At 45.8% G+C, this 115,343-nt stretch carries 96 protein-coding genes and 2 riboswitches (2 of these 98 cut by a window edge); of the genes, 20 read left to right on the top strand and 76 right to left on the bottom strand.

Annotated elements, in window-relative coordinates:
• The 31 genes from ACM1ND_RS04965 to ACM1ND_RS04815 form a co-directional block, all read right to left on the bottom strand.
• Positions 1–1,148: the 5' portion of an IucA/IucC family protein gene (locus ACM1ND_RS04965; protein WP_418027149.1), read on the bottom strand. The gene continues 775 nt to the left of window position 1, outside the view; only the first 1,148 of its 1,923 coding nucleotides appear in the window; it begins with the start codon at positions 1,146–1,148; the stop codon falls past the left edge of the window.
• Positions 1,108–2,361: a type III PLP-dependent enzyme gene (locus ACM1ND_RS04960; RefSeq protein WP_418027147.1), complete on the bottom strand. Its 1,254-nt coding sequence runs from the start codon at positions 2,359–2,361 to the stop codon at positions 1,108–1,110. The genes ACM1ND_RS04965 and ACM1ND_RS04960 overlap by 41 nt, the downstream gene beginning before the upstream one ends.
• Entirely contained in the window at positions 2,358–3,134 is a 777-nt protein-coding gene (locus ACM1ND_RS04955; protein WP_340959983.1) for an HpcH/HpaI aldolase family protein, read from the bottom strand. Before ACM1ND_RS04955 ends, ACM1ND_RS04960 begins: the two co-directional genes overlap by 4 nt.
• Positions 3,131–4,915, bottom strand: coding sequence for an IucA/IucC family protein (locus ACM1ND_RS04950; protein ID WP_418027144.1), 1,785 nt, complete (start codon positions 4,913–4,915; stop codon positions 3,131–3,133). The genes ACM1ND_RS04955 and ACM1ND_RS04950 overlap by 4 nt, the downstream gene beginning before the upstream one ends.
• Positions 4,903–6,618, bottom strand: a complete 1,716-nt coding sequence (locus ACM1ND_RS04945) for an IucA/IucC family protein (protein ID WP_418027998.1) — start codon at positions 6,616–6,618, stop codon at positions 4,903–4,905. Before ACM1ND_RS04945 ends, ACM1ND_RS04950 begins: the two co-directional genes overlap by 13 nt.
• Before the next feature lie 319 nt (positions 6,619–6,937).
• A complete protein-coding gene (locus ACM1ND_RS04940; RefSeq protein WP_023987178.1) occupies positions 6,938–7,963 on the bottom strand; it encodes an ATP-grasp domain-containing protein in 1,026 nt (341 codons plus the stop codon).
• A gap of 332 nt (positions 7,964–8,295) precedes the next feature.
• Positions 8,296–9,078 (bottom strand): IucA/IucC family C-terminal-domain containing protein, encoded by a 783-nt coding sequence (locus tag ACM1ND_RS04935; RefSeq protein WP_053324715.1) that lies wholly within the window; start codon positions 9,076–9,078, stop codon positions 8,296–8,298.
• Positions 9,047–9,868 (bottom strand): ABC transporter ATP-binding protein, encoded by an 822-nt coding sequence (locus ACM1ND_RS04930; RefSeq protein ID WP_023987175.1) that lies wholly within the window; start codon positions 9,866–9,868, stop codon positions 9,047–9,049. The genes ACM1ND_RS04935 and ACM1ND_RS04930 overlap by 32 nt, the downstream gene beginning before the upstream one ends.
• 13 nt (positions 9,869–9,881) lie before the next feature.
• Complete coding sequence (locus ACM1ND_RS04925; RefSeq protein WP_076265221.1) at positions 9,882–10,925, bottom strand: FecCD family ABC transporter permease; 1,044 nt, start codon at positions 10,923–10,925, stop codon at positions 9,882–9,884.
• Positions 10,922–11,935, bottom strand: coding sequence for a FecCD family ABC transporter permease (locus ACM1ND_RS04920; protein WP_023987173.1), 1,014 nt, complete (start codon positions 11,933–11,935; stop codon positions 10,922–10,924). Before ACM1ND_RS04920 ends, ACM1ND_RS04925 begins: the two co-directional genes overlap by 4 nt.
• A 92-nt stretch (positions 11,936–12,027) precedes the next feature.
• Positions 12,028–13,029: an ABC transporter substrate-binding protein gene (locus ACM1ND_RS04915; RefSeq protein ID WP_028542061.1), complete on the bottom strand. Its 1,002-nt coding sequence runs from the start codon at positions 13,027–13,029 to the stop codon at positions 12,028–12,030.
• Between the two features lie 281 nt (positions 13,030–13,310).
• Positions 13,311–13,799 (bottom strand): RTX toxin, encoded by a 489-nt coding sequence (locus ACM1ND_RS04910; RefSeq protein ID WP_069081283.1) that lies wholly within the window; start codon positions 13,797–13,799, stop codon positions 13,311–13,313.
• A gap of 136 nt (positions 13,800–13,935) precedes the next feature.
• Positions 13,936–17,988 (bottom strand): S-layer homology domain-containing protein, encoded by a 4,053-nt coding sequence (locus tag ACM1ND_RS04905; protein WP_418027141.1) that lies wholly within the window; start codon positions 17,986–17,988, stop codon positions 13,936–13,938.
• A gap of 63 nt (positions 17,989–18,051) precedes the next feature.
• A complete protein-coding gene (locus tag ACM1ND_RS04900) occupies positions 18,052–20,970 on the bottom strand; it encodes an S-layer homology domain-containing protein (protein WP_418027139.1) in 2,919 nt (972 codons plus the stop codon).
• A gap of 195 nt (positions 20,971–21,165) precedes the next feature.
• Positions 21,166–22,683, bottom strand: coding sequence for a glycoside hydrolase family 30 protein (locus ACM1ND_RS04895; protein WP_071559237.1), 1,518 nt, complete (start codon positions 22,681–22,683; stop codon positions 21,166–21,168).
• A gap of 175 nt (positions 22,684–22,858) precedes the next feature.
• Positions 22,859–25,588 carry a glycoside hydrolase family 3 C-terminal domain-containing protein gene (locus tag ACM1ND_RS04890; protein ID WP_418027137.1) on the bottom strand — a complete coding sequence of 910 codons (2,730 nt, stop codon included), beginning with the start codon at positions 25,586–25,588 and terminating at the stop codon, positions 22,859–22,861.
• 512 nt (positions 25,589–26,100) lie between these two features.
• On the bottom strand, positions 26,101–27,084 hold the full coding sequence (locus tag ACM1ND_RS04885) for a Gfo/Idh/MocA family protein (RefSeq protein ID WP_075153793.1): 984 nt from the start codon (positions 27,082–27,084) through the stop codon (positions 26,101–26,103).
• 194 nt (positions 27,085–27,278) lie between these two features.
• A complete protein-coding gene (locus ACM1ND_RS04880) occupies positions 27,279–27,773 on the bottom strand; it encodes a GNAT family N-acetyltransferase (RefSeq protein ID WP_071559240.1) in 495 nt (164 codons plus the stop codon).
• 230 nt (positions 27,774–28,003) lie between these two features.
• Complete coding sequence (locus tag ACM1ND_RS04875) at positions 28,004–32,971, bottom strand: DUF4132 domain-containing protein (RefSeq protein ID WP_418027135.1); 4,968 nt, start codon at positions 32,969–32,971, stop codon at positions 28,004–28,006.
• A gap of 15 nt (positions 32,972–32,986) precedes the next feature.
• Positions 32,987–33,406, bottom strand: coding sequence for a hypothetical protein (locus ACM1ND_RS04870; protein WP_023987163.1), 420 nt, complete (start codon positions 33,404–33,406; stop codon positions 32,987–32,989).
• 467 nt (positions 33,407–33,873) lie between these two features.
• Positions 33,874–34,731, bottom strand: coding sequence for a MetQ/NlpA family ABC transporter substrate-binding protein (locus ACM1ND_RS04865; RefSeq protein ID WP_071559242.1), 858 nt, complete (start codon positions 34,729–34,731; stop codon positions 33,874–33,876).
• A 276-nt stretch (positions 34,732–35,007) separates the two neighbouring features.
• Positions 35,008–35,679: a methionine ABC transporter permease gene (locus ACM1ND_RS04860; RefSeq protein WP_071559243.1), complete on the bottom strand. Its 672-nt coding sequence runs from the start codon at positions 35,677–35,679 to the stop codon at positions 35,008–35,010.
• Positions 35,672–36,397 (bottom strand): methionine ABC transporter ATP-binding protein, encoded by a 726-nt coding sequence (locus tag ACM1ND_RS04855; protein ID WP_069081291.1) that lies wholly within the window; start codon positions 36,395–36,397, stop codon positions 35,672–35,674. The genes ACM1ND_RS04860 and ACM1ND_RS04855 overlap by 8 nt, the downstream gene beginning before the upstream one ends.
• Positions 36,398–36,536: 139 nt before the next feature.
• A complete protein-coding gene (locus ACM1ND_RS04850; RefSeq protein ID WP_418027132.1) occupies positions 36,537–37,328 on the bottom strand; it encodes an energy-coupling factor transporter transmembrane component T family protein in 792 nt (263 codons plus the stop codon).
• Positions 37,303–38,766, bottom strand: coding sequence for an ABC transporter ATP-binding protein (locus ACM1ND_RS04845; RefSeq protein ID WP_076160093.1), 1,464 nt, complete (start codon positions 38,764–38,766; stop codon positions 37,303–37,305). Before ACM1ND_RS04845 ends, ACM1ND_RS04850 begins: the two co-directional genes overlap by 26 nt.
• A complete protein-coding gene (locus ACM1ND_RS04840) occupies positions 38,766–39,362 on the bottom strand; it encodes an ECF transporter S component (RefSeq protein WP_209941031.1) in 597 nt (198 codons plus the stop codon). Before ACM1ND_RS04840 ends, ACM1ND_RS04845 begins: the two co-directional genes overlap by 1 nt.
• Before the next feature lie 249 nt (positions 39,363–39,611).
• Positions 39,612–39,723: riboswitch (TPP riboswitch) on the bottom strand.
• A gap of 43 nt (positions 39,724–39,766) precedes the next feature.
• Positions 39,767–40,564, bottom strand: coding sequence for a TatD family hydrolase (locus ACM1ND_RS04835; RefSeq protein WP_418027130.1), 798 nt, complete (start codon positions 40,562–40,564; stop codon positions 39,767–39,769).
• Between the two features lie 20 nt (positions 40,565–40,584).
• Entirely contained in the window at positions 40,585–43,194 is a 2,610-nt protein-coding gene (locus ACM1ND_RS04830; protein ID WP_418027128.1) for a polynucleotide kinase-phosphatase, read from the bottom strand.
• On the bottom strand, positions 43,191–44,654 hold the full coding sequence (locus tag ACM1ND_RS04825) for a 3' terminal RNA ribose 2'-O-methyltransferase Hen1 (RefSeq protein ID WP_418027126.1): 1,464 nt from the start codon (positions 44,652–44,654) through the stop codon (positions 43,191–43,193). The genes ACM1ND_RS04830 and ACM1ND_RS04825 overlap by 4 nt, the downstream gene beginning before the upstream one ends.
• A gap of 21 nt (positions 44,655–44,675) precedes the next feature.
• Positions 44,676–45,494, bottom strand: a complete 819-nt coding sequence (locus ACM1ND_RS04820; protein WP_418027124.1) for a nucleotidyltransferase domain-containing protein — start codon at positions 45,492–45,494, stop codon at positions 44,676–44,678.
• 19 nt (positions 45,495–45,513) lie between these two features.
• On the bottom strand, positions 45,514–47,079 hold the full coding sequence (locus tag ACM1ND_RS04815; protein ID WP_338533274.1) for a limonene hydroxylase: 1,566 nt from the start codon (positions 47,077–47,079) through the stop codon (positions 45,514–45,516).
• A gap of 199 nt (positions 47,080–47,278) precedes the next feature.
• Here ACM1ND_RS04815 and ACM1ND_RS04810 point away from each other — a divergent pair, with 199 nt between their 5' ends.
• Both ACM1ND_RS04810 and ACM1ND_RS04805 read left to right on the top strand, forming a co-directional pair.
• Positions 47,279–48,604 carry a helix-turn-helix transcriptional regulator gene (locus ACM1ND_RS04810; protein ID WP_418027122.1) on the top strand — a complete coding sequence of 442 codons (1,326 nt, stop codon included), beginning with the start codon at positions 47,279–47,281 and terminating at the stop codon, positions 48,602–48,604.
• Positions 48,579–49,379, top strand: a complete 801-nt coding sequence (locus ACM1ND_RS04805) for a WYL domain-containing protein (protein ID WP_418027120.1) — start codon at positions 48,579–48,581, stop codon at positions 49,377–49,379. Before ACM1ND_RS04810 ends, ACM1ND_RS04805 begins: the two co-directional genes overlap by 26 nt.
• Positions 49,380–49,535: 156 nt before the next feature.
• Here ACM1ND_RS04805 and ACM1ND_RS04800 read toward each other — a convergent pair whose 3' ends face one another.
• Positions 49,536–50,513: an aldo/keto reductase gene (locus tag ACM1ND_RS04800; protein WP_068938582.1), complete on the bottom strand. Its 978-nt coding sequence runs from the start codon at positions 50,511–50,513 to the stop codon at positions 49,536–49,538.
• Between the two features lie 132 nt (positions 50,514–50,645).
• Positions 50,646–51,569 (bottom strand): cysteine synthase A, encoded by a 924-nt coding sequence (cysK, locus tag ACM1ND_RS04795; protein ID WP_023987148.1) that lies wholly within the window; start codon positions 51,567–51,569, stop codon positions 50,646–50,648.
• Positions 51,570–51,786: 217 nt separating this feature from the next.
• On the opposite strand from cysK, the gene ACM1ND_RS04790 reads away from it, so the two are divergent.
• Together ACM1ND_RS04790 and ACM1ND_RS04785 are read left to right on the top strand one after the other, a co-directional pair.
• Entirely contained in the window at positions 51,787–52,995 is a 1,209-nt protein-coding gene (locus ACM1ND_RS04790) for an MFS transporter (RefSeq protein WP_418027118.1), read from the top strand.
• 129 nt (positions 52,996–53,124) lie between these two features.
• A complete protein-coding gene (locus ACM1ND_RS04785; RefSeq protein WP_193217092.1) occupies positions 53,125–53,610 on the top strand; it encodes a DUF1036 domain-containing protein in 486 nt (161 codons plus the stop codon).
• 120 nt (positions 53,611–53,730) lie between these two features.
• Here ACM1ND_RS04785 and ACM1ND_RS04780 read toward each other — a convergent pair whose 3' ends face one another.
• The 3 genes from ACM1ND_RS04780 to ACM1ND_RS04770 form a co-directional block, all read right to left on the bottom strand.
• Positions 53,731–54,729, bottom strand: coding sequence for a glycosyltransferase (locus tag ACM1ND_RS04780; RefSeq protein ID WP_023987146.1), 999 nt, complete (start codon positions 54,727–54,729; stop codon positions 53,731–53,733).
• A gap of 54 nt (positions 54,730–54,783) precedes the next feature.
• Entirely contained in the window at positions 54,784–55,779 is a 996-nt protein-coding gene (locus ACM1ND_RS04775) for an aminoglycoside phosphotransferase family protein (RefSeq protein WP_076265205.1), read from the bottom strand.
• A gap of 179 nt (positions 55,780–55,958) precedes the next feature.
• Positions 55,959–56,651 carry a pectate lyase gene (locus tag ACM1ND_RS04770; protein WP_023987144.1) on the bottom strand — a complete coding sequence of 231 codons (693 nt, stop codon included), beginning with the start codon at positions 56,649–56,651 and terminating at the stop codon, positions 55,959–55,961.
• A 555-nt stretch (positions 56,652–57,206) separates the two neighbouring features.
• Here ACM1ND_RS04770 and ACM1ND_RS04765 point away from each other — a divergent pair.
• The gene (locus ACM1ND_RS04765) at positions 57,207–57,779 is read left to right on the top strand and encodes a shikimate kinase (protein ID WP_023987143.1); all 573 of its coding nucleotides are present in this window, start codon (positions 57,207–57,209) and stop codon (positions 57,777–57,779) included.
• Between the two features lie 103 nt (positions 57,780–57,882).
• Here the strand turns inward: ACM1ND_RS04765 and aroD are convergent, their stop codons facing one another.
• From aroD to ACM1ND_RS04750, 3 genes are all read right to left on the bottom strand, one after another.
• Positions 57,883–58,647 (bottom strand): type I 3-dehydroquinate dehydratase, encoded by a 765-nt coding sequence (aroD, locus tag ACM1ND_RS04760; RefSeq protein WP_023987142.1) that lies wholly within the window; start codon positions 58,645–58,647, stop codon positions 57,883–57,885.
• Positions 58,648–58,750: 103 nt separating this feature from the next.
• Entirely contained in the window at positions 58,751–60,013 is a 1,263-nt protein-coding gene (locus tag ACM1ND_RS04755; RefSeq protein ID WP_080751598.1) for an MFS transporter, read from the bottom strand.
• A gap of 130 nt (positions 60,014–60,143) precedes the next feature.
• Entirely contained in the window at positions 60,144–61,055 is a 912-nt protein-coding gene (locus ACM1ND_RS04750; RefSeq protein WP_023987140.1) for a LysR family transcriptional regulator, read from the bottom strand.
• A 216-nt stretch (positions 61,056–61,271) separates the two neighbouring features.
• On the opposite strand from ACM1ND_RS04750, the gene ACM1ND_RS04745 reads away from it, so the two are divergent.
• Positions 61,272–62,462: an MFS transporter gene (locus ACM1ND_RS04745; RefSeq protein WP_076160067.1), complete on the top strand. Its 1,191-nt coding sequence runs from the start codon at positions 61,272–61,274 to the stop codon at positions 62,460–62,462.
• Positions 62,463–62,491: 29 nt separating this feature from the next.
• A complete protein-coding gene (locus tag ACM1ND_RS04740) occupies positions 62,492–63,382 on the top strand; it encodes a shikimate dehydrogenase (protein ID WP_023987138.1) in 891 nt (296 codons plus the stop codon).
• Positions 63,383–63,498: 116 nt separating this feature from the next.
• Here ACM1ND_RS04740 and ACM1ND_RS04735 read toward each other — a convergent pair whose 3' ends face one another.
• The 15 genes from ACM1ND_RS04735 to ACM1ND_RS04665 all read right to left on the bottom strand — a co-directional run bounded on the left by ACM1ND_RS04735 (position 63,499) and on the right by ACM1ND_RS04665 (position 77,780).
• Entirely contained in the window at positions 63,499–64,725 is a 1,227-nt protein-coding gene (locus ACM1ND_RS04735) for an RtcB family protein (RefSeq protein ID WP_023987137.1), read from the bottom strand.
• A 211-nt stretch (positions 64,726–64,936) separates the two neighbouring features.
• A complete protein-coding gene (locus ACM1ND_RS04730) occupies positions 64,937–66,370 on the bottom strand; it encodes a purple acid phosphatase family protein (protein WP_076295782.1) in 1,434 nt (477 codons plus the stop codon).
• Between the two features lie 255 nt (positions 66,371–66,625).
• Entirely contained in the window at positions 66,626–67,834 is a 1,209-nt protein-coding gene (locus tag ACM1ND_RS04725; protein WP_023987135.1) for a M20 family metallopeptidase, read from the bottom strand.
• 64 nt (positions 67,835–67,898) lie between these two features.
• Positions 67,899–68,786 (bottom strand): MetQ/NlpA family ABC transporter substrate-binding protein, encoded by an 888-nt coding sequence (locus tag ACM1ND_RS04720; RefSeq protein ID WP_023987134.1) that lies wholly within the window; start codon positions 68,784–68,786, stop codon positions 67,899–67,901.
• 43 nt (positions 68,787–68,829) lie between these two features.
• Positions 68,830–69,492, bottom strand: coding sequence for a methionine ABC transporter permease (locus ACM1ND_RS04715; protein WP_023987133.1), 663 nt, complete (start codon positions 69,490–69,492; stop codon positions 68,830–68,832).
• Complete coding sequence (locus ACM1ND_RS04710) at positions 69,482–70,507, bottom strand: methionine ABC transporter ATP-binding protein (protein ID WP_310169076.1); 1,026 nt, start codon at positions 70,505–70,507, stop codon at positions 69,482–69,484. The genes ACM1ND_RS04715 and ACM1ND_RS04710 overlap by 11 nt, the downstream gene beginning before the upstream one ends.
• Positions 70,508–70,831: 324 nt before the next feature.
• Positions 70,832–71,833 (bottom strand): Gfo/Idh/MocA family protein, encoded by a 1,002-nt coding sequence (locus ACM1ND_RS04705; RefSeq protein ID WP_418027113.1) that lies wholly within the window; start codon positions 71,831–71,833, stop codon positions 70,832–70,834.
• A gap of 197 nt (positions 71,834–72,030) precedes the next feature.
• Complete coding sequence (locus tag ACM1ND_RS04700; RefSeq protein ID WP_013308920.1) at positions 72,031–72,672, bottom strand: deoxynucleoside kinase; 642 nt, start codon at positions 72,670–72,672, stop codon at positions 72,031–72,033.
• Positions 72,672–73,292 (bottom strand): deoxynucleoside kinase, encoded by a 621-nt coding sequence (locus tag ACM1ND_RS04695; protein ID WP_023987130.1) that lies wholly within the window; start codon positions 73,290–73,292, stop codon positions 72,672–72,674. The genes ACM1ND_RS04700 and ACM1ND_RS04695 overlap by 1 nt, the downstream gene beginning before the upstream one ends.
• Positions 73,293–73,438: 146 nt before the next feature.
• Positions 73,439–74,038, bottom strand: a complete 600-nt coding sequence (locus tag ACM1ND_RS04690) for a response regulator transcription factor (protein ID WP_013308918.1) — start codon at positions 74,036–74,038, stop codon at positions 73,439–73,441.
• On the bottom strand, positions 74,035–75,168 hold the full coding sequence (locus ACM1ND_RS04685) for a sensor histidine kinase (RefSeq protein ID WP_023987129.1): 1,134 nt from the start codon (positions 75,166–75,168) through the stop codon (positions 74,035–74,037). Before ACM1ND_RS04685 ends, ACM1ND_RS04690 begins: the two co-directional genes overlap by 4 nt.
• A 119-nt stretch (positions 75,169–75,287) precedes the next feature.
• Positions 75,288–75,410 (bottom strand): hypothetical protein, encoded by a 123-nt coding sequence (locus ACM1ND_RS04680; protein WP_256026584.1) that lies wholly within the window; start codon positions 75,408–75,410, stop codon positions 75,288–75,290.
• A 3-nt stretch (positions 75,411–75,413) separates the two neighbouring features.
• Positions 75,414–75,911 carry a hypothetical protein gene (locus tag ACM1ND_RS04675; RefSeq protein ID WP_028542035.1) on the bottom strand — a complete coding sequence of 166 codons (498 nt, stop codon included), beginning with the start codon at positions 75,909–75,911 and terminating at the stop codon, positions 75,414–75,416.
• Complete coding sequence (locus ACM1ND_RS04670) at positions 75,889–76,434, bottom strand: PadR family transcriptional regulator (RefSeq protein WP_068938576.1); 546 nt, start codon at positions 76,432–76,434, stop codon at positions 75,889–75,891. The genes ACM1ND_RS04675 and ACM1ND_RS04670 overlap by 23 nt, the downstream gene beginning before the upstream one ends.
• 284 nt (positions 76,435–76,718) lie before the next feature.
• A complete protein-coding gene (locus tag ACM1ND_RS04665; RefSeq protein WP_023987126.1) occupies positions 76,719–77,780 on the bottom strand; it encodes a fatty acid desaturase in 1,062 nt (353 codons plus the stop codon).
• Between the two features lie 213 nt (positions 77,781–77,993).
• Positions 77,994–78,078: riboswitch (ZMP/ZTP riboswitch) on the top strand.
• A gap of 110 nt (positions 78,079–78,188) precedes the next feature.
• Between ACM1ND_RS04665 and ACM1ND_RS04660 the strand changes: the two genes are divergently transcribed.
• Both ACM1ND_RS04660 and ACM1ND_RS04655 read left to right on the top strand, forming a co-directional pair.
• On the top strand, positions 78,189–79,055 hold the full coding sequence (locus ACM1ND_RS04660; RefSeq protein WP_023987125.1) for a bifunctional 5,10-methylenetetrahydrofolate dehydrogenase/5,10-methenyltetrahydrofolate cyclohydrolase: 867 nt from the start codon (positions 78,189–78,191) through the stop codon (positions 79,053–79,055).
• Positions 79,052–79,687 carry a cyclodeaminase/cyclohydrolase family protein gene (locus ACM1ND_RS04655; protein WP_075153780.1) on the top strand — a complete coding sequence of 212 codons (636 nt, stop codon included), beginning with the start codon at positions 79,052–79,054 and terminating at the stop codon, positions 79,685–79,687. The genes ACM1ND_RS04660 and ACM1ND_RS04655 overlap by 4 nt, the downstream gene beginning before the upstream one ends.
• A 218-nt stretch (positions 79,688–79,905) precedes the next feature.
• Here ACM1ND_RS04655 and ACM1ND_RS04650 read toward each other — a convergent pair whose 3' ends face one another.
• Both ACM1ND_RS04650 and ACM1ND_RS04645 read right to left on the bottom strand, forming a co-directional pair.
• Positions 79,906–80,898 carry an ABC transporter substrate-binding protein gene (locus ACM1ND_RS04650; protein WP_418027110.1) on the bottom strand — a complete coding sequence of 331 codons (993 nt, stop codon included), beginning with the start codon at positions 80,896–80,898 and terminating at the stop codon, positions 79,906–79,908.
• A 192-nt stretch (positions 80,899–81,090) separates the two neighbouring features.
• On the bottom strand, positions 81,091–81,483 hold the full coding sequence (locus ACM1ND_RS04645) for a winged helix-turn-helix transcriptional regulator (RefSeq protein ID WP_023987122.1): 393 nt from the start codon (positions 81,481–81,483) through the stop codon (positions 81,091–81,093).
• Between the two features lie 143 nt (positions 81,484–81,626).
• On the opposite strand from ACM1ND_RS04645, the gene ACM1ND_RS04640 reads away from it, so the two are divergent.
• Positions 81,627–82,301, top strand: coding sequence for an NAD(P)H-dependent oxidoreductase (locus tag ACM1ND_RS04640; protein WP_023987121.1), 675 nt, complete (start codon positions 81,627–81,629; stop codon positions 82,299–82,301).
• 107 nt (positions 82,302–82,408) lie between these two features.
• On the opposite strand, the gene ACM1ND_RS04635 is transcribed toward ACM1ND_RS04640, so the two are convergent.
• The 4 genes from ACM1ND_RS04635 to ACM1ND_RS04620 form a co-directional block, all read right to left on the bottom strand.
• Positions 82,409–85,321 carry an S-layer homology domain-containing protein gene (locus ACM1ND_RS04635; RefSeq protein WP_418027109.1) on the bottom strand — a complete coding sequence of 971 codons (2,913 nt, stop codon included), beginning with the start codon at positions 85,319–85,321 and terminating at the stop codon, positions 82,409–82,411.
• Between the two features lie 381 nt (positions 85,322–85,702).
• Positions 85,703–86,425, bottom strand: coding sequence for a hypothetical protein (locus ACM1ND_RS04630; RefSeq protein ID WP_254349076.1), 723 nt, complete (start codon positions 86,423–86,425; stop codon positions 85,703–85,705).
• Between the two features lie 299 nt (positions 86,426–86,724).
• Positions 86,725–87,660: a hypothetical protein gene (locus ACM1ND_RS04625; protein WP_254349075.1), complete on the bottom strand. Its 936-nt coding sequence runs from the start codon at positions 87,658–87,660 to the stop codon at positions 86,725–86,727.
• A gap of 390 nt (positions 87,661–88,050) precedes the next feature.
• Positions 88,051–88,467 carry a MerR family transcriptional regulator gene (locus ACM1ND_RS04620; RefSeq protein WP_023987117.1) on the bottom strand — a complete coding sequence of 139 codons (417 nt, stop codon included), beginning with the start codon at positions 88,465–88,467 and terminating at the stop codon, positions 88,051–88,053.
• A 395-nt stretch (positions 88,468–88,862) separates the two neighbouring features.
• On the opposite strand from ACM1ND_RS04620, the gene ACM1ND_RS04615 reads away from it, so the two are divergent.
• Together ACM1ND_RS04615 and ACM1ND_RS04610 are read left to right on the top strand one after the other, a co-directional pair.
• Complete coding sequence (locus ACM1ND_RS04615) at positions 88,863–89,903, top strand: NAD(P)-dependent alcohol dehydrogenase (RefSeq protein ID WP_023987116.1); 1,041 nt, start codon at positions 88,863–88,865, stop codon at positions 89,901–89,903.
• Positions 89,904–90,096: 193 nt separating this feature from the next.
• The gene (locus ACM1ND_RS04610) at positions 90,097–90,360 is read left to right on the top strand and encodes a DUF3953 domain-containing protein (RefSeq protein ID WP_075153776.1); all 264 of its coding nucleotides are present in this window, start codon (positions 90,097–90,099) and stop codon (positions 90,358–90,360) included.
• A 125-nt stretch (positions 90,361–90,485) separates the two neighbouring features.
• On the opposite strand, the gene ACM1ND_RS04605 is transcribed toward ACM1ND_RS04610, so the two are convergent.
• The 3 genes from ACM1ND_RS04605 to ACM1ND_RS04595 form a co-directional block, all read right to left on the bottom strand.
• Positions 90,486–91,865 (bottom strand): amino acid permease, encoded by a 1,380-nt coding sequence (locus ACM1ND_RS04605; protein WP_053324682.1) that lies wholly within the window; start codon positions 91,863–91,865, stop codon positions 90,486–90,488.
• Between the two features lie 516 nt (positions 91,866–92,381).
• Positions 92,382–92,828 (bottom strand): GNAT family N-acetyltransferase, encoded by a 447-nt coding sequence (locus ACM1ND_RS04600; protein WP_028542025.1) that lies wholly within the window; start codon positions 92,826–92,828, stop codon positions 92,382–92,384.
• Between the two features lie 50 nt (positions 92,829–92,878).
• Positions 92,879–93,346, bottom strand: coding sequence for a MarR family winged helix-turn-helix transcriptional regulator (locus tag ACM1ND_RS04595; RefSeq protein WP_075153775.1), 468 nt, complete (start codon positions 93,344–93,346; stop codon positions 92,879–92,881).
• Positions 93,347–93,543: 197 nt separating this feature from the next.
• Between ACM1ND_RS04595 and ACM1ND_RS04590 the strand changes: the two genes are divergently transcribed.
• The 6 genes from ACM1ND_RS04590 to ACM1ND_RS04565 all read left to right on the top strand — a co-directional run bounded on the left by ACM1ND_RS04590 (position 93,544) and on the right by ACM1ND_RS04565 (position 98,901).
• Positions 93,544–94,419 carry an SDR family NAD(P)-dependent oxidoreductase gene (locus ACM1ND_RS04590; protein WP_254349074.1) on the top strand — a complete coding sequence of 292 codons (876 nt, stop codon included), beginning with the start codon at positions 93,544–93,546 and terminating at the stop codon, positions 94,417–94,419.
• 165 nt (positions 94,420–94,584) lie between these two features.
• Positions 94,585–95,265: a hypothetical protein gene (locus ACM1ND_RS04585; protein WP_418027108.1), complete on the top strand. Its 681-nt coding sequence runs from the start codon at positions 94,585–94,587 to the stop codon at positions 95,263–95,265.
• Entirely contained in the window at positions 95,262–96,677 is a 1,416-nt protein-coding gene (locus ACM1ND_RS04580) for a phage baseplate assembly protein V (protein ID WP_075153772.1), read from the top strand. The genes ACM1ND_RS04585 and ACM1ND_RS04580 overlap by 4 nt, the downstream gene beginning before the upstream one ends.
• 12 nt (positions 96,678–96,689) lie before the next feature.
• On the top strand, positions 96,690–97,952 hold the full coding sequence (locus ACM1ND_RS04575; protein ID WP_075153771.1) for a pentapeptide repeat-containing protein: 1,263 nt from the start codon (positions 96,690–96,692) through the stop codon (positions 97,950–97,952).
• Complete coding sequence (locus ACM1ND_RS04570) at positions 97,949–98,479, top strand: hypothetical protein (RefSeq protein WP_418027107.1); 531 nt, start codon at positions 97,949–97,951, stop codon at positions 98,477–98,479. The genes ACM1ND_RS04575 and ACM1ND_RS04570 overlap by 4 nt, the downstream gene beginning before the upstream one ends.
• 5 nt (positions 98,480–98,484) lie before the next feature.
• On the top strand, positions 98,485–98,901 hold the full coding sequence (locus tag ACM1ND_RS04565) for a DUF4280 domain-containing protein (protein ID WP_013308879.1): 417 nt from the start codon (positions 98,485–98,487) through the stop codon (positions 98,899–98,901).
• A 104-nt stretch (positions 98,902–99,005) separates the two neighbouring features.
• Here the strand turns inward: ACM1ND_RS04565 and ACM1ND_RS04560 are convergent, their stop codons facing one another.
• A complete protein-coding gene (locus ACM1ND_RS04560) occupies positions 99,006–100,484 on the bottom strand; it encodes a protein adenylyltransferase SelO (protein WP_076295789.1) in 1,479 nt (492 codons plus the stop codon).
• Between the two features lie 107 nt (positions 100,485–100,591).
• Entirely contained in the window at positions 100,592–101,038 is a 447-nt protein-coding gene (locus ACM1ND_RS04555) for a VOC family protein (RefSeq protein ID WP_028542017.1), read from the bottom strand.
• A 120-nt stretch (positions 101,039–101,158) separates the two neighbouring features.
• Here ACM1ND_RS04555 and ACM1ND_RS04550 point away from each other — a divergent pair, with 120 nt between their 5' ends.
• A complete protein-coding gene (locus ACM1ND_RS04550; protein WP_028542016.1) occupies positions 101,159–102,094 on the top strand; it encodes a helix-turn-helix transcriptional regulator in 936 nt (311 codons plus the stop codon).
• A 131-nt stretch (positions 102,095–102,225) separates the two neighbouring features.
• Here ACM1ND_RS04550 and ACM1ND_RS04545 read toward each other — a convergent pair whose 3' ends face one another.
• From ACM1ND_RS04545 to ACM1ND_RS04535, 3 genes are all read right to left on the bottom strand, one after another.
• A complete protein-coding gene (locus tag ACM1ND_RS04545; protein WP_226887842.1) occupies positions 102,226–102,597 on the bottom strand; it encodes a hypothetical protein in 372 nt (123 codons plus the stop codon).
• 159 nt (positions 102,598–102,756) lie between these two features.
• Positions 102,757–104,931, bottom strand: a complete 2,175-nt coding sequence (gene gnpA / locus ACM1ND_RS04540) for a 1,3-beta-galactosyl-N-acetylhexosamine phosphorylase (protein ID WP_418027106.1) — start codon at positions 104,929–104,931, stop codon at positions 102,757–102,759.
• A gap of 12 nt (positions 104,932–104,943) precedes the next feature.
• Complete coding sequence (locus ACM1ND_RS04535) at positions 104,944–105,963, bottom strand: glycoside hydrolase family 88/105 protein (RefSeq protein WP_076160019.1); 1,020 nt, start codon at positions 105,961–105,963, stop codon at positions 104,944–104,946.
• A gap of 301 nt (positions 105,964–106,264) precedes the next feature.
• On the opposite strand from ACM1ND_RS04535, the gene ACM1ND_RS04530 reads away from it, so the two are divergent.
• Positions 106,265–107,221: an AraC family transcriptional regulator gene (locus tag ACM1ND_RS04530; protein WP_331280960.1), complete on the top strand. Its 957-nt coding sequence runs from the start codon at positions 106,265–106,267 to the stop codon at positions 107,219–107,221.
• Between the two features lie 2 nt (positions 107,222–107,223).
• Here the strand turns inward: ACM1ND_RS04530 and ACM1ND_RS04525 are convergent, their stop codons facing one another.
• The 8 genes from ACM1ND_RS04525 to ACM1ND_RS04490 form a co-directional block, all read right to left on the bottom strand.
• A complete protein-coding gene (locus ACM1ND_RS04525) occupies positions 107,224–108,303 on the bottom strand; it encodes an amidohydrolase family protein (protein ID WP_418027105.1) in 1,080 nt (359 codons plus the stop codon).
• A 136-nt stretch (positions 108,304–108,439) separates the two neighbouring features.
• Complete coding sequence (locus tag ACM1ND_RS04520) at positions 108,440–109,027, bottom strand: TetR/AcrR family transcriptional regulator (RefSeq protein ID WP_418027104.1); 588 nt, start codon at positions 109,025–109,027, stop codon at positions 108,440–108,442.
• Positions 109,028–109,318: 291 nt separating this feature from the next.
• Positions 109,319–109,888: a hypothetical protein gene (locus tag ACM1ND_RS04515; protein ID WP_418027103.1), complete on the bottom strand. Its 570-nt coding sequence runs from the start codon at positions 109,886–109,888 to the stop codon at positions 109,319–109,321.
• Between the two features lie 63 nt (positions 109,889–109,951).
• Positions 109,952–110,944 carry a tRNA dihydrouridine synthase gene (locus ACM1ND_RS04510; protein WP_418027102.1) on the bottom strand — a complete coding sequence of 331 codons (993 nt, stop codon included), beginning with the start codon at positions 110,942–110,944 and terminating at the stop codon, positions 109,952–109,954.
• Between the two features lie 360 nt (positions 110,945–111,304).
• Complete coding sequence (locus ACM1ND_RS04505; RefSeq protein ID WP_418027101.1) at positions 111,305–111,601, bottom strand: N-6 DNA methylase; 297 nt, start codon at positions 111,599–111,601, stop codon at positions 111,305–111,307.
• Between the two features lie 13 nt (positions 111,602–111,614).
• A complete protein-coding gene (rlmD, locus tag ACM1ND_RS04500) occupies positions 111,615–113,318 on the bottom strand; it encodes a 23S rRNA (uracil(1939)-C(5))-methyltransferase RlmD (RefSeq protein ID WP_418027100.1) in 1,704 nt (567 codons plus the stop codon).
• 233 nt (positions 113,319–113,551) lie between these two features.
• Positions 113,552–114,433, bottom strand: a complete 882-nt coding sequence (locus ACM1ND_RS04495) for a diacylglycerol kinase (protein WP_013308843.1) — start codon at positions 114,431–114,433, stop codon at positions 113,552–113,554.
• A gap of 173 nt (positions 114,434–114,606) precedes the next feature.
• Positions 114,607–115,343: the 3' portion of a sirohydrochlorin chelatase gene (locus ACM1ND_RS04490; RefSeq protein WP_076159981.1), read on the bottom strand. Its footprint extends 52 nt past the window's final position; the window shows 737 of its 789 coding nt (coding positions 53–789); the start codon falls outside the window, past its right edge; its stop codon occupies positions 114,607–114,609.

The raw sequence follows: 115,343 nt of genomic DNA, 5'->3' as shown, positions 1-115,343 counted from the left end.
AGCCACACTTTACCTGTAAGCGATTCATCGCAGGCCACCGCCTGTCGTAACATCTTCTCCCCAGCCAGACCATTCAGCAGCTTCACTACCGGGAGATAGCGGGCGGCCCCGAGAGATAACACACTGACCGGAAGCTTGAGCATCTGTGTGGATTCTTCCATCGGGGCCATCGAGCGCAGGGACGATGTCGCCTGAACCTCTCCCAATTCAATATCCAGTACAACGATGGTACCGTCCCCGATCTCTCCGTTGAAACGTGGCAAGATGATATGTTCCATCTGCCATGGATGTACTGGCATGGGCATGTATTCTTGCAGATTCAGGCCCTTCCGGGCCAATTCTGCTTCCAGCCTGCTCCGCTGTTCTTCATCCAGTACATCCAGTGTGGACAATCCTTCCTTACATCCCTGTTGTACGGCATCCCAACGCACCGCCACCCATCGCAGCGGGATCTCCTTCCTGAATTCCGCTGCATACCGGGTCACATCCGCTTCTGTGAACCCCACCTTGGCCTTGGAGGTGGGGTGAAATGGACGATCTCGCAGCGCTGCAACCTGCTCTCCCTTGATAAACCAATCGTAGGCATTGAACGGAACTTGTTCTCTCAGACGTTGTACCTGCTGGAGTCCCAGTGCCAATTGCTCGGTGGCTATTTTCACGCCTGCGAAGAATTCCGCAACCCCGGGATGCGCGTATGCTTCATCCGAAAGCGTCATCCGAAGCACAGCCTGTCCTACGACTGCTGGAGATTCAAGAAGCTTCCAGCCTCCATCCGGTGTCTCTCCATAGACGGGTGAACCTTGTACCCATTGATATCCCTGCCTTTTGCCTGCTTTCACCAGAAACAAAATCCCTTTCTGATGCAGCATAAGCTGTCCACTATGTCTACCTGCCCCATTCTCATCCTGCTTATCCTTACCTGCGACATTGCCGTCGGTTCTGTTCCCCGTTCCCCATCTGCTCTGCGAAGGACCTCCATTACCATCCCCCAGAAACATTCGGCGGAACGGTTCTGGTGAAGTAGAGAGTTCAATGAACGGATGCCCTTCCAGCGGAAGCAATTGCTCGGCCAGAAATGCATTGATCAGATCCTCCATAATCCGGCGCTCAGCGTCTTGCAGACTGGCACGCTTCATCACTGTTGACATGGTTATTGTCCTCCGTCAAATAATGGAATGCCGGGTGCGGATGACCCAGAAAATCATGATGCGAGATGGTCCAGCAATAGGCTCCCGACTTCTCGAATACAACAATATCGCCTACCCGCAGCCGCTCTACTTCCGCATCTGAATGCATACGATCCTTGGGTGTACACAGTTCTCCGACCACGTGAACTTTGTTGTCCCGTACCTCTGGTCTTGCAAACGAATGCCCCCAACGGTCCGTAGACATAATGTGAAACGGATGGTTGTGTCCCCATGATGCGGGCAAACGATTATGATGTGTACCTCCTCTTAACACGGCAAAATGCTGACCATGCGATGTTTTGATATCCGTAACCTCTGCCGCATAATAACCGTGGTCAGCGACAAGCATGCGACCCGGCTCAAAATACAACTGTATGCCGCGTGAAGCAAGGCGCCCTCTGGCCTCACTTCGCTCAATCAGGGATGTGAACAGGGACCAGTCGAACCCGGGGCTACCATCATATGTGACACCAAACCCGCCTCCGGCGTTAATTACTTCAAGATGCAGGTCATATGCCTGCTGCCACATCTCCACCTTTTGCAAATACATCTCGGTCATCTCGGCATGCAGTCTTGCGTCTACATTGTTCGATAACGAGTGAAAATGAAATCCGCATAAACGCACCAAACCCGCGCCTTCCTCACGAATGACCCGGACTGCTTCCTCCACGCTCTCCTCATCCATGCCGAATGGACTCGGACCACCGCCCATTACAATCCGGGTCCGTGGCAATGTGCTGCTTCTCAGATTGATCCGCAGCAGAATGCGGACTTCCTCTCCTCTCCTTGTAGCAATGGCGATGACACGCCGCAGTTCCAGCAGGCTCTCCACATGAATGAAACTCACCTGATGCTCGATAGCCTGCTTCAACTCATTCTCCTTTTTCCCTGGACCGCCAAACAGGATTGGAACCTCGCTACTTACGCTCCTCACCTTGAGCAACTCGCCAATGGAAGCTACCTCGAACCCGTGAACCCAGGGCAGCAAAGCCTCAATAATTCGGGAATCCGGATTGGCCTTTATGGCATAGAACAGCCGTGTGCCTCTGGGCAGCGTGTGCAGCATGTGACGGACCTGCTCCTGAATACCAGCCAGATCGTAGACATAAGCACATACCGGGTCTTCACTATCCCTTTGCAGTTCATGAATCATATTCCATACGCTTGATTTCATGTCAGTCCACCCGCATTTCCATAGTCATTCCGTTTCTGTTCGTACGCCCGAAAAGCCGTATTCCGGTCATCGCCCAACACGTATATGTATACCCCTCGTTCGGCCCACAGCGCCATGCCTTCCTTGCTTCTGGCCACTGTTGCATACGGTACCTGGCACTGCTTCGCGGCTTCGTATAATGCGCCTAGCGCACGCTGCACGTCTGGATGTTCCGTCTGCCACGGTACACCAAGTGATTGCGACAGGTCTGCCGCCCCCTCTAGTACCCAGCTCACCTGGGGATGAGACAGAATGCTCGCACTTTGCCGGACGCCCTCCACACTTTCGATCATCGGTACAACCATCACCTGTTCATTCGCTTCCTGAATATACCCGGTGAGTGGATACTTGCCGAATACCCCCGGTCGCCCACTGTTCAGACTCCGCATGCCAAGCGGATGATAATACGCATGACGAACCGCTTCCTCCACCTGCTCCCGCTGTTCCACATGAGGTATGACGATGCCTTGTGCGCCGCAATCCAATACCTTTAGAATCTCTACTCGCTCTACCTTCGAGATGCGTACCAGCGGGGTCATCCCTGCCAGCTCCGCAGCACGAACCAGCTCTTCCACCGATTCCATATTCGTTGCGGCATGTTCCAGGTCGATAATTACAAAATCATACTCCGCATGTCCAATCATCTCAATGATGACCGGATGTGGGATAGAGACAAAGAGGCCAAACACCGGCTGTTTACGTTCAATTTTCTCCTTCAGCGTGTTGGTTCTCATCCGAGAACGTCCTTCGCCAACTTCAGCGGATTGCTGGCCTTACGGAAATACAGTTCCCCATCCCCATACAGGCGGCGCTTGGTCATCTCTTCAATCAGCGCATCCTCGGCAAAAAGATCAAACCACTCGAACCGTTCCTCGTACTCCGGGTGCTCTCGCTGATAGTCCACAATCGTGGCCGCGCACAGCTGCCAGAACGCTTCTTCCGTCAGACCGAAATTCTCCAGCGTCAGCGCAATATCCGTCATGCAAATAAAAAAGAACGCATCATACGTATAGTCCCGGACTTCCGACACGTCACCCGCGTAGATAAAGGAATACCGATTGAACTTGCGGTGGGTCTCCGGTTCGGGGTGCAGCTTCGGGGCTCGTTCTGGATTCAGCAGCTTCTCGGGTACATAGCGGACACCATCATGAAGGTCCTTGATGATGATCCGTTTCGGCAGATCATTTTCCAGCACCAAAATGATATTCTGGGCATGCGATTCCAGCGCGATGCCGTGTGCATAGAGCAGATGAATAATAGGCAGCGATACCGTTCTAACGAGCGCTTCACTCCACTTCTGAATGCCATGATGCTCAACTGCACCCTGGATAAACGGTACCCCGTTCGACTGTACCAGCATAAGTGCATTTAAGGGCCAGGCAGTCTCGCCTTCTTGCAGATGAACAGATACATTTTCACGCCAGATCGCCCCTATTGTGCCATACGCCCGTCCATACTGGATTGCAGGCAAATTCTCGTACCGGAGCGAGAGTCCCATGATCTCTTTCAGAATGGAAAACTCTTCCCGTTGCAACAACTCATCCTCTCGAATGAGTGCTTCCAGCCAGTCGCTGATTAGCGGTGCATTCTGGGTCGTGTGCTGTGCCAAAATGCGTATGCTCGATGTATTGGTAATACTCAGCGACAGCTTGAGATACGGTGCCTTCGAATTCATCCGGTTCGACAGGGAACGAATGGACTGCTGGGCGCGATAGGTTGAGTCCGAAGGGCCGAGAAAAACGATATCTCTGTCCATTCGTTGCCGGGCAAACACCGATTCCAACTGGTGTTCCCACTGCCACGGATGAACAGGAATGAATATATAGCGTTTCCCCTCCGTGTCTTCCGACTGAAGTATCTGATTAAATCGGCTGATATCCTCCTCTGTGAGATGTTGTCTCACCAACTGTTCTGACGTGTAGCCTGTGGAAAGAGCCGTTTGCACAAGTCCTTCTTTCACGGCAATCCAGTATACGGTCACATCCGAGTTAAACTCTGGACCATAGGCAAGATTGTCTTTTAGGGTGAAGCCAAGCCTCGATTTGTAGCTTGGATGGTAGAGATGACCATCGCTCATATGGCTTTCGAGGGCATCATAGTGCAGGTCTTCATCCGGAATCTTCTCAGGCAGCAAAGCCCGGCACTGACTGTCCTTCGCCATCGTCTCCAGCAATTCCTGAATGAAGGCCGTCACATTCGCACCCTCCAGAAGGTTCAGTACCATTTCCTCCAGAAACAGATCCAGATCGGTGCAGGGCGCACCCTCTCTTCGAATCGAACCCTTCGCCACCTTCACTCGGCCAAATGAAAATTTCTGTTCCGCCTCACAGCTGTATGTCACAGCCTGCCCTGACGTATTCCGCCCCACAGTGCGCCATTCGTTCCCATCCACCTTACAGTCAAGGATACCCTCGAACCACATGGCTTCCAGTGCCTGCCGCATGATCCGTTCCTGTACATCCGTGTATACTGCCGTCTTGTGACCTTTCTCAGCCCTGTACCCTATGAACCCCACGCCACTTCACTCCCTATTCGGTTCATTATATTGCTCACCGGCACATACGCCGGGGTCTGACTGATCCCCCTAAGACAGCTCACCAGATTTTGTTTCGCCAGAAAACTGTCCGCGGTCAGCAAATGCTGCACATACACGTTTCCAGTTCGATCCAGTTCCTTCACAAGCACTTCGCGGACCTTTGCCCAGAAATGCTCCTCCGATACGTTCACATCCCTTGCCATCGCATGAATGAGGGAACCCAGATGATTGATAATAAAGTAATAGGATGTCCTCGCCCAAGCCTTGTCCCGTGGATAAAACAACAATCTAGAGGGAGCGGTATCCACCTCATGGATCAGCTCCTCATCGACACTGACTCCTTCCAAGTCACGCACGATAAATGCCTCAGGCATTCCGTCTCTTAGCGTCACGAGAGTATTTTGCAAATGAGCTTCAAAGTGAATGCCTCGCTCTCCGGCCGCTCGTACAATGGGCAGCAAAGACAAGGTCAGATAACGTGCAAACCAGCGCTCGGCTTCAGCACGTACGCCACCCAGCATCGTCATAAGTCGTGATTGCATTCCCGGCAAGGGGGCTTCTACCAGACTCGACAGGACATATGTACATTCCGGGTCAAACTCAATCGGTCTGTATGCGACGGTAAACAGACTCGTTAATTCTCCCTCCTGAAAGTCACAAGTAGCTACACCTGTCTCATAGGCAATCTGCGTATGCTGATCTGCACCGAAGCAATTCTGCTGCTTGATGTACCTGGAGGCGTCCAGCGTCCTTCGCATCTGCTCCGCACTATTGGTGCGAATCATGTTGGTAATCTGCATGTTCAGCGACAGCTTGATATTGCAATTCAGCTCTGGAATATAAACGGTGCGTACCGAGGAGGTCGGGTAGGCCTTCGGCCCGCCGCTGCCCATCGGAATGAGTTTCTTATCCAGAATATACTGCTGGACCTCGGACAAGCCCAACACGTACGCATACTGCCAGGGATGGATAGGCAGTAGTTCATACTCATCCCCATGCTCACCCCACTCTGCTTCCAAAGCTTGTTCCACATGCCCGTGCAGGCTGGCATGCAGATTGATCCTAGTGTAATCATCCACCCATTCCTGCATGTACACATCCTTCCTCACAGCAACGTAACAGAGTTGGAACGAGGTACGCAGTTCTGGGCTGTACATCCGTACGTCGTATTCGGTGAAGCCTTTGGAGTTTTTCGGAAACGGGTGAAAGGGATGACCATATACCAGAGACTGTTCAGAAGTACAGTAATCATATATGCCAAGTCCAGCAGCCTGCTCGATATACAGCGCAAGATTATTCACGCTGTTATCTACCTTTTCCGCAAAATCACGCACATCAGCCGCATGGGTCAACCTGCCTTGCTCATGCCGGCTGTTTCCATACGCCGTGTCTTCACTCAACTCCCGTGTGATCCAGCGAACCAGGTCCTGATAATGCACCGCTTGCCCGTGCTGTTGTACGCTTCGGTACTCATGCTCTCCCATAGCCGAGTAATACGCTAATTGTCCGGTTATCATCACCCCGCTGGCCTGAAAAGCAACTGCGTACGTCATCGCATTCGGATCAATCCGAATGTCGCCCTCCTTCTCCACCGCAAGCTCCCGGATATAACAATTGAGCAGCAGCTTACAAGAGTGTATATTCGCCTGCTGCTCTGCTTCAGACCTGAGCCTGTTTTCCATCTCGAACAATGTTGCCAACCTTCTTTCGGGTTATAAATAAAACAAGGGACAAGGTCACAGGATGGCACAGCCGAGACCCATACTAATCTCTTTCAGTGCCGCCCATCTGGCCGTATCTGCTGGTGTTCTGACCCGTTGAACCATTAGCAGACTAATCATCCAGAGTACCTACACTGCTGACCAGCAGCGGAATGCTGGATGGATGCCACCGCTTGCGGCGGGCAGGCACGTCCATTCGAATATACCGATCACACCATAGGAGCAAGAACAACGCAAAACGCAAGCGGGCTATTGAGCCAGAACAAGCAATGATTTGCCCTTATTCTGCAATCGACTTTTCGAAATGATGTTCCATCTGAAAAAGATACTCCAGGTACAACCGGACGACATCACGTGTGGTCCCCCCAAAGGGGAAGACATGGTGGGTCAGGTCCGGCAATGCGTTGACTTCCAAAATGCCTCCCTGATCTCCTGTCAGCGGCTGGCGGATATTCTCACAACGGATATCAATGCCAGCCACATCAATCCGGAGGGCTCCTGCGGCCTCAATTGCCATTTGTGCATTGTCAGGAAGAATCGCTTCCGTACAGTCCATATAAAATTCACTGATGTTCCCGGCGGCCGAATTGCGAAGATCATATAGCTCGATCTCCCTTCCTGCCGCAGGTACCTCCTCCAGTGTGATTCCCTGTCCAAGCAGAACCTTTCGCAAAGGCTCTGCGTCTTCATTAATCTTGGGAAAGGCCTCGAACTTCCCTATACTGGTATGCTGGATTCGCTGCTGATTCAACATTCGAATCAACGCCCGGATGGTTGAGGTGCCGTCTCCTTCTACATAGACAGGTCGATACTCATTTACTGCCGCCACTTCCCCGTTAATGACCAGTACCCTGTAATCCACACCCGTTACGAATTGCTGCAGCATGATGCTGTTACTATGGGTACCCGCCCGGGCAATAGCCGCTTCCAGTTCCTCGTTTGTTCGAACGTCCAGTGTCACACCTGCACTGCCGCTTGCGTCCAGCGGCTTCACTACAACGGAACGATGCAGTTTCAGAAACTGCGTTGCCTTGTCACCCATTGCCTCGATAACGATAAACGGCGGCACAGGCATTCCCCGCTCATGCAGTAGCATATTACAAACCTGCTTGTTCTTGGCGAGCAGTCCAGCGATCAAGGGTAGACGATGCGATCTGGTTTTATTAATGACTCTGCGCTTATCCCCATAGGATAATTCCAAAAAATCTTCACATTCTGCGAGAAGTGGCTCGCAGGTCATTCCCATTTCTCTTGCTTTGCTTATGATGAGTCGGTTTTGCAGATTATGAATTCCTTTCGGAAACAATGAAAATCCTCCCCGACCGAATGAAGGCGTTCGCTCCTGGTTGTGCTTTCATCGGATTGATTTGATGGAAATAATATTGATAATGATTATCAGTTTCAAACAAAATCTATTTTATGGCAATTTCAGTCACCTTGTCAATAATAAGCTTTTTAGGAAAAATAAGATGGTTTTTGCAGGGAGAGAATCCCCAAATGAAGGAGTGTTCATGGAACAATGGGCACAACAAATAAGGCAAGCTCTGAATTTCGTTATGTCATAAGCTTGCCTGTGCTATTCGCTGTATTGAGATGCAATGAAGTATAGGCTGGGGATGTGGATGATGATCATCGGCATTAATGCTTTAATTTGGGGCAGGTTGGGCAGTAATCTTCTGGATCATCTGCAGCGAGATAATAGAAACAACAGGTTTTGCGCACACGAATGGGTGTATCTGAGACAGCTGTTGCCCGCTTGGGCGTGTTAAACTGCTTGAGCGGATTACGGGATTCACCAAAGAGATGTGCAGGTGCATCACGAATTAGATAATGGAAGTCCTCTTCGACACGCTGCTTTTCTTCAGGCGTGGCTCCTTCAGCAAACTTGTTCTCATAGAGCCAGTATACGTAAATGGCCGTGTTCTCCCACAGGACTGAACGTGAAACCCGCGTTGCCTTGGACAGCGATTGCCACACCTTGGCCAGATTACCGGCGAACATCTGTTCAATCACCTGATCTCTCCATACGCCACGCTGATCCGCCTCCGGTGAGGTCGTCTGCCAATTAGTCAGACGAGCCTTGGGGAGCCATGCCTCCCCCTGATAACTGGATTCGATCGTGCCGTTGGCAATCTCATAATTTAGGCCTTTGTTGAAGCGTGACATGGCATAGAGACCCGAAGCCAAAATCAAGTAAGCATACCGTTTAGCAAAGAGAGATACAGTAGCCGTTTCAGAATCCGTCTCAAAGATGCTACTCACCCCTTGCAAATAGTTCAGGCTTTTGGACGGGTCCAGCAAGTCCGTAAATGGCATCGAAAATGTACGATCTGTCGAAGGCTCCCAGGTCAAACGGTATTCGGCAGCCAAGGCCTGCATCTCTTGATCATCAAGCCAAGTGGCTGTAGCGTGTGGTTTCATTTAACTTCCTTCCCTTCCCGTGCGGAATGCACATTGGTGTGCCAAACAGCGGATCAACCGCAATGTCGCACTCCATCTGGAAGACCGCGCGGACCATGTCCTGCGTAACAATGTCTTCCGGTTTTCCTTCCGCGTAGATGGACTTGTTGTGGACAGCCACGATATGGTGAGCATAGCGACACGCAAGATTCAGATCATGAAGAACCATCACTATGGTGCGCCCCTCCCGTTCATTCAAATCGAACAGCAGATCCAGAATATCAATCTGATGGGTCATATCCAGATAAGTCGTTGGTTCATCCAGCAGCAGGGTCTCTGTTCCCTGTGCGAGTGTCATCGCAATCCAGGCACGCTGGCGTTGTCCGCCGGATAATGCGTCCATGGGCCGATCAGCCAGAGCAGTCAGATGTGTGGATTCCAGCGCGAGCCTGACCATGCGTTCGTCCTCACCGGACCACTGTTTCAGCCAGGTCTGGTGTGGGTACCGTCCTTGCCGAACTAGTTGGTTCACTGTCAGTCCCTCTGGAGCAGAAGGGCCTTGCGGCAGAATGGACATACGTCTTGAAATTTCCTTGGTAGGCAACTTCGCAATCTCCTCGCCATCCAGCAGCACCGAGCCTGAACTGGACTTCAGCAGCCGCGCCATCGTTCGCAGCAAGGTGGACTTCCCGCAACCGTTGCTGCCAATCAGGACAGTAGTTTTCCCCTTGGGAATAGTCAGGTTCAGATTCTCAATAATAGGCTCTGCGCCATAGGCGATCGTAAGGTCCTTGGCTTCCAGAATACTCACAGCATTCTCCTCCTCAAAACTGATTTCGATTCTTGAACAACAGATACAGGAAAAACGGTGCTCCTACCCCGGCGGTAAATACCCCTGCCGGAACATCGAGCGGCAGAAATACCGTACGGGCAATCAGATCAGCAGCAAATACAAGCAGGGCACCGACCAGTCCCGAAACGATGAGCATGCTGCCAAACATACGCCCTACCAGCTTCCGGGCAATATGCGGCGCAATCAGACCGACAAAACCAATCGTCCCCGCGACAGCTACAGCACCCCCGGCCAGCAGTACACTGCACAGTAGCAGTGCTGAACGATGACGCTGTACAGTGACCCCCAGCCCGGTGGCTAGATCATCCCCGAATTCCTGTGCGTTCAGACTACGGGCAAACCAGATCGCCAACGGAAGCACGATTACAATCACCGGGATGATCGTTCTGACATCGGTCCACGATGCTCCATACACACTCCCCGTCAGCCAGATATACGCCTGACCAGCCGTATAGAATGGACTAAGGATCAGCATGAAGGTCGTCCCGGCCCCCGTAATGGCTGACACTCCGATTCCGATCAACACCAGTCGAATCGGGCTTACTCCTTTTTTCCAGGCAAGAAGATATATGATGATTGTGGTAATCATCGCGCCCATAATGGCAAACAGCGGCAACAGCTTGATACTGATGGTTCCACCCAGCAGGGTGACAAAACCTACAGCGGCAACGGCAGCTCCTCCCGTTATCCCGATCATATCCGGTGAAGCGAGCGGATTACGAATAATCCCCTGCAATAGGGCACCGGACATGCCTAGTGCTGCACCAACAAGCAACGATAACAGCACACGCGGCAGCCTTAGCGTCAACACGACAAAGTCATGATCGCCTGCGCCCAGACCGAAAATCGTCTGCAGCACATTCAGCGGAGATATGAAATCATTACCCACACTGGTTCCTAGAATGGATGCAATCAATACCAAAACCATACAGATTCCGATGATGAACAGCGATTTGCGCTCCATTTGCAAGGATAACGTATCTTTCTTATTGCGAAAAGTAATCATCTTCCTCATATCTTCGTCCCCCCCTTGCGGGCAATATAGACGAAGAAGGGACCACCAATGAGCGCTGTCATAACGCCAAGCGGAACCTCCTGCGGCATGATGATCAGCCGTGCAACAACATCCGCCGCCAATAACAAAATGGCGCCGCCCAGAATGCAGTAGGGAACAAGCCAGCGGTAGTCGTTGCCAACAAACGCCCGCATGATATGCGGTACAACTAATCCTACCAGACCAATCGAACCGGCCACCGCAACAGAACCACCGGCTAGCAATACCGTAACGACTCCCATAAGCAGCTTAACCAGTAGCACGTTCTGTCCCATGCCTTTGGCGATATCATCACCGGTCAGGAGCAGATTGATCGCCCGGCCCATAAACAGGGATACCACAATGGCAACCGTCATATATGGCAGTACAGGATACAGCATGTCGAGTGTCCGACCGCTCACTGAACCTGCAAGCCAGAACAACACGTCCTGTAATCCCGTTCCATCCAGCACCAGGATTGCCTGCGTGAACGAAGCAAAAAGTGCAGAGATGGCGGTACCCGCCAGCACAATCTTGATGGGAGTCAGACCATCACGACCGATGGACCCAAGCGCGTACACAATCACTGTTGCAATGGTTGCCCCGGCAAAACCAAACCACATCATCGTACTGAGCGAGGACACCGACAGCACCACGATGGCAATAACGATAAAAAAGATGGCGCCCGCATTGATCCCAAACACACTTGGTGAAGCGAGCGGATTACGAGTTAGCGCTTGCATGAGTCCTCCCGCCACCGCCAAACTTGCACCAACAACAGCGGCAATAATTGTGCGTGGTAAACGTTCTGTCAGAAGTACGACATGCTCCACTGAGCTTTCGTCATAGTGTTGTAGTGCATCCACTGCTATTTGAAATGTTATGTGTGTGCGTCCCAGTATCATGCTGGCTACACAGGCGAGTAATAGTAAAATGAATAAGCCGGATAGTCCATACATCTTCGTACTTGCCTTCGTAAAAAGGGGAAACATATTCTCACTCTTTCATTCGTGAAATGCAAAAAGACCTGCCTGCCCATACACTTCGTATACGATGTCCTGGTGCATGGCAGGTCTTGCTCCCATTAATTCAGATTGAACTGCTTGTATAGGTCGTCCAGCATCATGTTGGCCGATGTGTATCCGCCTCCCATGTTCCAGGCCACTTCATCAACCTGTACCAGCTGGTTATTCTTTACCGCATCGAGATTTTTCCAGAGCGGACTGCTGGTCCAATCCTTATAATTCTTCTCAATAGCTTCTGTTTCCGTACCTGAATTGAAGTTGAAGATCATATCTGCGTTCATATCCGGGATGTTCTCTTTCGAAGTCAACTCCACACCCCAGGTGTCTTCATCATGTCCAGGCGGTCTGGTAAATCCAAGCTCTTTCAAAATTTTCCCGGCGTATCCCATATAGAAAATGCGAACCTGATCGGCTCTGAAATTCGTAATAGTCGCTTCAATAGGAAGACGGTCACCCATTTTGCCTTTGAAATCCGCTACCCTTGCATCCCAATCGGCAAGCAACTTGTCCGACTGTTCCTTCATATTCATCGCTTCACCAGCCGTCTTTACCGTCTCTTTCCAGTCAAACAACGTCTCGGTAACTACCGTTGGAGCAATCTGGGACAGTTGATCATAGATATCCTCATGTCTTGTTTTGGTGGCAATGATTAGATCCGGCTTCAACTTGTTGATCTCTTCCAGATTCGGCTGTGATTCCTGACCTACCTGCGTCACGCCATCCAGATCCGCTTTCAAATATTTATATACGGGTTGCTGAACCCAGGATTCCACAACACCCGTTGGCTTCACACCAAGTGCAACAACAACATCATTGGCACCCTGAAACAAGGTTACAATCCTCTTTGGAGTTCCCTTAATTGTCGTTTCACCCATGGCATGTTTGATAACTCTGGTCTGCTCGTCCGCACCACTGCCTACTGTATTGCTCTTATTACCACTTGCAGACTTGCTTGAAGGGTCAGTTGTCCCTGTAGTTCCACCCGAGGCACAACCAGCCAGCACCGATATCATCAGAATAAGTGCTATATAAATATGTAGCTTTTTTGTCAATCCAAACATGTAGTTCAACTCCCCCTTCTCATCCTAATTGATATTAAAAATCATTATCAATTGTATTGTAATTCAGTTGAGTACATTGTTCAAGCATATTGATACTGCTGTGGAAGAACTCCCCGTGCCTCTAGTTTCATGTTGAAAATCTCCTTGTACAGTAAAGGCTTGGATGAATACAAAATGCTCAGTATACAAAAAGGTGTAACCCTCCATAGTTGTTGGGTTACACCTTTATAAGAATTTATGACCTGTCTTCAACAGACAGCGATCGCAGACAAACATACCGATTAAGGTGTATGTCTGCCTACATATTGATAAGTACCTTTCGGGTATGCAATCCACTCATCCTGCTGATTAAAAACGGGTGAGCCACATGATATACCTTGTCTACGAACAAATGTCCCACCTTGAGGAAACAATTGATTCTGCGAATGAGGCTCTCCAATCACATCTACCACAGTTTCATGATATTTCAGTACATATGCGACCGTATTAAATTCACTTGGGTTGTAGAAATGACCCTCTTGATTAAAATAGGCAACATTCGTGACATCCATGAAATCGTAAAAGATGCTGTTTATGATCAGATACGGAATTACTGGATTAACCGGATATAGCGCTATGCTGGATACGTTCATACGGTTCTTGTTTTTCATGAATTGGTGAACCTCCAGCTCATATCCTTCGATTTTATGAGAGAAGTCACATTCTCGGTTGTAAAACAATTGCAGCACGATGCGACCGTCTCCACCATCGACATATTGTGAAAAAAACAAAAGAAATGCCTCCTGTGGTTCCTGATGAACCTGAAATATAGTCGCTCTGCCAGCAACTCCTACGACCTACTTAAGCTGGACTCTTAAAAAATTCTCGAGGGGACAGGAGTCTCCTTGGTGCTACAAAGCATACCGTTTATGGTGTATGAGTGCCGACATATTGATAGGTCCCTTTCGGAAACGCATTCCACTCATCTGGCTGATTATAGGCAGACGATCCGTAGGATATTCCTGGCTTGCGGACGAACGTTCCTCCTTGCGGTGCAAACTGCTCATGCGAATTTGGATTTCCTAATACATCTACCACTTGTCCTTGGTATTTTAAAACATATGCAACGGTATTAAATTCGCTCGGGTTGTAGAAATCGCCCTCATCATTGAAATACCAAGCATTCGTAATATCCATGAAATCATAAAAGATACTGTCGATGATTATATATGGCATGGCAGGATAAAGCGGATTAATCGGTAAAGTGGTAACTTTCATTTGGTTTGTTTTCTTCATCCATTGATGAAACTCAAGTGAGTAACCGTCTGCCCGATGGGAAGGGTCTCCATTCCCGTTATAATGCAATTGCAAAACAATTCTTCCATCCCCGCCATCCACATATTGCGAGAAATATACAGCAGGCGCTTGCTGTGGTTCCTGTTGGACCTGAAATACAGCAGCCCTTCCATCTGCTCCTACTACCCATACCAGTAAAGGTTCGGGAGAAAGGGGGATAGAGGTGCCCATGAGTTCTACAGGACCGAGGAATGTCGATGATGGCGTTCCTCTATATACCAGGAATTTAGATTGTCCTGGGAAATAACTGGATAGATCCACGGTTCTGTGCGGCAAGCCATATTTAACCCCAATCGGAGTGATACCGCCGGAAACCAGCTCCGCGTTGCGTGTATTCAACGTGTATTGAACTGAGCCACCCCGATCATCCGCAGCCGTAATAGTAATTTCAGCAAGGCCGCTGCCTGTACCCGAAGCCAGTGTTAAAATACTGCCATTAAGCGATGCACTCACCAACGTCGGATCACTGGAGCTGACTGTAAACCGAAGCTCATCCCCATCCTCGTCGTTGAACAGTTGTTGCAGATCATAATCCCTTTGTTGTGTAACTCCGGGGGTCAATACCTGCTCGTTTATAGCCGAAATGACTTGAGGAGCATGATTGAGCTGAGGCATGCTGACGGTAACCGGGAACGTCGCTCCCTCTGCACGTCCGTACTGATCATACACACTGAGTGTTACACTTGTGGTCCCTACACTCACTGGGTTTAGCTGTAGTTTCTGACCATTCATATGGGCCGTAGCAATTCCTGGATCATACGTGTCTGCTGTCACTGACAGGGATGCTAGATCCCAGTTCAATAGGAACGGTGAGAGATCCAGTTCTGAGGCGGCATCTCCCAATTGAAGCAACTGCTCAGGGATCGCTGTAATAACCGCATTTTCTAATAGATGAACCTGTAGGTCTGTGCTAATCTCTCCGCCTCTATCGTCTTTAGCCGTGATGGTAATCACGGTATTGCCGCTAGTCAGTCCATGAATGACAAGCTGTTCATTTTGAACTGTAGCATCTGCCACGGCTGGATCAGACGAACTGATCTCATAACGAATCGGGTCATGATCCGGGTCAGCAAAGATGGTGGACAGATCCACGGTTCCGTCAGCCTTGCCTAAAATCAGATGTACCGCGTCTGGTGCACGGGTTACTACCGGGCTACTGTTCGGTATAGGCAAAACCGTTACGATCAAGGTAACTGTATCTACTCCACCCTTGCTGTCGTCTGCCGTCAAGGTAATACTCGCACTACCCGCTTGCAGCGACTGCAAAGATAGCTGATCTCTCATTATGGTAGTCTGCACGATAGAAGCTTCCGAACTGGTCGCTGTGAACACCAGCGGGTCACCATCTACATCCGTAAATATCGTTGAAAGATCCAGCGTTGTATTAGGCTGGCCCAAAGTGACGGTTAGCGGTTGAGGGTCTTGTCCATGCGGAGCATGGTTAGGAGTGCCCTGAACCGTTAGCTTGAATTCAATCTGCTTTTGGCCTGTGCTGCCATCTTCTCCTTGCTGTCCGTCATTGGCAGTGACATGAACGATCGTACTGCCCGCGCGAAGCGGACTCAAACGCAATTCATCTCCTGTAAACACCACCGACGCTACAGCAGGATTATCAACAGTAACCTGATACGTTAAGCTAGCATTTTCCGGGTCCTGAACATAGTCGTTCAAATGCAGTACCAAGTCGGACTGTCCCACAGTAAGCGCCTGATCTGGTATATCTGCAGATACAGGATTGCCATTCACGATAATTTTGAAGGTAGACGACACCCTTTTTCCCCGTCCATCATTAGCCGATACACTGATGGATGCTTTTCCGACACTGACCGGCGTAAGCTTTAATGTATTGCCCGATACGGACGCCCGTACGATGCCGGATTGAAGAGAAGCTGCCGAAAAGGTCAAGGTATCCCCATCAGGATCGGTAAAGAATTGGCGCAAATCGTACAATTGTTCACCAGTGCCTTCTGTAATTACACGCTCAACAGAAGCATTTACAACTTCCGGTGAACGGTTAGCACTGCTGGATGAACCAGATGAGCTTCCAGAAGATGAGGACGTGCCTGTTACACTTGCCACAGCTAGGCCCGTAACAGCGTTGGAAGCTACTCCGGTACCCAGTGTGACCGCAGATACCTGTACATTTCCACTCACATTTACTCTAGCTGCCGGGTTGCTGACTTGAATATTTTCAATACTACCTGTAGTTTTCAATTCCAAAGCACCCGTCCCGGTGACGGTCAGCTGCTGGATTGTGCTATTACCTGTCATCTCGACGGATTGGCTGCCAGTTACCTGAACGGTCTGAACCGTTCCCTGAAGATTGACATTTTCCGCCCCTTCATTAACATTCAACTGCGGCAAGGAAGCATCCGCGCTAACCTCAATGCTTGCGCTGGATTGCACGTTCATGACTGTCGCGCTTGCGGTACCACTGAGTACAACGTGAACGTCCGGTTTTGTGACATCCATTTGCGTCAACGTTGAGCTATCAAATACGACTGTATTGTTATCTCCGCCGTTAATATGGGTCTGTCCCTGCACCTGTACATCCTGTGCATAAAAATCCTGCTGTACTCGGGCATCCACCGTTAACTGCTGTTCCACTTTCAAATGCAGTATGGATGTAAAATCCCCGGCGATCACCAAATCTCCGTTCAACGTGGAGCCGTGTCCATCCAGCACAACGTTGCCGCTGAACTCCGCTTCGCCGTCACGAGCCGAACTCCCACTGCTACGAAGCTCCAGCCAAGTAACCTTGTCCACCGTCCGGCCTGTGGCATGGAAACGGATGCCTGCGTTGCGCAGCGCGGCCTGATTATCCGCGTGAAAAATGCCGCGCAGCGGCTCTGCCACGTCATAAGCGATGCCATTGATCCGTATCTGCTTGCCGTCCATTTCCTGGAGCTGCAAAGCACGCTCCTGTGGAAACAAAGCAGATACGAGCAGGCTGGCCGCATCTACGCGGCTTACCGAGTCTTTGGCGTGCAGATTTCCGCCAAATTCACTCATCAGCCCGTCATTCAGCGCCGCCCGAATCATCGGGGTCGCCCACGGGCTGGCGTCCTTCCACGCCGTCGGCAGCGTCTGCGCCGACGGCGAGTCGGTTGTGCTGGCGGGCGTGCCCGCAGACGTACCCGTCCCAGCGGACCTGACCAACAGCGCGACCAGTTCTTGGGCGCTGATCAGGTCATTCGGACGGAAGTGTCCGTTGGCGTCGCCCTGCATCAGCCCGGCCTTACGGGCTGCCTCTATAGCCGGGCGCCCCCAGCTATCGGCGGGCACGTCCGTGAAGGAGGCAGCGCCGTCCAAGTTGCCCGTCGGAAGCTGCAACGCTTTGACTAGCAGCACGGCTAGCTCCTGACGTGTGAGCTTCTGCTCAGGTCTGAGCGTTCCGGCGGGATCGCCTTGGATAATCCCGAGTTCACGGGCTTTTTGTAGTTGTTCCAATTGCTGTGCTGTAAGCTTCTGTACATCCGTCCAGGTGGCAGTATTGTTCCGTGTGGACCCCTTGGATACGGAAGCCGTATCTATCACGGTAGCTTGCTCTGCTCCGGCAGGAAACGAGGGGGTCAGCAGCAGCAAAGCAGCTACCAGCTGAGCGGTTAACTTCTTATTTTTCATGGTGCAATTCTCTCCCCACCGATAAATGTAATCATGTATTCAAAATCTTAGGATACGTATGTTTTACGGCCGAGGACGACCGATAAAGTCTCCTAAATTAACAGGGTAGTTCGTCCCTTCCACATTCCATTCACCAGATTGATAATGGTCTGGATTACCAATGACCGTACCGCTATTCCGTCCCAAAGCCTGCCCTTGACCAATAACTGCGATATCTATAAGCGTGTTGTTGTAATACAGCTTAAGCGTAACAGGTTCCGAATTGTTATTTTGTAACTGCAGGAAGGTAAAATACCAATCCTCCGATACGAACGAACTCAAATCATTCGCAATAACAAATGTTTGCCCAGGCATAATCACATCCCCGTCATTGGCGTTTATGATAATCGGGTCTGGTTGGTCGGATCGCTCAATCCATATTCTATTTTTCTCCAACGGTCTGTTGGTAGGGTTATACAATTCAATCGCCTGGTCCAGATAATCCGGTTCGCCTTGCCACACGACTTCGGAAATGAACAAGTCTCTTTTCTCAACAATCACTGGAATCGTAAAAGATGTCGTTTCACCACGATTATCATTTGCTGTAATCGTAAGGAACGTCATACCATTACGCAAAGGTTGTATGAAAAGTGCATTCCCTTCTACCTGCCCCCCTGCCACCAATGGATCAGAAGACACCACAGTATAGGTCAGCGTGTCTCCGTCCTCATCAGAGAACATATCATTCAGCTGCAATGTTTGCTGACCATCTCCCGGGTCCAAATATTGAGGTTCAGGCACACGGGTCACTACCGGACGATGATTTACTGGTTGAGGAGCTTCAACTTGGAGCATAAATGAAGTGAAAGAAACGCCCCCACGACCATCATTCGCCGTAATTCCAATCATCGTAATACCAGCATTATGCAGTGTTACAAAGGAATCTTCTCCATTCTCTACCACACTGCCTACTAGGGGGTTGGAGGAAGTTATGGTATACGTCAAGGTGTCGCCATCCTGATCCATAAATAACGAGTCCGGATACAGCATCAGCTTGTCCTGCAACACATTAGCAACTACGATAGGTAAATGAGGTAAAGCCACAGGTATGTGATTCTCAGGCTGCGGATCAGGCAAAGGCGCATTCACCATAGCAGCAAACTGAAGTGAGGCTGTACCTCCCTTGCCGTCATGGGCTGTTATCGTCATTAGACTAATGCCGGCTTGAAGCGGCGTAAGCATAAGCTGATCGCCTGTTACTTCTCCTGTGGCCACTTCTCGCGAAGCCGATTCCACCGTGTAGGTCAGTGCATCGCCATCCTCATCGTTAAACAAGTCAGACAGGCTAATCTGCTTGCCACCTTCATTTAAGAGCAAAGGAATGTCATTTAGGCTGTTGCTCGCGACAGGACTGTGATTAATGTCCTCCTCATAAGTAGAACTGGTCACTGTATAGCTGAAAAACACGCTCGCTTTACCGCCTTTTCCATCCTCTGCCGTAACAAATACCTGTGTGCTTCCTACTGATTTAGGTTTTAGTGTAAGCTGTTGATTTGCCACTTCTGCTTCTGCTACGTATACATCCGAAGTGACCGCATGGTACGACAGTTCATCCTGATCGGCATCGTAAAACACATTTTTCAAATCCACTAGCGTATCTCCAGAACCCAAAATGGCATATTGATCGGCAGGAACGATAGCTGAGACAGGTACATGATTAGATGTTGGCGTTGGATTCGTTGTAGAACTGCCACCGCCACCACCAGATGAACTTTTTTTAGTGCTTGTTGAGGATGTATCCGAAGATGCACCCAACGTGGTATCACGTATAATTTGAGTCTCTGTTCCCCGCTCCGCAAGACGGGTCTGTACAGTCTGTATCCCATTGGCGAGACGTACCTGTGTATCGGCAAAATTCAGTTTAAGCTGCTGCCATATACCACTTCCCTGAATCTGAATAGGCTCATGCGTATCCACGATCATTTCGTTTACGTCTGCATGAATCTCTACATTTTTGGCACCCCGCATCAGGGTTACCTGAGGTAACGTATCACCTTGAATACGCACATAATCTGCTGCAATAGCTAACTTGCCTTTAAATTCTGTCCCTTTGCTATACAAAGTCACCGGTTGTTGGGCTGTACCACTTTGCACAATTTGAAGTGCTGACAGATCAGCTACGTTTCGGTTCGATGCCTGATAGGTCAGGGTAGCCCCTTGAAGCGCCGGCACATTGTCTGCTCCAAACAGTTGCTTCAATTGCTGGCCGATCAAATAGGGCTTTCCATCCATATAGGCGATATCCCCGTCGATACGAGATAGGATTCCCGTCCGTTCACCCGATTGGAATACATTCACCAAAAAGGCTGCGATATCCTGACGTTTTACCTGTACTTTAGAGTCAAACCGATTATCCGGCGTATCCATTAATCCCAGTTTGAGAGCTGCCTCTACGTTGCTTTTGGCCCATGCGCTCACCTGATCCCCATCAGAAATGTCCTGAACATCTCCGCCTTGAACATGGGTTCCTCCAATCGCTCTCACCAGAATGGCTGCCAATTCCTCACGACTCACTGCAGCATCCGGGCGGAAAGCACCTGATTCATCTCCGGTCATTAGACCTGCCGCACGTACAGCTTCTATATAAGAAGCTGCCCAGCTCCCCTGCGTATCCTTAAAAGTTACTGCTTTCTCCGTTGCGTCAAGCTTAAGTGCATTAGCCAGCAAAGCTGCCATTTCCTTGCGCGTTAACGGTTGATCTGGACGGAAAGAACCATCTGGATAACCCGTGATCAGTCCTTGCTTCACAGCCTCCTGTACCGCCTGTAATGCCTGGGATGACATAGTGGACTGATCTGTAAAAGATACTGTACTGGCTTTAGTCACAATCGCTGACGTCTCCCCTTTCGTTTCCGCATGAACAAGCTGGGGCCCCCATGCCATACCTGCCAGCAACGTCACCATCAGCACTTTTTGCCATTCTTTATTCGTTTCTTGATTCATCAGACTCTCCCCCGTGAACGGTTCATTCTTGTTATTAGTGAAAAGATCTTATCATCCGCCTCTGAACCAATTCTGAACAATATTAAAATTTTATCTTTTTCACAGTCTGGACTTTGTAGCAAATGAAAAAAGAGCGCTCAGCCAGATGGGCTAAGCGCTCTAAAACTTCTATAAAACGTTGATGTACATGCCTTGTCAGGAAACCGTAGGATTCCATTGAAAGGTAGCTGCGGACTTGGAGGGAAGGGTAGATTTGAAAACCTTATTTCCCTGCCGAACCTTAAATGTCTTTGTGTTCTCTCCCGTATTGGCGGCAATCAGGACAAGCGTACCGTCGGGGTTGCGATAAGCGACCGTTTCGATACTTCCACTATAATGTGTAGAATCAATACGTACCGCACCTGGACGGACAAATTTGCTGGCGTGCCCAATCGCATAGTACTCCACATTTTTCGTAACTGCACCGCTTAACGGGTCGATGGTCACTACACCTCTACAGTTGGCGCAACCCCCATTGGTCGGACCCCCGGACGGGTCAAGTGCGATATTCCAAAAGAGGACATTTTGCGACCAGTTTCGGGGTGCACCAATGATCAGCTTGGACATATCCCAGCTCAAATCATCTCCAAAGCCCGGACTCCACGCCCCCCCACTACATTCTGTCATATATACAGGCTTATCAGGAAAAGCATTATGCACATCTGTCATCGCCGTGGGCTCTCCTTTGTAGCAATGAAAGGCCGTTCCGTGCGTATAGCTTCGAGCCTGTTCATCTCCTAACACGGTCTTGGCATAATCGCTTCCTGTATCCCAGTTATGGTCAAAGGCAATAATGTGAGTAGATAAATGGTTTCGATTTAGGGTCGGGCCCAGATATTGTTTAATAAAATTCGCCTGTTCTGCTGCTCCCATACTCATGCTGGGATACTTGGGCGTAGTGAATTCTGGCTCATTTTGAATGGAAATCGCCTGAATCGGAATTCCCTCGTTCGCATACGCCTGTAGATAACGAACAAAATAGTCAGCATACGCCTGGTAGACGCGCGAATCGGTATAGTCCAAATACCAGCCGTTATAAATCTGCTCCCCATATTTCATCCAGGGCGGAGCTGTCCATGGGGTTCCCATAATCTTTAAATCCTGGTTTCTTCTCAGGATTTGCTTCAACACATCGATCACATCCCGATCCTTGGCGATGGAGAAATGATTCAGCTCATAGTCCTTGCCTGTTGCCACATCGTCATAGGTATAGCTGCCAGGCTGTCCCTGCTCATCTACGGAATAATCTGAGGCTCCAATGGTATGGCGAATATAACTCAGTTGAATGCCACTGGCTGTAAACAAATCATTTAGCAGCTGATCACGCTGATTGGCAGACATGCCATAATTCATCAGGTATGCGGACGAACCGGACACCGCTGCTCCAAACCCTTCCATCGTCTGGTAACGAATATCTGGCTTAATCTCAATCGTCAGTGTATCCGCATTCGCTGCATTTTCTTTACTGTTATCCTTATCCCAACGGATCGGGGTTTGTTGGGTTAGGCGATTCGCCGGATCGGGTGTTGTTAGCCACATGTTGACGTTATTTTCTGCTTTCGGCCCCGGAACATTCCGTATAGCCATACTGGCCAGGACCGCACAGATCAAAATGGCTACTGCAGCTATAAGCAGCCAGATGTCAGTACGTCGTTGCTTTTGGAGTTTTTTCATCTATATCCTCCTCTCCCCATCATTATCCTGTCCCCATCCTCCCTACTATTTCAGCTTTCACTTGGGTTTCCCTTTGCATACCTGTTGGACGTTTACATACCGATAGTAAAAAGAGAGCCGGTGCTTGTGCCCGCGCTCTCTTGAATATAACCATTTTAAAACAAATGTAACGGGATTACTTTTTTGCCTTTTCTGTAGAGGTTGCCGGAATCGTAACACTTCCTGTCAGTCGTAAATCCTGAGAGGAACTGCCCACATAAATGGGCACTTCACCCGCTGGCATAACCCATGCTTTGGACTTTTCATCCCAATATGAGAAAGCTTTCGGGTCGAGCTCAATGCGAACCTTCTTCTCTTGACCCGGCTTTAATTCTACCTTGGACCAGCCTGCCAGTTGACGGGATGGAGTCTCTACGTTTGTCGGAAGCTTACCGCTGTACACCTGTACAACCTCAGCTCCGGCTGTTTTGCCCGTGTTCTTCAATTTTAGCGAAACTTCGACGGAACTCGTACGATCGGATTTTTTTCCACTCGTATGCTGTTTTGTTTTCAGATCGCTATATCCGAATGTCGTATAGGATAAACCGTGTCCAAAGGAGAACGCCGGTTGAATACCCGATTTCTCATACCCACGATAGCCTACAAAAATACCATCTGAATAGTCACCTATACCGTTCACACCCGGAAACTTCTCTGGTGAGGACACGGGTGTAGACTGCTCGTTAACCGGGAAGGTTACCGGCAACTTACCCGAAGGATTCACATCCCCGAATAAGACGCGTGCTATAGCATTCCCTTGCTCTTGTCCAGCAAACCATGCTTGTACGATGGAAGGGACTTTGTCCTGCCAGGTATCCATTTGCACGGCTCTGCCGCTCATTTGTACGACAATAGTTTTCGGATTTGCAGCCGCAACCGCACGGATTAGCCGATCCTGATTGTTTGGCAGCTCCATATCGGAACGCTCAACATATCCTTCGCTCTCATACGTACGCGTAACAACAATCGCAACATCCGATTTTTTCGCCAATTTCACAGCGTTGTCAATCAACTTATCTGACGTATCTGCCGGAGGTTCCCAGCCCAGACGAACCATACCCCCGGAATCACGACCATTGGTCGGATAATCAGCGCGGTATTCAATACGTATCTTGTGCTTTTCACCCGCTTTAAGGGAGATGTTCTTCTTCGTAGTGCCCAGCTTTTCACCTTGATTGTCCACGAAAAGCTTATCGTCGAGATACAGCTTGCTTGATCCCAAACTGGTTAATGACAATGCATAGTCACCATCCTTGGGAGCTGCAATTGCCCCTGTCCAGCGTGCAGATATCAAGCCGTTCAGTGTCGTTGGTGTATTTGGAACTTTAGGGGACTTCGCATTGAAGCCCTGATAATTATAAAATCCAAGGTTCATATTGACTTGGTCATCATTGCGTACAAGAATCGGATTGCCTTCCATCTTGTTATTCTTCCAGTATTCGCCTCGAAGCCCCTGTTCGCCATCTCCATAAGTCGCATACCCAACACTGATATCCTCCTTCTGATCAGATGTAGTCAACAGTGAAGACGGAACAGCCGATGGGCCAGGCATAATGTCTCCTGCAGAGATCGGGTCTGTACCCGGTGCATATTGAACGGTAACACCTTTGCCGACACGATTGCGGATGCCCTCTAACGGACTCACGGTATACGTCGGGTTCACCAACGAACTACCTCCGCCTGCCACAGTGCCGTTATCTGCATCGGGGCCTATCACAGCAATGGACTTGAGTTTATCTTTAGATAACGGTAATGCATTATTTTTATTTTGAAGCAGTACCATACTTTCCTCAGCCAATTGACGGGCTGTCTTGCCATGGTCACGGGCATCAATTTGATTATTTTGAGCCGGGTGATCGAATAAACCTTTGCTGAACATTTGCACCAAAATGCGCCCAGCCTTATCATCAATCGTTTTTTCACTTACCTTACCATTCTTAATAGCCGCCAGCAGCTGATCTCCCCATTTACCATAAGGGGTCCCCGGTGTTTCCAGGTCCAATCCGCTATTTGCCGATTCGACTGTACTCAGGTTCGCACCGTAATCACTCATCACGAAGCCCTTGAATTGCAGTTCCTTCTTCAAGAGGTCCGTCAAAAGAGTTTTGTTCTCACAAGCAGACTCGCCGTTGACCTTGTTAAAGGAGCACATTGCCCCTCCCAAATCTGCCTTGGCGATGACTTCTTGGAACGGGCGTATGTAAATCTCATGCAACGCACGGTCACTGACTTTGACATTCGTCGTGAAGCGCTCTGTTTCCTGATTATTCATAAGATAATGTTTCGCAGTCGCCAAAACAGGGTGGCTTTGTATACCTTTGACATAAGCGGTCGCCATTTGCGATTGCAGTAGCGGGTCCTCACCCATAGATTCAAAGTTTCGCGATCCCCATGGAATACGGGCAATATCCATCCCCGGTCCAAGCGCAACATTATGAGTTGTATTAAAAGCCTCGTCTCCAATCAAATCACCATACTGTTTGGCAGCTTGGGTATCCCACGTTGCAGCCAACGCAATTGGAGCAGGCAACGCAGTAGATTGCTTGTCCTGCACATCTGGATTAGCGATACGCACACCCGCTGGTCCATCTGCCATCGTCAGCGCCGGAATGCCCAACCGCTCCATCGAATTATTATAGAATCCATAGTAATTGTTGACCTTGCCAGTCACCAAATCTATTTTTTCTTCCAGCGTCATTTCCTGCAGCAGCAACGCTGTCCGTTTCTCAGCCGACAGGGCCGTGTTCATCCAAGGCCGATCTGTCTGGCTTCCTGCCGCTCCTGCAATATTCATAGGTCCGATCACAACAGCCGCGATAACTGTCATCATCACCATACGGAACAACCATGTTGATTTCACTTTCACGTTTGTAATTCCTCCTTGATGTTAGGTCATGAGGTGAATGCCTATTCAACTCTCACAGGCTTGCAAAGGCTCTCGATCCTGCGAGCTCCGACAAGAATCCAGAGCCACGGGATAAGCAAGCAAGTCAGCAAAAGCCGCAATGGCTCAAGTGACACGTTTACCACCCTACCGTACATTTTCGAAAATTTCATTGAAAGTTTTTGGAAGTACAACACTAGGACCTTCATTCTTTTTCATGAAAAGAGAGCGTTAACAATTCAGTTAACCGATAATAAAATTACACTTTTGTAACTATTTAATGACGGTTTTTTAACTAATTTTAATCCATAAAAATGATTCATATGTCCCACTCTTGACTTACTCATATGGCGTTACCTAGCGTGCGACCAAAGTCGCTATTTGAGAATTGGAAATACTTATGTATAAGGATTTTGCAAAATCCTGGTATAAAAAACAACGCTCATAAACAAAAAAATTCCAGAGAACCTGAAAGGTCCCTGGAATTAATGTGATTATTCAAACGGATACCGAAGCCCCCATTGTGAACGAATCTGATCCATCAGTTTCATAATTCCTAACGATTCATCTAAAGAAATAGTAGAACTTTCGAGCAAACCTTCGTTCAAGCAACGCCCGACTTCTTCTGCTTCAAAGGCATAGCCTGTAGAGGATCGGTCATCCTGAAAGTTTTGTGCCTCTTTACCGTCCACAACTAAAGTAGCCGATGTGCTGTTCAGGAATGACGGAATGTGGATATAGCCCTTTGTTCCATGGATGTATGCCTCATTCGTCAATCCGAGGCGGACTGCCCCGTTAAGCATAGCCGTGCGTCCTTTTCCATAATCCAGCAAGATCGAAAATGTCTCGTCAACGCCTGTCTCCCCGATATGAGCTGTGCTCCATACATGCTCAGGTTCAGGACCGAAGACCATTGAAGCAAAAGAAACCGGATAAATTCCTGCATCTAATAGAGCACCTCCGCCCAGCTCAGGGTTCAAAAGCCGCCCCTCCGGGTTCCAATCTATTCGAAAACCAAATTCCGCCTTAACCAGCTTTACCTCGCCAATGTGTCCCGCATGTATCCACTCCCGCACTTGGCGAATCGGAGGCAAAAAACGTGTCCACATTGCTTCCATCAGGAATAGCTTACGCTCACGTGCAAAGCCGATCATTTCCTCCAATTCTTTGCTGTTGACGGTGAAGGGTTTCTCACACAAGACTGCTTTGCCCGCCCGAAGAGCCGTCAGAACATTTTCTTTATGAAAAGGATGAGGAGTCCCTACGTAAATAGCATCTACCTCGGGATCTTGTGCTAATTCCTCATAGCTCCCGTAAGCCCTTGATATTTGATGCTTAGCTGCAAATTCGGTAGCGCTTTCAATAGTGCGTGATCCAACAGCATACCCTTCTCCATTCGAAACATGCGCCAAATCCGCCACAAATTGATCTGAGATCCAGCCTGTGCCGACAATTCCCCATTTGATCTTTTTGCTCATACTTGTGTCCCTCCCAGCAATTTGGTTAACGTTACTTGCAACATACCCTTTTATTCTAGCAAACGCCTGTCCTAAACAAAAGAAATTCCTGCTCGGCGACAGTTTGTATTACAGCTCGGCAGGAAGGCAGCGAGGCAAACAATAAGTCAATTTTGAGCAGGAATTTCCTTCAGGATCGTCTTGATTCAGGCCATTTATCGAATGGTATATTTATAAAACTTTTTATCCACTTTCATAACTGGAAAGCCAATCGGCAATTCTCCAGGAGCTATACTAACAAAGCCGTTCTTCTCATAAAAACGATGAGCTGCTACGAATTGTGGTGTTGTTCCAAGATAGATTTCTTCAATAGACCTTTCCCTAGCCCATCCTATGGCATGATGCAATAATTGATTCGAAACATTGAATGTTTTACCTCTATAGTTTTGTTTTACAAACATCTTTCTGAGTGCTGTCTTACGGTTCCCAATATCTAACAAAGCTATAGTCCCTACTACGTTTCCTTCACTAAGAGCCACCCAGAAGTTGCCGTTACCACGCTGATAAAAGTTTTCAATATCCAGCAAATCTGGCTGATCTTCTTTGGTTATGGCGATATTATATTCATCTTTTTGAATATGTAAAATTAAATCAACAACTTGTGATTGATACTCAGTTGTGTACTCTGTTAGAAAGATACTATTTACCATCGCTGTATTCTCCTATAATCGTTAATTGATATACTGTTAGATTCCCATCAAATCATAGAACAAAAAATATTACCCATGACTCTTTATTCGCGCTCGATACACGCTTAGTATTAAATAACTCAATCTCCGCAACTAAACCGAGTTCTACCTGCACAGTCGAAGATTTGAACCCATTATCTAGATGCGGAACGTTGAGTTAATTATGAATCTATATATATCAGAATTCTATTCTACGCTTGAAGCTGTGTAAGAATTTGCGGGTCCTTGATCTTCTGATCCTCGGCCAACAACACAACTTTGGATAGAATCTCAGCTGTTCTTGGGTCCTCGTCCAGAAACGGCAGGAAGATGCGTCCACGATGCTGCGAATGCACCGGGATAATATGCAGTGCTCCCTTCGCTTGCTTGTAGATACCCCCGCTTCCCAGATGCACAGCATATTCGCCAAGAGTCCCATCTACACGTGCATAATTCCCATCCAAGCGTACATTGCTAATTTTCAGCAAGCGAAGTGATTCCTGCACAATCACCCTACGCATTTCAATGGTCGTCAGACTGGCCTCTGGATCAACGCCGCCTACATGGGCAACACTGACGACCAGATCCACGTCCCGCATAACTTCGGAGAACAGAACAGGAGGAACTTCGTCCAACGGTACGCTCTTATACGTTGTCCGATCAAAGAACTGCACTGTCTCCAGTGTAGGAGCCTCGGTATCCGCTGGTGAGAACCAGTCCGCCATAGCATACAGGTTAGCAATCAGATTCTCGGCATAGTACACCTTCTGAAGTCCGTCCTCATAGCTAACTGTCCATTGGCGACCTTTCAATAGGGATACCGTTTTATTCGGCTGTACCTGGTGTCCCGCATATCGACGGGAAACGGTCGCATTTGCACGTTCATCAGCATTCAGCAAGTACAGCTCACGGAACACTTGCTTAAATGGCTGGCGTATCTGGCGGTCGAATAAGTCCTTCTGGAAGTCGCTCCAACGACCACTTTCGAACAAATGAAGGGGGTGAGCGATAATCAGCTTGTCCTCTTCTCCTATAGTATGCTGTTCAGCAAAAGGAGCCGTCAATACCAACGTTTCCTCATTAAAATATCCGAGGTGATCATCAGCCTTGAACACAAGTGTCCGCACCAACGGAGCAAGCACAGGATTACCCAGCAATCCTCTCAATTCCTTCACCATAAAGGTCGTACCAGACTCCATAGAGCGTTCCAATTCTTTGCGAGCTCTGCGGTACTGATCCACTAGATCACCTTTAAGCTCCTTCAGCGACGTAACATACTCATCCTTCTTGAAACGAGCCGGAATGGATTTCAGCGTCTTGCCTTTGCTGACAATTTCAATATCTGCCGCTCCTTCAGTATCAATGACGAGCTGCACCGTTGTAGCCTCGTCCAAAGCATGTGGCTCAAAATAAGACCGAAGATCATCCAGCTTACGAGCTTCCATGTCCCATACGAGACGGGTTACGTCATCGTAGCCTGCGTTACGTGCCAAATTCCCGAGCGCAATCCGTGAAACGAGTGCCTCACTGGCCTTACGCTGTGCCCCGAATTTTTTGCTTTGTTCCAGAAACCTCTGGATAAAATCATAACGTTCGCGTATATCTGGTTCAGGCGGCTGAGCAAGTGGAATCAGACTGTAGGTCAGCAAATGGTCTTTGTTTCGCTTGTCCTCCACTGATTTTTCCATTTCACTCCGTTTCAGCTTACCCAGCGTCGCATCTGCAAACAACTGGGATCGACGATGATTGGCTCCAGCCGAAATATACTTGGCACAATCGTACAGCAGGTCAAAACGTTCCTCGCCCAACGTCTCATAGGCCTCATGAAACCAGTGAATATCGAAGGCACCATCATTAAAATCTTGTGGAGCAATCGGCGAGTAATGAGCTACAATCGTTTCCTTCTCGGCCGAAAAACCTTCATTGATATGCGCATGGAAATACCATGCCGCACTGCGAAGCCCTTCCCAACCGAGATAGTCTGCTACAATCTCAATCCACTGCGGTGCATACATAGCCGCCTCCAGCAGACGTTTATCTGTAATTTTAGTGTTCTTCAGCTTTTCCTTGAGCAACGTGGCATCCTCGCCATCACTCGGATAACATGCCTTGAGCAAGTGGCTGAACGATTCCTTTTTGGTAATACGATCACCGTAGCCGTACACATAACCACGCACAAACGTTTCCTTGTCGAGACCTTCCAGAATACGGATGAAATAATTCATACCTTCAAATTGGCTCAAGCCCATAACCTTTGGCGTAGCCTCGGTAGGCAAATCGCCTCGAACCAATTCAACCTCCAGCAGTCGATCAATAACCGTACGACGTATCTCCAAAAATTCTGGTTTGCTAGAAATCCATGTATTGCGGGCATTGGTTAAGGAACTCATATGTCTTCTGCTTTCACTACCAGCCAGCAGCTCCCGATACACTTCACCTACACCAATCAACCCTTTTTCATATGCTTTGAAGTAATCCTCCAGATCCAGCGGAGAATAAAAACGATTTTCCGCTCCTGGCAGTTCTGCGTAGTTCACAAAGGTATGGAAAAAGCGCTTAAAGGACTCACCATCATAAACCTGCCCCTTCTCCAGTGCCACCCACGGGCCGGACAATAGATGGAGCATTCCCATATCCTCAGCAGGTCTGTCCTTAGGCACGCCCTGCATTAGTGAATTTAAAGCAAGGTCAATTACGTCAAATGTTTGGTCACCGGATGTGTCCATAAAATAAGCATTAACTAATGTACTTACCTGATCGGAATAGGTCAGCTCTGCCATCCACTTCTGAACCTCGTTAATCCGATCCAAAGGATACATTTGCTCAGCGAAGTCTTTACGCCATCCTTCCAGCAGCTTGTGCTTGCTTTGTTCTGAATAGTTCATGTTAAAAGAAAAGTATCGATAGTAGCGATCCAGCGTTCGGTCCATAGGCTCCAATCGGTCATAAAAAACAAGCTCCAGCAGTTCACGCGCTTTCATGCCACTTTCCTGCAAATAACGGTCCCACTCCTCATAGAGAGGATATAAAGACAGTCTAGAATCTACTTCTTCATCGACCTGAACCAGCCGTAGAGGACGAAGGTTCGTCCCAATAAGCAATGTATCTTTGTAGCCCGAATAATACTCCGCAGTATATTCCACATCACGATGATGATGAACAAGCTCATCCAGTCCACTCAAGAACTGCTTGAGCTTCTCCAATGGACTAACAAAAACATCGGACAATCGAAAATCACCCAGATCAACTTTCTCTTCCAACCAAGCTTCCTTGACATTCGGATCGTACAGGCCAAAACCGTTAGCCCCTGTATAAGCATCCTCCTGTCCCAGCTTGGACAGCAGTTGCTCCTCTTTGGCTGTAGGTTGCTGAATGATATCCGCCAAAGGCCGCAGGCTTTCATACTGTTCGGCACGATCCGGGTCTGCATATATCTTCGTCAATACTTCCAGTCCACCCAATCGTTGCAGCTCCGCCTTAGCACGAAGCAAGCGTTCCAATGAGCCAGCCAGCGGCCCTTCCGATTGTGAGAGCAACACACCAATGACACTTTGTCGCAACGATCCCGTCTTGAGCTTTAATAAGGCTTCCATCTGTTGCATTTCTGGTTCCGACAGCGTCAGCTTACGCGCCTTGGCCACAGCGAACTCACGGATACTCATACTTTTGTCAGACAAACTGGAAAAAATAAAATCACGCTGTACCGTATCCTCAGGGTTTTGCACAAAATGGTTCAACAGTTCGCCACGCAGATTAGGGCTAATCTGTTCCTTTAAGGCTATGATTTCCCCAATCCAGGAAGCGTCCATATCATAACCAGCGAGATACAGCATTTTTTGAATAGGTGCATCTGAGCGGTGATACAGATTTACAAAATCCAGCACCTTGGAGGGCTCGGTGGACTCACCCTTTTTCATATGTACAAACAGGTTATGAAGTCGTTCAAAATCTTTACGCCGCTCCTCTTTGCTCTCCAGCAAAGGAGTGCGCACCACTTTAACAATCCGATCCGCGACCGTCCCGCCTTCTATCCATTCATAAAAATAATTGCTTGTATAGTTCGTCAATATCCAATATTGAAGCTCCGGGTCCGTTTCATCCAGATATTCTCTCGCGATTCCGAGGCGCACATCCTTGTTTTCACTGTTAGACAGTACATAAAGCGCTACGATCTTCTGGTAAGGTGCTCCCTGCTCCATGAGTTTCTGAACCTGTCCATACAAATCACGTTCCTCATGTACTGCGGTAGCCCACAAACTCATATATACTTCATTAGCATTTGAGCTGGTCAGCCATTCTTGGCGCAGTTCACTACGAGTCAATGCTTCATATGCCTGCTCTATCAGTTGGCGAACGACCCGCTGATTAGCGGATTCCAAACCCATTCCCGTCCAAACTGCAAGCGCCCGCACTACCGAGCTGTAACGAATGAAGCCTTGGTCGATGATCACCTTTAACAGATATATTAGAGCCTCCGGGGTTCCTTCATCCATTTGTTCCACGATACTTTGGCGCAATCCCTCCTGGAGCTTGGCGGCTGCCAAGAGCTCTCCAATCATGCGATAATTCTCCTCCTGATGACTCAGGAGCATGCCTTTAATCATATTGCGCGTAAGTAACGCAGCCTGATTATCCCCATAAATAATAGCTTTTAACGCCTCAAGCACCTGCGAATTACCGTTATCCAGCTCATAAGCAATCCAGTCACCAATCGTTTCCTGAATCCGGTAATCCCTGCCTTGTTCATAATCCTTTTTTGTTAAATAATCCATTACAGAGAACCCGATACAGTCCATTCGGATCAACTGCACCATTCTTTTATAAATCCGGGAAGTATGGGCCGTAATATCCGAAGTGCGAAACGGTTTTCGCGCATACCCTGTGCTGTATGGATATTCAGTCACATGCTCTGTTAGATGGGCGAATACATCGCCCGCTGTTTGTCCAATTAGAGCACGTAATACCTCTGTCAGTGGCTTAAACAGCGGTTCTCCGCTTTCTGTCGCCCGTTCTTTTAATATTCGCTGACATTCGTTAAATGGCTCCTCGTTCTCCTGTATGTAATGAAGCTTCCCCAGTTCCACAACATACTGGGCTAACTCCTGTTGTTGTCCATCCAGTTGCGCCGCGCGCTCCTTCAGTGTGGTGAAATATTCTTGCTCATTGTTCTCTTGATGCATATTTCGTTTCCCCCTCTACCATAGGCCTCCAGCCAGCATTGTGAAGCGTATAAATACAATCTCATTCCCATCCTTCAGTGACAAAGGAGCATCCAGTTCAATAATTTCCTCGTCACATACAAAAACTCTGTATAAACCATCTTCAAAAGCCTGCATCGCCGTGTTCACAGCATCCTTAATATCCGGGACACCCTCATTATATATGGAACCGAATCCTACTTTGCCTATCTCGCCTTGTGCCTGAACTTCCTCTCCCGTGAGGAACGGAATCAGCGCGACACTCTCCTGCTTTTCCCGTAGCTTTTGAACATTCAGAGCAACGGTTGCAGTAATCAAATCTCGCAATGTTTCTGGAGCAGGACTCAGTTCTAATTCCTGTCGTGCGAGTGCGGGCTTGCGCTTTCCCAAACTTTTTACAGTTACAAACAGCTTCATGTCGTTCCCCTTCCTTTTTATTCACGCTTTTGGCCCGTTGTCAGCTGAATTTTTTGACCCGTTTAAAAACACCGTTAACGAAATCGAAAACGAATGTTTGTTCGTATATTTATTTTAATATGTTCCTTATCATTACTCCATCGCCCTTTATGACCAAAATTTGCAGCGGTGTAACACCCTAAAATCTTAAAAAATAAGACTTTATACCCTGTTTTCGATCATTCCTTTCCATATTAAGGATGAAAAAAAGACCTGCACAAGGGAGACCATCTGTTCTTCACAGACTTCCTTCCATTATACAGGTCGTATTTCATCATAAAACGATGTTTCAACATACTTATTTCAGGATTTTGCAAAATTCGATTCCAGTCGCTCCAACGTGCAAGATATAAACGAACTAAACCATTTCGATCTATATCCTATTCATTGGAAGTCGCTTATTGGATTTTTGCAAAATCCTCATTTATTTAAAATGCTGGAACAACGCTGTCCTTGTAATTATCCTCAAAAAATTTACGTACTTCCGGTCCAGTCATTCGCTTTGCCAGCTTTTGAATAGCATCGGAATCTGCATTATCCTTACGCGCTACCAGATTAATGGCAAAGTGCGTATCGTCTTTTTCGGTAATCAGCGCGTCCTTCTTCGGTGTCAGACCGAGCGGCTTGGCATATGCGGGATACATGGCAGCCATGTCCACATCATCCAGTGACCGCGCCAGCATCAACAAATCCACTTCTTTAAACACGAATTTTTTCTTATTCTCAATAATATCAGCCTGTGTAGCATTATAGCCTACGCCTTCTTTAAGCTTGATCAAACCGTTTTGCTCCATCATTACTAAAGAGCGTCCGGTATTGGCCGGGTCATTGGCAATAGCAATGGTCGCACCTTCGGGCAGGTCTTTAATGTTCTTGTATTTTTTGGAGTACGCGCCATAAATGGCATTGTAAATTGGTTTTACCGCTACCAAATCGGACTTGTTGCTTTCATTATATTGTTGCATAAAAGGAGCATGCTGAAAGAAGTTAGCATCCACTTCATGGCTTGCCAATGCGTTATTCGGTTGGATATTGTCTGAAAGCACGACGATTTCCAGATTGACTCCGTCCTGTTTAAGCAGCGGCTTCACGATATCCAGCACATCTGTCATCGGTGGGATTAGCGTTGCTACTTTCAAGGTCACTTCTTTTTGGGAAGTTGCTTCTTTAGACTGTGTTTCTGGAGCAGCCTGCTTTTGACCACCGCATCCGGCAACCAGTAGCATAACGACAGCAAATATTGTAAGTAGTTTCAAGTTCGTTTTCATGTTGTTTTTCCGACTCATTTGATGAGGAACCTCCAAGTAAATTGTGATTGGGAAGATAAAAATGAGTTACAGTACAGCCGCAGCCGCTTCGCGTGCAGATTGTTCTTCCGATCGCTGTTGAAATGGGATTCTCTCTGATTTATAACACAATTTATAGGTTAGAATCCCATTTCAAAGGCGAACGCTGACGCTTCTCCAGAACAATTCTGTCCGCTCCGCTTTTGAGGTACTGTAAAGTCATTTTTATTTCCCATAGTGGGTGGTGCAAGTGTAGCGAAAAGTTACATTTTTGCCCTATCGCTTGTCGATCCGGCGGGATATGGTGCTTCCGGTGAACTGGATCGTTTGTACAAAAATAATCATGATGACGATGGTGAACGCCATCAAGCCTGTTTCAAAACGCTGGTAACCGTAGCGGATGGCAAAATCGCCTACCCCGCCGCCGCCCACAATGCCCATCACCGTGGAGTAGGAGATGAAGCTAATGGTTGACGTGGTCAAACCCAGTACAAGCCCGGAACGAGCTTCCACGTACAGAAATTTAAAAATAAGCTGGAGGGTGGATGCCCCCATAGAAGTAGCGGCTTCAATTACACCCTTGGGCACCTCAAGCAATGATTGCTCCACCAGCCTCGAATAATAGGCGATGGCCACCACTGACAAGGGAACCGTTGCAGCCATCGTGCCCAGCGCCGTCCCTACGACCAGACGTGTAAATGGAATCATAAACACGACGAGCAACAAAAACGGGAACGAGCGGATGACATTGACCACACTGTTCAATAAGGTGAACAGCAGTCGATTTTCATATTTTTGCCCTTTGCCGCACAAATACAAAATCGTTCCTGCCGGAAGCCCTAACAGTACAGCTGCTGCGATAGAAATCCCCACCATGATAAACGTCTCCCCGATGGCTTTCCATATCTCAGACTGGTATTGCGCAATGATGCTCAGCATTTCATTCATCAGCTTCACCTGCTTCCGCTGTTGAACCTACCGCAGCGTCAACTACACGTTGCGTTGAAAGCAGCTGCCCATCCCGCATTTCTGATACACGGGTACAAATATTGCGTACCACGTCCATATCGTGCGTTACGATTACAATGGTAACTCCCAGTTCCCGGTTGATCTCCCGTAACACGCCCAGAATATCCGCGGTCGTCTGCGGATCAAGCGCCGAGGTCGGCTCATCACACAGCAGCACCGCAGGTCGATTCGCCAGCGCTCTGGCTATCGCCACACGTTGCTTTTGGCCTCCGCTCAGTTGTGCCGGATACTGTTCTGCTTTATCAGCTAAACCGACGAATTGCAGGCATTCGCGCACACGTTCCGCTCTCTCTTTTTTCGCGACACCTGCCAGCTCCAACGACATTGCCACATTTCCACTGACCGTCCGATTGTGAACAAGATGATAATGCTGAAAAATCATCCCTATCGATCGCCGCGCTTCACGGAGACGTTTTTCCGGCATGCGAGTCAAATCTTCCCCGTTCACAACCACGTTTCCCTCATCCGGCCTTTCCAATACATTCATCAACCGGAGCAACGTAGACTTACCGGCACCGCTGGCACCTATGATACCGTGAATTTCCCCCTCCTCCACTTGAAGGGACACGGATTGAACCGCATGAAATTGGCCGCTTGAGGTGGTATAATGCTTGCTTACCTGATGCAGCGTAATCATGAAACCTGGCCTCCTGATGATCCATTTCTCAGGGAAAATGTAATAAGCCCGCCAGCCCAGGCGGGTCTGTACGAGCCGTCAATTCCCATTGCATTAATATACCACAGAGCAGAAAACGGGCAAAGCCTTTTGACAACAATTAACGTACATCCCACACCCCCACGTAAGGAAAGCAGATACCGAGTCCCCAAGCCACCGTAAGCATGATGACAAAATAGAATATGAACACAATATCTACAGCCGAATAGCCAATCGCATAATAATACGTGCGTTTGGTTTCATTAGTAAAACCCTTGGCTTCCATAGCAATAGCAATTCGCTGTGCACGCCGGATACTTTGAGCGAGCAGCGGAATTGCATACCTGCGAAGCGTGGCATACATATTCCATTTGGACACATGCTGATGTAAACCTCGAATACGATGGGCTTGTCTCAATGCCTGGAATTCCTCCACCATCATGGGCATCAACCGCATGGCTGCCAAAAAGCTATACGCATACTTCGGAGAGAGCCTCCATTGCTGCATCAGTGAATAAAAAAGGTTCACTGGACGAGTCGTTAAACCAAACAGCAACCCTACCGCCGCCATACTCAGCGCACGAAAGCCCAGATGTATACCCCGATAAAAGCTTTCCTGCGTAATATGGATCAGGCCCCATGTCCACCAGGTCGTCACCCCTTTGCCGAACATCATCATGCCCGTTGAGGTTGAAATAAACACCAATATAAAGGGAGATCCATACAGCAGCAGCCGCTTCCATGGATGGCCTGACCAGACAAGCAGCAGCAGCATAGCACACGCAACATTAAACATGACATTCGGATCATGGATGACTATAACGACCACAAACAGTATGGAAAACATAACAAGCTTTAGGCCCGGATTCACGCGATGCAGCCATGTTTTATGATGGGGAAAGGATAGGTTCATACTGGAGTTCCCCTTTCTGAATCCGCCATATATTGGTACAATATCGACGGACAATTTCCGGGTCATGCGTGACCATCACAATGGCCGTGCCTGCCGCTCTCAGCTGCTCCAACATATCCAGCATGACAAAGGTATTACGCGCATCCTGCCCAAAAGTCGGTTCATCCAGCAGCAGCACTTCCGGCTCACGGATCATAGCCGTAGCAATACTCAACCGCCTTTTTTGGCCCAATGAAAGCTGATACGGATGACGCTCGTCCAGCCGCTCCAGTCCGAACTGTACGAGCATCCGATCGACCCGTTCCCGGCACTGTTCAACGGTGAACAAGCTCTTGGGTAACGAATACTCTAGTTCCTTTCGTACGGTGTGTGCTACGAATTGCAGCTCGGGATTTTGAAACGCGAACCCGATACGCTCTGCCAGTTGTTCCGTACTGCCTGCCTCAATTCCGCGCACGCTATAACGTCCCTGTGTGCGAAGTAAGCGCATCATGGAGAGCAGCAGTGAGCTTTTGCCAGCCCCGTTTTCACCGACCACGCCAATCCAGTCGCCAGGCTTCACCTGCGCATGCTCCACATAAATCACTGAACTTAAACCGCGGAGGCCACTAAAATGTTCCAGCTCCAGCAAATCAATCCCTGTACCATTCCCCGTACCATTCTGCTGTGTCACTGATTCACTCCAACGCGGCGAAGACGATTCACTCCATACTCCCGGGTACCACACGCCATACTCGGACAATGCCTGCCGCTGCCCATGAAATACTTCTTCCGCCCTTCCATCCGCAATGATCTCCCCTTGAGCAGAAAGCACCACAATCCGGTCCACATCATGGACAATTTCATTAATTTTATGCTCCACGATCACCAGTGTCTGGTCTACCGAAATGTTTCGAATGGTATCCCACACCTGTGTAGTGCCTTCCTCGTCCAACAAAGCCGTGGGCTCATCCAGAAAAAGCACTTCTGGCTCCATAGCCAGCACAGACGCAATCGCCAGCCGCTGTTTCATTCCCTGTGACATGCTGCCAATGGGCATGTGTATATCATCCGTTGATAGACCAACCTGTATCAGCAGCTCGCGAATACGGGATCGCATCTGCTCACGAGGAACCTGATTATTTTCCAACACAAAAGCCAGTTCCTCGTCTGCATATGACATACAAAACTGCGTATCAGGATCTTGAAATACAATACCTGAGACACTTGGGATTACAGCAGCATCGCATTTCATAGGCACTTCTATCGTGCGTGGAATCAGACCGCTTAACACTTGGAGCAGCGTTGATTTACCGCATCCACTCGGTCCCAGCAACAGCAGCTTTTCCCCCTTGCGGACAGACAAAGACATATTGTGAAAAAGCAGCTCCTGCTCACCGGGGAATTTCAACCGAAGACGGGTGATCGAAGCCACCACATCTTCGGTTGCCTGGCTCATCAATCCAGCCCCTTATAATCTTGTTCCGTTGCGGGTCTCAAACTTCGCGTGACTCCGGTTACCTCCAATGCCCTAGCCAGATAGAACGCGAATACCCCGGCAATCACAATGCTGCCAATCATGCGAAAACCAATAAACAAAACATAGTTCCAGGTCGAAAGCTGATCAATATACCCGTAGCTGAAGTCTAAAATCAGAGAAGCGACAGCCGCCCCGGCCGCAGCTAGCGAAGCAACCCACAGGTTTGCGTTCCGATACAGAAAAGCCGCAAAAAATAGCTCCGCTCCCAAGCCTTGCAGCAGGCCATAGTACAAAGTGGACATCCCCCATTCGCTTCCCAAAAAAGCACTGACCGTTGCCGCTGCCACCTCTGCCAAAATTGCAACACCCGGCTTGCGAATGATGAGATAAGCAAACGTGCCTGCCATAAACCACATGCCATACATCAGTTGCTCGGCGTGTAGACCGAATGGTTTCATCAAATCATAGGCAGGTCCCCATATTTTGTAGACTAACCCGAACACAACAGCGATCACAATCGTGACCAAAATATCAGTCAGCTTCAACCCTTTGGACGCTCTTACAGCAGTATTCATTATTGCGTGCTCCCCTTTTTCCTTATAATTGGCCTCTTGGCCATAAAAAAAAGCTTGTCTGGAGCTGAATCTCCAGGCAAGCTTTATGCGCAGTAAAAGGTGAAGCACCATACAAAACATCATTCGTCGATATGCCTTATATAACCAGTAGTCTAAGCTACTACACTGATACCAAGCCAAAGTCAGGGTCAAGGTAAAATGCTAGGACATACATTGTATCTATCGACAACCGCGAAACAAGCGGCATTCCTGTATAGTGTTCTTGGTTTCTCTACGCTGGCATTACCCAGATCAGATTTCACGGTCAGTGGCAAGGGCCACCCTCTCAGCCTGACTTTCTCAAGCTCCCGACAATGCTTTTTTAATTCACTATAATATATACCACATCTATGGCTTTGACAATCCTATAATCCGAAGAAACGTTTGGCTGTCTCCGTCGTGGCGATTTCGATCTCCATCATGCTTCGGCCTGTACATTCGGCAACCGTAGCAGCAATGTGAGCGAGATACATGGGCTCATTACGCCCTTCTTTAGGCTTCACGGGCAAATTACGCGGGGTCAAAAATGGTGCATCCGTTTCAATCATCAGACGGTCCAAGGGAATATCTCTGACCAGTTCACGCAGATGTTTGCCACGCCGTTCGTCGCAAATCCAGCCGGTGATCCCGATATACAGTCCCATCTCTACATACGTATGCAATTCTTGTTCCGTGCCTGTAAAACAATGCACCACTGCTTTATCGACAAGCCCTTGATACTCCCGCAGCATAGCAACAAAATCCTCATGTGCATCTCGTTCATGAAGAAATAACGGCATATTAAGCTCACCCGCCAGTTGGATTTGCTCCTCAAACCATCGGCGCTGCACATCACGCGGCGAAAAATCACGGTTATAGTCCAATCCGCATTCCCCTATGGATATGACCTGCGGCTGACTCGCCAGCTGGCGGAGCTGCTGAATCGTATCTGCGCTGCAGTCTTTGGCATCATGGGGATGCACGCCAGCTGTCGCATACAGCTTGCCCGGATAACGTGCTGCATACTGAGAAGCCTCCCGACTGCTGCGGACACTGGTCCCGGTAATAATCAGGGGTGAAATCCCTACAGCTGCGGCTCTCTCTACCACCTGTTCCCGATCCGCATGAAACGAACGGTGCATCAAGTTCACGCCAATATCAATTAACGGTGTACCCCTTTCCATCTCAATCCCTCCTTCGCAAACTACAATCTCGGATCAATCGGCTCCGATTCCAGAGATAGCGCGGCAAGGACGCATTCATGAATACGATCTACCGTATCCTTGCGGACAAAACGTTCCACGCCTTCCATACCAAGCGCTCCTTCCATCAGGGCATGACGCTCCTTTTTGTTCGTTCGACGCTGCTTCAGACGCTTTAAATTCTCAGAGGCAAGATAATCCATACCGTAAATGATGTGCAAATACTTCCGGCCTCTCACCTTGATTGCAGGCTGAATCATCTTGTCCCGATTTTTCATCAAAAAGCGTTCCGGCTTGATCACAATCCCTTCATGACCATCCTCTGCCATCTCGTTCCACCAGCGAATGACCTCTTCCTCGCTTGCTTCGTCCGTGATCACGCGGTACTCTGTCTCCATAAACAGGGAAGACAGCCCAGCCAGCTCCCGGTTTTGCTCCATATGCCAAATATGAGAATGGTCGAAAAAAGTCTTTCCGCTGTGTGCCAGTGTATGGAACGGTGCAATACGAATTTCATCCAGACCGTCCACATCCCAGCAATATTTTTGAAAAGCATCTTGAAACGTTACGGCATTCGCGTACTTCTGTTCCATTTCCTCCAACCAGTCTCCAACCTCTCGACCTGCAACCTTCGCCTGCTTCAGCTTGTCTACCAGCTTACTGCGATCCAACAGAGCTGCCTCCCCCACATGCGCATACTGTGCAGCAATCAGTTCCCGAGCCTTGAGATTCCACGGTACAATTTCCGCATCCAGCAATACAAAATCCGTCTGGTTCCGTTCAAAATATCCAGCAGTCCGTAAATCCACATTAAGCTTCTCCATCACTTGCTTCCCAAGGCTTTGTTCAAAGAAAGCTCTCCCACTCCGACTATAGATCGTGCCCAATGTCGGGTAGCCTACATATTGAACAGCGGCCTGTTCGTTTTTGAATAATAGCAAAATAGCCCGGCTACCCATATGTTTTTTCTCGGCCACCATCGTTTGTACTCCTTGCCCGCGATAATAAGCCAGCGCCTCACGTGGATGCTCCAGATATCCTTCCTCTGCAGACACCGCTGGAGCAGGGCTCATCGTCGGTGGAATATACACCAGCTCCTCCATGGGTACCGTCACATGTGACACGGTATCTATAGCGGATTTGATCCATTCTCCTTGTACGCGCACTTCGCCATACGATTCCGTCAGCACACTGTAACCAGCGATTAGCTTGCGTAAATTCGGCGGGGAAAACCGTTTTCTCTGCCACCGGACAAGTGGGCTATCGGGATCATTCGCATAATTCTCATGTGCCGGAACGCTGACAAATTCCTTTTCCGGATAACGATAAGCGGTCAGCATACCGCCAAATACCACACCCTGATCAATATTCACCGTCTGGTTCACAAGGGTAGGCTGCGGTCTCGGATCATGTCCCCATACTACTATTTCTCCCGATTCATGGTCTACGAACCAATCCTTGCGGATCGGTTTTCCGTTCGCATCCTGTCCTTCCGTATCTCCATAGCGGCAATAATCAGAAATACGTGCCGACTGTTTGCCAATAAAATGATCCTTAATCCCGGCATGAGCCACAACCACATGTCGCAATCCATTTCTGCCAAAAATAAGATGAGAGGGTGCATGTAGCAGAAAATCCCTCAACTCGCTTCTAAGCTGTTCTGCCGCTGCCTTGCCCGCTTTTTGTTCATATTGGACCAGTTCCTCTGCAAATCGTTCATCGCCATGACTGAGAGTCACCTTTCTTCCATCGAGATAACGGCCGATTTTCCAGCCATGATTACTGTCAATCATATACGCTAGTCCGGCATCCACGTGCTTTTTCCAGAACTGCACCGCTTGTAACGATTCTGGGCCACGGCTCATCACATCCCCGACAGATACTAGTCTTCTGCCATCTGGATGATGGTATAGTCCTTCCGTATCTTCCGTATATCCTAGCTGCTCTATCACTTCCAGCATCTCACGGTAGCACCCATGGATATCACCAATGATGTCAATACCTGAGCCAATCTCATGAAACAGTGGCTGCACACGGCGAACAAAGTTCATTTCTTCTACATCCTTAATAACATAGCAAGCGTTAAAGCCTTCCTCACGGATACCACGCAGATTCCGCTTTAACAGCTGTGCCTGCTGCTTGACCCGTTGGCGGCCACGCGGATGCTCCCTGCCTAAATCACGTTCCAGCAGCACAGATTCGGGTACATCCAGTACCCAGGCCATAACAGGAACGTGCGCCTTGGCTGCCAGCTGTACATATTTCTGGCGATCCTCAGCGTACAAATGGGTGGCATCCACAACCGTTAGCTTATTCAAGCGACAACGCATAGCCAGAATCGTATCCATCGCCTCAAACGCCTTGGCTGACATTTGCTGATACTCATAGAACAGTACGTCCGATTCCAGCCTTGGAAGTCCACTCCAGTCTATAAATTCCGTATCTCCGACCAGCTTGCGAAAATGATCCGAGGATACCACTTCTGTCTCCAGTAGAATCCCTTCGCTCACCAGCCTGTCCAATAATGTGGTTTTGCCACTGTTGGAGGCCCCCACCAACACAACCAGTCCAGCATGCGGTAAATGAATCGTACGTTTGGATGAATTGCTCATGCTTCCTTCTGCTCCTTTCTGCGCGTAAATATAGCCATTTGGGTCGGTTGTCCAAAGCCTTCGACCTCTTCTCCGATCCCCTTCAGCGCTATCAAATAAGGAGCTTCCTCAATCCACTGCTCACATCGTTCCTGAAACTCGCGTCTATTCCATTCAAAACGGTGATCGCCATGCCGCAGCTCTTGCTGGTTCATGCGATATACTTCATTATATTCACGATTGGGAGTCGTCACGATCAGCACACCCGGCTGATACTCCGTCACAATCGTCTTCATCACCCGGTTCAGACGATGCTCGTCCACATGCTCAATGACCTCACATAGGATCATCACATCTTTGCCCCGCAATTGTTCATCATAATAAAAGAGAGAGCCCATCATGGGTGTAGGAATGATCGCGTCGGTATGCCTCTCCAGCTTGGCAAAACGCTCCATGGCTCTCACCTGTGCATACGCAGACGGCTCCACCGCCCAAATTTCTTCAATGCCCGTCATTCGGGCCATCCGAGCCGAAAGCTTCCCTTCTCCTGAACCAAAATCTACGATTTTCTGTCTTCGAGGCAGCTTGCGAATCACGTCCATAATAGCTTGATACCGCAGCTCATTCAGCCGTACAGTAGGCTGTTGCTTCCCTTCCTCCTGTGGCTGTTCTTGCTGTTGAACCTGTTCGTGCTTATCCTTTTGAGCTTGGACAGTATGTTTTTGAGTATGTTTTTCAATATGTTTTTGAGTACCTATTTCAGCAGAATCTGATTGCTCAAATTGCTCAATCAGATTGGTAAAACGAAGCGTGCGTCGAATGATGAGCTCGCGTAGCGGATGCTCTGGCAGCCAGCCTTCACCGTAACGTCTCAGCTTGTCAAACTCTTCTTCACTAATATAGTAATGCTTATAATTATCCAGCACCGGAATCAACAGCAATAACTGACGCAGCGCATACTGCACCGTCTGGTGGCCACTTAACGTGACATATCTGACGGTGCTTCGATTTTTCAGCTGAAAAGAATAATCTGCTTCCCCTCGTTCTATGGCCACTTGATAGCCCAGCGGAGCAAATAGTCCCTCCACCACAGAATCCGGCAAATCCGAAGCAACAGGCCCAAACGATAACTCCAGCGCAAAAGGGTGCGTCACCCATCCTGCATAATCTTCTTTGGGTTTACCGTTCAGGGCTGTGCCAAGCGAGCCACGAATATAGGTGCAAAATAAGCTGCTGGTTACAAACTCCCGGTCATTAATATATTGTGTAATATCATAGCTGTCTGGACTGTTTTTGATCAAATCAATCGAATCTGGCGAAGCCTGAATGACGATCTCAGCCTCTTCCTCGGTAAAAACAGTGTACACCATGCGTACACGTGCGCCTTTTTCTGTGCGATCATACGTATTGTAAGGATTCTTAGCAAGCAAATGCGAAATCATCCCTGCATGGGTTCCGGTTGCTTTTAGCGTGATGTGCATACTCCACTTCTCCTTCCCAGCTTATGCTTTCCATACTTCATTCACCGCAGTGCGGAACAAATCATCCAACTGCTGATCCCGTCCACTCTCCACATGCTGAAGCAAGGGCGCCTTTTGTTCAAAATAAGCAATTTGCTGCTGGATAAAATCATTCACCACCGAAAGCCGTGGCTCCATATCCAGTTCCTCGCCCGCTTTTTTACGTTGCAGCAAATGCCCGATCACCTGATAAAGTTCTGTATCTGACGGAATTAATTCCTCTAGCAAGTCTACGAATTTCATCGGAGGCATGCTGTTGTAACGTTCAATCCAGCCACAGGCCAGCAGTGGGCGCAGTACATAAAAATACTTTTTAATCTTCACCTGTTCTCCTTGCAAATAATCCCGATAGTTCCCCCGCGCCATATTCAGGTAATGGTACACACAGGACTTCGGAGAGAAAGTTAACGGCGATATTGCACGAATCTGGTCAGCCACTGAATACTGCTCCAGATAGGGAATCGGAGATTGCAGCCATTCCAGCAAAGGCGGATTGGACTTGCGAAACAAATGGAGTGCCTTTTTCAAATCCCAGCCGTTCATATCCAGCAAATTGCTGATGGGTCGCTCAATCACATCCCGCTTATCAAAGATAGATAAATACCATTCTACGGGTCTTACATAGATAAATCGTACATCATAGTCACTGTCCTGTGAAGGAAACCCCCATGCCCGACTGCCTGATTCACAGGCGTACACAATGCGCACCTGCTCCGCCTGCTCCAATGCGCGCAGCTCACGCAAAATCGTCTCGCACATTTCCGGTTGAATGAAACCCTGCCCATGCTTCACATCTGTCATGTTGTTCCCTCCCTTATCATTAAAGTATTTCCCGAATCTGTTCTCTAATCGACTCCTCCGTTTCAGCTACCGATAAGTGGCGAAGGCGCTCTGTCGTTTTCTCTCCCCACATCTCAGAAGACCATACCTTGAGTACATGAAGCGCTGCACGGCGATTGGAGGTCACCGGACTCCAAAGCCCGGCAGCAACTAGCTCTTGTCCCATTCCTTCGTGAGAAGACAATAGTTGCAACAGCATACCCAGACATTGATGCGCTTCATACTCTAGTCCATACCCAGGTAGATTAGCAGGGCCGGAAGCAATCTCTCCCAAGGGCAAGTGCTGTTCTGCAAAAGCCACCAACTTGCGCACCCGCTGTTCATCCTCTGTCTTGATGAGTTCAAAGTACAAAATAGGCTTGACTGGGTATCTGCTTAATTGATCAAATAGCACGGGCCATACATCTAGTGTCAGCATTCGAGCTACACGAATGGCATAGTGGAGATGAGATGAATCTGCATGCTGCAATTCCTGCTCCACCAATTGCACCCACTGCGGATCGTCCATCATCTGCTGGCACAGCGACGCGTAACGTCTACGCAATTCCGGTGTCCATTCATGCTCATAACGAGTCTCCCATGTATCGTCCTCTTCATCCAGAAAGTCTGCAATATCCATGATGATCGTAAAATGCTGCACCGTCGTGCACATGGCCTTGGCATGACGAAGGTAGTTACCTATAACCATAGCGGCATGCTCATAATCGTCTATACTTTCCGCAGGTCCGCCTGCTGCCAGCAAAGCCGACAGAATCTCGCCTGCTCCGTCAAACAACTCCTGATCAATCTGCGGAACGGCGATGGCTGTATGCAGCTCGCCTTTATGAGCGCACTCATAAGCAAGATATTCATACATGACATTATTGCGGAATCCTTCCCGCAGTAGCCAATCACGTATTTCCTGACGCGTAGGTTCCAGCCGTTCCACTACGTGAATACGTCCCCAGCCATGTACCTGGCGGGCTAACGTATACAACTGTTCGTTGGCTTGCTCCGAAATATTACAGATAGCTACAGCCGCATATAGCGTGAATTCATCATGCTTTGCCAGCGTTAAAATAAGCTCGTGATGCTGCTCTGTCTCCAGCAATCCAAGCAACGCAATACCAATCTTCACCACATTGCGGTGTGCTCCGTGTTCAGCCAGCCAACGCGCTTCCTCATACAAACGATCCGGCTGAATTGCTGGATGCTGGCGCACCGCATCCAGCAACGGATCAATCAGACTGAGCGCATTTTCCTCCATCAAGCGTACATACGTCTCACGTCTCGTCTTCATTCCTGGCTTACGACATTGTCTGGACAACAGCTGCACCAGATCCTTGATTTTATCGGCTACATGCTCGCCAGCACCATGATGCCCAAATGCTCCATCTAATCCTCCTGCCACCCAACGCATCGTGTGACCTGCCCAATATTCTTCATCGTCCGGTAATTGATCATCAGTAAGCCTGCCCTGAGCGTCTAATCCCTGCATAATCGTTTCATAAATCGAAAGCTTGCCTACCCATGGATATAACACTTCATTTTTGCGTCGTCCAAACATGTTGCATCACCCTTCTGTTATGTATTGCTTCTTATTTCATCGTGCTATCTTATATCCCTATGATGCTTTATTTTGGAAGTCGTGAACATGGTGGAAGTATTACAAAGATGAATAAATTCCCTTTTTCCTGCATCCCTTCCCTGTTAGAATAAAGGGATACTTGCTTTCGGAGAACGGCAACAGAAACGGGGAATGCATCATGGCGAGAGAGAGTTTTGATAAAGAAATTCAATTCCTGCGCATGCTCACACTGACCAACGGCGCTTATAATCGGCAGCAATTTGCAGACAGACTGGGCATTTCAGTGCATACCTTTGATAAAACAATCCGGCGTCTCAAGGAAATCGTCCAATCCGTACAACAACAGTTGCCTGAGGACCAAGGACATGATTTTAATGAGATGCTGCGCTTTAATTATTACGAATCCGCTGATCCATTACTTTTATTCTTGTTTCGGGCTAAATCGCTCAAGGAATCAGAAAGCGTCCGCTTATCTCTTCTGCTGACAGCGCTACAGTCACAGCCTCTGACCACTATGGAATTGCTGGATGCTTGCTGCAACGGGCTGCCTTCCGACAGTTCGCTGCCAGATGAAAAAACGATTCGTTCCGATCTGAAATATCTGGTCGAAGTCGGTGTGGTTCGCAAGGAGCACGGCGGCAGACCTTACCGCTATGCTGTCCGCAACGATCTGGTGACAGGACTGACGGACGAGGAATTACTGGACTTATATGATTTTGTAGACATTATGGCCAACACCCAGCTTCCCTCTGTTCAGGGATATCTGTTGCGAGATCATCTAAAAAAAGCTATGCGCCGTCAAGCCGGAGATCGGGATATGATTGAACCTTTTTTATATAAATACCACTATTATTCACGCATTCTGGACGAAGCCCATATTCATCCGCTTCTGCATGCCATTCGGCAACGTCGCTGTGTAACTTTTTTATATTTTTCGACATCCAAACGAAGCATGTACGGGTCACAGAACACAAACCCGCTGTTTGAAAAAGAGACGGAGGGCCGTGAACATACCATTCTGCCCCTGCAAGTCATCTATGATCATCAATATGGACGTTGGTATGTTCTTGGTCATGTAGGCGGTAAAGGAATCATGAAGTTTCGTATGGAGGGCATGACTCAATTGGTGGAGGGCAAGCCTGTACCAGAGCAGTTTCATGCCGATCTGCTAGCGGTGTTGGAAGAAAAAATGCGGTACAGCTGGCTTGTTGATACCGGTCGTCCTGTGAAGGTACGGGTACGTTTTTTTAATCCTGAGGGCGCGAAGCGCAACTTTATTCGGGAACGTGTGCTGTCACAGGGACAGTGGGGTATGATTGCGGAGGAAGAAAGTGAATCCTTTATCTATGAAATCACAGTGAATGGAATCACCGAGATTAAACCGTGGATTCGCAGCTTTGGATCAAGCTGTGAGGTATTGGAACCTCAGCGGCTGCGTAAGGAATTCAGACAGGAATGGAAGGAGCTGCAAGCCTATTATGAGCCTGTTCGAGAAAATATTTAACTATCAGATCGTCTCTCGGCTGGATGAATCGGGCGCTTTTGCTACCACATCGCAGGAAAGAGTCTGGCTCCAATCTATGCTGACAGATTCGGCAGCAATAGAGGCTTTCACCCCGTCTACGCTTGACAAGCTTCGGCAGATGCTCGCAGACGACGAGCCGCTGGAGGCCGATAGGAGTTTGCGGGAAAAAGCAGGTATCCCTGCTGTCTCGGTATATCATCCACTCCTGCGTGAATTGCGTCCCATTCTGCGGTCCCGTTCAGGTATCTGTATGACCTACAAACTGCGCAACGGACGCATGCATGAGCGAATGTCCGGTTTTCCATATAAGCTGGAGTTCTCCATGGTCAAAAAAGAATGGAGCCTGCTGTGGTATAACCGCAGACACCGCGCGCTCATGTCTACCAAGCTGTCTAATATCGTGAACATCACGGAAGATGAGCTTCTACCCGAAGAGGCCGAAAAATTCACCCAACGTATACTCGATATACTGGAGTCGCGCAAAGAGCAAGGCATCATCAAAATTATTCCCATATACAACGGTGAAATGTCCCGTATTTTATATGCTTTTTCCTGCTTTGAAAAAGAGGTCGAATATGTTCAGGAAGCAGATACCTATCGTATTACGCTCACCTTCCAGGCAGACGAATGTGAATATGTGCTATCCAAAATCCGTTTCCTTGGCAAACGTGTCAAGGTCGTCCAAGGCTCCCGGCTGATCTCACGAATGAAGGAAACAACGTCCAAGGCCCTTGCACGCTACGAAGAGGAATAGCTACTGAGGCAATATGAGATGCATCCATGTAAATAGGCCCTTCCTCCGTCTGTTAATGAGACGAAGGGAGGGCCTATTAAACTACAGTTCGTATAAACGAGGTCATACACGTACACCCACATACGCCTGCTGTAACAAACGGGTCCGCAGTACCAGTTACGGCAAGGCTTGTCCGCGCGCACTGACATACAATTCATACCATTCCTCACGGGTCATCAGCTCGCTCTGGCGTTCCGCATCCTGACATGCCTTGATTCGTTCAGGATTGGCGCTGCCAAGGACGGGCTGAATCCGTGCCGGATGTTTCATAAGCCAGCCAAGGACGATCGCTTCACGTGTCGTTTCCTTTTCAGAAGCCAGCTTCTGCACCAGCTCTGCCGTCTTAACGACACGCTCAGGCTCCCCTTTCAAAGAACCTCCGCTAAAACGTCCCTGCGCCAGCGGTCCCCAGGCTTGGAGCTGAATATCCTCGGTTTGGCAATATTCCAGCAAACCTTCGCCAAAATGTACATTCGTCCCCGCCTGCTGGTTCACATGTACTGTCTGATCTACAAAATGTAGATGCGCCAGGCTCATTTCCAGCTGATTAGCGATCAGCGGCTCCGTTAGGCTCCGCTCCAGAAACCGAATTTGGCTTACATTCATATTGGAGACGCCAAAATGCCGTACTTTGCCAGATGTCTTAAGCTCGCTGAACGCCTTCGCTACTTCTTCCGGCTCTACCAGTGGATCGGGGCGATGCAGCAGCAGGATGTCCAAATATTCCGTACCCAGACGCTTCAGAATGCCATCCACGGACTCCATAATATGTGCATATGAGAAATCAAAACGGCCCGGGAGCGTACCATCCGGCAGAAAAATGCCGCATTTGGACTGAATTACGATTTGTTCACGCAAGCCCGGCTGTCCCTTTAAAACCCGACCGAAAATTTCTTCCGCTTTCCCCATACGATAGATATCCGCATGATCGAACATCGTAATCCCAATGGATTGTGCAGCTTCTACAGCTCTTTCCGCTTCAACGACATGCGCCTGCGTAAACGGTGCATGGCTCCATTCTCCACCAAAAGGCATACAACCGAGCGCCAGCCGACTATCGGAGATTCCACGTTTCTGTAAAGGCATAATCTTCATGTTTCTCCTCCTTCAACCCTCAAAATATTCCCTGCTTCATCCACATATGAATAGTTCGTGGAACCGCTATCACACACCTATTTTACCACTTACTTACGGTCGTGTATTACTTTGGCCCCAATCCACATCTTTTTATCCGAATATCCCCATGCTCAGATAACGCTCTCCGGTATCCGGGGCAATGCAAAGTACCCGTTTGCCTGCTCCCAAACGCCGAGCTTCCTGAATCGCCGTCCATATCGTAGCTCCGCTAGAGGGGCCAACCAGAATCCCTTCCTGGGCAGCAATCGCCCGTGTCATTGCAATCGCATCCTCATCGGAAACCTGCACGATTTCGTCATACACTTCCGTATTCAGCACGGTGGGAACAAAGCCTGGACTGGTGCCAACCAGCTTATGTGGACCGGGTTTTCCTCCAGATAGCACTGGCGAGCCCTTAGGCTCAACTACAACAATCCGCAGATCCGGCAAATGCTGACGCAGCACTTCACCTGTTCCCGTAATGGTACCGCCCGTTCCCGAAGAAGCGACGAACACATCCAGCTTCCCTTCTGTCTGTTCCAAAATCTCAAGTGCCGTCGTCGTACGGTGGATATCCGGATTTGCCTCATTTTCAAATTGATGCGGGATAAAACTCCCTTCAATTTCAGCCCCCAGTTCGAGTGCCTTGCGAATCGCTCCTGGCATCCGTTCTTCCGCTGGTGTCAGTACGACCTCAGCCCCGTAGGCTTTCAAAATATTGATCCGTTCCTTCGTCATATTCGAAGGCATCACCAAAATTGCACGGTAACCTCGGGCTGCCGCATTCATCGCAAGACCAATTCCCGTGTTGCCACTCGTCGGCTCAATAATGGTGCCTCCCGGCTTTAGATGTCCTGCCTTTTCCGCCTCGGCAATCAGATTGCCCGCCGCCCGATCTTTAACACTGCCGCTTGGATTAAAATACTCCAGCTTCACATACACTTCCGCATCCTGCGGCCGTGTGAGCCGTTGGAGTCTTACACAAGGTGTATCTCCTATTAAATCTGTAATACTATGTACCACTTTAGGTGCCATCGTTATATCCTCCTTGGATCGTTCCTTACAGCGTCATTTTACGATCTTAATATCATACTACCAAAATAACATACTTGCCTCCTTCCTACCTGTCGCTTTTGTAAATTACATAAAACTTATCAACTTAGTATGTAAAATTCTTGCAAAATGGGTCGCCAGATATCGCCTGTAATGATATACTCGCATTACTATTTTTTCAGGAGGATACAAGACACTTATGAGTAATCAAGAAAATATGACAGCAAATCGCTTCCCCCCCTCCTTGCTATGGTTAACCCTTGGTGCCTTCGCCATCGGCATGACCGAATTCGTCATTATGGGACTTCTGCCCAATGTAGCCCATGATCTTCATGTTACGATTCCGCAAGCCGGGCAGTTAATCACCAGTTACGCGCTTGGTGTGGCCATTGGCGCACCTGTACTTACTGTATTAACCCATAAGGTTCCGCAGAAAAAGCTGCTATGCCTACTAATGACTATATTCATTTTAGGCAATCTTTTTTACGTCATTGCTCCCAATTACGAACTTCTGATTGCCGCTCGTATGGCTACTGCATTATCGCACGGAACCTTTTTGGGAGCCGGTTCCCTGATCGCTGCCAGACTGGTTCGTCCTGACAAGCGCGCGGGTGCCATTTCTATGGTGCTGACCGGTTTGACCGTGGCGAACATTATTGGCGTGCCCTTCGGTACCTTTATCGGACAACAGCTCGGCTGGCGTGCTTCCTTTGGAGCCATTGTGGTCATCGGCTTGATTTCTCTCTTTGGTATCATTCGCTACATTCCGGTGATTCATCAGGACAAGCCTTCCAGTCTCAAACAAGAAGTCAAAAGCCTGTTTAATCCAAAAGTGCTACTGATGCTGCTCACAGGTGCAGTCGGTTGTGGTAGCCTGTTCACTGTCTTTACGTACATTACGCCTTTGCTTACGGATATTAGTGGCTTTGCCGAGCATAGCATTACCTGGATTCTCGTCCTGTTTGGCCTAGGGGTAACGATCGGCAACATCGTTGGCGGCAAGCTCGCAGATTGGAAACTACTTCCATCCCTGATCGCAAACTATGCTGTGCTGGCTATTATTTTGGCCATTCTGACATTTACGCTTCAAAGCAAGGTATTGGCCGTCATCACGGTCTTTATCTGGGGCATTGCTGCGTTCGGCATCATGCCGGGTATTCAGGTTCGCATCATGAATCTGGCCTATGAGGCTCCTTTACTTGCCTCTACCTCCAGCCATTCCGCATTAAATCTGGGCAACGCAGGCGGTGCTTTTATCGGGGGAGTTGTTATTAATCAAATGGGGCTAGCCGCTATTCCATGGGTTGCATCGCTAATCACTGTCGGCGGTCTGCTACTCATGATAGTTAGCTACATTGAGGATCGCAAGACGGCTCATACTGAAGCGATAGCTGAGATACAGTCATAGAATCATTTAGCAAGTTGGACGTAAACGATTGGTTCATTTTTCATAGATTGAGAGATATTGTCCACTCTCTTCTTCTAAATTCCTCATAGTATGACATTGTAATACAAATTTATGAGGAAAGAAGTGTGTATGATGAGCCTTTTTTTTACAAACAACACGAGTAATACCATCTATGCCGCCTATGCTTATCCTAGTTCCGACTGTCATCCCACCAATTATTCTAAAATGGGCTGGTATCGGATAGAACCTGGTGATACGAGAGAAGTATGGAACGGTTCTGTCGGGGGAACCACATTCTATTATTATGCTGAAGATCACTCCAATTCGTGGCGTGGTACGTACCGCACACGGCTTCCGAGAAGCACTAGCAGTGATTTTCATTGGTGTTGGAACTATAGTAGCGGATCATCCAGACGAGTGGGGATGCGTAGACTTTCCATTGACTCATCTGTAGACAGTTACACTGTCGAGTTCGGCAGAACCAGCCAACTGTCAACAAAGACAACTCATAAAGCATTACCTTCTAAATCGGAGGACTCCGGCATTCGCAGAATTCCGAGAAGACCGGCTCGCTTTAAAAAAGGAACCCCGGTTCCAGTAAAGTCCAAACGATAAGTCAAAGAACCGTAACCCGCATGATGGATATTTGAAAAAAAGTGACCACCTTGCGGGTTATTTTTATTTCACTCTGGACATTCAGACGCTTGTTGCAACCACAGTGTTTTGCCTCGCCGTTCAGCTTAACCAATGATCAAAAAAGTCCCGATAGCCCTGCTTCATCACCTGACTTGAAAACTTTTCCATAGCGTATGCCTGATTTTCTGTAGAAACCCGGCGCGGTGAGGCGGCAGCCATATTGACCAGCTCGAACCAGTTTTTCTCATTCCCTGAAAAAGAATGAGTAGAGCTGATATGTCCATAGCAAGGATGCTCTGGCTTCACGACGATTTTACCCATAGCCAGCGCTTCGGTCAGTGGCATCGCGAACGTATCAAATTTGGAGCAGCTCCAATACACCTTTGCCGTGTTCATCAGTGCAAACACCTCATCTTGCGTCAACGCAAATTGAAGTTTAACATTGTCCGGGATATCGTACTTCTTCATACTTTCCTTGTAGCGTTCACCGCCAAATACCATATAGACATCCTTGTCAGGATTATGCCTCGCATACTCCAGCACCAAATCCGGACGTCGGTTCTCCTCATCTCTACCAATCCACATCACCCGGTTCTCTACCACTTGCGAGGGATCAAAATGCTTTTCAACCAGCCGCTCATTAAATCCGATCGGGATGACTGTCACATCGGTTACGCCAAACTTCGAAGCCATCTCCTGCTTGAGAAAGGCAGTCTGTACGATAGCCTTGTCCACGATCTGATAAAAAGGCTTCATCATCTCGTAGCCTGTAAGTGCCGGATCAGGAAAACTATGCGGAAAAAGCACGCTGTTTTTAAAAAACATGTTCAAATAGGTAAAGCCAGATACCGTATAAATAACGTGCTCAATCTGCTGCTCATGGAGTTGGTCCAGTACGACGTCATAGTTGACCAGGTCGCCCTTTTCGTGCTCATAGCCAGGAAGCCAGTCATGGCTGCTCACATGGCGCTCTGGTGATACAAATACGATGTCCACCCCCAATTCCAACCCGATCTGCTTCAGACGTTCTGCAAAAATACGAGGACCCTGTGCTTCAGCAAATTGTATTTTTCTCATGACCAAACCGACTTTTTTCATGGATTTATTCCCCACCTTCTTTTACTAACTAAATACAGTCTATGTCTTAAGCTACTATCTACATTGTTGGGCTTGTCCCCAATCCATCATCGCTGCACATTGGTTCAAACAGGCTAACGTTTCATCCAACTGGGACTCTAATTGCTCTTTTGACCATTTATCGCCGTTTCTATGCAGGTTCGTTCCAATCCTTTGCAAATCACTTGTGATTAACAACAGCATCCAGAGCGAAAATACCACCGCAAACATGCCATATTCCAGCATAAATGCCGTTCGATCCACTCTTATCCCCAACAGCTCCAGCTGCTCCACGTATGTGTCCAGTATACGAATACGCAATTCGGACGTCATCCGTCGGGGAAACAACGGATGGGACATGTCGATCAGGTGATATACATCCCACAGCGGTGTGTTCAGATGAGCATGCTCCCAATCCAGTAACATAAGCCGTTCCCCGCTCAGCGCATAGTTCCCCGGATGAAGATCACCATGAGACAGTACTAGCTGCTGTGAAAAAGATAAATGCTCCAGCTGTACATACATACGCTGCATCTGTTGCTTAGATAATCCCAGTGAGCTGCAAAGCTTTAACACATCCGGCTTGCGCGTGTATAGCTCGGAAACCATCTCCTGAATGAGTGGCTTCGGTCCCCGCAGCGGCATTCCAGCAAAACGATCCGTCGGCAAAGCATGCCACCATGCAACAAGTCCAATAGCCCGTAACAGGGTTTCGTCTGCGTGTAGATGATGTAACGGACCAAGGTCCTCAAAAACCATCCATTCTCCTCCGCCATCCGCGTCTGCGTCAGACCAGGCTAGCAATCGGGGATAGATTGGTGATAACGCAGGAAGCACATGCTCGTACACCCATCTCTCCCGCCCCTCCTGATCATCGTTGGTTAGAGGTTTGAATATATAACTTTCAGAGGAAGACACGTAAAAACGTTCCACATGCCGACCATTCGTACCTGTATATAAAATTTCACGATTCTGCACCAGCATATCATTCAAAGTGCCGTCAACATTCACATATTGATGAAAAGGATTCATAGCTACCCAACTTTTTTTGTATAAAATGTAATAGCACGATCATATCACAGTCCTCGTTCCGAACGAAGTCCAGATCATCTTGGGGTAACTCGCCGTACCAAAAAAGGGGCTTGTCCAATCAGATCCACACGACCTGTTGGACAGCCCCTTATCATATCTCTACTCCTATCTTACTCCGATTAATATTGAGTATTGCCGGACTCGCTCGTATTACTGGATTTAAAGCCTTTGAACAATTGTTTCACATTGTGATAACGAGTGTTCGTAATTTTAGCTTTGCTGTTAGGACCGTCCGATCTCAGAATTGAATCCTTAACGTTGGAAATATCCGAGTTATCCAAAGTCATATTCACTCTGAATGTAGAGCCCCCAAGTTGGCGAACCAGCTTTCCGATATCATCGGCTCTAAAGTTTTTTATGTTAATCGTGCCTTCGGCATTAATTTGGAATACTTTATCGTACGCATGGAACGCTCCACCGCCCGTAATGTTTACCGTGCCTGGCTCTTTAAGCGTCAAGGCATCTTCACCTACATCCTCCCACGTTACGTTGGAAATAGTTCCGTTGCCATACACATGTACACCATCCGCAGCAGGGGCAGCGATGATCACATTTTTCAAAGTTGCATTATTTTCAAGCTTGAAAATAGGCTTTTGAGCCTCTTTCTGGCTTCCGTCTCCCAAGGTATCGGGATCAGCCACTACAGTCTTGCCTTTACCATCGTATACTTCTCCAGCTTTAACAAGTATGGTCTTATGAACGACTTCTGGAGCTGCATGTGCAGAATAATTGCCGACAAATAAAGCGACCAACATTCCTGATAAAGCGATACTGATTCCCTTTTTCAATACTTTAGCTGTGTTTGTTTTCATTTCAATTCATCCCTCTCGTAGATATTTTTTTTATTCTTGTCAATTCTTCGTTGACTAGAGCGCGTAGACCGTATCACCACCTTCGTACAATGAACCCATTGACCGATACACGTCTAAAAGGCGTTATTTAACTATTTGCATATGTATACTTGGTTTTTGGTTCAAAGCAATTTTGTCTCCCAATTAATATAAAGCACAAATTGTAAATAGAGCGATTACATTTACAATTTGCATAACTCTATTATAATCATACTTCCAGTAATTTCAATATATTTTCCGCCAAAATATGTCCTTTTTTTCAATTAAGTACACAATATTGCCTCTTTTATACTTGTACAAGTTTATTTTTTGACAATTTACGCATCAAATTACTGAGTATCTAGTCTCTAATGCGTGCTCTATGTCACTACAATGGTAATCAGAACCTTATTTCGTTCTATACCTCATTTTTGATGTAGTCTATACTATTGAATGACACGTTTGATGAACGTATAATGTATTTAGTGCTTTGAAGCGTCACATCTCAACATTACTGGTGAGAAAAGAGTGGTTATCGTGCAAAACAATAGTGAGATTCCATTAAAAGAACAAAATATTGTGCTCATCGGCTTTATGGGTGTAGGCAAAACAACGATCGGTTCCCATCTAGCGCGCAAGCTGTATCGCGATTTCGTGGATATTGACCAGGAGATTGAACGAGAATACAACATGCCAACAACAGAGATTTTCAAAACTTATGGAGAGAAGCGTTTCCGTGAGATTGAAAAAGAGCATATTTTGAAGCTATGCAGCAACACACGCCTCAAAATCATTTCCGTTGGCGGTGGTGCATTTTTACAGGAAGAGGTGAAGCAAGCTTGTTTGGCTTCATCGATTGTTTTCTTCTTGGATTTAAATTGGGATTCCTGGAAAGATCGGCTCAAGATGCTGATTGACACCCGTCCCAATCTACAAAACAAGACTTTAGGGGAAATTGAGGATCTCTTCCGTTCCAGACAGGACATTTACGCGGTGAATCACTCCAAGATCGATACGGATCAGTTGGATGCGGAAGAAGTCGCAGACTATATTATTCAAACGCTGAATCTAGGTTGGGAGTTGTATGAACCTACTCGGGGATTGAATTAAGAGTTACACAAAAAGGAGGGCTCGCATGCTTACCGCATGGGGGCCTTCCTTTTTGGTTCACTGCGGATATATTACTGACTAGCGAGTAATGCCTATCCATCTTTTAAGAATGGTTATGCAGCACCGTCAATATCTCTCTCAGTTCAGTGACAGGAATCTGCCCCGGTGCGGAAGCTTTCTTAGCAGCACCAAAGGTCAGAGCCGAACCAAACAGTTCTCCGGTCAGGCGGCTCACGACACCTTTCCCCGCCATCGACATCGTAATAATCGGCCGATCTGCATGCTCTTCTGCCATGGTACGCGTGGCATCCAGCAAAGTGAGCACATCGGCTGTATTGGTTGGCATCACTGCTATCTTAGGCAGATCGCCTCCCAATTCCTGCGCCTTACGTAACCGGGACACAATCTCCTCCTTCGACGGCGTCTTATGAAAATCATGATTAGATATAATCACATATACGTTATGCTTATGTGCTGCTTCTACCAGCGTCTTCACATCAGCTTCCTCATTAAAAAGCTCTACATCAATAAGTTCGACTTGCCCCGTTTCGGCTACTGTACGGTTCAATTCCACATAACTCGCTGCACTGATTTCCTTTTCTCCGCCTTCCCGAGCGCTACGGAACGTAAATACGAGCGGAACATTTGCTAAAATAGACCGAATTTCATGTAAGGCAGCTTTAACCTTTTCCAGATCCTCCACATGCTCGAAAAAATCGACTCTCCACTCCACGATATCCAGGTCGAGCGTACGTAAATAAGTGGCCTCTTCCTTCAACTGCTCCAACGTTTCTCCCACCATGGGCACACAAATTTTTGGCGCTCCTTCACCGATCAGAACATCTTTCACCTTTACGATTTTAGCCATCTCTATCTCACTCCCAAATTACAGTTTCAAGTCGAACATGTACAATAATTCATAGTATAACGCATTCTGAATAAGCATGCAGATGATTAGGTCCAGTCGTCATTTATTTGGTATCAAGTACGATTTTAGGGGACAATTTGCGACTTGCTGGAAAAACTAAACTGTACCGAAAATTAACAAACACCGCCAGTACGATCCCTAGCACATTCACAATAATAGCTAGCATAAAAACACTCGATATCTGAGAATGTTTCAAAAGAAAGCCTGTAAACACGGGAATGACCGTGTATGACAGCGAGGTTGCTGTATACACAAACCCGGTAATCTGTCCTTTTCGTTGACTAAAAAATTCACTCATTACGGTTAATGTCAGCTGAAGTACACCTGATATTGAAAACCCAATGACGCTCGCACAAATAATGGCCGCAGCCCCTGACTTGAATAAGAGAAGCGCTCCAAAAGCCAAGAGAGAAATACATGGATAAATAAGAATAATGTGAACAGGTTTAACCCATTTTCTTAACACAATTACTAATACAAACACGGAAATCAGTGAACCGACATTGTAATAAACTAATAATCTGAGAGACTCTGATTGGGTCATACCGATAAACTGTTGTCCAAAAGTAGGCAGCCATAACTGCACAATATAAAGCAAAGTCGGTCCGGTAAATCCGAGCAAGATAAGGCATACCCCTTCCTGCCAAAACCGCGGCTTACTCCGATCATTTGCCTCCAATTTTCCCGCTTGCTCAACGCTCGATACAGAAGTATCACCAACTGGCTCCTTGGGTGACTGAACCCGCATGTCTGGGAACTTCATCTTGAACAGGTAAATTGCATTCAAAGCAAATATGAAGGCTGGTAAAAAGAAAGAGAATCCGTAGAAAATGTCGTGATTCATAAAAAAGATAATCATTAACGGTAAAAATGCCGCCCCGATGGATATAAAGCCTCTCACCAACACTGTAGCCGAACCAGAGGATTGGGGGAAAGCTTCGATCAGCGCTGGATAAGTACCTGAATCAAGAAAAGAATTCGCTACGCCTGCCAGCACTGCCAGTACGATCGCCATCTCAAAGCTGGGACTCAGCGGTATACCGACCAAGAATACAGCCATTAGTAGCCCTGCTACCACAATAAACGGCTTACGACCATAACGGTCGGAGAGCACCCCGGATATGTACAGGGTAAACAACCTGCCAAATCCCATCGCAGAAACCAAGAGACTGATGCCCGCCTGATCTGTATGCAAATGCTCTGTTAAAAAGGACATGTGGGACGCCAGCATAATATTAAACATGCCGAACAAAAGATAGTTTACATAAAGGCCTGTCGCCACTGGAAAAGAAGAACGTTTCATCATGAATTCACCTGCTTTTGTAAGTAAGTCTTGTAGTATTAAAAATGTGAATCATTTCACATTACCTGTGTCGATGATGAAGTATAGAACACATTTTAAGATTTATCAAGTTTAAATATTGCGGGACCCCAACCTAGACGCGCTGATGCGTTTTCAGATAAAACTCCTTGCCGTAGCTTAGTGCAAAGTTCCGAAAGTCCACTACTGCCGGGGATAAATATCTATTTTTGATGCTGGCCAGGTAGATAAAACGCTCGTATTCTGGATTTACAATAGGCAATGTTTTGACGTTAAAATAATCTAACGATGAAATTCGAGGCATAACCCCAATTCCGTAATTGACAGACACCAGCCCTGCCATTGCTGTATCCTCTTCAATCTCGCAAATAATCTGTGGCGTGACGCCCGCTTTGACAAACAAATTCTCAATAATGGGCCGAACCCCACTCTTTTTGTTGAAGAAGATCACCGGATAATCCGCTGTATCCTTGAGATCAATTTGGTCTAGAGTCGCCAGTGGATGATCAGGCGAAACAATGACAACCAGTTCCTGCTGAGCCAACGGAATAAACTCCACATCCGGTTCATTTTCCATGTGAGAGCAGAACGCCACATCATAATGTTCCTGCTTCAGCCCCTTGATAATATCGTTCGTATTCCCTTGGTGAAACGAAAAGGAGATATCTTTACGGGCATCTAGAGCTGAAAAGGCCTGAATGATCGCTGGAATGAAGTGTGAGCCTAACGTGTAAATGAACGCCAAATCTATATTTCCATGGCTTGGACTCACTAGCTCCCGTAAATTGTGTTCTCCCTTTTCTAATTCATCCATCGCGTGCTCCACATACTTCAGGAAAAATCGTCCGTATTTGTTTAACCGAATATTTCTCCCCTGCTTCTCGAACAGATGAACTCCCAAATCTTTTTCTAATTCTGAAATCGCATGACTTAAACTGGGCTGAGTAATACATAGTCGCATAGCTGCCTGGGTAAAATGCTCCATCTCAGCAAGTACACGAAAATATTGTAAGTGCTTCAGGTTCATAATTATGTAATCTCCTTCTTTAATTCATATTTTAAATTATAGACCCAAACTATGAAAAACGATAGAAATATGCATTGGATTTATAATAACACTCCTTATATAATAATGACATAGAAAGAATGTGAATAATTTCACTTATCTGTAGGCGTAATGCAATACCGCTGGACGATGCCTACCTAGGCCATTGATCTAAAATTTAAGTTGGGAGTTACACTTATGAAAAATCCTTATATCAGAATGGCAGCAGGGCTTTACATCAACTATTTTCTTCTGGGTATGATCAATGTTATTCTCTCGTCGAATATGAGCTTCCTGACCGTCCAATTGAACACGGATAAAGCAGCCATCGGCTATCTGGTGTCCGCGATTGGGATCGGTAAGCTGCTCGCTCTCGGGGTAGCCGGAAAAATGTCAGACAAATACGGAAGAAAACCACTCATTGTTATTGCATCATTTGCTTATTTAATCTTTCTGATTGGCATTCCGCTTGCACCTAACTATTCGCTGGCATTCGTGTTTGCCATTATCGCAGGGCTTTGCAACTCTATGATGGATTCAGGAACGTATCCTGCATTAATTGAAGGCTTTGGAAAAAAAGCTGGATCTGCAACTGTACTGGTCAAAGCATCCATCTCTATCGGTGCTATTGTGATTCCGTTCATGATTGCATTCTTTATTAATCACGATATGTTCTATGGATATTCCTTCTTTATTCCAGCAGGGATTTATCTGCTGAACGGTATCTTCTTATCGATGACAGCTTTCCCCAACCACAAAGCTGAGGAACAAAAGGCTCCAACCGAGGCTGCTCAATCCACAGATACTTTCCGCAGCGAGCCTAAGTTTTGGCAAGAAGGTTTATCTCTGATTATTATCGGTTTTACTTCTACTGTATTGTTCATGATCGTGCAGCTATGGCTTCCTACCTTTGGACAAGAGGCCCTGGGCATGGACAAAGCCAGTGCCATTAAACTGCTGAGCTACTATAGTATAGGTTCATTGGTTTCCGTTATTTTGTTAGCAGTGGTACTTGGTAAATTCATTAAACCGATTACTGTCATGATTGTATATCCGCTTATTGCCCTACTTTCTTTGTTGGCTTTAATTACATGGCACAATCCTGTCGCTACTTTGATCAGTTCATTCTTGATCGGCTTGTCTACCGCAGGCATATTCCAAATTGCCCTCACGGTTATGACGGAATTTTTCCGCAAGAACAAAGGCACTACGACTTCTCTCGTGAACATAGCAGCCAGTCTTTCGTTCATCCTGATGCCTTTGGCTACCGGGGGCATGTCCAAAAGTTTGGGAATTACCTCGGTATTCATTCTGGATATTGCGATTGCTGTAGTCAGTATTTTGCTGGCCGTGTTTGTTGCTTATCGATATAAAAAAGTATTTCATTAAACTACACAGATTACTTGGAGGCTTATATCATGAAAAATGCTGGACGTATTGACGGAAGAACACAACTAATCGGACTGCTTGCTACACCAATCGGACACTCTTTGTCCCCGGCTATGCATAATCTTGCGTTTGAAAAGCTGGGCCTGAATAATGCGTATATGGCCTTTGAAGTAGGAAATGAACAACTTGAAGAAGTGGTACGGGGGATGCGCGCTCTGAACATACGCGGTTATAACGTGTCTATGCCTAATAAAACAGCTATTCTACAGTATCTTGACGAGCTGGACGACAGCGCTAAATTTACAGGTGCCGTCAACACCGTCGTGAACACAGATGGTAAACTGAAAGGCTACAGTACAGATGGATCTGGTTATGTTCGTAACTTGCGTGAACACGGCATTGACCTGAAAGGCAAGAAAATGACACTTGTGGGCTCTGGCGGCGCAGCTACACCGATTGCTATTGAAGCGGCTCAAGCAGGTCTGGCTGAAATTTCAATCTTTGCCCGTAACGATCAGTTCTTTGCTCGTGCAGAAGAGAATGTCCGTATTATTAATGAAGATATGAAACACACCCAAGTTAAGGCGAATATCTATCCATTGGAAAATCAAGAACAGCTACGTGAAGAGATCCGCACAAGTCACATTCTCGCTAACGGTACAGGTGTTGGTATGAAACCACTGGAAGGCAAAAGTGTGATTGAAGATGTGTCCATGCTTCGTTCCGACCTGATCGTAACCGATGTAGTGTACAGCCCAGCTAAATCCAAGTTGATGGAACAAGCCGAATCCGTAGGTGCAACTGCCATTAACGGTCTGGGCATGATGCTGTGGCAGGGCGCACTTGCCTTCGAACTGTGGACAGGCCAAGAAATGCCAGTCGCTTATATTAAAGAACAGCTTTTTGCTGACAAGCTGTAAACATAAAGCTACTAACAAACGCATCAAGCAATGAATTCCTTCTATTATATACTCATTTATGTACTCAAAAGACTATGCTCGGCGAATGAACACTTCTGCCTGGCATAGTCTTTTTATTAATCCTTATAAGGGTCAAATTCATTAGCCCCAGCCATGCATACCCCAATGGGCTTCAGTTCATGCATAACTTCCACGGTCTCGGAATGAGCGTCCAGTACCTCGCGCAGTTTACGGTAGACGAACGGGCTTTCATCTGTACCGGCTCCGCGCAGCTCGACACTATAGTTCAGAACGGCCTCCTTCATCTGTACGTCCGTGATTTGTCCACCACTCCGTGTGCGGGTTTTCCAATTCATTTTACCAGCTGCCTGGGTACGACTCATAATACGACCTGCCCCATGAACTGTACTATAGTAGGAATCCCGATTTTCTACCGAATCTTTTCCGCGTACAATCACCGAAATATCGCCCATGCTTCCTCCAATAAAGCCCATCTGGCCAGGTGCCGAGGGAGTAGCGCCTTTACGGACCACAATGGTGTCACGCCCATCATGCTGTTCTTTCCATGCGTAATTATGGTGGTTATGCACAGTAAAGTCCGCTTCGGTCCCCATAATACCAAGCACTTGTTCTATCACATAGTCACGTCCCGCATACGCATAGCGTCCGGCAAGGCGCATCGCACGGTAGTACATATCCCCCAACTCACTGTTCATATCCAGCAGCACAGGCGGCTGATCCATATGCTCTCCCGGCGCCTTTCCGAGAAACTCTCGTCCAGCGGCCAAATTTAGAAACCCACTTGCTGTTTTGTGTCCAAAGCCCCGGCTGCCGAAATGATTGGCAATCCAGACCTGTCCTGTCGCTTCCTCGACGAATACATCAACAAAATGATTACCACTCCCTACTGTACCCAGCTGTTCTCTCGCCAAGGACTTCAGTTTGTCATGTTCTTGTTTCCCAATCGCCGCATATACTGCCCAATCCGGGTCATCGAACAGCTCATGGTCTATCTGAATTGCATTCACACGACCTACGCCAAACGAAATATGACATGCAACCTCATCCATCACGGCTGAAATACGCGGCATAATATCTGCTGCAAACAGCTTGGTTCTTACCGCCTTATTTCCGCAACCGATATCATACCCGACACCTGAAGGCGAAATTTGTCCGTCATACACCATCACACCGCCAATCGGCTGACTGTAGCCTTTATGATGATCTGCCATCAGCAGCGCTTGAATTACATTACCGTTTTCGGCACATGTACGAGCTTGAGATAATGCCCCTGGATCAGGTGATCCCCATACTCGTACTCCATTGATTTCTTGATAAGCCATCGTCGTTTCATCCTCCTGTAAGTCACTCCATGTTTAAACTTGTAAAGTCGTTAATTGCATTATGTACGTTTTACCAGCTTCCGAACAGGGCGTAAGTATTACAAGTACAATAGTAGATATCCCCTAAGAAAATGAAAAAGGATACCCATGCAGCCAACCAGACTGTAGGATATCCTTTTATGATCATTTAGAAACTATTAAATCAATTATACTAATCTTTTTTGATGATTCCGAATTGATCCACAATAAAAGGTTTGGCATCATTTTTGTTTTGATCAATTTCATACGTTACGGCTGTAAGTTTATTTCCGTCTACAGTAATGCCAACAAAATTCTGTACCTGTCCACGTGTTGGTCTACGATTGTCACTCGGATCTGGGCCATATACTGCCGCATGATTCTCTTCAGCTAATTCAAAGAGATTATAGTACTTATCTCCAAGTTTTTCACTTGGGTTTTTGTAGTAGACTTTGGGGCCAGCGGTTGCTGGGATGACATAGATACTTCCATCTGGATTCACACTATATTCAATCGTCTTATCATTTAATGTATCTTTTAATTTTGTTGGCGTTGTTGCTTTACCCTCTTGGTTGATTGGTTTCGTACGAGCGTAAATATGATCGTGCCCTTGCACAACAAAGTCGATATCAAGTTCGGCCATTAGTGGAGCGATTTGGTTACGAACTCCATTCTTATCCATGATGTCAGAATCTGTTGCATGATTAGAGGTAGTGTAAGGACCTTTATGAATGTTAACAATGATCCACTTTGCACCTGCCCTTTTGGCTGCCGCCGCATCTTTCTTTAACCATTCGACTTGAGCTTCAGAAAAATTGGCATATTTCTCTGAGTCCTCATTGGAGTTCAGTACGATAAAGTGAGCATTGCTGTAATCATAAGAGTAGTACGCTCCTGTTTTAGTAGCGGAACCAGAAGGTTCGTTAATATTAAAGTGATCATAAAAAGCGTAGTTCTCATCCTCGTGATTACCTGCTGAAGGAACAATGGTTGTATTCAAAAGGCTTTTTTGTGAATGCCCCAGCAGCCAGTTCCACTGCTCTTCTTTGGTACCCGTATCTACGATATCTCCGTTGTGGACTACAAACTGAGCATTACCTACAGTTTGAAGTGCTTTTTCGAGCGTCTGTGAAGACAATATGGCTTCATCTTCGCTTTTTGCTTGTGTATCAGCTAGATCAATGAAGGTAAATTCACCGCTCTTAGGAGCCGTTTGAAACGTACCTGTTTCGCTCCATATCCCGCGCGCTGCATCACCCACACGATAATAATAAGCTGTGTCCGCTTGAAGACCTGTAGCTACAGCTTTATGGACAAGCTCTTCTGCAGAATTGGTCGATGGAGAGGAAGTGCCTTCAAATGTAAGAGCACTCGTATAATCAGCTTCAGAAGCCGTTTTCTTGATTACTTGAACAGTGCTGTTCGTGAAAAGTTTTGAAGTATACCAAGTAAATCCTTTGGAGACTTTTGTGTCTCCATAAAATGTAGCTGTAACTTTACTAATCCCTTGATCTGTGTTCCCTGGTGACTCAGCATGGACAGGTAAGGCTGACATGCCAGTAATCAAACCTAGTGCAAGAGCAACAGACATAGATGTTGCTGACCACTTTTGAAACTTCTTAAACATGTGTACACTCCTCTTTGCAGTTAATATGTAAAAGTTATAACTATAATCATAACAATCAAATGTTAATACGTTGTTTTTGGAAATATAGTACTTTGTAAAAATGAGGTTATGAGTAACCTAGCGATTGAGGAGCAATGATAGCAGCTTATAAGAAAATGAAAAAGGATATCCATGCAGCCAAACAGACTGTAGGATATCCTCTTCAACTATAACACTCATATTAGACGGCTCTGCTATGCCATGTGTGGACTTGGCTTACTGTGCCGCTGAATGCGTACGCTTAAAATCTTCCTTCACCGCAACCAGTAGTGTTTCATTCACCAGTAGCTCCAAGCCTGACAAGGCTAACGCCTTGGCTCCAATCACTAAGGCTTCCTCACCCTTCTCAGAGCCAGCCGCTTCCCTGAATTCCACCGTATGAGCGATGAGATCATCCGGACCGATCTTAATGTAAGCATGTGCAGTCGGGATAACATGGCTTACATTTCCCGCATCCGTCGAACCCAGTCCGGCACGAGGGCCACGATCCAACTGTTCTCCCAGCGCTTCCAGTTCACGACCTACTACCTCATCCAGGGTATCGTTCAGAATGAAATCACGCACTTCATTTTGAAAACGTTCGATTTTCACAGTGGCTCCTGTTGCCAAAGCAGCAGCATCTGCGATATGGCGAACTTTCGTGGAAACCTCCTCTGTGCGCTGCCAAGTACTTGCCCGAATGAAAAAGCGTGCCGACGCATAGTCCGGAATGATATTGGGCGCGTCTCCTCCATGCGTAATGATGCCATGAATACGCACATCGGTCGGCAGTTGCTGACGCAAAGCATTGATACCGCTGAACAACTGCAGCACCGCATCGAGCGCATTGATTCCCTGCTCTGGTGATCCTGCGGCGTGAGCCGCTTTGCCGTAAAAATGAAAATCTAGCGGATCAACTGCCAGACTTGGTGAGGTCAGCCGGGTCACACCGGATGGATGAACCATCAGTGCAGCATCAATCCCTTCGAACAGCCCGTGCTTCACGAAGCTGCCTTTTGCACTGCCATTAGGACCGCCTTCTTCCGCTGGTGTACCGAACACATACACCTCACCTCCCGTTTCGTCGATCACCTGCGCCAAGGCGATGGCTGCTGCCGTGCTTGCGGTTCCGATAATATTGTGGCCACAAGCATGGCCCAGACCGGGCAATGCATCATATTCAGCCAAGTATCCGATTTTCGGACCTGGTCTAGCAGAAGCCTTACGCGCAACAAATCCGGTTTCGTGTCCCGCTACATTACGAGTTACCTCAAACCCCGCTTGCTCCAAAATGCCCGTCAGTGCCTGGGAAGCCTGAAATTCTTGATTGCCGATTTCGGGATTAGCATGAATAAACCGGCTCGTTTCCGTGTAAAGCTGACGAGACTCCTCAATTTCCTTAATAATCCGCTGTCTATGTGTATCGACCGTATTCGTTGTACTCATCGCAATCTCTCCTCGTTTCGAAAATAGATTAGTATGCTTCCAACCCTACTTCTGTTCAACATTCTTATTTCTTTTGCGCTTTAACATCTGCTACCAGCTTATCCAATGTGGCCTGTAGCTCTTCGGCAGACTGGTCTACCACGACGTTAGCTCCTTTAGAATCCTGTTTTACCGCCTCGGCTACATCAGCATCATGGTACAAATCCACGATCGTTTTGTAAGTCGCATTATCCTTATCCTCCGCCCGGGCAGCAAACACGTTCACATATGGCTTCGCTTCTTCGCTGCTTGCATCATCCTTGTAGATGGCTCCATCCAGCTTGAGCCCGGCATCTGTAGCAACACCGCTGTTCACAGCTGAGGCGGCTACATCAGACAAGACGCGCGGCGTCTGCTGGGCGACAACTGGGACAATCTCCAGCTTTTTAGGATTCCCTTCGATTTCATCCGTGGTCGGATACAGGCCCGCATCCTGCTTCAATTTAATCAGCCCTGCAGACTGGAGAAGTTTTAAAGCCCGTCCCTGATTGGACGGATCATCCGGTATAGCAATTTTGGAGCCGTCAGGAATATCCGATACGTTTTTGAATTTTTCAGAGTACAGTGCCATTGGAGCGATAATCGTTGCACCAATAGGGACGATATTCACATCATTTTCTACATTAAACTGACTGAGAAAGGCCAAATGTTGAAAGGAATTCAAATCTACCTCTTTATTGGCGAGCGCCTTATTGGGTAATGTATAATCCGAGAAACTGATCAGCTCAATTTCAATATTTTTGGCCTCTGCTTTCTTCTTGAGCACATCCCAATACGTGTCCTCAGATCCTGAAACCCCGATTTTAACATGTACTTTTTCATTTGCATTTGAGCCCGAACCGTTAGCTGAGCAAGCAGATAGAACCGCTACACTAAGAATAGCCAATAAACCCAAGCGAAATATTTTTTTCATTTTCATTTCCCCTTTAATCGTTATGTATAATACTCTGTTCCCATTAGCGCCGTAGAAATTTACGAGACAAGTAATTCCCCGCATATTGGGCGACCTGTACAAAAAGGATCAGCAAAACAATCGTGACAATCATGACCGAAGTATCGAATCGTTGATAACCATAGGTCATTGCCAGGTTCCCAAGGCCTCCTCCGCCCACCGTACCAGCCATGGCAGAGAAATCAATCAAGGCCACGGTAATAAACGTCAACCCTAGAATCAAAGGTCCCAGCGCTTCCCGAATCAACACACCCGTGATGATCTGAAATGGAGTCGCTCCCAGTGCCTTGGCAGCTTCTATCATGCCCGGATCTATGGAGACCAGATTATTTTCCACAATTCTCGCTACAGCAAAGGCCGCTACAATAGTCATTGGGAAAATAGCCGCCGAGGTTCCAATCGTGGTTCCCATGATTAAACGCGTAAACGGGCTAATCGCCACTAAAAAAATGATAAACGGAATCGGGCGAATGATATTAATCAGCAAATTCAGAAACATAAACACAAATTTGTTTTCAAACAAGCTCCCTTTACGTGTCACATACAGTACTAAACCAATCATAAGCCCCAGAATACTGGCAAAAATCAGCGTAACAACAACCATCAAAAGCGTTTCCCCTGTAGCCTCCACTACCTTGAGCCAAAATGTATCCCAATTAACTCTCATGATCGACGACCTCCCTGACTTCCACCGTCGTTCGTAGTTCCTCCACGACCTTGTTAACTTCATCGTCTGCACCGATTAACTCGACAATTAAGCTTCCGAACAGCGCTCCCTGTAGCTCATTAATACTTCCATATACAATGTTGTAATCCAGATTATGCTTCCGTGTCGCTCTAGAAAGCACCGGTTCACTGGTCGCCCCACCCCGAAAAACAAGTCTGTACAATCGGCCAGCGTGATGCTCCCGAATCTTGCTCAGCAGTTTGGGTGAAAGCTGATCATTCAGTACAGAGCGAATAAAATTTTTCGTCGTCTTCGTCTGTGGATTGGCAAATACATCGAACACACTGCCCTGCTCAATCACCCTACCATTCTCCATCACCGCCACACGATCACAAATACTGCGAATCACATTCATTTCATGGGTAATGAGCAAGATCGTAATCTGGTACTCTTCATTTACTTTTTTCAGCAGCCTCAATATATCTTCTGTCGTTTCCGGGTCGAGGGCCGAGGTCGCTTCATCACAGATGAGAATATCGGGCGAATTCGCCAGTGCTCTGGCAATGCCGACCCGTTGCTTTTGACCGCCAGATAACTGCTCCGGATAGGAATCCGCTTTATCCTCCAATCCAACAAATTGCAGCAGTTCCTTAACACGAGCATCTATCTGTGCCTTGGGCAGTTTAGCCAGTTTTAGAGGATAAGCCAGATTCCCATATACAGTACGAGAGTTAAACAAATTAAAGGTTTGGAATACCATCCCGATCCGTCTTCTTAAATTTCTTAGTTCCTTAGGACGTATCTGAGTAACATCCTGATCATTAACGACAATTCGTCCCTCTGAGGGGCGTTCCAGTAGATTGACAAGCCGCAGCAGCGTACTTTTACCTGCACCGCTAAAGCCAATCACGCCGAAAATTTCTCCTTTTTTAACCGATAACGAAACCTTTTCGAGTGCATTTACCTTACGATTGGGTAAGGTAAATATTTTGCTAACTTGTTCAAACTTTATCAAACTGCTTCCTCCTTACGTCTACAATGTATGTATTCCTCCATCCTATTTTAGTAATCCGGTGGATTTAATCGGATTTATACCCTAAAAAAATTCCCTAATCTTCGTTTGAACGAAGGTGGGATTATTTAACTGTATATTGCATTGTTAACACCTTAAGACAAGAAGGAGAATCTGTCAATAAAAAATGAATATAGCCTTCTGACTCCTGTCATTACAATTGCTTACACTTTTAGGGCTACAAAGCCAAATAAGGCTAACCGTATATTTGCAAAGTTTGCAAAATCGGCAGCCCTTTGTGCATTTTAATCTTGATCATTCCACTGACTAATGTGTAGAAGTATTTTTCAAATCTGCTTCATAACGAAGGCCGAATTGTTGTCTTGCCTCCTCCATCACTTCAGCGACTGTAAGTGAACACTCCAAGGAGTTAATGGAACTGTTGCGTTCACCACTCTTGATCAAATCAATAAATTCCTGAATTTCATAATACATGGGCTCACGCGTCTGAGCTTTGGTCAGATCTTCAATCGTGCCGTCCCGATAATGAATTTTCACCTCATAGGGCTGACTGATTTTGTCGATCACCATCGTTCCATTCTCACCCTGAATTTCAGCAGGCAGATAGGAATCTGTAATTTTGGAATACATGACCGTAGCATCCATATCAGGATACTTCATCACGATACTGCCCTCGCCATCGACACCAGAGGATAAAAGTACACCAACCGCCCGAACCTCCTCAGGTTTGCCGAACAAAGTCACCATAGGATACAAACAATACACTCCAAGGTCCATCAAGGAACCATTGGAAAAGGCCGGATTAAACGCATTCAATACCTTACCTTGCTTAAAAGCATCAAAGCGTGAGGAGTATTGACAGTAGCTTGCAAAATAACGCCGAACCCGGCCTATTTTATACATATGATCCTTTATTATTTTAAAGTTAGGCATAAGTGTGGATTTAACGGCCTCCATCAGCAGAACATCGTTGTTGCGCGCGGCTTCGATCATGCTCTTCACCTCTGCTGTATTAGACGCAAAAGGTTTCTCACACAACACGTGCTTTCCGTGATTCATACATAAGATCGCCTGCTCCGCATGTAAGGAATTGGGGCTGGCAATATATACGGCATCGACCTGATCACTTGCGGTCATTTGCGCCAGGTCTGTAAAAACCTCCGGCTGGCTGTTATATTTGTCAGCAAAAGCTTTGCCCTTATCCTCTGTGCGTGAGTACACCGCCGTCAGGGAAAATTCGTCCGTCTCCATCGCAGCTTGAATAAACCTCTCTGTTATCCAGTTGGTTCCAACAATACCAAAACGCATCACAGTATCCCATCCTTCCCGTGAGTCATTACAATTCATATGTACCTATTCTCGCATTCCAGCCTAAACTTGTCCACTATACCGTTAGTCATATCTCATGCTTTAACATGTTCATTCGACAAAAAAAGACTGTAGTCTATCAGCATAATTTATACTGATTGTACCACAGTCCCTGTTATTTATTTGGGGTTATATCTCTATTTTTTTGATATTACTTTTCCTACTTCTTCCAAAATGGCATCCATGGAAGCTGGGTCGTGTACATCATATTCATCAATGTTCAGACGCAGTACAGGACAGGCATCAAATTCGTTGATCCAATTGGAATATCTGCGATGCATTTGCTCCCAATAAGAACGCTCGGTCTGGATCTCCATCTCGCGACCGCGCTCCTCAATCCGACTCAGTATGGAGGGCAAGCTGCCTTCCAAATAGATCAACACATCAGGGTGCGGGAAAAACGGTGTCATCACCATCGCCTCAAACAGGCTAGTATACGTTTCATAATCGGTAGGGTTCATCGTTCCCTGATCGGCATGCATTTTCGCAAAAATGCCTGTGTCCTCATAAATAGAACGATCCTGCACAAAACCTCCACCAGACAAGAAAATATTCTTTTGTTCCTTGAAGCGTTCCGCGAGAAAATAAATTTGCAAATGAAAGCTCCATCTTTCGAAATCGTGATAAAATTTCTCCAGATAGGGATTATGATCGACCTGCTCCAAAGAGGTTTTAAAACCAAGGCGTCCGGCCAAAGCACCAGTCAGCGTGGATTTACCTACACCCACTGTACCCGCTACCGTAATCAGGGCATTCGCAGGAATGTTGTAATTATTCACTATATAAGCTCCTTTACATCGGAAACAATTTGTTTAAATTGTGCCTGGTTTTCTACAAAATCAATTTCATTCCCGTTCACGGTCAATATACGAGGGGAAGGGGACTGTTCAGCGAGAAACTGAATGCCTTTATCATAATCTATTATTAATTGCTCCAGATAGGCGGGGTCCATCTCCTGTTCAAAAGAGCGTGCACGCTTGCGAATTCTCCCCAGCAAGGTATCCAAATCTGCTTTAATATAAATGATAATGTCTGGCTTAGGCATATCATCCGTGAGCAGATGATAGATTTGACGATATTTTTCGAGCTTCACACCCTTAAGCGTACGTTCAGCAAAAATCAAATTCTTGTAGATATGATAATCAGAAATAACGGGCTGAGCTTTCTCGATATATTGCAGACCAGTATCCTCCAGCTGCTTATACCGATTGCAGAGAAAGAACATTTCCAGCTGAAAACTCCACTCATCTATATTTTGATAAAATTTATCGAGAAATGGGTTCTCCTCGACAATCTCTTTGATTATCGGCAAATGTAGCTCGGTTGAAAGCATCGAAGCCAACGTCGTTTTACCTGCTCCGATTGGCCCTTCAACGGCTATAAATGGGGCTTGTTTCATGCAGTTCTGCTCCTCCTTGTACTCCAGTCCATCCTGTGGACAACTATCCTATTGTATCACAAGGTAGTACGCTAAAGGCATACCAAATCTATGGATAAAACAAAAAAAACAGAGCGCTACATTTTGCTTCATAGCGTCCCTGTTTCTCACTTAAACCAACCTTTTTCATTAAAACGTGTAATCGCCTCGATCCGGTTACTGACACCCAGCTTATCGAGAATGACTGAAATATAATTGCGCACCGTCCCTGTCGTTAAATACAGTTCACCAGCAATCTCTTTTGTATTCTTTCCGTCAGCAATAAGCGCCAAAACGGTCTTTTCACGCTCTGTTAGCGGGTTGACTTCGGCATAAGCATCATCGACCAGTTCTGGAGCGTAAATACGTCGACCTGCCATAATACTTCGAATGGAGGAAGCCAGCTCTTCACTGGGACTGTCCTTGAGCAGATAACCGTGTGTCCCCGCCTTGATCGCTCGTTCAAAATACCCGGGGCGAGCAAACGTAGTTAAAATCAGTACCTTGCAGTTCAAGGCTTTGAGTTCCTCAGCCGCATCCAATCCGCTCTTAATCGGCATTTCGATGTCCATAATGCATATATCCGGCTGGTGCAGCTTCACCAGTTCTATAGCTTCTTCCCCGTTGCTTGCTTTTCCGACTACTTTCATGTCCTCTTCCAAGTCTAGCAGGGAGGCTAGAGCACCCAGCAGCATACGCTGGTCTTCTGCAATAACAATTCGAATCATGGCCCCACCTCCTCATTCGGCTTTTCAGGGATATTGGGCACTTTAATGACCAAGGTCGTTCCCTGATCTGAGCGCAGCTCCATACATCCGTTCACGAATTCGAGCCTTTCCTTCATACCTTGCAGGCCATTTCCACGAAGGGTTCCATTTTCTCTCGTAGCACCGACTCCATTATCCTGAATCCGAAGAGTTAGTTCCTTACGAGACGGCTCAATAGTGATGGAGCAAGCGGTGGCTCCACTGTGCTTAACCACATTTGTCACTGCTTCCTTCATACACATACTAAGTACATTTTCATTCATTAATGATGTATGCTCCAGCTTCGGGTCGCCCTCCAAGGTCAATTCAATGTGAGCAGCCTTTAAGATCTGCCGAATACGTAACAGCTCATCCTCTAGTCGCATACCTCGCATTTGAGTAACCATTTCCCGCACCTCTTTTAACGCGCTTCTCGCCGTGAGACGAACATCGTTAATTTCAGCATGAGCACGCTCCGGGTACTGATCCATCAGTTTGCCCGCCAAATCGCTCTTCAGCCCGATGAGTGACAGCTTCTGACCTAAGGTATCGTGCAGGTCACGCGCAATTCTTTGCCGTTCCTCCAGCTTAATCAATTCCGATATTTTCTTATTGGCATCCTCTAATTGGACTTGGAGCCGATCGCTTTTGTTGCGATTAAAATTCGTAATCGGAAGGAGAATCACACCGATCAGATTGAGCAGGATAAAAGGAATCTGTTTAATAAAAACGGGATTCTGAGATACAAAACCGTAATTGATCAATCCAATCGTAATAACCATTAAAATGATATACAGCGTCGTAAATGCAGCCTTACTTTTAATATTACCGATCAGATAGGCGATAAATATGGAAAAATACATATAGCTAAACAGCAGTGTCATGGTAATCGATATGGCAATCTGTACACTGGTCCAAAAGTATATGAGCCAGCCTTTTGAGACAAAAGCCAGTACATAACATGCAAAGAATACCAAAATAATAGCAGTACCCAGAATAATATGACTTGTAGATGAAGAGCTAAAGTAGTAAAAGGGCAGGATATAAAAGACGACCCACACATAAGGACTAAGCCCTGTATTTCTTTGGAAAATCTGATACCACTTTTGCATTCTGCCACCCTCTTCTACTTCACATGACTTATATCCCTTATCTTATCATACCACTGTTTCGTCTGCTCGAAAGCACCAAAGGTAAAGCCTTTCCTGTGAAACGCAAATGAACACTTTGATTAGAAGCCGTCCATTTTGCGGGAACTGATCTCAAACTTAAGCCATTCGCTGTACACTCCACCCACTGCACCAGATCGTGCTTTGAAATGGGACTGGTCTATATTTCTGATCAGCTCGTTCATGAATTATACATACCTAACGTTATTAAATTTCTTTTCTATATCTTTAGCAAATTTTCCGCCCTCATCGGCTAAATGTTTTCTCATAAAGAATCCACCAAAACCATTTATCCATGCTGCAAAAGCCAGTAGCCGAGATGGAAAGTCCGCTCCAATCGTACAACTAAATTCGCAAGAGTTGTTATCAACAGGCGTGATCTTCATTTCCCATGGAACTCCAACGATGGCGGGTATCCATCGCCATATATATGCTTCTGTCTTGTCAGAGTAGAAACGCAAATGATCCTTTGTGTGCTCTTTTAATTGATAGTGCTGAACAATCATCTCATTCCCCATATTTTCCACATTAACCATATAGAATTCACCATCTTCAAAATAACTGCCCATTGCCTTGTGAGCTTTTGAAAATGATTCATATTCAGCTGGAGTCATCTCAGTTACCCATTTGTATAAATCCACATTTTTAGCTGCAATCTGCAATTTAAATTTCTTTGTCATTCTCATCTTCATTATCCTTCTTTCCTGTAATTTTTCTTGTGAGTTCATCGTGCCAATTCATAATCATTTGAAAATATTCTTTGCCAAACATCAACGTCGCGTGCTCATATACACCCATCTCATGAACGTGCTTCTCTTCTATCAAGGCAAGCTTGTTATATTCACAGGCGACAGTAGTTTGAAAGCTGGCAATCAAACGAACAACCTCAATGTCGTCAAGATATTTATAGAAGAAAAGCTTACTCAAATACTCATAATTAAAAGGGGAAAAAGTACATGGTGTTTTTAACCATTCTATAAATTCACTCTTCCCTTTTTCCGTAATACCATATGATTTTTTGAATCTGCCTTCCTCTACCACTTCTTCATACTTGATAAGCTCCCCCTTTTCCATTTTTTTCAGCATAGGATATATGCTTCCGAAGCTGGCATCAATAAAGTTGGAAGTGCTTATCGTCATCTTCTGCTTGATTTCATATCCTGTCATATCCTTTTCGCAGAGGAACCCAAGTATTACATAAATCAACATAAAATCTATTCCTTCTTTCCTGGCATAGTGAATTATCCTTCTGAAATCAAAGGGAACTTATCTCTGTTTACATGTAGCTAATTTATATATAATCGATATATATCGTTTCGATATATAGAATGTAAAGGTTGACAATCGATTTGTCAATAGCGCTTGCTAAAACAAAGAATGAAAGTACTGCATTTTCAATATAAACAAAAAAATCTAAAAGGATGTTATCCCTTTAGATTTCTCAAAGTAAACTGCAATTTTTCAACATCTCTTCAGAAAAGTTTTGTACAAAGTTATTTTCTTTCTGTGCTTACAACAGGTGTAGGGATGGGTTTCGTAACTGCAACACGTTTGCTGAGGAGCGGCCTCACTTGTTTAAAGGTCAAAAAGGTTTTCGTATTTTCATCCCAAAGTCGGAACTTCAAAGATTGCAGACTGCTACTTACTGTGATCGTGGTCGCCTTTTGAAGTAACGGTGTCGCTTCATGTGCTTTTTCCAAATTATAATTTGGCACTTTTGGGCTCAAGTGATGAACGTGATGAAATCCGATATTGCCCGTAATCCATTGCAATACTTTAGGAAGCTTGTAGTAAGAACTGCCTTCTACGGCCGCATTAATATAGCTCCACTCTTCATCGTGCTCAAAATACGAATCCTCAAATTGGTGTTGTACATAGAACAGCCAGATTCCCAACATACCAGATACAAAAAAGATAGGTGCCTGTACGAGAAGGAAGGCCTGCCATCCAATAGCCCATGACAACAGTGCATACAAGGCAACGATGGATATATTCGTCACATAGGTGTTCATTTTTTCCTTGCGTTTGGCTGTCTTGATATTAAACCGATAGGAAATCAAAAAAGTATAGATCGGACCTAGTCCAAACATAACCCAAGGATTTCGATATATGCGATAGGCCAGCCGTGTCCATGTGGAAGCCTCTGTGTACTCTTCTACCGTAAGCACCCACATGTCACCTGTGCCTCTTTTATCCAGATTACTGCTGGTTGCATGGTGGATTGCGTGACTATTTTTCCATTGGTGATAAGGGCAGAGCGTAATAATACCTGTAATCGTTCCCACAATGTCGTTCAGCTTGCGGCTTTTGAAGAAGGATTGATGACCACAATCATGAAAAATAATAAATGTCCGTACCACAAACCCCGATGCAACAATGGCAATTGGAAGTGTCAGCCAGTACGAAACCGACAGACTAAGATAAGCAGCATACCACAATAGGATCAGTGGACCCAAGGTATTGATGAGTTGCAGAACGCTGGATTTTGTGTTTATTTTCTCGTAGGGAGCCATATTTTTTTTCAATTGGGCTAATGGGAGTTGTGTCATACTCATTATGATCCTCCTTTAAAATGACGCCTATACCTTGATCCTGTTAGGCGTACATGTTGATCTAATCTCAGTATAAGGTAAAGCCTCTAGGCGCTGTAGTCATAAACGTCAGCTCGGGTATATGACATTTGTCATATAGACAAGTAACACAACCCGTTTTCCAAATGTTCGCGGGTTTCTTTTCTGATGATTATTTGTTAAAATATAAGACATAATAACGCTGTATGTGACTGGCGAAGTCAGTGGAATGAACCACGAGGGAGCATACAAAAAAAGCGTACCGTTCGCCTGGGAGAAGTATTTGCAGAGGATTCGTCTGTCTTGACGACCTTGTGCAAATACTTTTTTTCGTTTTAAGACCATGACACCCTGTTGATAAATCATGCGATAAATTCAGAGGAGGCACGGACTATGGCTATAATCATGAAATCCAAAGAAGCAGCTGAGCAAGTATATGCAACGATCCGTTCACAGGTAGAAAAAATGAAGCAGCAAGGACACCGTCCCCATCTGGCGACCCTATTGGTAGAAGGCGATCCGGCATCTGCATACTATGCACGGACCAAGCAAAAAATAGCGGAGAAGCTGGGAATCTCATTTCATCTCCATACTTTTGACCGTCATGTTAGCGAAGCCGAGCTACTGCACCTGATCGGCAGTCTGAACGATGCATCCCATGTACATGGCATTATGCTGGAACTGCCGCTTCCCCAACATCTTTCTGCCTCCGTTATTAAACAATCCATCGCCCCCTACAAGGATATTGATGGAATAACACCTGATAACAAGCTGGCTACCGTAACAGGTGACGCCGGACTATATCCCGCAACACCTCAAGCCTGTATCGAGCTGCTCAAGCATTACGGTCACACCTTGGCAGGCAAAAATGTCACGCTCGTGGGCATCGGGCAGACAGTGGGACTTCCCCTTTTCCACATGTTGCAAAGAGAAAATGCCACCGTTACCGCCTGTCATGCAGGTACGCGTGATATTGCAGAGCATCTGAGCCATGCAGACATTGCCTTCGTCGCAGTCGGATGCCCTGATGTGATTACGCAGGATATGGTCCATCCCGGTCTGATTCTCGTGGATGCAGGAATTAACGAGACACTGGAAGGAAAAATCGTGGGTGACGCTGCTTCAAACGTGGGTGAAAAGGTACATGCCATTTCTCCGGTTCCCGGCGGTGTTGGCACCTTAACGACTGCGATTTTGTACAAAAATCTGCTCAAAGCGATACATCTGCAACACTACTCCAGAGAGGTGGTCTATTCATGAGTGAACTGTCTTGGAACAATTCCATCGGACATTTTCTGAAAGAGGCTGCAAGTGCAGCGCCTACCCCCGGCGGAGGAAGTGTATCCGCACTAGCTGCGGCACTAGGCGCGGCTATGACCTCCATGACCGCCAACCTTTCACAAGGAGAAAAATATGCGCACATCCATGAAAAAATCACGGACGTCATTAGCAGCATGGGAAGATTGTCTACACATTGTGAGGAACTAATGGTCGCAGACATCCAATCCTTTGAACAGTACATGACCGCGCTGCGCTTGCCCAAGGAAACAGACGAAGAAAAGCGCTATCGTACCCATTCCCTACAGACAGCGGTGATCGCTGCCATTGAGGTACCCATGCGCCTGCTGGAAGTATGCCGGGACGGATTGTCGCAAGCCTACAACATTGTGGAAATGTCCAATAAAAATGTGATTTCAGATCTTGGCATCGGCGCGATCCTGTTCGAAGCAGCAGCTCAATCTGCCCTGCTTACCGTCGACATTAACCTTGCTTCGCTGAAAGACTTGGATGTCAAATACTCCTATGAAACCAAGACAGCCGCACTCATCCGTGAAATCGGACAAATCAAAGAACAAACCTTGTTGATGGTACGCAGTCGAATAGCGAATTAGTCTGCTCATAACCGTGTTTAACCTGTTCTAAAACATTTCTTCAAAAAAATAACTGATTGGATACAAAAAGAAGATACTATTGAAATTACAACGAAATAGTAAATAAAAACCAGTCCAAACATGATTCATGTTGGACTGGTTTTTTATGCTATATACTGCGTGTATTATGCGACTTCCCATCTGTTTTGGACAATTCGTCACAACGCAGAATCTCACACCTATTGTTTAACTTTATTCTCTTTTTCTCTTTCGACCAGCATATCTACGATCATATCAATTTGTCCAGTAATAGCGATTGGATCATAGCGATAATACGTATCAAAATCGTTAAAGAACACTCTATTGTTCTTCACCGCAGGAAGATTCCCCCACACAGCGGACGATTTCAGTTGCTTGAGCGCGTCACCCTTTTTCTCCGGGTCATACGTAGTCAGGAACATATAATCTGCGTCATACTGTGGCAATACCTCCATCGAAAGCTGCACCGTTTGTTCCTTGGAGTTAGCTGTTTTCTTTGGCATATTCAGTTTGAGCGCATTGTACACAGCTTGTCCGCCGCGCCCCGCATTGTCGCCAAAGATCCAAAGTGCGTGCTTGTCCGTCAGCTCATACAGACCGAAAGTTGCCTTTTCGTCAATCACACCTTTAAGACGTGCACGACCTTCAGCGGCCTTTTTATCAAATGCAGCAATAAATTGCTCAGCCTTCTCCTTTTCCCCGGTGATATCGCCGAACAGCTTGACCGTATCATAGATATTAGTCGTCGTACCGTACGGAATATACAGGGTAGGTGCGATTTTAGACAAAGCCTCATAATTCGTATCCTTCATAACCACGATCAGATCGGGTTTGAGTTCCAGCGTCTTTTCCAAATTGGTCGGATCACCCACCTCTTTGGTTCCTTTTTCCTTCAGCAAATCGGTCAGAAAAGGATTTTGAAACGCAGTTGGCTCCACACCCACCACGTTAGCACCCACGGACAGCAATTCTCCACCGTAAAAATCCGTTACAATGCGCTGTGGCTTCGCAGGAATTTGAATATCCCCTTTAACCGTTTTAAAGCTTCTAGTCTCTCCAGTAGTAGCCGACTCTTGCTTATCTCCTGAAGATGAAGCCGGATTACTTCCATTATTATTTCCGCCGCAAGCGCTGATGAATACAGACAATACAAGTAACATAGCTGTCATCATAAAACACGATTTTCTTTTCAACTGATTAGCCCCCTATATATTGTGAAGATGATCTTCCCGATACACATGATAATGATTATCAATATCGTAAGAAATATATCAAGCGTCGTCCTTACTGTCAACTGAAAAACGAACTTTGCATCATTTCACTTTAAAAATGAAAAGACCTGCCAAAATGATGGCCAGGTCTTCTTTGTGGAGCCGTCTCAAAACCTACACATTGGGGCTAGGTTGCTGAAGGCTGCTTTCTGGTGATCGCTGTTTTGTTTTATATTCTTCTCCCCAATCCTTCATCAGGTTAATAATCGGGATCAGCGTTTTTCCAAATTCAGTTAGAGAGTATTCGACCTTGGGAGGAACCTGTTGGTAGACTTCACGGTGAACGACTCCGTCCTCTTCCAGCTCGCGCAATTGGAGTGTCAGCATACGCTGGGTAATTCCCGGACAGATCCGCCGAAAATCACTAAATCGCTTAGTCCCATACATGAGATGATATAAAATAATCCCTTTCCATTTGCCCCCAATCACGTCCAGCGTGTACTCAACAGGACACGCCTGATCATTTCCAGCGGTACATTCCCCAAAGCCGCCTTTCCGATTGCGCATAGGCTTTTCTCCTCCTTGGTATCATTTTATATACTACAGCACATTAATGTGCGTACTTCAAAAACGATCATGTATATTCTAATATTAAGCATGTTACTTGGTAAGCGTCAATTTTAATCACATCCATAAGGAGTGGAATAACGATGGAAACCTTAACTACTACTAAAGATCAAATCTTATCTGCATACGAGTTCAGACATGCAACGAAGGAATTTGATAGCCATAAGAAAATTAGCGATTCTGACTTCGACTTTATTCTTGAAACAGGCCGTTTATCCCCGAGTTCGTTTGGCTTTGAACCCTGGAAATTTGTTGTCGTTCAGAGTAACGCTATGCGTGAGAAGCTGCTGCCTTACTCTTGGGGGGCCCAAAAACAACTGCCAACAGCCAGCCATTTTGTACTCATCCTCTCTAGACTTCCTGAAGATATGGTAGCCTCATCCGATTATATCAAGAGTATGATGGAGAACGTGCAGCAATTACCAGCTGAAGTGATTCAAGGCAGAGAGAAAGTGTATGATGCCTTTCTAAAGTCAGATTTTGGGCTGGAGGAAAATAAAAGAGCCTTGTTCGAGTGGGGCTGCCGACAAACCTACATCGCACTGGGCAACATGATGACTGCCGCAGCTCAAATCGGCATTGATTCCTGCCCTATCGAAGGTTTTAATAAACAGGAAATCGAACGCATCCTCTCCGAGGAAGGCATTATGGATGCCGAGCATTTCGGTATTTCTTGTATGGTGGCATTTGGATACCGTCTCAACGAACCGCGTGGCAAAACTCGGCGATCTGTAGATCAGGTTATTGAATGGGTGTAAAACCTTTTTTCTAAAACAAAGGGGCGTCCCATAACCATCTCCATGGCTGTTGGGACACCCCCTTTTCATAAAACCTCAAGTCTTAAAAATTCTGTCATTCCAAACCCTTACTTATAAGTTACTTCTTCCGCGAAATAGATTTCCTTTAAACGATCCTTTACGCGCTGAATTTCATCTGCTGTTAACGGAGCTGTAGGATGCAGCTTAAAGTTCCTTCCAGTGACATAGCTTACATCTGTGTTCTTACCCAGATTGTAGGCCATCTTCGGAATCGGATTTCGGGTATAGTCAGTAAAGTCAATAATGGACCATGCCGCATCTCCATCCTCCTTGGATAAAATAATCCGCTGTGAGGCGTTTTCAGTCCACAAGTAACGCAGATTGGCTGGTGAATTATTGGAGTCCATAACTGCCTTAAAACCTGAGCCTCTAAACATGAGTGAAAACTCCGTATGATCATTACTCAATCCAGCTATCGATTCATAAATCTGTTTCAGCCCGTCCACGCCCACAATCTCAACCTCACGGTCAACAGGGAAGTGCTTCACAAAGTTTTCCCATATTTGAGACATGTTATGGTTTTTGGCAAGCCAGTTGACATCCAAAATAATGGACATGTAGTTTACTGTATTCAAACGTTGATACGGGTTATCTAAATATTGCTGTGCTATATACAGTTGTGGTGCCGCATCCGTTTCCGTCACATATGGATCACCTGGATGGAGAGTCCAGCGTGAAGAATCTTTGGTATAGCGCGACCCGATGGGATCAATCGTAATCGAGTTCATAAATACGATACCGCTATTATTTGTAAGCCCCTGTGCCGGAACAATCGGATTATCCTTATGGGACCAGTAAGGCATCAAAGGTGAACCCTCACCATACATGTTGTTCACATTATACTGTGTAGCCGACCATCCCATCGCTGAGGTAATCTTAAAATGATCCTTAAGCCATTGGGCCTGCTCAGGATTCACCGTAAAGCCGGTCAATGATTTAGGCAGATACTTCCGATATTGGTCTGTATCCATACTTTCAAACACCGAAGGTGATCCCAACGAACCAGATTGGTGCAGCTCATTGAGGGCATTATAACGATACATATACAACCACTCGTTCATCTGTGCTTCCCATTCAGGAAGATCAAACAGATTATTCGGATACCCATCCAAAATCCCGACTTCATCGCCATACTGATCCACGTATTCCAAAACCTTTTTAAGCTGCGGACGATTTGATTCCACAAAAATAAATCTATTTTCCATGGCCCACGTCACTTTTAAGTTGGTACCAAAGTGATCCATCAGCAATTGACGCGACTGCTCAATTTGCTCTACCGTGGTCGTACTGCCCGCATCTTTTCCCTGTAGCATCATGGAGATAGCAAAATATTGCTTTTTGCGTGCTCCTGGTACTACAGTTAACTCGGCATCGGATATGAAGTGAATTCCCTGAGAGGGTGATTCAACCTCAATCTTGAATGGAATGACAGAGTTCAATGCAGGAATCAGATGCAGGTTGGCAATATGTCCATCCTCGTCAAATATCCCTCTGGAATCCTCTATACGAAGCTTCAAGTCTGACGGCAATAGACCGGACGGTATGACCTCTCCCTTTGCATTTTGAAATACATAGGGCATGCTCCAGGCTGTAGGGTCTAGAGTAGTGGCCTGTGAAATGGTGTACGTCGCCAAGTATACGGACCTGATTACACTCGGGTCCTCTACCGGAGGAGTCTTCCCTTTCACGATCAGCTTGGTCTGTGCTTTAAGTACCCGATAAGGTTTAGCAATGGTGACTTCCATCTCTACAGGAATATAACCATCAGCAGCAGGTATATTTTCGGAATGCGCAATTTTCCCATGTTCATCAAATACACCTAATGTATCACTAAATGTGTAGGTGACACTTGTGACGCTAACAGCGGGAATGCTTACCAAGTGCCCTTTATTGTAGAGATCAAAGGACAGCTGATACGAAGGATACGTTTCCGGTTGATTGACCAACTCGGGCGCCTTGATTACTACCTCATCCACCACGAAATCCGACGAATGATCCGGTGGTTCTGACGGAGTCACTGGCGGTATGATTGGTGGTATCACTGGCGGTGTCAGTGGTGGTATCACCGGTGGTTTGGGACTAGGTTCTGGTCGTATAATTGGCGGTTCCGGCTTCGGCTCTGTTGGTGTTACCGGAGATACCGGTGGATCGGGTCTTGGACTATGGCTTTTAGGCTCTTCGATCTCCGGATTCGCACGCTGGTGACTGATTTCCGGCGCCAGGTCGACCACGATCTTCCTCGATTCCGTTGGACTGGCTGGCTGATTCGTCATTGCAGTTCCATTTCCTAATGACTCCTGCAAACGCTTAGCACGTTCTCTCAGACCGTCACCGCCTAGCCATATCCGATATGCTACCAGTGTAGCATCCTGCCGTCTCACAGACTCTTTGGGATGAAAATAATGATTCGTATCCCCCTCGATCAGCTCCAACCGTTCCATCAGCCATACGCTCGTTTGTGCATAGTCTGATATATCAGCCTGATCCACAAAACTGGATCTATCGGAAGCGCGGGTATCTTCAGAAACGCCGAAATACCTGGCATACCACACCGCCATATCCTGACGGGTCATATTATGCTTTGCACCGAATAACTGATCACTAACTCCTTTGGTAATGTTCTCTGCTTGCAAGGTCTGTACATAGGGTAGAGCCCACGGTGACACATCACTAAAAGAAGCAACGCTTTTGTTAACCGAAGTTCGTTTTAAGGTTTTAACGAAAATGCTCGCCCATTCCTGCCTCGAAATAAAATGCACAGGTCGAAAACTACCATCCTGATAACCCGTAACATACCCTTGAGCAGCCATGGCTTCAATTGCATCAGCTGCGTAGGAATGTTCGATATCGTTAAAGACCCTGTCTGCAAAAACAGGCACAGTATGTATACAGAACAACCAAACAGCCAGTAAAGCAGCGATGTACTGCCTAATTTGTTTTAACTTTTTTTCAGATTTCATATTATTTGGATCCTTGCACCTCCTTTACGATATAGCATCAGGTTACTTCCACCTGCACTTCTGTTTCAACTCTGAAAATTATCTCTTTTGTTTTCAAACGGATTTCATTTCAATTAACACCAAACTGTATATACTTGAATTATCGGAATAATATCCCTAGGATTGAATAAAGACAGCAAAAAAAGTAGTTATAGATTACGGTTCCATCCGTAAAATTGTCATTATTTTAAAGGCATATATCCCGATCTTTTAAAATGGTTTTCATTGGGAATTAAATTTCCAGCATTTTTTCATTACTAAATTTTCTAATGCGAGCATCACAATAAAAAAGATAACATCATGTATAAAGCACCATACACAATGTTATCTCTTCTTTTGTTTTTATTGGCTATCTCCATCAGCTGTTGATTCTTTGTTGCCAGCACTCTTAAAAACATAATAATAACCTTCTGAAATCCCATCTTGCGGATAAGCTGCAGGATCTTCGCTGGTTACTTGACCTACAAGCTCCTGATTCTTAAACGTGTGAGGACCTTCCTCTATTAGCGCCTCAGCAGACATCCCACTGATAAGTCTTACGGTACTGGACCAGAATGTAACTAAATATATATCGTTAGCATTAAATTGAAAGCGTCCTTCACTGGGTGTCCCCTCATAAAACAGCTCAGACAAAGAAGCCGCTTCTGACCCTCTCATAAAAATTTGAATATCACTAGTTCCATTCCATCTATGAGGAATTCCACCTCTGGGATTGATATACTCTACAACCTCAGGCTCTTGATCGCGAAGAAAATCAGTAACTGTAAATTTGTACACATCATCCGTTATACTCTCGGTTACAACTCCAGTTGTTTTCCCTGTTTTATAGCCACTGAAATCTCCATACACATTTGGGGTTTGACTTAAAGCTGCAAAAAACCTTTCCTGATCCATATATTCGACTCTTCCAGGTACCGCAGTCAATCTATATGTCTTGACCTCAGTGCCCTTGTACTTATCCCAAGTATATTCTGTAGCTGCATAAGATACTCCACTGTTCCAGCTCACAGATGCCACCATGAGAATACCTATCATCAATAATAATGGCCATTTTTTCAACACCATACCCTCAACCTCTTTCTCAAAGTACACTCAAATCATTATTAGCATTATAGCTTTTCAACAGTTCTATTAACAGTTAAATATTAGAAAAAAGTGTGGATGATTTTTGTCACCTATGAGCTACAAAATTTCCTTGAACAACTGGCAGCCCCTGTCCACTTTACTTTATGATGGATGGGTAGCAGAACATAATAAAGGCATTATGGAGAGAGAATACTGGGGTCTATAACGGCTTTATTCCAAGCTAGGATTTTCGGAAATTTATACGTATTGGTATCAAGTTAAAACATGCATTGAATAAGCTATTTCCCTGTATTCTGCTGATCGGTTGCTGCTTTGAGACGTTTTTCCATTTCTGTAGACACCATAATGTTTAATAGCCCCATAAGATTATTGGTCTCATCCCTTGCTTTTTGATAGGCCGCAGCGAAGGCTTTTTCATTCGCGGCAGGGTTTTTAATGTCACTTAGTTTCTTCCACTCGGGCTTAACGCGTTGATCGTACATATCGTACAAGCTGATGTCTGTAGGTGTCTGGGCAACAGGCATCATAGACTCAAATTTCGAGGCAACCTTAAAAAATCCCAGCGTATTTTGGACCGATGGACTAGAATAATCATGCGTCCTCATCGCTTCTTCTAAAATATGAAGTCCCTCGCGTGACAAATAAAGCATTTTGACGAGTCCTCTTTCTGTATTAGAGGTTTCCTCCCACTTCTTGTAGGACTCACCTGGAGCAACTCCCTCTGTAAAAAAATTATAAGCTTCATGAATAAATTCATCTGTATTCAGGTGGATGGGTTCTTCTGTATATAAATTCACGACAGAATCACTGTAATTTGCAATGTTTACATGTTTCCCGGTTGGATCGGAAACCCGCCGAATCGGATGATCCGGTACTCGTACCAGTCCATAACGATCCGCAAAGGTAAGAAGCTGCTCCTGCGTCGTATTTAACCCTATTTGTCCTGCTGGCTGCTCGGGTTTCGTTGCTTCTTTAGCCACATCTGAGTACGTCTTCCCATTACTTTTTGCAGCTTGGTCTGTAGTATTGCTCACAATACCATCCACACCAGCCTGTTCCGCATTGTCCGCCTTGGTATTCTGTGTAGTCGTAGTCGTTGCTGCTCCAGTCGTAGATTCACCTTCAATTTGCTTTTTGGAGTCACCGCATGCGGTCAGCATAGCAGTTAAACTTATTACAGCAGTCAACAAAATAATATACGCTTTTGCCTTCATTCAGTATCTTCCTCATTTCCTTATGTATCATTCTTTATACCTTCGCGGTCTGATTGTAGCCTTCAATAATATGGAATTAATCTTATCAAAAATAAAAATGAGGGAATACTGGACCATACTCCTGATTATCTTCGATGATTCTATAGTAATTCGTTGTTTTCTGAACTAAAGTCGTGGCTCTCAACCTATATAATGGGCAAATTGCCCGTTGACTTTCGGAATACTTGATCCTCGGTACTACTCCTGCCTGTTCAAGTTACATTATAGTTGGTTCCTAGTTTTCTAAAGCAGATCGTGCTGTTTTAAATCAGTAGGTTGTGTAAATCGAATATTACAAACGAAAGCACCTGTAATTCATATAGAAATGGATGAATTACAGGTGCTTTTCTATTAGTTAGTAATGAGACTCCCTATTTTATTGTTTTTATGAATATTTTCCGTTCCGGCTTCCAATGCAGTTTTGTAATATGAGCATTTATGTTCAATAACTTCCATTGTTTTTTTAAGTTCTTCCATTTGTGCTTCTACAGTAGCTTTTCGTTCCATAAACATGTCATATCTTTGTTGTAGTGTGGAATCCCCACCAGAACACCAATCAATGAAATTTTTAATTTCTTTGATCGGCATCCCGGTGGATTTTAGACATTCAATTATTTTTAAAGCGTCGATATCGGATTCTTTAAATAATCTTGTTCCGCTAGATGTCCGTTCTACAAAAGGCATAAGTCCCTCCTTGTCGTAGTAACGCAAAGCGTATGCTGTAAGATTCAATTCTTTTGCGACTTCGCTGATAGAATATGTCTTCATCATGTATCTCCTATTCTTAATGACGTAGACTTCGAGTTAACTCTATGATATAAGGGGGATTCTATCAAGTTATTTGTAGAATGTCAAAGTCCCCTTATAGGAAAAGTAGAATCAGATGCTATCTAACGAAATATAATTAGCAAGAAAACAACATTACTGGATAGAGGCTTTATTAATAGATGTAATGAACCTGAACCTGTACGAGCAGAAATTCCCAAAAGGAATATAAACTTGCGCTTGACTTAGAGTTAACTATAAGGATTAACATTGATTTGCAAGAGAAAAAGTATAAATGGAAATGAATGAAGGGCAACTTCAACCGACTTCAGCTAGTTTTCAATTTATACCGATATAACTGCATTCTCTAGAAAAATACAAATAATAGGAGGCTATTTATGATAACTGCTAAAGCACGAGCTGTCGATGGCCCAGACAAACCGTTTCGATCGGCTGAAATTAAACGACGGGATCTTGATTCATACGATGTTCTGATTGAAATTAAATATGCCGGAATATGCCATTCTGACATCCACACTGCTCACGGTGAATGGGGACCAGTGAACTACCCTCTCGTACCTGGACATGAAATTGCAGGGATTGTCACGGAGGTAGGATCTAAGGTTACAAAGTACAGAGTTGGTGACCGGGTAGGGGTTGGCTGTATGGTCGATTCCTGTGGAGAATGTGAGAACTGTCGTAAAGGAGAGGAACAATACTGCCTTAAAGGAAATGTCCCTACCTATGCTGGTGTTGACAAATACGGCGAGCCTACACAAGGCGGATATTCTACCCACATTGTCGTAACTGAGGATTTTGTAGTGAAAATTCCAGATAACATTGAGCTAGACGTGGCTGCTCCATTACTTTGTGCAGGTATTACGACTTATTCACCGTTGAACCGCTGGGGTGCTGGTCCAGATAAGAAAGTGGCCGTTGTGGGAATGGGAGGCCTTGGCCATATGGCTATCAAGATTGCACATGCTATGGGTGCTGAGGTAACCGTTCTATCACAAACATTAAAGAAAAAGGATGATGGCTTGCAATTTGGTGCGGATCACTATTATGCTACAAGCGAACCAGAAACATTTGAAAAGCTTGCTGGGCACTTTGATTTGATTATTAACACGGTAAGTGCTGCCATCGATATGGATGCTTATTTTGCACTACTCAATCTAGATGGAACTTTGGTGAATGTCGGTGCCCCTGGGGAGCCGTTGTCACTAAATGTGATGTCCCTTATCGGACATCGCCGTTCATTTGCTGGTTCAATGATAGGAGGCATCCGTGAGACACAGGAAATGTTGGATTTTTGTGCAAAACACAATATTGTTCCTAAAATTGAAGTGATATCGGCCGACCAGATTGACGAAGCCTACAAACGAGTGTTGGCTTCTGATGTGAAGTATAGATTCGTGATTGACATTAGCACAATGTAAGCTATGTAAATCATAAGTTGTACAAGTGATTTTAATTTTGAAGGTGTCCCCAAAGTATTACTTGGGACACCTTCACTTTATTCTGTGTACCATCCTATTGTCCATTTCCTCTTTTTTGTATTTATTTGTAATTCAAAGATTCTACCCTTAGAATATAATACATTAGGAATAAATAGGAAGGGGGAACTTATCTATGTTTAAGAAAATGGATATTTACCGAATCCTCACTTTAATATTTGCTGTAGTTGTTATGATCTCGTCCTTACTATCCCTCGTATATCCAGATACCTACAAGGACTTATACAAAGTCTCGCAATTTTTTCTAGGGTTTATATTTTTATTTTCTGGAATTACAGAGTTTAAGGCTAACCGTAAGAGTATTGCAATTATCAACTTCTCAGTTTCCCTTCTCACTTTTTTTGTCTCTATATTTACACTTGTAGTGCGAACAGGATAACCACACGGTTCTATACCTCAGTAACAACCCTTCCATAGCTCCTCCCTCGTCATGTAAAAGAAAAGCCGAGCGAACTCAGGATCATCTGAATTGCGCTCGGCAAATGTTACGTATTTAGCAATCTTTTAGTTTTCCTCTAATTCTTCAATTCTCTGCCGCTTTCCTATGCCAAAGACAAAATATCCAACAATGACGATCGCCATGAATGATGCCCCGACAATCAACGACAAGCGTGTGTCTGGATTAAACCACATTCCAACGATCACAAGCAACAAAAAGATAATGGTAATGTAATTACTGATCGGAAAAAAACGAGATTTAAAGGTGTGATCCTTCATTTCGTCTTTCCACTTTTTCCTGAATTTAAATTGACTGATGGCTAATGCAAACCACGGTACCATGCCTGGAAGAACACTGGCGCTGTAAATATACAGAAACAGTTTGGAATCAGGCATTAAATAGTTAAATAACACCCCTACCAGCAGCAAGGAAATGGTCGTTATTATACTATTTCTAGGGACGCCGCTTGGAGAAACTTTCCCGAAAAACTTGGGAGCTTGTCCGTTCTTAGCCAACGTGTATAACATTCTTCCCGCACTGTAAATACCACTGTTACAACCAGACATCGCAGCTGTAAGTACAACAAAGTTAATGATACCCGCAGCAGCCACAATTCCTACCTTGGCAAAAGTCAGAACAAATGGACTACCGATCTCGCCTATTTGGTTCCAAGGATAAATCGTAACAATGACAAAGATTGCACCCACGTAGAAAATCAGAATACGCCAGATGATGTTTTTAATGGCTTTTCGCAGTGTCGTTTTTGGATTTTCAGCTTCACCTGCCGTAATACCCACCATTTCTATCCCTTGGTAAGCCGCTGTTACAATACAGAGTGCAAACAGAAACCCTTTCAAACCACCTGCAAAGAAGCCGCCATGGCTGTACAGATTGGATAGACCTATCGGTTGTCCACCGTTACCGAGTCCAAAGAAGATCATCCCCGTACCAACTACTAACATGAAGATAATGGCGACAATTTTAATCATCGCAAACCAAAACTCAAATTCCCCATAAAATTTCACAGCCGCCAAATTGGCCAATGCAATAATAATTACACCTGCCAAAGCCGGCAACCATTGCGGGATATCTGGAAACCAGTAGCCCACATATACCCCAATCGCAGTAACTTCCGCCATCCCTACGGTAACCCATAAAAACCAATAGCTCCAGGCGGTCAAGAAACCGGCTAAAGGGCTGATATATTTATGAGCAAATGTAGCGAATGAGCCTGTCACCGGTTCAAGAATCAGCATTTCCCCCATGATCCGCATGACAAAAAACATAATAATCCCAGCTAAGAGATAAGCCAGCAGCACTGAGGGACCTGCCCATTTTATCGTACTTGCCGATCCCATAAACAAACCGACGCCAATCGTGCCTCCAAGCGCAATCAACTCAACATGCCGTGGCTTTAGCCCTCTCGTTAATTGTTTCGATTCCAAAAGAACGCTCCCCTTCGTATATGTTCATCATCAAACGCTAATGATCCGGAAAACTGTCCCCAAACATTATTAACTTTTCAGACTGACGTGGTCGTGAGTGAACGACAACAAAGTAGTTCCACGATTCGTAAATACACCAGAAAACCACGTCCTATTTACCGTCCAAACCTTACTGTTTCTAAGACCGAGTCCGTAGCATTAGATGCATTGTATGACAAAAAACGCCTAAATACAACTGCTAATTAGCAGACATTTTTATGCATGAAATGGAAAGGAAGGCTATTCATATTTTCTGAACAATGGTCAATTTAATGTAATGCATTAGAGTGCTAAACAAACATATTTCTTCAATGATAAATATCACGATATTAAGTCTATTTGAAATCTGAGATGAAGATATAACTGGTCAATGGATTGATGCAAGTGGCGGATCTCATCTATAAAATTGAAGGGTTCAAAGCCTAGCTAAAGATCAGGCTTTTGAACCCACTTATTCAATGATGAATGAATATGTATTTATTTGAGATTTTTTATAAAATTTTTCTGATCCTTGGTAAACATATAGCCACGTCGTTCATAGAATCTGTGAGCCTGTATCCGACTTGGGTGAGATAATAGTTTGATCCCAGAAAATCCATGGGACTTTCCCCACTGTTCAAGACGCTCAATCAACATGCTACCTACACCTTGATTTCTATACTTTTCTTTAACAACAAATCCTAGTACATTTACCAAAGATTCAGAAAAAAGTAATTCATATGGGCTTCCATGAATATATCCTAAGACCTCGTTATTTTCTTCATAAACAAAGATCATATCTTTTGATTCCTTTGTAATCAATTCAATCTTCTCTTTTACTTTTTCTTCAGGAAATAGATATAGATTGGGGTTAAAATCTTGGTTCAACAAATAAATGTCATGATAATCAGATACCCTAATTTCCCTAACATTTTTTTCTTTCACTTTTGAAATACCCCCTATTTTCATCATACGATGCTTTATGTCTAAACTCATTAATCCTCACAATCTTGACCGTTAAAACAATTCAGCATCCCAATAAATGCTTCAAGTTTGGAATCCTCCCATGTTGAAATACGTTGATAAAACTCATTTTCTTTTTCTTTTAAAGCTTCCAAGGCTTTTCCACGACCATTAGCTGTCAGGGATATCAACACCCCCCGGCGATCCTCAGGGTGAGTTTCACTTTTTACATATTCCAATTGCTTAAGCTGAGTAACAAGACGGCTGACAGAGCTTCGATCCATAGCGGTGGATTCTGCCAAAAATGTAGCGCTTGCCGGACCGTACGAAAGGAGACAGCGTACGATCAGAAAAGCCGCAGGTTGTAATGATGGATCGAAAAGTGCCGCAGTTTTTACATTGAGTGCATGTGACGCGCTTATAAGTGCATTAAGTTGTTCACCAAGATTCAGTTCTAATTGCTCTCTTGTAGAATTTGGATGTTGAGTTTTATTATCCATATGTCTCCACCTTATTTAAATTAGTATGAATATATTTGACATATATCAATCAAAATACATATACTTGATATATGTCAATCATATTTTCAACTTTGGTAAGTGTCAAGCAGAAGATCTACAGTATAAAGCATCCACAACCGTAAAGCGTGGACATGAATAAGAATGTAATTAGATCGAGAATTTGGAGGATGATTTATATGTCGACATACCCGATTATTGTAATCACTGGTGCTACTAACGGTCTTGGACAATGGGTAGCAATTGAATTAGCCCAACGCGGAGCACATCTAGTCTTAACAGCCAGAAATGAAAAGCGTGCTGAAACGACTAGAAATATTCTGAGAGACTTGGCGCCAAGTACAAAGGTAGACTTTTTTTTCGGGGACCTGTCTCTTATGAAAGATGTCAAACGTATTGGGGATGAAATTAAAGCTAATTATCCAAAGATTGATGTATTAGTGAACAATGCTGGATTACATGGATTTGAACAGCGAATAACCTCAGAGGGTTTGGCAGAAATGATAGCCGTAAACTATCTTGCCCCGTGGCTGTTAACGCATACACTACTCAATTCACTAATGGAATCCACAAATGCTAGGATCGTCAATGTAGCTTCTGAAGCGTCACGCAACCATGGTGAATTAAAATTACCGGAGGATTTAATAGATACATCTGCATTTACCGCAAGAGGTTCATCTAAGATATACGGAAAGACTAAACTTCTTAATATCATGTTTACAGAAGAACTTGGACGTCAGTTGGATGGAACTGGGATCACAGTTAACGCACTTAATCCAGGATTTAACGTTACTGGCCTTGGCCGTGAGTTAGGATTTTCTTCGGTACTTGCAAAAATATTGAACGCTTTGCATATCGGAGACCCACGGAGAGGAGCAGAAATTATTATTCGTTTAGCAACAGAATCCCAATATCAAGAAGTGACAGGCGGGTATTTTAATGTTGGTACTGGTAAGCTGATTGTGCCGGCATATCCTGGTGGGGATATCAAGATGCAATGCCTACTTTGGAGTACTACAACCGAATTATTACGGCAAAAAGGCGTTATGGAATGAAATAGAATCTAAAATCGAACAATGTCCCCCCAACGAATGGTTCATTTTGTAAACTAAATCTCTCTTTTAACCGATAAATACATATGTTGGTTCTGTACTTAAATATCTCCTCCCATCTTTACATATTCAAGTACAAACGTGTATTTTTCTAAAAGGGGGCTTTCTATGAACTATCTAGACGAGCATATACTTAGCCTCAAAGCTAAAATGGTGGATCAGAAGACAGCTAATAACGATAATGTGAAATCCATCCCAGCTCAAACCCAGAAATCGGAACTGGACGGTTCCATGTTTGAAGAAACAAAGCTACTTCATGTTGAAATTGATTATCTCACGTTGGAGCCCATTACAATACTACACGGAGAGATTGGTTTCTACATCCCCAAGTCCTTCACTCCTATGCCAATGGAGCAAGCTATAATCAAATATCCTTCAGAGCATCGACCAAAGGTCATTTATACCTCATCTGAGGAGACCATCAATATCACTTTTAATCCTACAGATACCGCTCTGGAAGCGGAAGAACTGCCTGATTTTGTAGAGCAAATGGCGGATATTTTACGGTCTGTACAACCGATTCGCAACTGGTTAGGTACCGAAATGGTCACCAACTGTTCTGGACTTTCAGTTGGGCAGATTCGTTTTGTGGCGGCGGGGATCGACGGTAATCTATACAACGAAATGCTGCTCTTCATCCACAATGGACGAGTTGTCATAGGTTCCTTTAGCTGTCTGGAGATAGATCTCGAAGTATGGTTACCTGTAGCAGAATACTGGGTTCAATCCCTTTCTGTCCTTCCACCCTCCATCTATTCTACAAATGAGAAAGGAATGACTACACCATGAGTCTGGGATACGATCAAATTCAAATTCACCCTTATGAACAAATTGATCTGGAGGAGCTTACCTTAACGAAAAAAATTAACGAGCATACTCGGCTTTATTTTACAGGTATTATCCCCGATGACTTGCAAGACAGTTACGTAGAAACGACGGAAAAAAATACCATCATTGAAGTCAGTCAACAAGATGAATCTGGAGCAAGCAAGCCGCTATTTAGTGGGATTGCCCTCTCGGTCGAGGTAAAAGTCGTGCGAGGTGTGTACTATCTGGAGGTGGAAGCCATTTCCCATACGTACCGGATGGACATGAAGCAGCGTACTCGTTCTTTTCAGTATACGAAAATGACGATTCCTCAAATGCTGGAGCACATAGGTAAGGACTATGAAGGACTGGATGTGATCGACGGGGCTACTGGAGGAGAAGCCATCGGACGGCTTGCCATTCAGTATCAGGAGACAGACTGGGCGTTTTTAAGACGCATAGCCTCACGTTATCATACAAGTCTGATGCCTGTAGCCCGTTTTGACAGTCCCAAATTTTATTTTGGTATTGAGGACAGCCCTGCACAGGCGATACTGGATCATACCCGTTATACCGTACGTAAGCAATTGCTTCCTTTTCGTTATTTTCAGGAGAATGAGCAAACCAAGCTGAGTGAACACGATTTTATTTTTTATGAGGTAGAAACGGATGAGGTACTCGACTTGGGCGCTCAGTTGAATTTTCAGGGGCATAACCTATATGTGATGGAAGCCTACACCGCCATGAGTCAGGGACTGCTGCGGCATCAGTATGTGTTGGGTTCTTACCAAGGATTTCGGCAAAAAAGCTACTACCAGGATAAGCTGGCAGGAGCCTCATTAAGCGGTATTGTGCTGGACGTACGTCAGGATCAGGTGCGCATTCATCTGGATTGTGATGAACAACAGGACACAAACCAAGCACACTGGTTCAACTATTCTACTGTGTACAGTGGCGGTGGCCATACCGGCTGGTATGTCATGCCAGAAAAAGGCGATTCAGTTTCCCTCTATTTCCCCGGTAGTCGGGAAGAAGACGGCGTTGCAGGTAGTGCCGTGAGAAGGGCAGATCGCAAGAGTACGCATAACCATTTTTCCAATCCGCAAATGAAAATATGGCGTACCCCGCATGGCAAGGAAATTCGACTGGGACCGGATGAACTGGTCGTTACAGGTAAGGACGGCGCTATTTATATCAAACTGGACGATAAAGAAGGCATTCATATTGCGAGCAGCAAACAGGTGAATATTACGGCGGGAGGCAATCTCAGCCTGTCTGCGGGGAAGACGATGAGTCTATCCGCAGGTAGTCAGCTCCGTATGGATTGTAATGGCAGTCATATTGAATTAAGCGGATCGGCGGATATGAAAGGCAGCGAAGTGAAGTCGAATTAAGGATGATTAGAAATGGAAAAGCAAACAGATGTGTTAGATCAACAACAAACGGCTCTTCATCAGGCTTGGTCTTTCATTCGCAAAGAATGGGCGTTGACATGTAAATCAACACAAACACAAAGATTACAGCATATAGTAGAACATTTTCGCGCCTTTTGTGAGCTGGTTCGGCAAAAACAATTTACAGGCCGTAAAGGTCATATCGGTTACATCACCTACTCTATGCTGCGCACCACATGGCTTGAACAGAAGCCCGTTTATCTTGTTGAAGCTACGGATGCCTTATGGATGCTTGATGCTGAGCCCGTTCAGTTGGAGTACGATGCAAGTTGGATTTTTCTCTATTGGACTCAATTACGTGAACAACTTGGGGCTGAAACTTTGAAGCAACAAGTCTCCCTTTCCGAACTTGAATTGGAACAGATCATGTTGGAAGCAGCGGGATATCTTCATACGATGATCGTTAGTCTAGTTCGTCAGGCTATGAAGCAAGCAGTCCACCTACCAGAGTTTGAGGCGTTGGATCGTGAAGAAGCTTTTGAGATTCGCGTCGGAGAGTATATGGATCATAGTGTCTCCGTGTATCGGGAAGATCGAAGACCCGTGGATGCAAACATAATAAAGTCTTGGCTGGAGGAAAAAGAAGAATCGGCCTACAGCTACCAAGCACTGTCTCAAGTTCAACTGTCGGATGGAAATTACAGTTCCTTGGATTTTCGCTATACAGTCTTTCGCCAGATCGGGATGCAACAAAGTCAATTGCATCACTGTATCCTCGTAGGCACGGTATGGCAAGAAGCTCAGCTAGATGGAACCGACCTTTCGCACAGCCTGCTTCATGGAGCCGATTTCAGTGGCTGTTCCCTGCAAGAGGCTGTACTGGACGAAGTGATAAGCAATAGCGAATATGGATCGGATGCTTGGCTGGATTGGGAACCGTTAGGATTGGATGGAGTGAATTTTACAAGAGCTAATTTACAGGGAGCTAGTTTTCAACATGCACAGCTTCAAGGAGCTACTTTCCAAGATGCCGCGCTGCAAAGAGCTTTATTTAACAGCGCGGATCTAACAGGTGCCTGCTTTGTAGGAGCCGATGTTACTGACGCTTCGTTTATAGGTGCATGTTTAGTAAACGCTAATTTTACAGGAGCAAAACTACACCGGGTAAGCTTTACAGATGACCAACTAAGTGAAGCCATTGGCCTTGCTGCTATAGAAGCGCCCCTGGCTACACAGATAACAGATGCAGTGAGTAAAGGGGAGTGGATGTCATGAGGTATTACCGACTCATGGTGGACGAGCGCGTAAAGCATCGGGTGGAGACTGCGCCCCTGTCTCCCTTGCAGGTGGAAGATATCCTTTCGGGTCATACCCTTCAGGCGGATGATACTCCCCTGTTTTTAGCTGTACATACAGATTCACGAACCGTATATCCGGATTTTCTGGAGTTCCCTTTGCCGCTGGTTTCAGACTCTATGAAAGCCCTGTTGGAAAAATATATGCCTGAGCTGGAATGGAAGGCCGCTATACTTACCGATTTTCAGAAAGCCAGGCAGGATGTGTACTGGGTACTGCGTCCACCTGTGGTGGATTGTCTTTCCTCACAAACCGAGTGGTATCCCGACCACACCTTGAAGCAATTGGTACTTAAACACGGGAAAATCGAATCCTCTATATTTCGGATTGCCGGCTTGTTGGAAGCACATATCTATATCAATCTCGCGGTAGCGGAAAGTCTGCTGCGTCGTCCATTTACAGGTGTTCGTGTGCAAAAAGTAGAGATGGCCACAAAGGAGGAATAATCCGTATGGAAGAAGCAAGTGTGCAGCCTGGAACAGGTGCGAAAAAAAGCTATGTCGTGGCAGGTGCGATTTTAAGCTGTAGTTACGGTACACAGCCCACGCGTTTGAAGCGCCCTTTTAGCCATGGGGTGTATGTCAAAAATAAAGCTCAGATGAATATTGGAGATTATGTGCCCGGAGTGAACATAAAATCTTTTGGGAATTGCTCCAGTCCGCTGAATCCGGCTGTGCAAGCCAGTGAGATGGTCGATATTTATGGGGTGAAAAAGGCACCGTGTATTCCTGTCCTTACGATGCCTTGGCTGAACGGAAAAAGCGACATGCGCATCGAAGGCCAGCCTGCTCTTACGCAGAACTGTACGCATCAATGTCTTTATTGCGGACACATACAGATCGAAAATGACGGTCAGGAACTGGATTAATCAGTCGCAACCTACCACTATAAAAACAAAATGCGTTGGTGAGAGATTGGCTATCTTCTCCACCAACGCATAATATAGGTTATCTTCAAATAGTTCGCTCCACATCAGGTACCGCAAAAGGTTCGGTAAGGACAGGTGGATTCCTCAGGCAATGTAGAGTAAATTTCCTGTTCGGTAGAGTAGGCATAAGGGTTCGAAAGAACTTCAAGAAGCCGCTCCATCACACGGTAGTCTTCTCGTTCCACCGCAGCTTCCAGTGCTTCTTCTACCCGGTGGTTGCGTGGAATGATTGCAGGATTGCTGCTGCGCATCAGCTGATACGAGGAGGCTTGTGATTCCTGCTGTCTGCCCAGCCTCGCCTGCCACTGCTCGTGCCACTGGGTGAATTCCGCAGTGCTGAACAGAACCGTATCCTCCAGCTTGTTCAAAGTTAGGGCACGGAAGGTATTGGTGTAGTCGGCACGATGCTTCTGCATGATACTCAGAAGCTCCTCAATAAGAGATTCATCCTCCTGCTCTTCGTTAAAGATCCCTAGCTTCGCCCGCATTCCTGCAAGCCAATGATGGTGAAACATTTTTACAAAATCTGAAATTGCATCCTCAGCCAGTGTGACAGCCTGCTCCCTGTTGTCATGCAGCAGTGGCAAGAGCGTCTCAGCAAATCTCGCGAGATTCCACGCAGCAATATGCGGCTGATTGGCATAAGCATAGCGTCCCTGCCTGTCGATGGAACTGAACACCGTCTCAGGATCATAGGTATCCATGAAGGCGCAAGGTCCATAATCAATGGTTTCTCCGCTAAGGGTCATATTGTCGGTGTTCATCACCCCATGAATAAAACCAACTAGCTGCCATTTGGCAATCAGCTCGGCCTGACGCTTAATCACTTCCTGAAGAAGTGAAAGGTAACGGTTTTCGTCATTGGCAACTTCCGGGTAGTGTCTTTCCAATGTATAATCAGCCAGAGCACGGAGATCTTGGGACGTGCCCCATGCTGAGACGTATTGAAAGGTGCCGACGCGAAGATGACTGCCAGCCACACGGGTCAGAATGGCTCCGGGCTGCTCGGTTTCCCGGATGATCGACTCACCCGTGGATACCACCGCCAAGCTGCGGGTGGTAGCAATACCTAGCGCATGCATCGCCTCACTGATGATGTATTCGCGAAGCATCGGCCCAAGTGCCGCACGACCGTCACCACCACGGGAGTATGGCGTTCTGCCTGAGCCCTTGAGCTGAATATCAACCCGTTCACCCAAGGGATTGATCTGTTCGCCAAGCAGCAGAGCACGTCCGTCTCCTAACATGTTAAAATGCCCGAATTGATGCCCTGCGTAAGCTTGAGCAAGAGGCATAGCCCCTTCAGGAACCTGGTTACCGGCCAGCTCCGCTACGCCATCATTCCCTTGCAGCGCCGTGCCGTTCAACCCCAGTGATGCTGCCAACGGATGATTAAGAATGATCAGCTTTGGTGAGCGGACAGGAGTTAGGTTGAGCTTTGTAAACAATGATTCCGGCAAACGAGAGTAACTGTTGTCGAAGTTCCACCCTATTTTATCTGCTATTTCTTTTTTCTCCGTCATAGTGTCTCCTTTTCTGCTGCGGTATCTTAGGTTTTCCCATTTTAGTTTTTACTTCTGCCCATTTATTATCCAATTATGAAACATGGAACATACAATATGCTTTTTTATTATAATCGATTATCAAACATTAATTGTATTTGAATACCGAATGGGTCTTCAATAATACCGTAGGCTTGGCTAAACACATTATTAGATAAAGGCACAATAATTTTCACTCGATCATCTGTAATTAAGCTATCATAAAAACGTTTAATTTCTTCTAGGTCAGCACTTTGAATACATAATGAAGTATTATTCCCTACTGTATATTCTTCACTGGGATTCATTGTATCTTCTGCTATCATTACTTTTGTTTTTCCGATGGATAAGACTGAATGAGAAATATAATTTTTATTTTCATCCGTAAGCTGTATGGAGCTGTCACGTTGGGCCATGTCTTGATAGGTAACCAGAAACAATTCCTCTGCGCTGAAGTGTTTTTTGTAAAAATGTATAGCTTCTTTTGCCTTTCCGTTCATGGATAAGAAAATAGCTACTTCTAATGTTGTACTCATGGTATCAATCTCCTTTTATATGTGCTTTTAGTCAGATATCTTATGAATTTGATATATTCCCTTGAACTTATTATCATATAAAAAGGTATCAAAACATGACACCTTTATAAGGAGATTTAGATGAAGAAATCGGAAAGATTAAATGACATGATCAGATACTTAAACAGTCGAGAGTTTTTTAATTTAAATGACCTAATGGATAAATACCATATCTCAAAAAGTACAGCTCTACGTGATATTAGTTCATTGGAACAATTAGGTATGCCTATTTTTTCGGAACATGGCAGACATGGACGATATGGTATCCTAAAAAATAGATTGTTATCCCCCATTATTTTTACGATGGATGAAGTGTATGCTCTGTACTTTGCAATGTTGACGTTAGAAGCTTATCAATCCACCCCCTTTCATTTAAGTGTTAATCAACTGAATGAAAAGTTTGAACACTGTCTTTCTAAAATACAAATAAACCAGATTCATAAAATGAAAAAGGTTTTACAATTTGAAACATATCAGCATAATCATGTTAGTCGTTATTTAGATAAAATTCTAACAAGCATTCTTAATGAGAGTACCTGTAAAGTTAAATATGTAAAAAATAATCAGAAAAAAAGTTACTATATTCAATTTTTCAAAATTTCCGCTAAGTTTGGTCAATGGTATGCTACTGGAATAGAGTTACATACGAATAAATATAGAGTTTTCAGATGTGATCGAATAACCCTTATAGAAGAGGAGAACAATTCTCGCTTTTCTATAGATGAACTTCTTAGTCGTTCATTAGAAATGTATCAAACTGAGAAGAGCATTGACTTTGAAGTAGAGATTGTAGAACAAGCCAAGGATATTTTTTATAAAGAACATTATCCTTCTATGAAAATAGAAAATGGTGATAAGACAGTCATTAAGGGATTCTATAATCCAGGAGAAGAAGAATTTATCGCTCATTATTTTATGAGATATGGTCATTATGTACGATCAGTGAAGCCTGAATCTTTAAAACAGATTATTAAAGATAGAGTTGAGCACCTCTTAAACCACTATCAAAAATTATAAGGTAAAAAGGCTTTTAAGGCAGAATCCAGAAAACTTCACACCCTTTAGGAGATCTTTGGTCTATTCATTTACATTTTAGTAAAGAAAAGGAACCTGCAAGCTCCTTTTCTTTACTAGCTATGACATTTGAATCATGGCTTCCGTTTGGCGATAACAGCATAGGATACCGTTCTTGTGAATCCAGTTGGATTCCATGCAGTAAATACCCATCTGTCTTCGGCCGCGGAATAATTATTGAGAAGAAACCCTTGTTCATTTCCAGAGAAAGTCCATGCACCGCTAATCAGATTGTAGGCGTTACCGTTAATCGTAGTGCTTCTAAAGCTATTAGGAGAAATAGTGATCGGTGCGAAAGTGAATCGTGCGAACCCATCTCCAAGTTGAGTTACACGAATGGCTTTTTTAAGATTCATAATCACGTGACTATTTTTTTTCAGTTTTTTTCCCAACTTTGCTTCTGTTTTTTTAATTTTCATTAAGGTTGCCTTTCTCAAAGAAATCATCTCCTTAATTGTTTTACTTATAGTTAATGATGGAGTAGATACTTTTGAATGGACAAAATCCCCGGTAAATTGGCTTGATTTTCTGGAGGTGCTGAAACAAAAAGCCCTTCCTTAAATAAAGGAGGGCTTGATACCGCTACTTCTCATTATTTTCCGTTCCTATACCGATTTTGTTAAGCCGATATGGGTGATCATGGTGTCATACGGTTCTAATTCCATGGTTTGTTTGCCATATTCCGTTTCAATCGTCGTTCTTTGAACTTGATCGCTATTGTTAATAACAACCAACATTTTACTTTCTGGATAATAAGCACACTCTGTATATAGGTTATCCGTAATGTACTTCGTTTCATGTAACTCATTGCCTGCAAAGCGAATCAAATTCAGCAGCAACCTTGTGTTTTCCCAGCTGAATTCGAAAGAAGGAAGGTATATCCCCTTTCCTTTACCAAAGGCATGAGTAGACAGTGTTATCATACCACTCGTTTCTTCCACTACCGCAGCTGACCCATCAGTAAGATAAATGCTATTCTTTGGCGTTATACTGGCTCCTTCAGGCACCAATCCATGCTCATCCCTAACCTCATAAGTCCATCTTCCATGACCTACTCTGGAGCCTGTATCCTCATCCAGTCCAAGAACATGTGCCATTCTGAAAAAGCTGTCGTGACCTTCAACCGCAGAAGGCTGGTTGATGCCAATAAAGGTACCACCCTCATAAACCCATTTCGTCAGTAAGTCCACACACTTGTTGTCATTCCAGTACTCCCCACCACTCCATGCTGAACCAGCAGAGCCGGCATTGATCACTACATCACAATCCTGTAGAATTCCCTGACGGATATCTTCAAAATCAATGAATTGCACTTCAATCGGCAATCCGGATAAAGCCTCATTGACATGAATCAAATCATGCATATACGTTTCATGGAAATGTCCGGACAATGTCCACGATCTCAATTTTCCCCAACTATGCAGAATAGCTACCTTCGTCTTCATGTGATAGGGCTTGCCTTCATGGTGCAGTTCCTTAATTTCTCTGAACTCATTGGCAATCTTTTCGATGTAATCGCAAAAATCCGGGTAAGGCTCTACAAGATGCAAATATCCGCCCAGTCCAATCCGGTCAATAGGCTCCCGCAGCAAGGCGCGCCGAATATTAATCCAATACTTTTTGGCATCCAGCGTGGGGTTCCCCCCTTCCATAAAGGTAGGAAGTCCGCCTAAACCAACCGGAAATAAGTATGGATGCAGCCGAATCTCATGCGTATTCACTTTTACACCTGAGCAAAGTCTCGCCTCGTAACCTGAGAACACACATTTAATCAACCCGTCAAATCCAAACTCTTGAAAACGGTCATTGTAAGGCTCCATACCAACCCAACTGTCATCATAGAAAACATAGGCCAGCTTGTCGTGCCTATGCACAATGTCAATTAATTTCTTGCCAAATTCGATTACAAAATCATTGATAAATGCCATCCAATCCAGCTTGCGCTGCTCAGCCGGGATATGACTGACGCGGTATTTCCCACCATTCACAAAATCCTCGGCAGTCATCGAATACCCGTATTTCTTGGCAAACAGATCAAGCGCTCTTGAACTTACCGTAAAATCGTATGAACCCCAGTCAGAGAACAGATGGCGATTGCGCTCATTACTGCCCCAGATCCAGGCGAAATTATAAAATAAGGAGGTAAACCGAACAACCGTGGTTTCCTTATGATGGAGACACCAATCTTCCATCCAATCCAGCAGATACTTTTGCGTTTCTGCATAGACGGGATCAATCTGCATCAAATGCTCTTTGTCCCAATGATTCGTTGTGTGATTGTACATGGAAATCTCTTCCCAGATCCGGTAGGCCATGAAGCTTACGGTGTATTTATGCCAAGGAACAATTCCGGTAATGACTACATTTCCGGATTCCCTTTCATAATTCCACTGTTCTCTTGGAACTTCCTCCCCGGTCGTTCTGTCAAAAACCTGCCAATAGTTAAACGCCTCTTTGGAATCATTAACTTTGAATTGTTCAGCAAAAAAATCCTCCATCAGATAGATGGATACATAATCTTGTACAGCTACCTTCGGATTTGTAATTAAAAAACACTGCTGCAGCTTGTCAAGATTGTGGGACGCCCACTCGTTATGATCTCTGATGATACAGATTGTCGAATATATGCCGTACCCAGCGTTAATAATCTCGTCGGACAATTGCGTGCCGTCACTATCACGAATGACATCGGCACCCCACCGTTCAGCTAATTTTAGGGTCAGCGCCTCATAACCAGATTCTCCCGGTAGTGTAAAGGCCCCCGTTGTTTGTTTAGACAACTTCGATCCCTCCTAATTCAACATATCGGATAGAAAAGCCAACGCCAAGCCTTGTCCCCAGCCCTGAATCCAGTCTTTTGGAATATTGCGATACCCATCCCGATCTTTCATAACCGCTGTGCCGCCCGACACACCTAGTACCCGTCCGTCCTCGCTAATATGGTTCAAGATGCCGTCCAATGCCTTTTGCACGTATTTGGTATGCAGCGGATTGCCGTTATTGATCATGGCTGCCGCGATTCCGCAAGATGCAGACACCTCCTCGTAGGACTCCTCGTCATCCAGTACCGTCCGCCATAGGCCGTTCTCCGTTTGAACACCCTTTAGTGCCGCCAGTTGATCCCGAAGCGAACACTCCACGTCCATGCACTGCGGATATAAATACCAGTCCTTCAAATGAATTTTAACTTGCGACATGGTATAGGCTCCCCAAGCATTCGCTCTCCCCCAGAAAAATCCGGACATGTGATCCTGCTTGACATTATTGTAGCCATGGTACCAGAAACCGCTACTAGGGTCTTGCAGGTATTTGATATGCCAGTAATATTGGTTTAAGGCGTCCTGGATCATTTCCTCATCCTTTAATTTGGTTCCTACACGGAGCAGAAAAAATGCCGCCATAAACAATGTGTCCGCCCATGCCTGTTCTGGAAAATCATTAGCAACGGATACCGTATGCTGCAGAACATTGTCTCCGAACCTGAGAGCATGGTTCCGAATATAATCCACCTTGCTCATCACAATATCCCAATATTTCTGGTCCCCTGTTTCTTCATACAATGTGATCAGCATATGACCCATAGCACATGTGTTTACCGTCCAATGCGGCAGCCCCAGCTCGATATATTCATCTGCCCATTGCACAAGCATATTCAAATACTCTTTATTTCCAGTTTTTGTATAGGCTCTGGATACCCCATAATAAGCCACACCGCAAGGCCAGTCCCACGTCAAATCCATCGCCATTGTTTTTCTGACGACTTTGTCGATAACTATTAACATCTCTTCCTTGTCATAAGTTAATTGAAGCATCTATGTTCTCCTCTCTTTCGCACACGCCCCCAAAGGCGCTTGAGAGCTGTTCGTCACCGTTTTGAAAACGCTTTACTTATTCCATTGTACGCAGTAAAATAGTCTCTATCTAAGCATATTCGCAACAAAACTGTGCAATTCCAATCATTTATGTGATGATTTTGCAAAAATCCAATAAGCGACTTCCAATAAACAGTATATAGATCGAAATGGTCTAGTTCGTCTATATATTGCACCTTGGAGCGATTGGAATCGAATTTTGCAAAATCCTGATGTATATCTGCTGGTTAAAATCAAAGTCATGGGGGTATTGAATATGCCCAGAAAAAAGAAGCCCGTTATAGAATATCGGCACTACAGCTTGCCTATAAATTTCCCTGTCTTGCTATTAAGCGGTGAGCGTTGGAAGATTTCAGATATTAAAAGTGAGCATCTCCATTTCCATAACCATTTAGAGATTGGTATATGCTATTCAGATAGCGGCATCATGGAGATCAAAGGAGATTCTGTACCCTTCAAAGCGGGCGATGTGACCTTCATCCCCAGGTATCTTCCTCATACCACGTATAGTTCGCCAAATACAGCCAGTCTTTGGTCTTATATCTTTTTTTCGCCAGAGGATCTCTTTCAACATTCATTTAAAAGTGCTTACAGCAACTTCGAGCCGAATTTGTGGGTGGTTAAGGGTATGAACTGTATATTGGATAAGGAGCAACATCCCAAGGTTTATACACTTGCGACTTCAATCGTAGAGGAATTAAAACAGCAGAATCCTTACTATCAGGAAAGTGCCTACGGCTTATTGCTATCCCTTTACATAGAACTCCTTAGAATTCATTCCAGGAATGAACTGTTGGCAGATCAAGAAACAGAGCATAGTCTGAAAAGCGATTTTGTCATTTCTCCGGTTCTGGAGTACATCACGAAAAACTATATGAACCCCATTACCATGGATTTTTTGGCCGACCTGTGCCATTTAAGTACAACTCATTTTCGAAGAAAATTCCATGAAATTATGGGGACGTCGCCTCTCGATTTCCTAAACAGCACCCGAATCGAAGAGGCTTGCAAGCAGTTAAAAAGCACGGAAGATTCTATTCTTTCGATCTCCGAACAAGTCGGTTTTCACTCCATTTCCAGCTTCAACCGTTGCTTCTCCAGGCTTATGGGAAAGCCGCCAAAAGAATGGCGTAAAGGGGCGCAATCCGAAGCCCAATCCGCGAAAGCGTCTATACTGGAGTTTACGGGGTGGGTTTGATTTTACCAAACGGAATCAAGCAGCTCGTCCACTTCCCGCCAAATATCATAGTGGGTGACGTAAGACATTGCGGCATCCGTTCCAACCCCAATTTTGATATGATGTTCCACAGCCTGTCGCAGTCCCTTCAACATCGAGTCGTACACAAGCCGGGAATTTTCCTTAACAGTCTCATTCACCTTCGTTAGGCCCGTGTCCAATTTTGCTGTGGGATACGCAGCCTGCATCGTAGGAATCAAGGCGGTATAGCCCTTTAATGCCCTAGGATTGTTTTTGTACAGACTTATGATCTCCTCATCCATCTCCGCACCGTGTTCAATGGTATCCACCCCGCCCTTTAGCGCAATTCTTACGCCTTCGGTACTTTCCACATGGGCCGCTACACGCATACCGATTTTATGGGCTTCCTCGCAGATGGCGGCAACCTCTTCCTCCGTCATTTGCAAGCGGCCTGCTTCACCGACCATGTTGGCATCGGTAACCCCGCCGGTCACGCATATTTTGATTAGATCTACTCCGTTTTTCACATTGATTCTTACATTTTTTCTCGCTTCCCATGGCGAATCGCCGATCAAAGCCAAGTAGGGTGCCCCATGACCGCCCGTTACGCTCAGGAAATACCCGGACACCAAAAGATTGGGGCCAACAAACCGGTTTGCATTAATTTCATCTCGGAGCTGTACATCAGTATAAAAAAATTCACCGACGCTGCGCATCGTGGTTACACCGGAATGCAGTGCCGTCAGAGCATTTTTCTTGACCCGTTTTTTTAACACACTTCGGCCCAGCTTCGTATCCAAAATATGATGGAATGCAAAATTCAGCAGCCCTTCGCTTGCAGACAGCGTAAATGGCTTTCCATCTGCAAAAAGATGGACGTGCGCATTAATGAGGCCAGGCATCACATATTTCCCCGCTACATCAATCGTTTGATAATGACTAGGGATAGCCAAATCGCTTGCCTTTCCAATCTCCTGAATCAGCCCGTCTTCGTGAATTAAAATCGTCATCATTTTTTCAACGTCTTTTTTCGCGTCTCCATAAATCACATTACAGTTCTTAAGTGCATAACCTGTTCCCATCGTTTCTCCCTCCTGCTGCGCTCATGCTGTTTAATAATGAATTATAAATTCATTTTTGGAATAAAAAAATATAGGGACAGCCTTAATGCCAGAAAAATGATGGACCGTCCCGAAAATATCCTCCTACTTGTCGACATTATTCATTCAAGCCTTTTAGTCCATGCAGCCTGTATAGGCTAAGTGCCTCAAAAATCCGTTTCCGGCTATCGGCGCTCATATCCCTCTTCAATAAATCCAAAGTCATATGGATGACATTATTGGCGATGATGTTCAGCAAAATCATATTCTCATCAGTTCCGATTTCATATCTTTTATAATTTTTTTTCAAATAAGGCTTCTTGGTTTCGATCATCAGATCGATCAGTTCTTTTTTTGCATCGCTGTAAATCGTCCCTTTATTTTTTTCGAAAATAATGACGATCTGCATGCTATATTGAGTTAATAGGTTGATTTGTTCCTGAACAATGGCAGATTTTTTTTCGTTATTGGTTTCTTCAAAAAAAGTTTGGTTATCGATATGAATGCTTTCCACTAACACATTCTTCAAATAATCCACTAAAGACGGCGGAACAACCGAATAAAATAACTCCTTTTTATTTTTAAAATAAGTATAAATATTTCCGACAGAAATTTGGATTTCATCCGCAATATCGCTCATTTTGGCATCTACAAACCCTTTTCGAAAAAATACCTTTAAAGCGGCTGATTCAATTTCTTTTTTCACTTCATCTTTTTTCGCCTGTATAATAAACACCCTCAATTAATAATGAATAAACCATTCATTTTTAGTGTAGTTCGGTGGTTTTAGTTTGTCAAACCCGAGCAAAACAACGACATTATTATTTTCAAAATATAGACGATATAAAAACAGGGAAAAGACATGATGAAAGCGGGCTTGTCCCGTTTTCCATTCAACCTATTCCCCGGTTTCTTTCAAATCTTCATTCATGTTTTCAGCACAAGTTTGTCACAAACCCTGACACGATGTGCCCCCATCAATGAAAGTTATTTATTTTCATAACGTACTACGCCGTAGTTCATAAAAATACTGCACAATGGGGTGCTTTAACTTCATCTTCTCGGTCATGTTTAAAATTCGCTTTTTTCCTACTCGTCTGTCCACTAAAGCTAGAATATTCAATAAGATATCATTACTCTCTAAGCTTTCCTCTATAGAAGTAGTTAAAAATTTATTAGCTACAACATTAAAATTAGACTTGCTTAATGAGGCCTGTGCTGACAAAAGATCCTTTGCATGTTCTGATATTTTTCTACCTCTTGCAATTACTTGTAGACGATCCTCCGGAACGTTCCCATTAGTATCTTTTCTGACCATTTCAATTTCTTCATTGCTGATAGGAACTTGGATATCTGGATCATTCTTGATTTCCAACTCCGTCTGATACCATTTGATTGGACTAGTGATATCATTCATATTGAGTATGTTCTTCTTATCTACGGCAATATAACAAATTCCAGGTTTATCAATTAAATAACGGTAACTGGTTGCCCGGTATTCGACCCTTCCATATAACGCAGGACAGAGGAAACTCTCCAGTTGTTGCTTCAATTTACTCCAGGACATATACCCTCCTATGTTTTCAATGCCTACTAGCAGCCCGTGAAAACTCCTTTTCTTCCTTCTAACTCAATTGCAAAACTCATAATCTACCTCATCATGATCCTTGCTTCCAAACTCATCAAGCAATGTACGCACTTCACTTGTTGATTTGGCGTTCATTAAGCTGTTTCTGAGTTCACTTGCCCCTCGGAATCCACGGACATATATTTTGAAGAAGCGAGCGAGAGGGCTGAACGAACGTGGCTCCTGCGCTGAATAATGATCATGGAGATCTAGATGAAGCCGCAGCAGTTCAAGCAATTCCTCACTGCTGTGTTCCTTCGGCTCCTTCTCAAACGCAAATGGATTCTGGAAAATACCACGCCCAATCATAATGCCATCCACTCCATATTGCTCAGCGAGCTTCAAGCCGGTCTGACGGTCCGGAATATCTCCGTTAATGGTCAGCAGTGTGTCTGGTGCCACCTCATCACGAAGTTTCTTAATCTCCGGAATCAGTTCCCAGTGAGCGTCTACTTTGCTCATTTCCTCTCTGGTCCGCAGATGAATAGAGAGATTAACGATGTCTTGTTTCAAAATATGGGTCAACCAGTCGCGCCATTCGTCTACGGTAGTGAAACCGAGCCTTGTTTTCACACTGACGGGCAGTCCCCCGGCTTTCGCGGCTTGGATAATATCCGCTGCGATTTCGGGACGGCAGATCAGGCCGCTTCCCTTCCCATTCTCGGCTACATTCGCTACAGGACAACCCATATTAATATCGATGCCTTTGAAGCCTTCTTTCGCCATACCGATGCTCATTTCACGAAAGTATTCTGGCTTATCTCCCCAGATATGGGCCACCATGGGCTGTTCATCCTCTGTAAAAGTCAAACGCCCGCGTACACTTTTGTTCCCCTCCGGGTGACAATAACTCTCTGTATTCGCAAACTCCGTAAAAAACACATCCGGTCTGGCTGCTTCACTTACGACATGGCGAAACACAACATCCGTCACATCTTCCATCGGTGCCAGTATAAAAAAAGGTCGTGGCAAATCACACCAAAAATTATTCGTCATATCAAAAACTCCTCTATAAATACCAGGACAAATCTTTGGTCCCAAAATGGTAAAGCTAACCTGTTCATGTCCTTGCTTCTTCTTCACATAAAACATGTTTAAGCAACGTAGTTCAAACGGCAGTATATGTTAAGCATAGACATCTAAATGAGTATATCATACCCAATAGAGGAGCAGACTCCCCAAAAGACTCGCAAAAAAAGGAAGAGCGCCGCCCCTCCTTGCCATCTTCTATAACGTACTGCGCCGCAGTTCATAGAAATACTGCACGGCATAACTTCCCCCAGCCTACGCCGTTCCCAAGCGAATGGCTTAAAAAAAGAGCCGAGGAATAATATCCTTGACCCTTTTCGTCAATTTCTACACATGAATACCCAAAATTTTCAGCTGTTCATTGATTTTGGCTTCAAGTTCAGCGATTTCTTGTTTATCTTGCTCTAAAAGCTTACTCACTTCGGCAAGGTCAATGACTTGCTCTTCTTCAAACGTATCCACGTAGCGAGGAATATTTAAGTTAAACTCGTTTTCTTTGATTTCTTCAAGTGGTGCCACGTGAGCATATTTATCAACATCTACACGATTTCGGTACGTTTCGATAATCTTATTGATGTTTTTATCAGTAAATTTGTTTTGATTTTTACCTTTTTCAAACGCCAATACACCTCAACTATTAGTCTTTCCTGACCAATAGTGAACAGCACTCCACGTGCACCGTATGCGGAAACATATCTACGGGCTGCACTTCCACAGTACTATACCCGCCATCCTCCAATATCCTTAAATCCCGTGCCAATGTGCTTGGATTACACGATACATACACCACGCGCTCTGGCTTCATCTCCAGAATGGTGTCGAGCAGGCGTGGATCGCAGCCCTTGCGGGGCGGATCAACGACGATAACGTCGGCGGTGATGCCTTGCTCTTTCCATGCAGGAATGACGTCTTCGGACGCGCCTACCTCAAATTTCACATTACGCATTTCGTTCAACAGCGCATTACTCCGTGCATCGTCGATGGCTTCTTTGACGATCTCGACCCCATACACCTGGTCCGCATGCTGAGCGAGGAACAAAGAAATCGTGCCGATGCCGCAATACGCATCAATTACCGTTTCTTTGCCCGTGAGCCCGGCATATTCGACGGTTTTGCTATACAGCACTTCTGTTTGTACGGGATTCACCTGATAAAAGGATCGCGCGGAAATCGCAAACTGTACGTTTCCAATGTAGTCGTAGATCACGTCACGACCCCACAGTACACGAGTCTCGTCGCCAAAAATAACGTTCGTTCGCTTCGTATTCACGTTCTGGCATATGCTTGCCACGTGTGGGATATGCTCACGGATACTGCCGATCCACGCATCTGCATGCGGAATATCTCGCCCATTCGTCACGAGCACCAGCATCATTTCACCCGTGCGAAAAGCAGTCTTTACAACGACATGGCGCAGCAGCCCGCGTCCGGTTTCTTCATTATATGCACTGATGCCCAGCATTCGGCCAATCTCTTTCACACGTGCGACAACTTCGTCATTACGCTCGTCCTGAATGAGACAGGTGTTCATATCCACAATTCGATGGCTGCCGCGTGCGTAGAAACCGCCGACAAGCCCGCCCTCGGTGACACCAATCGGCACCTGGGCTTTGTTGCGATACCGCCACGGCTCACTCATACCAAGCGTAGGATGTACCACTACACCTTGTACGTGCGGCAAATCAACGGACGTGCCGTCGTCACCAGCCACACTCAGCTTCCCGATACGCTCCAGCACGTCCACGACATGCTGGCGTTTCCAGCTGAGCTGCGCTTCGTAGCTCATATGCTGGATCTGGCAGCCACCGCATTGATCGTAGATGGCGCACGGAGCTGCAATCCGGTCAGGGCTAGCCTGCGCAATATCCAGCAGCTTGGCATACCCATACTGCTTTTTCGTTTTTAACACCTTTACTCGAACCTTTTCACCCGGTAACGCACCTGGAACGAACAGCGTAAAACCCTCGACACGTCCTACGCCCTCGCCATCGTGGTTCATGCCGATGATGTCTATCACGGCCTCATCGTTCTTTTGCACAGGCAGATCGCTACGCTCTACACTAGACCGGTTACGATTGGAAGCTTCCTGACTTCGTCCACCGTTGGAAGAACGACGAATATTTCGTCCATTTTCCCTTTTCTTCTGAGCCACTTCATTCATATTTCCATTTTTATGTTTGATTTCGGCTTGAAGCAGCCCATTTCCAGCTCTAACTCGAGACTGTTCCGGTTCTCTCTCTCTTGTCGCCTTCATAGTCTTTTTGTGCTGATTTCCTTGAACAGGAGTTGCTGTCGCTGCATTCCGGCGGCTTTTTCCACGTCCGCTACGGTTATTCGTCATGATTGTCACTTCTTTCTGATCTTCTTTTTATGCGATATTTTTTTATGCGGTATTTTCCTTCGGACGTCTAATTAGAATGGTCATCTAAACATACAAACATCAACTCGAAAATGCCGTTACTCCCTACGGAGAACGGCAAGAACCAATATGTTCACAAAAACAACTACCTACTCTTCATTCCATATACTATATTGCGTTGCCGCCCGGAAGCAGAAGTATTTCCTCATCATTCCTCACCGGAAAACATTCAAATGATGAGGTAAATTCCGGAAAGTCGCTGGCAAGGTACCGCCCAGTTCGCCATCCAGATTAAGCTGGACGTAGCCGGGTGAGGTCACTTCCATGTAATCTGTTTTAAAATAAACAATCTTCTTATCCTGCAAATGCTCACCACGCAGCGCAAGTGTTACCAACCGGATCATTTCCGCCAGATTGCATTTCCGCACAGCGATGACATCGAGGAGCCCATCATCTATTGTCGCCCCGGGAGCAAGCTTTTCAAACCCGCCCACCGAATTCGTATTCGCAATCAGGAAGAGCATAAACTCGTCGTGAATCACTTCCTGACCCGATGCCTTGATGATCAGCTCCTGTGGAGCAAGGCTTACCATCTTCTCCATACCTTTAAAATAGTACGCCAACTGGCCAATCATCGTTTTTAGCTTGCTCGGAACTTCATACGTAAGCTCGGTTAAAGTTCCCCCGCCTGCAATGTTGATAAAGTAGCGGTCGTTCGCTTTTCCGATATCCAGTGGCTTCGGATTTTGACGAATAACTAGGTCGCAATAATCCTCCCAGTGCTTGGGGATGCCTAGTGCCCTGGCGAAATCATTCGTCGTCCCCAAAGGAAACACACCCAGGGGCGGGCGGTTTTCTCTTTCAGCCATCCCGTTAATGACCTCATACAATGTACCGTCGCCACCAGCGGCGATAATCATGTCATACCCACGCTCAATGGCCTCTATTGCGGCACGCGTTGCGTCCCCTTCACCCGTAGTTGCATGGCAAGAGGCTTCAATACCACCTTCATCCAGGCGCTGCAAAACATCCGCAAGACGACGCTTCATTTCCTCACGCCCAGAGGTCGGATTATAGATTAATCTAGCTCTTTTCATTCCGTTACGCCACCCGTATATTTAATGATATTTATATTCACATAGCAGTTCATCACATTCAGTCTGTACAAAATATCATCATACTGGAAAAAGACCTCTTTTACAATAAAAGAAGCCAGACTTTGCCCAAATAAGGAAATTTAAGGCTAAGATGACGCTATAGCCGAACTAGACTACCTATGACTTGACCTTGCTTGCTTCTGCACACTTTGCAATAATTCACGAACTTGTCTATCCATCCAGCTTGTGAGCAAAGGATGCGGCAATAAAGGATCTCCTGAATAACGGTATTCGAGCCCCTGCAAGCGTTTAGGAATTATGTGGCTTGTAAAATATCCAGAACTCAAAAATAGCGGTGCCACAATAACATCATGACCCCGCTCCTGATTCCAATACGCTGCCTTGTCGTACACACTCTCGGGATTTAGCAAAGCGTGGTCCGTGATGATACCGCTCACGCTTTGCACCGTACGGGCCAAGGAAGAAATCCCCTGCTCCCAGCGCTGAAAAAAGCCGTTGTGCACACTGCCGTGACCTACGAGTAAAATAACCTCTCTCGCAGGGTCGGCCGATAGCGGGCGAACCTTGTCCCACACCATACGGGCAACATCTTCTCCGTCATCCAGCGGGCTGCCAAAATGTACTCGCGCCTTCATTCGAAACGGCTTCAAATCTGTTTCTTTGTCCGGCGCATCTTTGACACCCAGCGCATAGCTAATCTCATCTACATGCGTACTGCCTGATGACACAAACAAAGGTATAACCAATATATCTGTTACACCCAAGGCTTCCAGATGGTCAATACCATTTTGAATCAATCTTTCTTTAACCGTTTCCAAAAATGAAACCTCCACCGGTATTTCTTCCGGCAAATAGAGCTTTGCAACTGCCTGATCCACCTGTTCCACCC

This window comes from Paenibacillus sp. JJ1722 (genome assembly GCF_048282685.1).
Taxonomy (GTDB): domain Bacteria; phylum Bacillota; class Bacilli; order Paenibacillales; family Paenibacillaceae; genus Paenibacillus; species Paenibacillus polymyxa_B.
This window is presented reverse-complemented; position numbering and strand designations above follow the sequence as displayed.

Bases quoted from the DNA above. Each gene is read 5' to 3' on its own strand.
- ACM1ND_RS04780 (WP_023987146.1), bottom strand. From the start codon at position 54,729: ATGAAAAAAGTCGGTTTGGTCATGAGAAAAATACAATTTGCTGAAGCA.
- ACM1ND_RS04685 (WP_023987129.1), bottom strand. From the start codon at position 75,168: ATGCAAAAGTGGTATCAGATTTTCCAAAGAAATACAGGGCTTAGTCCT.
- ACM1ND_RS04820 (WP_418027124.1), bottom strand. From the start codon at position 45,494: ATGACAGATGTGAAGCATGGGCAGGGTTTCATTCAACCGGAAATGTGC.
- ACM1ND_RS04625 (WP_254349075.1), bottom strand. From the start codon at position 87,660: ATGAAGGCAAAAGCGTATATTATTTTGTTGACTGCTGTAATAAGTTTA.
- ACM1ND_RS04830 (WP_418027128.1), bottom strand. From the start codon at position 43,194: ATGAGCAATTCATCCAAACGTACGATTCATTTACCGCATGCTGGACTG.
- ACM1ND_RS04960 (WP_418027147.1), bottom strand. From the start codon at position 2,361: ATGAAATCAAGCGTATGGAATATGATTCATGAACTGCAAAGGGATAGT.
- ACM1ND_RS04620 (WP_023987117.1), bottom strand. From the start codon at position 88,467: ATGAAGACATATTCTATCAGCGAAGTCGCAAAAGAATTGAATCTTACA.
- ACM1ND_RS04575 (WP_075153771.1), top strand. From the start codon at position 96,690: ATGGAAAAGCAAACAGATGTGTTAGATCAACAACAAACGGCTCTTCAT.
- ACM1ND_RS04770 (WP_023987144.1), bottom strand. From the start codon at position 56,651: ATGAAAACAAACACAGCTAAAGTATTGAAAAAGGGAATCAGTATCGCT.
- ACM1ND_RS04635 (WP_418027109.1), bottom strand. From the start codon at position 85,321: ATGAAATCTGAAAAAAAGTTAAAACAAATTAGGCAGTACATCGCTGCT.
- ACM1ND_RS04590 (WP_254349074.1), top strand. From the start codon at position 93,544: ATGTCGACATACCCGATTATTGTAATCACTGGTGCTACTAACGGTCTT.
- ACM1ND_RS04865 (WP_071559242.1), bottom strand. From the start codon at position 34,731: ATGAGTCGGAAAAACAACATGAAAACGAACTTGAAACTACTTACAATA.
- aroD (WP_023987142.1), bottom strand. From the start codon at position 58,647: ATGGCTAAAATCGTAAAGGTGAAAGATGTTCTGATCGGTGAAGGAGCG.
- ACM1ND_RS04705 (WP_418027113.1), bottom strand. From the start codon at position 71,833: ATGCGTTTTGGTATTGTTGGAACCAACTGGATAACAGAGAGGTTTATT.
- ACM1ND_RS04755 (WP_080751598.1), bottom strand. From the start codon at position 60,013: ATGATGAAACGTTCTTCTTTTCCAGTGGCGACAGGCCTTTATGTAAAC.
- ACM1ND_RS04740 (WP_023987138.1), top strand. From the start codon at position 62,492: ATGAAAAATGCTGGACGTATTGACGGAAGAACACAACTAATCGGACTG.
- ACM1ND_RS04670 (WP_068938576.1), bottom strand. From the start codon at position 76,434: ATGTTGATTTATGTAATACTTGGGTTCCTCTGCGAAAAGGATATGACA.
- ACM1ND_RS04835 (WP_418027130.1), bottom strand. From the start codon at position 40,564: ATGGAAAGGGGTACACCGTTAATTGATATTGGCGTGAACTTGATGCAC.
- ACM1ND_RS04885 (WP_075153793.1), bottom strand. From the start codon at position 27,084: ATGAGCAAAAAGATCAAATGGGGAATTGTCGGCACAGGCTGGATCTCA.
- ACM1ND_RS04715 (WP_023987133.1), bottom strand. From the start codon at position 69,492: ATGAGAGTTAATTGGGATACATTTTGGCTCAAGGTAGTGGAGGCTACA.
- ACM1ND_RS04570 (WP_418027107.1), top strand. From the start codon at position 97,949: ATGAGGTATTACCGACTCATGGTGGACGAGCGCGTAAAGCATCGGGTG.
- ACM1ND_RS04735 (WP_023987137.1), bottom strand. From the start codon at position 64,725: ATGGCTTATCAAGAAATCAATGGAGTACGAGTATGGGGATCACCTGAT.
- ACM1ND_RS04555 (WP_028542017.1), bottom strand. From the start codon at position 101,038: ATGAGTACAACATTAGAAGTAGCTATTTTCTTATCCATGAACGGAAAG.
- cysK (WP_023987148.1), bottom strand. From the start codon at position 51,569: ATGGCACCTAAAGTGGTACATAGTATTACAGATTTAATAGGAGATACA.
- ACM1ND_RS04510 (WP_418027102.1), bottom strand. From the start codon at position 110,944: ATGACGAATAATTTTTGGTGTGATTTGCCACGACCTTTTTTTATACTG.
- ACM1ND_RS04895 (WP_071559237.1), bottom strand. From the start codon at position 22,683: ATGAAAAAACTCCAAAAGCAACGACGTACTGACATCTGGCTGCTTATA.
- ACM1ND_RS04920 (WP_023987173.1), bottom strand. From the start codon at position 11,935: ATGTTTCCCCTTTTTACGAAGGCAAGTACGAAGATGTATGGACTATCC.
- ACM1ND_RS04585 (WP_418027108.1), top strand. From the start codon at position 94,585: ATGAACTATCTAGACGAGCATATACTTAGCCTCAAAGCTAAAATGGTG.
- ACM1ND_RS04800 (WP_068938582.1), bottom strand. From the start codon at position 50,513: ATGAAGATTATGCCTTTACAGAAACGTGGAATCTCCGATAGTCGGCTG.
- ACM1ND_RS04905 (WP_418027141.1), bottom strand. From the start codon at position 17,988: ATGAAAAATAAGAAGTTAACCGCTCAGCTGGTAGCTGCTTTGCTGCTG.
- ACM1ND_RS04615 (WP_023987116.1), top strand. From the start codon at position 88,863: ATGATAACTGCTAAAGCACGAGCTGTCGATGGCCCAGACAAACCGTTT.
- ACM1ND_RS04850 (WP_418027132.1), bottom strand. From the start codon at position 37,328: ATGAACCTATCCTTTCCCCATCATAAAACATGGCTGCATCGCGTGAAT.
- ACM1ND_RS04640 (WP_023987121.1), top strand. From the start codon at position 81,627: ATGGAAACCTTAACTACTACTAAAGATCAAATCTTATCTGCATACGAG.
- ACM1ND_RS04695 (WP_023987130.1), bottom strand. From the start codon at position 73,292: ATGAAACAAGCCCCATTTATAGCCGTTGAAGGGCCAATCGGAGCAGGT.
- ACM1ND_RS04680 (WP_256026584.1), bottom strand. From the start codon at position 75,410: ATGAACGAGCTGATCAGAAATATAGACCAGTCCCATTTCAAAGCACGA.
- ACM1ND_RS04750 (WP_023987140.1), bottom strand. From the start codon at position 61,055: ATGAACCTGAAGCACTTACAATATTTTCGTGTACTTGCTGAGATGGAG.
- ACM1ND_RS04730 (WP_076295782.1), bottom strand. From the start codon at position 66,370: ATGTTTAAGAAGTTTCAAAAGTGGTCAGCAACATCTATGTCTGTTGCT.
- ACM1ND_RS04655 (WP_075153780.1), top strand. From the start codon at position 79,052: ATGAGTGAACTGTCTTGGAACAATTCCATCGGACATTTTCTGAAAGAG.
- ACM1ND_RS04665 (WP_023987126.1), bottom strand. From the start codon at position 77,780: ATGAGTATGACACAACTCCCATTAGCCCAATTGAAAAAAAATATGGCT.
- ACM1ND_RS04840 (WP_209941031.1), bottom strand. From the start codon at position 39,362: ATGAATACTGCTGTAAGAGCGTCCAAAGGGTTGAAGCTGACTGATATT.
- ACM1ND_RS04935 (WP_053324715.1), bottom strand. From the start codon at position 9,078: ATGAAACCACACGCTACAGCCACTTGGCTTGATGATCAAGAGATGCAG.
- ACM1ND_RS04785 (WP_193217092.1), top strand. From the start codon at position 53,125: ATGATGAGCCTTTTTTTTACAAACAACACGAGTAATACCATCTATGCC.
- ACM1ND_RS04580 (WP_075153772.1), top strand. From the start codon at position 95,262: ATGAGTCTGGGATACGATCAAATTCAAATTCACCCTTATGAACAAATT.
- ACM1ND_RS04530 (WP_331280960.1), top strand. From the start codon at position 106,265: ATGGGGGTATTGAATATGCCCAGAAAAAAGAAGCCCGTTATAGAATAT.
- ACM1ND_RS04860 (WP_071559243.1), bottom strand. From the start codon at position 35,679: ATGAATGAAATGCTGAGCATCATTGCGCAATACCAGTCTGAGATATGG.
- ACM1ND_RS04660 (WP_023987125.1), top strand. From the start codon at position 78,189: ATGGCTATAATCATGAAATCCAAAGAAGCAGCTGAGCAAGTATATGCA.
- ACM1ND_RS04745 (WP_076160067.1), top strand. From the start codon at position 61,272: ATGAAAAATCCTTATATCAGAATGGCAGCAGGGCTTTACATCAACTAT.
- ACM1ND_RS04725 (WP_023987135.1), bottom strand. From the start codon at position 67,834: ATGAGTACAACGAATACGGTCGATACACATAGACAGCGGATTATTAAG.
- ACM1ND_RS04825 (WP_418027126.1), bottom strand. From the start codon at position 44,654: ATGCACATCACGCTAAAAGCAACCGGAACCCATGCAGGGATGATTTCG.
- ACM1ND_RS04595 (WP_075153775.1), bottom strand. From the start codon at position 93,346: ATGGATAATAAAACTCAACATCCAAATTCTACAAGAGAGCAATTAGAA.
- ACM1ND_RS04495 (WP_013308843.1), bottom strand. From the start codon at position 114,433: ATGAAAAGAGCTAGATTAATCTATAATCCGACCTCTGGGCGTGAGGAA.
- ACM1ND_RS04845 (WP_076160093.1), bottom strand. From the start codon at position 38,766: ATGAGCCAGGCAACCGAAGATGTGGTGGCTTCGATCACCCGTCTTCGG.
- ACM1ND_RS04855 (WP_069081291.1), bottom strand. From the start codon at position 36,397: ATGATTACGCTGCATCAGGTAAGCAAGCATTATACCACCTCAAGCGGC.
- ACM1ND_RS04645 (WP_023987122.1), bottom strand. From the start codon at position 81,483: ATGCGCAATCGGAAAGGCGGCTTTGGGGAATGTACCGCTGGAAATGAT.
- ACM1ND_RS04900 (WP_418027139.1), bottom strand. From the start codon at position 20,970: ATGAATCAAGAAACGAATAAAGAATGGCAAAAAGTGCTGATGGTGACG.
- ACM1ND_RS04565 (WP_013308879.1), top strand. From the start codon at position 98,485: ATGGAAGAAGCAAGTGTGCAGCCTGGAACAGGTGCGAAAAAAAGCTAT.
- ACM1ND_RS04790 (WP_418027118.1), top strand. From the start codon at position 51,787: ATGAGTAATCAAGAAAATATGACAGCAAATCGCTTCCCCCCCTCCTTG.
- ACM1ND_RS04525 (WP_418027105.1), bottom strand. From the start codon at position 108,303: ATGGGAACAGGTTATGCACTTAAGAACTGTAATGTGATTTATGGAGAC.
- ACM1ND_RS04925 (WP_076265221.1), bottom strand. From the start codon at position 10,925: ATGAGGAAGATGATTACTTTTCGCAATAAGAAAGATACGTTATCCTTG.
- rlmD (WP_418027100.1), bottom strand. From the start codon at position 113,318: ATGACGAATAACCGTAGCGGACGTGGAAAAAGCCGCCGGAATGCAGCG.
- ACM1ND_RS04630 (WP_254349076.1), bottom strand. From the start codon at position 86,425: ATGGTGTTGAAAAAATGGCCATTATTATTGATGATAGGTATTCTCATG.
- ACM1ND_RS04810 (WP_418027122.1), top strand. From the start codon at position 47,279: ATGGCGAGAGAGAGTTTTGATAAAGAAATTCAATTCCTGCGCATGCTC.
- ACM1ND_RS04875 (WP_418027135.1), bottom strand. From the start codon at position 32,971: ATGCATCAAGAGAACAATGAGCAAGAATATTTCACCACACTGAAGGAG.
- ACM1ND_RS04915 (WP_028542061.1), bottom strand. From the start codon at position 13,029: ATGTTTGGATTGACAAAAAAGCTACATATTTATATAGCACTTATTCTG.
- ACM1ND_RS04805 (WP_418027120.1), top strand. From the start codon at position 48,579: ATGAGCCTGTTCGAGAAAATATTTAACTATCAGATCGTCTCTCGGCTG.
- ACM1ND_RS04870 (WP_023987163.1), bottom strand. From the start codon at position 33,406: ATGAAGCTGTTTGTAACTGTAAAAAGTTTGGGAAAGCGCAAGCCCGCA.
- ACM1ND_RS04545 (WP_226887842.1), bottom strand. From the start codon at position 102,597: ATGATTTCTTTGAGAAAGGCAACCTTAATGAAAATTAAAAAAACAGAA.
- ACM1ND_RS04560 (WP_076295789.1), bottom strand. From the start codon at position 100,484: ATGACGGAGAAAAAAGAAATAGCAGATAAAATAGGGTGGAACTTCGAC.
- ACM1ND_RS04690 (WP_013308918.1), bottom strand. From the start codon at position 74,038: ATGATTCGAATTGTTATTGCAGAAGACCAGCGTATGCTGCTGGGTGCT.
- ACM1ND_RS04775 (WP_076265205.1), bottom strand. From the start codon at position 55,779: ATGAATCCTTTTCATCAATATGTGAATGTTGACGGCACTTTGAATGAT.
- ACM1ND_RS04955 (WP_340959983.1), bottom strand. From the start codon at position 3,134: ATGAGAACCAACACGCTGAAGGAGAAAATTGAACGTAAACAGCCGGTG.
- ACM1ND_RS04550 (WP_028542016.1), top strand. From the start codon at position 101,159: ATGAAGAAATCGGAAAGATTAAATGACATGATCAGATACTTAAACAGT.
- ACM1ND_RS04945 (WP_418027998.1), bottom strand. From the start codon at position 6,618: ATGGAAAACAGGCTCAGGTCTGAAGCAGAGCAGCAGGCGAATATACAC.
- ACM1ND_RS04610 (WP_075153776.1), top strand. From the start codon at position 90,097: ATGTTTAAGAAAATGGATATTTACCGAATCCTCACTTTAATATTTGCT.
- ACM1ND_RS04720 (WP_023987134.1), bottom strand. From the start codon at position 68,786: ATGAAAAAAATATTTCGCTTGGGTTTATTGGCTATTCTTAGTGTAGCG.
- ACM1ND_RS04535 (WP_076160019.1), bottom strand. From the start codon at position 105,963: ATGCTTCAATTAACTTATGACAAGGAAGAGATGTTAATAGTTATCGAC.
- ACM1ND_RS04815 (WP_338533274.1), bottom strand. From the start codon at position 47,079: ATGTTTGGACGACGCAAAAATGAAGTGTTATATCCATGGGTAGGCAAG.
- ACM1ND_RS04675 (WP_028542035.1), bottom strand. From the start codon at position 75,911: ATGAGAATGACAAAGAAATTTAAATTGCAGATTGCAGCTAAAAATGTG.
- ACM1ND_RS04515 (WP_418027103.1), bottom strand. From the start codon at position 109,888: ATGTCCTGGAGTAAATTGAAGCAACAACTGGAGAGTTTCCTCTGTCCT.
- ACM1ND_RS04880 (WP_071559240.1), bottom strand. From the start codon at position 27,773: ATGGTAAATAGTATCTTTCTAACAGAGTACACAACTGAGTATCAATCA.